General features: G+C 41.8%; 81 protein-coding genes, 1 tRNA gene, 3 rRNA genes, 1 other RNA gene and 1 riboswitch (1 of these 87 only partly in view). Of the genes, 61 read left to right on the top strand and 25 right to left on the bottom strand.

Annotated elements, in window-relative coordinates:
* The 5 genes from CZ809_RS15040 to metA all read left to right on the top strand — a co-directional run.
* Window positions 1-701, top strand: a 23S ribosomal RNA gene (locus tag CZ809_RS15040); the annotation flags it as partial.
* Window positions 702-838: 137 nt separating this feature from the next.
* Window positions 839-954 (top strand): 5S ribosomal RNA (rrf, locus tag CZ809_RS15035).
* Between the two features lie 46 nt (window positions 955-1000).
* Window positions 1001-1076, top strand: a tRNA-Thr gene (locus CZ809_RS15030).
* An 8-nt stretch (window positions 1077-1084) separates the two neighbouring features.
* Window positions 1085-1200, top strand: a 5S ribosomal RNA gene (gene rrf, locus CZ809_RS15025).
* Window positions 1201-1411: 211 nt separating this feature from the next.
* A complete protein-coding gene (gene metA / locus CZ809_RS15020) occupies window positions 1412-2350 on the top strand; it encodes a homoserine O-acetyltransferase MetA (protein WP_080158385.1) in 939 nt (312 codons plus the stop codon).
* Window positions 2351-2405: 55 nt separating this feature from the next.
* Here metA and CZ809_RS15015 read toward each other — a convergent pair whose 3' ends face one another.
* Complete coding sequence (locus CZ809_RS15015; protein ID WP_080158384.1) at window positions 2406-3689, bottom strand: cation:proton antiporter; 1284 nt, start codon at window positions 3687-3689, stop codon at window positions 2406-2408.
* 181 nt (window positions 3690-3870) lie between these two features.
* Between CZ809_RS15015 and metH the strand changes: the two genes are divergently transcribed.
* Window positions 3871-7539 (top strand): methionine synthase, encoded by a 3669-nt coding sequence (gene metH, locus CZ809_RS15010; protein WP_080158383.1) that lies wholly within the window; start codon window positions 3871-3873, stop codon window positions 7537-7539.
* 88 nt (window positions 7540-7627) lie between these two features.
* Here metH and lysC read toward each other — a convergent pair whose 3' ends face one another.
* A complete protein-coding gene (gene lysC / locus CZ809_RS15005; RefSeq protein ID WP_370738021.1) occupies window positions 7628-8995 on the bottom strand; it encodes a lysine-sensitive aspartokinase 3 in 1368 nt (455 codons plus the stop codon).
* A gap of 113 nt (window positions 8996-9108) precedes the next feature.
* Window positions 9109-9290, bottom strand: a riboswitch (Lysine riboswitch).
* Window positions 9291-9497: 207 nt separating this feature from the next.
* On the opposite strand from lysC, the gene CZ809_RS15000 reads away from it, so the two are divergent.
* On the top strand, window positions 9498-10616 hold the full coding sequence (locus CZ809_RS15000) for a pyridoxal-phosphate-dependent aminotransferase family protein (RefSeq protein WP_080158381.1): 1119 nt from the start codon (window positions 9498-9500) through the stop codon (window positions 10614-10616).
* Window positions 10617-10673: 57 nt separating this feature from the next.
* On the opposite strand, the gene CZ809_RS14995 is transcribed toward CZ809_RS15000, so the two are convergent.
* The 3 genes from CZ809_RS14995 to galU all read right to left on the bottom strand — a co-directional run bounded on the left by CZ809_RS14995 (window position 10674) and on the right by galU (window position 16331).
* Window positions 10674-12419: a PglL family O-oligosaccharyltransferase gene (locus tag CZ809_RS14995; RefSeq protein WP_080158380.1), complete on the bottom strand. Its 1746-nt coding sequence runs from the start codon at window positions 12417-12419 to the stop codon at window positions 10674-10676.
* Window positions 12420-12494: 75 nt separating this feature from the next.
* Window positions 12495-15323: an excinuclease ABC subunit UvrA gene (gene uvrA / locus CZ809_RS14990; RefSeq protein WP_080158379.1), complete on the bottom strand. Its 2829-nt coding sequence runs from the start codon at window positions 15321-15323 to the stop codon at window positions 12495-12497.
* Between the two features lie 141 nt (window positions 15324-15464).
* On the bottom strand, window positions 15465-16331 hold the full coding sequence (gene galU, locus CZ809_RS14985) for a UTP--glucose-1-phosphate uridylyltransferase GalU (RefSeq protein ID WP_080158378.1): 867 nt from the start codon (window positions 16329-16331) through the stop codon (window positions 15465-15467).
* Between the two features lie 696 nt (window positions 16332-17027).
* Here galU and CZ809_RS14980 point away from each other — a divergent pair.
* Complete coding sequence (locus tag CZ809_RS14980) at window positions 17028-17591, top strand: single-stranded DNA-binding protein (RefSeq protein WP_080158377.1); 564 nt, start codon at window positions 17028-17030, stop codon at window positions 17589-17591.
* A gap of 68 nt (window positions 17592-17659) precedes the next feature.
* On the top strand, window positions 17660-19207 hold the full coding sequence (locus CZ809_RS14975) for a phosphoethanolamine transferase (protein ID WP_080158376.1): 1548 nt from the start codon (window positions 17660-17662) through the stop codon (window positions 19205-19207).
* A 35-nt stretch (window positions 19208-19242) separates the two neighbouring features.
* On the opposite strand, the gene CZ809_RS14970 is transcribed toward CZ809_RS14975, so the two are convergent.
* Window positions 19243-20136: a LysR family transcriptional regulator gene (locus CZ809_RS14970; RefSeq protein WP_080158375.1), complete on the bottom strand. Its 894-nt coding sequence runs from the start codon at window positions 20134-20136 to the stop codon at window positions 19243-19245.
* A gap of 138 nt (window positions 20137-20274) precedes the next feature.
* Between CZ809_RS14970 and csrD the strand changes: the two genes are divergently transcribed.
* The 23 genes from csrD (at window position 20275) to tldD (ending at window position 49026) form a co-directional block, all read left to right on the top strand.
* Window positions 20275-22203 (top strand): RNase E specificity factor CsrD, encoded by a 1929-nt coding sequence (gene csrD / locus CZ809_RS14965; protein ID WP_080158374.1) that lies wholly within the window; start codon window positions 20275-20277, stop codon window positions 22201-22203.
* A gap of 152 nt (window positions 22204-22355) precedes the next feature.
* Window positions 22356-23825, top strand: coding sequence for a PilN domain-containing protein (locus CZ809_RS14960; protein ID WP_080158373.1), 1470 nt, complete (start codon window positions 22356-22358; stop codon window positions 23823-23825).
* On the top strand, window positions 23826-24464 hold the full coding sequence (locus CZ809_RS14955; RefSeq protein WP_080158372.1) for a type II secretion system protein M: 639 nt from the start codon (window positions 23826-23828) through the stop codon (window positions 24462-24464).
* A complete protein-coding gene (locus CZ809_RS14950; protein ID WP_080158371.1) occupies window positions 24457-24777 on the top strand; it encodes a hypothetical protein in 321 nt (106 codons plus the stop codon). The genes CZ809_RS14955 and CZ809_RS14950 overlap by 8 nt, the downstream gene beginning before the upstream one ends.
* Window positions 24778-24791: 14 nt before the next feature.
* Window positions 24792-26435, top strand: a complete 1644-nt coding sequence (gene mshL, locus CZ809_RS14945) for a pilus (MSHA type) biogenesis protein MshL (protein ID WP_080158370.1) — start codon at window positions 24792-24794, stop codon at window positions 26433-26435.
* A 3-nt stretch (window positions 26436-26438) separates the two neighbouring features.
* On the top strand, window positions 26439-27287 hold the full coding sequence (locus tag CZ809_RS14940; protein WP_080158369.1) for an ExeA family protein: 849 nt from the start codon (window positions 26439-26441) through the stop codon (window positions 27285-27287).
* The gene (locus CZ809_RS14935) at window positions 27284-28441 is read left to right on the top strand and encodes a tetratricopeptide repeat protein (RefSeq protein WP_080158368.1); all 1158 of its coding nucleotides are present in this window, start codon (window positions 27284-27286) and stop codon (window positions 28439-28441) included. The genes CZ809_RS14940 and CZ809_RS14935 overlap by 4 nt, the downstream gene beginning before the upstream one ends.
* A gap of 3 nt (window positions 28442-28444) precedes the next feature.
* The gene (locus CZ809_RS14930) at window positions 28445-30160 is read left to right on the top strand and encodes a GspE/PulE family protein (protein ID WP_080158367.1); all 1716 of its coding nucleotides are present in this window, start codon (window positions 28445-28447) and stop codon (window positions 30158-30160) included.
* 7 nt (window positions 30161-30167) lie between these two features.
* Complete coding sequence (locus CZ809_RS14925) at window positions 30168-31388, top strand: type II secretion system F family protein (RefSeq protein ID WP_080158366.1); 1221 nt, start codon at window positions 30168-30170, stop codon at window positions 31386-31388.
* A 590-nt stretch (window positions 31389-31978) separates the two neighbouring features.
* Complete coding sequence (locus tag CZ809_RS14920) at window positions 31979-32446, top strand: type II secretion system protein (RefSeq protein ID WP_080158365.1); 468 nt, start codon at window positions 31979-31981, stop codon at window positions 32444-32446.
* A 96-nt stretch (window positions 32447-32542) separates the two neighbouring features.
* Entirely contained in the window at window positions 32543-32998 is a 456-nt protein-coding gene (locus tag CZ809_RS14915; protein WP_080158364.1) for a type II secretion system protein, read from the top strand.
* Window positions 32995-33600, top strand: coding sequence for a type IV pilus modification PilV family protein (locus CZ809_RS14910; protein ID WP_080158363.1), 606 nt, complete (start codon window positions 32995-32997; stop codon window positions 33598-33600). Before CZ809_RS14915 ends, CZ809_RS14910 begins: the two co-directional genes overlap by 4 nt.
* The gene (locus CZ809_RS14905; protein WP_080158362.1) at window positions 33600-34361 is read left to right on the top strand and encodes a PilW family protein; all 762 of its coding nucleotides are present in this window, start codon (window positions 33600-33602) and stop codon (window positions 34359-34361) included. Before CZ809_RS14910 ends, CZ809_RS14905 begins: the two co-directional genes overlap by 1 nt.
* Window positions 34351-34776 (top strand): hypothetical protein, encoded by a 426-nt coding sequence (locus CZ809_RS14900; RefSeq protein WP_080158361.1) that lies wholly within the window; start codon window positions 34351-34353, stop codon window positions 34774-34776. The genes CZ809_RS14905 and CZ809_RS14900 overlap by 11 nt, the downstream gene beginning before the upstream one ends.
* A gap of 299 nt (window positions 34777-35075) precedes the next feature.
* Entirely contained in the window at window positions 35076-37910 is a 2835-nt protein-coding gene (locus CZ809_RS14895) for a DUF6701 domain-containing protein (protein ID WP_144396198.1), read from the top strand.
* Between the two features lie 115 nt (window positions 37911-38025).
* On the top strand, window positions 38026-39069 hold the full coding sequence (gene mreB / locus CZ809_RS14890; RefSeq protein ID WP_036793121.1) for a rod shape-determining protein MreB: 1044 nt from the start codon (window positions 38026-38028) through the stop codon (window positions 39067-39069).
* 40 nt (window positions 39070-39109) lie between these two features.
* Window positions 39110-40096 (top strand): rod shape-determining protein MreC, encoded by a 987-nt coding sequence (mreC, locus tag CZ809_RS14885; protein ID WP_080158359.1) that lies wholly within the window; start codon window positions 39110-39112, stop codon window positions 40094-40096.
* Window positions 40083-40571: a rod shape-determining protein MreD gene (mreD, locus tag CZ809_RS14880; protein ID WP_080158358.1), complete on the top strand. Its 489-nt coding sequence runs from the start codon at window positions 40083-40085 to the stop codon at window positions 40569-40571. The genes mreC and mreD overlap by 14 nt, the downstream gene beginning before the upstream one ends.
* A 109-nt stretch (window positions 40572-40680) precedes the next feature.
* Entirely contained in the window at window positions 40681-41250 is a 570-nt protein-coding gene (locus CZ809_RS14875) for a Maf family protein (protein WP_210434290.1), read from the top strand.
* A 12-nt stretch (window positions 41251-41262) separates the two neighbouring features.
* Entirely contained in the window at window positions 41263-42732 is a 1470-nt protein-coding gene (gene rng / locus CZ809_RS14870; protein ID WP_080158356.1) for a ribonuclease G, read from the top strand.
* A gap of 21 nt (window positions 42733-42753) precedes the next feature.
* Entirely contained in the window at window positions 42754-46644 is a 3891-nt protein-coding gene (locus tag CZ809_RS14865; RefSeq protein WP_080158355.1) for a YhdP family protein, read from the top strand.
* 97 nt (window positions 46645-46741) lie between these two features.
* Window positions 46742-47563: a carbon-nitrogen hydrolase family protein gene (locus CZ809_RS14860; protein WP_080158354.1), complete on the top strand. Its 822-nt coding sequence runs from the start codon at window positions 46742-46744 to the stop codon at window positions 47561-47563.
* A gap of 14 nt (window positions 47564-47577) precedes the next feature.
* On the top strand, window positions 47578-49026 hold the full coding sequence (tldD, locus tag CZ809_RS14855; RefSeq protein ID WP_080158353.1) for a metalloprotease TldD: 1449 nt from the start codon (window positions 47578-47580) through the stop codon (window positions 49024-49026).
* Between the two features lie 104 nt (window positions 49027-49130).
* On the opposite strand, the gene yjgA is transcribed toward tldD, so the two are convergent.
* Window positions 49131-49655 (bottom strand): ribosome biogenesis factor YjgA, encoded by a 525-nt coding sequence (gene yjgA / locus CZ809_RS14850; RefSeq protein ID WP_080158352.1) that lies wholly within the window; start codon window positions 49653-49655, stop codon window positions 49131-49133.
* 114 nt (window positions 49656-49769) lie between these two features.
* Here yjgA and pmbA point away from each other — a divergent pair, with 114 nt between their 5' ends.
* Window positions 49770-51113, top strand: a complete 1344-nt coding sequence (gene pmbA, locus CZ809_RS14845) for a metalloprotease PmbA (RefSeq protein WP_080158351.1) — start codon at window positions 49770-49772, stop codon at window positions 51111-51113.
* Window positions 51114-51201: 88 nt separating this feature from the next.
* Here the strand turns inward: pmbA and mgtE are convergent, their stop codons facing one another.
* The 11 genes from mgtE to CZ809_RS14790 all read right to left on the bottom strand — a co-directional run bounded on the left by mgtE (window position 51202) and on the right by CZ809_RS14790 (window position 60112).
* Window positions 51202-52563, bottom strand: a complete 1362-nt coding sequence (gene mgtE / locus CZ809_RS14840) for a magnesium transporter (protein ID WP_080158350.1) — start codon at window positions 52561-52563, stop codon at window positions 51202-51204.
* A gap of 282 nt (window positions 52564-52845) precedes the next feature.
* Window positions 52846-53118, bottom strand: a complete 273-nt coding sequence (locus tag CZ809_RS14835) for an HPr family phosphocarrier protein (protein ID WP_080158349.1) — start codon at window positions 53116-53118, stop codon at window positions 52846-52848.
* Entirely contained in the window at window positions 53115-53966 is an 852-nt protein-coding gene (gene rapZ / locus CZ809_RS14830; RefSeq protein ID WP_080158348.1) for an RNase adapter RapZ, read from the bottom strand. The genes CZ809_RS14835 and rapZ overlap by 4 nt, the downstream gene beginning before the upstream one ends.
* Before the next feature lie 36 nt (window positions 53967-54002).
* Window positions 54003-54452, bottom strand: coding sequence for a PTS IIA-like nitrogen regulatory protein PtsN (gene ptsN, locus CZ809_RS14825; protein ID WP_080158347.1), 450 nt, complete (start codon window positions 54450-54452; stop codon window positions 54003-54005).
* Window positions 54453-54454: 2 nt separating this feature from the next.
* Window positions 54455-54742 (bottom strand): ribosome hibernation promoting factor, encoded by a 288-nt coding sequence (hpf, locus tag CZ809_RS14820; RefSeq protein ID WP_080158346.1) that lies wholly within the window; start codon window positions 54740-54742, stop codon window positions 54455-54457.
* Between the two features lie 32 nt (window positions 54743-54774).
* Entirely contained in the window at window positions 54775-56259 is a 1485-nt protein-coding gene (locus CZ809_RS14815) for an RNA polymerase factor sigma-54 (protein ID WP_080158345.1), read from the bottom strand.
* A 63-nt stretch (window positions 56260-56322) separates the two neighbouring features.
* Window positions 56323-57048, bottom strand: coding sequence for an LPS export ABC transporter ATP-binding protein (gene lptB / locus CZ809_RS14810; RefSeq protein ID WP_080158344.1), 726 nt, complete (start codon window positions 57046-57048; stop codon window positions 56323-56325).
* A gap of 9 nt (window positions 57049-57057) precedes the next feature.
* Window positions 57058-57564 carry a lipopolysaccharide transport periplasmic protein LptA gene (gene lptA / locus CZ809_RS14805; protein WP_080158343.1) on the bottom strand — a complete coding sequence of 169 codons (507 nt, stop codon included), beginning with the start codon at window positions 57562-57564 and terminating at the stop codon, window positions 57058-57060.
* Entirely contained in the window at window positions 57545-58108 is a 564-nt protein-coding gene (gene lptC / locus CZ809_RS14800) for an LPS export ABC transporter periplasmic protein LptC (RefSeq protein WP_080158342.1), read from the bottom strand. Before lptC ends, lptA begins: the two co-directional genes overlap by 20 nt.
* 57 nt (window positions 58109-58165) lie before the next feature.
* Window positions 58166-59137: a KpsF/GutQ family sugar-phosphate isomerase gene (locus tag CZ809_RS14795; protein ID WP_080158341.1), complete on the bottom strand. Its 972-nt coding sequence runs from the start codon at window positions 59135-59137 to the stop codon at window positions 58166-58168.
* Between the two features lie 15 nt (window positions 59138-59152).
* On the bottom strand, window positions 59153-60112 hold the full coding sequence (locus tag CZ809_RS14790; RefSeq protein ID WP_080158340.1) for a calcium/sodium antiporter: 960 nt from the start codon (window positions 60110-60112) through the stop codon (window positions 59153-59155).
* A gap of 528 nt (window positions 60113-60640) precedes the next feature.
* On the opposite strand from CZ809_RS14790, the gene mlaF reads away from it, so the two are divergent.
* The 7 genes from mlaF to murA are packed head-to-tail and all read left to right on the top strand — an operon-like array spanning window position 60641 to window position 65322.
* Window positions 60641-61444, top strand: coding sequence for a phospholipid ABC transporter ATP-binding protein MlaF (mlaF, locus tag CZ809_RS14785; protein WP_080158339.1), 804 nt, complete (start codon window positions 60641-60643; stop codon window positions 61442-61444).
* 57 nt (window positions 61445-61501) lie between these two features.
* Window positions 61502-62284 carry a lipid asymmetry maintenance ABC transporter permease subunit MlaE gene (gene mlaE / locus CZ809_RS14780; RefSeq protein WP_080158338.1) on the top strand — a complete coding sequence of 261 codons (783 nt, stop codon included), beginning with the start codon at window positions 61502-61504 and terminating at the stop codon, window positions 62282-62284.
* Between the two features lie 52 nt (window positions 62285-62336).
* Window positions 62337-62813: an outer membrane lipid asymmetry maintenance protein MlaD gene (mlaD, locus tag CZ809_RS14775; protein ID WP_080158337.1), complete on the top strand. Its 477-nt coding sequence runs from the start codon at window positions 62337-62339 to the stop codon at window positions 62811-62813.
* Window positions 62814-62827: 14 nt separating this feature from the next.
* The gene (mlaC, locus tag CZ809_RS14770; protein ID WP_080158336.1) at window positions 62828-63463 is read left to right on the top strand and encodes a phospholipid-binding protein MlaC; all 636 of its coding nucleotides are present in this window, start codon (window positions 62828-62830) and stop codon (window positions 63461-63463) included.
* 2 nt (window positions 63464-63465) lie between these two features.
* A complete protein-coding gene (locus CZ809_RS14765) occupies window positions 63466-63777 on the top strand; it encodes an STAS domain-containing protein (protein WP_080158335.1) in 312 nt (103 codons plus the stop codon).
* 19 nt (window positions 63778-63796) lie between these two features.
* The gene (ibaG, locus tag CZ809_RS14760; protein ID WP_045030117.1) at window positions 63797-64051 is read left to right on the top strand and encodes a BolA family iron metabolism protein IbaG; all 255 of its coding nucleotides are present in this window, start codon (window positions 63797-63799) and stop codon (window positions 64049-64051) included.
* A gap of 11 nt (window positions 64052-64062) precedes the next feature.
* Window positions 64063-65322 carry a UDP-N-acetylglucosamine 1-carboxyvinyltransferase gene (murA, locus tag CZ809_RS14755; RefSeq protein ID WP_080158402.1) on the top strand — a complete coding sequence of 420 codons (1260 nt, stop codon included), beginning with the start codon at window positions 64063-64065 and terminating at the stop codon, window positions 65320-65322.
* Window positions 65323-65391: 69 nt separating this feature from the next.
* On the opposite strand, the gene degS is transcribed toward murA, so the two are convergent.
* From degS to zapG, 3 genes are all read right to left on the bottom strand, one after another.
* Window positions 65392-66468 (bottom strand): outer membrane-stress sensor serine endopeptidase DegS, encoded by a 1077-nt coding sequence (gene degS / locus CZ809_RS14750; protein ID WP_080158334.1) that lies wholly within the window; start codon window positions 66466-66468, stop codon window positions 65392-65394.
* 137 nt (window positions 66469-66605) lie between these two features.
* The gene (locus CZ809_RS14745) at window positions 66606-67976 is read right to left on the bottom strand and encodes a Do family serine endopeptidase (protein WP_080158333.1); all 1371 of its coding nucleotides are present in this window, start codon (window positions 67974-67976) and stop codon (window positions 66606-66608) included.
* Between the two features lie 101 nt (window positions 67977-68077).
* Window positions 68078-68539, bottom strand: a complete 462-nt coding sequence (zapG, locus tag CZ809_RS14740) for a Z-ring associated protein ZapG (protein WP_080158401.1) — start codon at window positions 68537-68539, stop codon at window positions 68078-68080.
* A gap of 193 nt (window positions 68540-68732) precedes the next feature.
* On the opposite strand from zapG, the gene zapE reads away from it, so the two are divergent.
* The 8 genes from zapE to sspB all read left to right on the top strand — a co-directional run bounded on the left by zapE (window position 68733) and on the right by sspB (window position 75314).
* Window positions 68733-69878, top strand: a complete 1146-nt coding sequence (gene zapE / locus CZ809_RS14735) for a cell division protein ZapE (RefSeq protein WP_080158400.1) — start codon at window positions 68733-68735, stop codon at window positions 69876-69878.
* A 299-nt stretch (window positions 69879-70177) separates the two neighbouring features.
* Window positions 70178-70606, top strand: coding sequence for a 50S ribosomal protein L13 (gene rplM, locus CZ809_RS14730; protein WP_060998308.1), 429 nt, complete (start codon window positions 70178-70180; stop codon window positions 70604-70606).
* A 15-nt stretch (window positions 70607-70621) separates the two neighbouring features.
* Window positions 70622-71014 carry a 30S ribosomal protein S9 gene (gene rpsI, locus CZ809_RS14725; protein ID WP_036793177.1) on the top strand — a complete coding sequence of 131 codons (393 nt, stop codon included), beginning with the start codon at window positions 70622-70624 and terminating at the stop codon, window positions 71012-71014.
* Window positions 71015-71491: 477 nt separating this feature from the next.
* Entirely contained in the window at window positions 71492-72082 is a 591-nt protein-coding gene (gene petA / locus CZ809_RS14715; RefSeq protein WP_080158331.1) for a ubiquinol-cytochrome c reductase iron-sulfur subunit, read from the top strand.
* The gene (locus CZ809_RS14710; protein WP_080158330.1) at window positions 72082-73347 is read left to right on the top strand and encodes a cytochrome b; all 1266 of its coding nucleotides are present in this window, start codon (window positions 72082-72084) and stop codon (window positions 73345-73347) included. The genes petA and CZ809_RS14710 overlap by 1 nt, the downstream gene beginning before the upstream one ends.
* Window positions 73344-74081, top strand: a complete 738-nt coding sequence (locus tag CZ809_RS14705; RefSeq protein WP_080158329.1) for a cytochrome c1 — start codon at window positions 73344-73346, stop codon at window positions 74079-74081. Before CZ809_RS14710 ends, CZ809_RS14705 begins: the two co-directional genes overlap by 4 nt.
* 85 nt (window positions 74082-74166) lie before the next feature.
* Window positions 74167-74805 (top strand): stringent starvation protein SspA, encoded by a 639-nt coding sequence (gene sspA / locus CZ809_RS14700; protein WP_080158328.1) that lies wholly within the window; start codon window positions 74167-74169, stop codon window positions 74803-74805.
* A 2-nt stretch (window positions 74806-74807) separates the two neighbouring features.
* Window positions 74808-75314 (top strand): ClpXP protease specificity-enhancing factor, encoded by a 507-nt coding sequence (gene sspB, locus CZ809_RS14695; RefSeq protein ID WP_080158327.1) that lies wholly within the window; start codon window positions 74808-74810, stop codon window positions 75312-75314.
* A 73-nt stretch (window positions 75315-75387) separates the two neighbouring features.
* Here sspB and CZ809_RS14690 read toward each other — a convergent pair whose 3' ends face one another.
* From CZ809_RS14690 to CZ809_RS14675, 4 genes are read right to left on the bottom strand one after another with little or no spacing between them, the layout of a single operon-like run.
* The gene (locus tag CZ809_RS14690) at window positions 75388-75930 is read right to left on the bottom strand and encodes a BON domain-containing protein (RefSeq protein WP_080158326.1); all 543 of its coding nucleotides are present in this window, start codon (window positions 75928-75930) and stop codon (window positions 75388-75390) included.
* 3 nt (window positions 75931-75933) lie between these two features.
* Window positions 75934-76524 carry a phosphoheptose isomerase gene (locus CZ809_RS14685; RefSeq protein WP_080158325.1) on the bottom strand — a complete coding sequence of 197 codons (591 nt, stop codon included), beginning with the start codon at window positions 76522-76524 and terminating at the stop codon, window positions 75934-75936.
* 2 nt (window positions 76525-76526) lie between these two features.
* Window positions 76527-76901, bottom strand: coding sequence for a YraN family protein (locus CZ809_RS14680; RefSeq protein WP_107276453.1), 375 nt, complete (start codon window positions 76899-76901; stop codon window positions 76527-76529).
* On the bottom strand, window positions 76879-78726 hold the full coding sequence (locus CZ809_RS14675; RefSeq protein WP_080158324.1) for a penicillin-binding protein activator: 1848 nt from the start codon (window positions 78724-78726) through the stop codon (window positions 76879-76881). Before CZ809_RS14675 ends, CZ809_RS14680 begins: the two co-directional genes overlap by 23 nt.
* A gap of 61 nt (window positions 78727-78787) precedes the next feature.
* On the opposite strand from CZ809_RS14675, the gene rsmI reads away from it, so the two are divergent.
* From rsmI to murC, 13 genes are all read left to right on the top strand, one after another.
* Window positions 78788-79648, top strand: a complete 861-nt coding sequence (rsmI, locus tag CZ809_RS14670; protein ID WP_080158323.1) for a 16S rRNA (cytidine(1402)-2'-O)-methyltransferase — start codon at window positions 78788-78790, stop codon at window positions 79646-79648.
* A gap of 152 nt (window positions 79649-79800) precedes the next feature.
* Window positions 79801-80189, top strand: an RNA gene (gene rnpB / locus CZ809_RS14665) — RNase P RNA component class A.
* A 270-nt stretch (window positions 80190-80459) separates the two neighbouring features.
* Window positions 80460-80918 carry a division/cell wall cluster transcriptional repressor MraZ gene (mraZ, locus tag CZ809_RS14660; protein WP_080158322.1) on the top strand — a complete coding sequence of 153 codons (459 nt, stop codon included), beginning with the start codon at window positions 80460-80462 and terminating at the stop codon, window positions 80916-80918.
* Between the two features lie 14 nt (window positions 80919-80932).
* Complete coding sequence (gene rsmH, locus CZ809_RS14655) at window positions 80933-81880, top strand: 16S rRNA (cytosine(1402)-N(4))-methyltransferase RsmH (RefSeq protein WP_080158321.1); 948 nt, start codon at window positions 80933-80935, stop codon at window positions 81878-81880.
* Window positions 81877-82194 carry a cell division protein FtsL gene (ftsL, locus tag CZ809_RS14650; protein ID WP_080158320.1) on the top strand — a complete coding sequence of 106 codons (318 nt, stop codon included), beginning with the start codon at window positions 81877-81879 and terminating at the stop codon, window positions 82192-82194. The genes rsmH and ftsL overlap by 4 nt, the downstream gene beginning before the upstream one ends.
* 3 nt (window positions 82195-82197) lie before the next feature.
* Window positions 82198-83940 (top strand): penicillin-binding transpeptidase domain-containing protein, encoded by a 1743-nt coding sequence (locus tag CZ809_RS14645; RefSeq protein ID WP_080158319.1) that lies wholly within the window; start codon window positions 82198-82200, stop codon window positions 83938-83940.
* A gap of 9 nt (window positions 83941-83949) precedes the next feature.
* Window positions 83950-85473, top strand: a complete 1524-nt coding sequence (murE, locus tag CZ809_RS14640) for a UDP-N-acetylmuramoyl-L-alanyl-D-glutamate--2,6-diaminopimelate ligase (protein WP_080158318.1) — start codon at window positions 83950-83952, stop codon at window positions 85471-85473.
* On the top strand, window positions 85470-86852 hold the full coding sequence (gene murF, locus CZ809_RS14635) for a UDP-N-acetylmuramoyl-tripeptide--D-alanyl-D-alanine ligase (protein ID WP_080158317.1): 1383 nt from the start codon (window positions 85470-85472) through the stop codon (window positions 86850-86852). Before murE ends, murF begins: the two co-directional genes overlap by 4 nt.
* The gene (mraY, locus tag CZ809_RS14630; RefSeq protein WP_080158316.1) at window positions 86852-87934 is read left to right on the top strand and encodes a phospho-N-acetylmuramoyl-pentapeptide-transferase; all 1083 of its coding nucleotides are present in this window, start codon (window positions 86852-86854) and stop codon (window positions 87932-87934) included. The genes murF and mraY overlap by 1 nt, the downstream gene beginning before the upstream one ends.
* A gap of 1 nt (window position 87935) precedes the next feature.
* Window positions 87936-89279: a UDP-N-acetylmuramoyl-L-alanine--D-glutamate ligase gene (gene murD / locus CZ809_RS14625; protein ID WP_080158315.1), complete on the top strand. Its 1344-nt coding sequence runs from the start codon at window positions 87936-87938 to the stop codon at window positions 89277-89279.
* Entirely contained in the window at window positions 89272-90585 is a 1314-nt protein-coding gene (gene ftsW / locus CZ809_RS14620; protein ID WP_080158314.1) for a cell division protein FtsW, read from the top strand. Before murD ends, ftsW begins: the two co-directional genes overlap by 8 nt.
* Window positions 90572-91636: an undecaprenyldiphospho-muramoylpentapeptide beta-N-acetylglucosaminyltransferase gene (gene murG, locus CZ809_RS14615; protein ID WP_080158313.1), complete on the top strand. Its 1065-nt coding sequence runs from the start codon at window positions 90572-90574 to the stop codon at window positions 91634-91636. The genes ftsW and murG overlap by 14 nt, the downstream gene beginning before the upstream one ends.
* Window positions 91637-91650: 14 nt before the next feature.
* Window positions 91651-92023 carry the start of a UDP-N-acetylmuramate--L-alanine ligase gene (gene murC / locus CZ809_RS14610; protein WP_080158312.1) on the top strand. Its footprint extends 1091 nt past the window's final position, so only the first 373 of its 1464 coding nucleotides appear in the window; its start codon is at window positions 91651-91653; the stop codon falls past the right edge of the window.

Raw genomic sequence — 92023 nt, 5'->3', positions numbered from 1 at the left:
GACCCCTTATCGGGGTTACGGACAGTGCCTGGTGGGTAGTTTGACTGGGGCGGTCTCCTCCCAAAGAGTAACGGAGGAGCACGAAGGTGGGCTAATCACGGTCGGACATCGTGAGGTTAGTGCAATGGCATAAGCCCGCTTGACTGCGAGAATGACAATTCGAGCAGGTGCGAAAGCAGGTCATAGTGATCCGGTGGTTCTGAATGGAAGGGCCATCGCTCAACGGATAAAAGGTACTCCGGGGATAACAGGCTGATACCGCCCAAGAGTTCATATCGACGGCGGTGTTTGGCACCTCGATGTCGGCTCATCACATCCTGGGGCTGAAGTCGGTCCCAAGGGTATGGCTGTTCGCCATTTAAAGTGGTACGCGAGCTGGGTTTAGAACGTCGTGAGACAGTTCGGTCCCTATCTGCCGTGGGCGTTGGATGATTGAGAGGGGCTGCTCCTAGTACGAGAGGACCGGAGTGGACGAACCGCTGGTGTTCGGGTTGTATCGCCAGATGCATTGCCCGGTAGCTAAGTTCGGAATCGATAACCGCTGAAAGCATCTAAGCGGGAAGCGAGCCTCAAGATGAGTCATCCCTAGACCTTTAAGGTCTCTAAAGGGTTGTTGAAGACTACAACGTTGATAGGTCAGGTGTGTAAGTGCTGCGAGGCATTGAGCTAACTGATACTAATTGCCCGTGAGGCTTAACCATACAACACCCAAGGGGTTTTCCTTCTCATAAGAGAAGAGACGGACTCTACAAACGCTTGAATGCGTGTTGAGAACAACTAGTTAGATTTTCCCAGATTGCTATTTATTGTCATAAGACAATAAATAAACCAGAATTTGCTTGGCGACCATAGCGTTATGGACCCACCTGATCCCATGCCGAACTCAGTAGTGAAACGTAATAGCGCCGATGGTAGTGTGGGGTCTCCCCATGTGAGAGTAGGACATCGCCAGGCTTCAAATTTTAGAATTTGCACTTGCAGATTCATAACAGCTTTGTGTGCTGGTATGGCTCAGTTGGTAGAGCGCACCCTTGGTAAGGGTGAGGTCCCCAGTTCGACTCTGGGTACTAGCACCATTTATTTTTTTAGCAACCATAGCACAGCGGTACCACCTGATCCCATGCCGAACTCAGAAGTGAAACGTTGTAGCGCCGATGGTAGTGTGGGGTCTCCCCATGTGAGAGTAGGACATTGCTAAATACCTCTTTAAAACCCAGCCTTCGGCTGGGTTTTTTCATTTCTAGCCTATCAATATTTTTATTCCTCCTAATATTTTTCATTTATTTATTAAAATCACACTTTAGTATCGGTTGGGGTTGTTGAATTTTACTTGCACCAATATTGTTTTTTCTATAGCTTTAACTAGATATCTAGACGGCTAAAGCTATTTTGGGGTAAGGAGAAAACCAAAGTGCCAATTAAAATACCGGATCGTTTACCTGCAACAGATATTTTGAGAAGTGAAAATATCTTTGTTATGACGGAAGCGCGTGCTGCCAGTCAGGGAATTCGACCACTGAAAGTGTTATTACTAAACTTGATGCCAAAGAAAATTGAGACTGAGACTCAGTTTTTACGCTTACTTTCTAATAGTCCATTACAAGTTGATGTTGAGTTATTACGGATTGATAACCGACCAACAAAAAATACTCCTCAAGAACATTTAGATACGTTCTATCGTCAATTTGAAATGGTGAAAGATCGTAATTTTGATGGTTTGATTGTGACGGGAGCACCACTAGGGTTAGTGCAGTTTGAAGATGTACTGTATTGGGAAGAAATTCAGCTGATTATGAATTGGGCTAAGGATCATGTGACCTCAACATTGTTTGTCTGCTGGGCTGCTCAAGCTGGATTGAAGTTGTTGTATGATTTACCCAAGCGTACACGTAAAGAAAAATTGTCTGGGGTTTATCATCATCGTATCCATGATTGCCACCACCCGGTGTTACGTGGCTTTGATGATACTTTTTTTGCCCCTCATTCTCGTTATGCTGATTTTTCAGCTGACTATTTAAATAAGCATACTGACTTAGATATTTTAGCGACATCTGATCAAGCAGGGGTTTATTTAGCTGCGACTAAAGATAAGCGTAATGTCTTTGTCACCGGTCACCCTGAATATGATGTTGACACATTACATCATGAATACGTTCGTGACAGTGAACAGGGAATGGAACCTCCGGTTCCTGTAAATTATTATCCTAATGATGATGTTAACTGCACACCTGTTGCGAGTTGGCGTAGTCATGGTCATTTACTTTTTAGCAATTGGCTTAACTATTGTGTTTATCAACAGACACCTTATGATTTGGCGCACTTTTCAGAAGCCAGTTTTACTAAAGATTAATAAAAAGGCCAGCTTAATTAGCTGGCCTTTTTGTTATCTATGAGTGAAACAGAAATTAATGTTTATTTTGGCTTTCCCATAGCTTGGCTTTTTCTATTAATGAGGTGATAGTTGAGCCTTGAATCAAAATAGAGAACACCACTACAGAGTAAGTCATGACTAGGATGATTTCTCTCACATCTATATCTTTTTCTGGAATAACAATAACACCCGCAGGTACAGCCATTGCCATCGCTAGTGCTAGACCACCTCGTAAACCACCCCATGTTAGAATTTTAACTGACATTGGATTGTATTGACGGTAATGGCTAAAGCCAATATAAGGCAGCTTTACACTTAAATAACGGCTTAGTAATACCAGTGGCACTGCAATTGTCATTAGAATCCAGTCTTCTTGGTGAAAGCTAAATTCAAGCATGGTCATACCAATAAGTAAGAATAATAGACCGTTTAGAAATTCATCAACTAATTCCCAAAAGTGATCAAGGTGTTCTTCACTTTCTTTTGAAAATCCAATATAGCGAGTCCAGTTACCGATCATTATGCCAGAGACAACCATGGCAAGTGGACCAGATACATGGATGATTTCGGCAAAAGCATAACCTGCCGTTGGTATACCGATGGTTAATAATAATTCCATTGAGTGGTCATTGGTCGAGCAGATAAGGTAATGGAAGATTAAACCTAGAATGAAACCATAAATAATGCCGCCAATTGCTTCTTGTATGAATAATTGGCTGACGCTTAAGACAGTTGGACTTTGATTGCCAAAGGCGATGGTAAATAGCGTCACAAAGATAACTAAACCAAACCCATCATTAAATAATGATTCACCTTCGATTTGGGTCGAAATTCGTCGAGGTGCATTCATTTTTTTAACGATAGCAAGTACAGCAATTGGATCGGTTGGTGAGATCAAAGAACCAAACAGTAAGCAGTAAATAAGATCGAGTTGGATCCCCAGTAACTGACAAATACCCCACAAACTAAAGCCAATAAAAAAGGTTGAAAATAGAGTAGAGCCTAATGCTAAAGTTGTGATTTCCCATTTTTGCTCTTTGAGGTGTGGCAATTTAATACCAAGCCCACCTGCAAAGAGCAAAAATCCTAAAATCCCTTTTAACAGAAAGTCTTCAAAGTTGATTTTTCCCATCTGGGTTGAAGCAATATCTTCAAGATGAAACCAGCCATTATGACCTGCAAAAATGATAAGTAACGATAAGATAAGTGAACCAGCCGTAATGGCGATGGTGGTTTGCATTTTACCTATCTTACTGTTTATAAAAGCTATTAGCATTGCTGCTGCAGCTAGAAAGCAGAGGGTGTTGTAAACCGACATGCGAAACCTCTAGATTAATTTATTGATTAGATTTAATTGCTTGTGATAGTAAAACCATCAGTTAGTAATGGCTACCGCTTATTAATTTATTTTGTCATTGTACATGTTTAGACGTCTAGATTCCTATTTGAATTGTGATAGGATGTTATCAAGCTGTAATGGATTATAAGGATATAATGTAGTGTTAAAAGACAAGGATGTACTGCATAAGCGACTTGAACAGCAGATTTTGATCATCGATGGCGGTATGGGCACCATGATTCAAAGTTATAAGCTTGACGAGCAAGATTACCGAGGCCAACGTTTTAATGATTGGCATGCGGATCTTAAAGGCAATAATGATCTATTGGTGTTAACCCAACCACAGCTAATTAAAGATATTCATCTGGAATATTTAGAGGCTGGCGCTGATATTTTAGAAACCAACACCTTTAACGCGACCACCATTGCGATGGCTGATTATGATATGGAAAGCTTTAGCGCCGAAATTAATTTTGCGGCGGCAACGCTTGCCCGTGAGGCGGCGGATGAGTGGACAGCACAAACGCCGAATAAACCCCGATTTGTGGCGGGTGTTTTAGGGCCAACGAACCGTACTTGTTCTATTTCCCCTGATGTCAATGATCCTGGTTTTCGTAATGTCACTTTTGATGAGTTGGTGATTGCCTATCGTGAATCGACCCACGCGTTAATCAAAGGTGGTGTTGATATTATTTTGATTGAAACTATTTTTGATACTTTGAATGCTAAAGCCTGTGCTTTTGCGGTCACTGGGGTTTTTGACGAGCTTGGTTATGAGCTTCCGGTGATGATTTCAGGAACCATCACTGATGCCTCTGGACGTACGCTTTCAGGTCAAACTACTGAAGCTTTTTATAATTCTTTGCGCCATGTAAAGCCGATTTCCTTTGGCTTAAATTGCGCCCTCGGTCCTGATGAGTTACGTCAATATGTGGCTGAGTTATCCCGTATTTCAGAGTGTGCTGTTTCCGCTCATCCTAATGCAGGGTTGCCTAATGCGTTTGGTGAATATGATCTTGAAGCTGATGAAATGGCTGAGCATATTAAAGAGTGGGCTCAGCAAGGTTTTTTAAACTTGGTTGGCGGCTGCTGTGGTACGACACCGGAGCATATTCGGCAGATGTACCAAGTGACTAAAAATATTAAACCTCGCGTATTACCTGAGATTAAAATTGCCTGTCGGTTATCGGGATTAGAACCGCTGACCATTGAGGCTGAAAGTTTATTTGTTAACGTTGGTGAGCGAACCAATGTTACTGGCTCTGCACGTTTTAAACGCTTAATTAAAGATGAACTTTATGATGAAGCGCTAGAGGTTGCTCGGCAGCAAGTTGAAGCTGGTGCTCAAATCATTGATATCAACATGGATGAAGGCATGTTGGATGCGAAAGCGGCAATGGTGCGCTTCCTTAATTTGTGTGCGACTGAGCCTGAGATCGCTAAAGTGCCAATTATGGTTGATTCATCAAAGTGGGAGATCATTGAAGCTGGACTGAAATGTGTTCAGGGCAAACCAATAGTTAATTCTATCTCACTCAAAGAAGGTAAAGAGAATTTTATAGCTCAAGCTAAGTTACTACGTCGTTATGGTGCCGCAGTGATTGTGATGGCTTTTGATGAAGAAGGCCAAGCTGATACACGTGAGCGTAAAATTGAAATTTGTACTAATGCTTATCATATTCTTGTCGATGAAGTGGGCTTTCCACCGGAAGATATTATTTTCGATCCCAATATCTTTGCGGTTGCGACAGGTATAGAAGAACACAATAACTATGCGGTCGATTTTATTGAGGCTGTTGCTGATATTAAACGAACGTTGCCTCACGCGATGGTTTCGGGTGGAGTGTCTAATGTCTCGTTCTCATTTAGAGGCAATAATCCGGTTCGAGAAGCTATCCATGCGGTGTTTTTATATTATTGTTTTAAAAATGGCATGGATATGGGGATCGTTAATGCAGGTCAGTTAGCTATTTATGATGATCTGTCTGATGAATTACGTAATGCCGTTGAAGACGTGGTACTTAATCGGCGTGATGATAGTACCGATCGCTTGCTTGATATTGCCGCTAACTATCGTGATAGCGGTGCGATTGAAGAAGATCGGACTCAGCAAGAGTGGCGCAGTTGGCCAGTTGAAAAACGGTTAGAACATGCACTTGTAAAAGGTATTACTGAGTTTATTGTCGAGGATACTGAGCTTGCACGAGTGAATGCGGATAAGCCATTAGAAGTGATTGAAGGTCCTTTGATGGCGGGAATGAATGTCGTTGGTGACTTGTTTGGTGAAGGCAAGATGTTCTTGCCTCAAGTGGTTAAATCCGCACGGGTTATGAAACAAGCTGTTGCCTATTTAGAACCTTATATCAACGCCGAAAAACAAGCGGGATATACCAACGGTAAAATTTTATTAGCCACAGTAAAAGGCGATGTTCACGATATAGGTAAGAACATTGTTGGAGTCGTCCTTCAATGTAATAACTATGAGATTATTGATTTAGGGGTGATGGTATCATGCGATAAAATATTGCAGGTCGCCCAAGAACAAAACGTTGATATTATTGGACTGAGTGGTTTGATTACGCCATCACTTGATGAGATGGTACATGTTGCCAAAGAAATGCAGCGACGTGGGTTTGAGGTGCCATTATTGATAGGTGGTGCCACCACTTCAAAAGCGCATACTGCAGTGAAGATTGAACAAAATTATCAACAACCGGTGGTGTATGTCTCTAATGCCTCACGCGCTGTTGGTGTATGTTCGGCATTATTATCAGAGCACCAGAAGCCAGCATTTGTTGAGCGCCTAGCTGCTGAATATGATGTTGTACGTGAACAGCATGCACGTAAAAAGCCACGAACGCCTCCAATCACCTTAGATCAAGCTCGTGCAAATGCGGTAATGCTTGATTGGGAAAATTATACGCCGCCGCAACCAAAACAAGCGGGTGTGCATACTTTTACCGATTTCCCTGTGGCTAAATTACGTCAATATATCGATTGGACGCCATTTTTTATGACTTGGTCATTAAGTGGAAAATATCCAACCATTTTACGCCATGAAGTGGTGGGGGTTGAAGCGACTAAGTTGTTTGAAGATGCAAATCAGATCCTTGATGACATTGAACGTACAGGCATGATCAAAGCTAATGGCGTGTGTGGGTTATTTCCTGCCAATAATATTGGTGATGATATTGAAGTATATACCGATGATACTCGCACTGAAGTACTAACGATATTGCATGGTTTACGCCAACAAACCAAGAAGCCCAAAGGGCCAAATTATTGTTTATCTGATTATATTGCCCCAAAAGAAAGCGGCAAAGCCGATTGGATTGGTGCTTTTGCAGTGACGGGTGGGATTGGTGAATACGATATTGCTGATCAGTTTAAAGCGCAAGGTGACGATTATAATGCGATCATGATTCAGGCGGTGGCGGATCGACTTGCAGAAGCGTTTGCTGAGTGTATGCATCAAATGGTACGTAAACAAATCTGGGGTTATGCCGCTGATGAAGATCTTAATAATGACGATTTGATTCGTGAAAAGTACCAAGGTATTCGTCCAGCTCCTGGGTATGCCGCCTGTCCTGAACATACCGAAAAAGGGGCGATTTGGCAGTTATTGGATGCAGAAGCCAATACTGGCATGGTGTTGACCGAAAGTTATGCCATGTGGCCGGGGGCGGCAGTATCTGGTTGGTATTTCTCACACCCTGATGCGCGCTACTTTGCTGTCGCACAGATCCAGCATGATCAGCTAGCGAGTTATGCTGATCGCAAAGGTTGGGGTTTGATCGAAGCTGAAAAGTGGCTTGGGCCTAATTTGTAAAAATAATCATTAGGTTAAAAGAAAAAAGGCGCAAATATTGCGCCTTTGTTTTATCTTTTATCTTTTTTCTTATTTGTTCTGATAGTGATTATTCTAAAAGTTGTTGGTGCAGGGTTGTTATGACTGATTTAGCATCGGCCTCATTGACTAAAAAGCACAAATTATGTGGACTAGCACCATAACAAATAAGGCGTAAATTATACGCATCAAGAGCACCAAAGATATGCTTGGCGGAGCCTTTACTGTCACTCATATGATTACCAATCAACGCCACTAACGACAATCCCTGCTCAATATCAACGCGACACAATTGATTCAATTGTTCAACGGCAGCTAAGGGTAATGTTGGGGCACCGCCACCAGTATCGGTTTGATCGAGCGTTAACGAAACACTGACTTCTGAGGTGGTTATTAAATCGACCGAGATTTTATGTTCTGCCAAAATACGAAACACTTCGGCTAAAAAACCATAAGCTTGAAACATGTTAAGACTGGTGAGTGTCACCATAGTCTGATTTCCACGCAGTGCTAATGCTCTAAAGAGTGGTGCTTGATTCACTGTTTTTCTGATCCATGTTCCACCTTGTTGCGGCGCTACTGATGACCCAATAAATACCGGAATCTGATGGCGAATGGCTGGAACTAGTGTTGATGGGTGGAGGATCTTAGCACCAAAATTGGCCATTTCAGAGGCTTCACTAAAGCTGATTTCTTTGATCGGTTTGGCTGCAGGTGTAATGCGAGGATCGGTAGTGTACATTCCCGGAACATCAGTCCAGATCTCTAGCGTGGTCGCATCAACGGCTTCTGCAATTAATGCTGCACTATAATCACTGCCACCTCGCCCCAGTGTGGTGGTATTGCCAAGCTCATCACGGCCAATAAAGCCTTGTGAAACCACAATCTGAGTATCGATAAGTGGCACTAAATGTTGTTGAGCTAATTGACGAATAAGTGCTGGCTGTGGAATCGCTTTGCCAAATTGATCATCTGTTCGCATGACATCGCGAATATCAAATCGTATCGCAGCAGCATTCATCTCGACTAAAATTTGGCTAAAAAGGAAAGTTGATAATAGCTCGCCATGACTGACTAATTTATCAGTAAGTTGTGATGATGATGCTATTGCTGCCTGCGCAGAGGCAGAGGCTATATCATCTAATAGTGTGTAAATAGCACCACTCACTGCGTGTGGATGCTGAAGTTGATCCAGTATCTGTTGGTGAGTCGTAGTTAATTGCTGTAAATGTTGTTGGCGTAAAGTGATATCACTAATACCCTTGGCTAAGGCGACCAGTACATTGGTCACGCCTGAGCAAGCACTTATTAACACTATTTTGGTGTGTGGATTGGCAATAACAATATTGGCACTGCGACACATCGCGGCATAGTTGGCGACACTGGTGCCACCAAATTTGGCCACAATCACTGGGTTGGTTGTGGTGGTCGAAAGCATGCTCATTACGGTGTTCTCCCTTATATCGTAAATACGGCAAAGTAGACTTTTTGCTTCGGAAGAATTCCCGACGTCCATTGTCGAGGAGGTAATAGGCAGTAACGCTGGTGCGGCTACCCAGAAGCTCCCCATCATAGTCAACCTGACTTAGATGACAGCCTGAGAGATTCAACTCTCATAGCCGATATCATCTGCCCCAAACAGGTGATATCTCGGCGTTACTCTCCCTCACAAAATTGATTTAGGGTTGGGCCCTTCAATTTTGCTACCTAGGTAACGCACCTCTTCTGTCGTGAATAATCACTGTTGTTATTGAATAGGAAATCGCCCTTAGTTGTCAATTGTTAAATGATAATTTCTCGATAGTTAACAAAAAGTATGTATAACTAACAAGATCTCAGGTCGTTACTTGCAGCTTTGGCATTGCTCTAATACTCTGTAATAACGATTAATATTTCCATCACCCTATTGATAATAATCATGATTTAATGGAGTTGAATCTATGCCTATCACCAGTTTTATACCGCCTCAAAGAACACTTATGGGGCCGGGACCCTCTGATATTTATCCACAAGTATTACAAGCACTAAGCCGACCGACAATTGGTCACCTTGATCCGCTATTTATTAAAATGATGGATGAGCTCAAGCAGTTACTACAATATGCATTTCAAACGAAAAATACGTTTACGATTGCGGTGTCAGCGCCGGGCAGTGCGGGGATGGAAGCCTGTTTTGTTAACTTAGTTGAAACCGGAGATAAGGTATTGGTTTGCCGTAATGGTGTCTTTGGCGATCGTATGCGAGAGAACGTTGAACGCTGTGGCGGTATTGCCATCATGGTTGATAATGCATGGGGCGAGCCTGTATCTCCTGCTTTGGTTGAACAAGCATTACAGACCGATCCTGATATTAAAATTGTTGCTTTTGTACATGCAGAAACGTCAACGGGCGCATTATCTGATGCAAAAACCTTGGCTGAAATTGCACGAAAGTATGGCTGTTTAACCATTGTTGATGCCGTAACATCTTTAGGTGGCGTACCGTTGCTGGTGGATGAGTGGCAACTTGATGCGGTTTATTCTGGTAGTCAGAAGTGTTTATCTTGTGTACCTGGATTATCGCCACTGACGTTTTCCGAGCAAGCTATAAATAAAATTCAGCAACGTAAAACAGCAGTGCAAAGTTGGTTTTTAGATCAAAGTTTAGTGCTGGGGTATTGGAGTGGTGAAGGTAAACGTAGTTATCACCATACTGCGCCTGTTAATAGTTTATACGCTCTACATGAAGCTTTAGTGTTATTACATAACGAAGGGTTAGAGCAAGCTTGGCAACGACATCAACGGACGCATCTTGAATTAAAGGCTGGACTTGAAGCGCTAGGGATTGAATTTGTGGTTGCAGAGGAATATAGGCTACCTCAGCTTAATGCGGTTTATATTCCAGAAGGCGTCGATGACGCCGCGGTAAGATCGACTTTATTAGAGCGTTATAATCTTGAGATCGGTGCTGGATTAGGCACACTAGCAGGTAAAGCATGGCGGATTGGATTGATGGGTTATGCTGCGCGCAGTGAAAATGTCGCTTTGTGCCTTAAAGCTCTTGAAAGCACATTGAAATAAAGCAGTGATGAACCATCAATAGCGATAGCGTTCGCCATTGATGGTTGTTCGTCGTGGTTACTTTGCTGATGACGTTGTGGTTGTTGCGGCGCTAAGTAGTGTGAGGCTTGGAAATAGTTGTTGTGCTTCTGCCGCCACTTGCTCAGCTTGAGCAGTGTTACCTTGATCGTTATATGCTAATACTAAGTTCTGATATAACGCTGGTCGTGGCCAAGTGAGGGCTTTTTGATTAGCCCAAATAATATAATCAGCCACCAATTGGGGTTTATTAGTGGCGATTCCAACTTGTAATTGGGTGTGGTGTAAATCCCACTCAAAGCGATCTTGCCATGCCCATGGATTATTCACTTTAACTAAATAATTGATATCAACTGGACGTGTTGTTTCAAACTTAGTCAGTAACCATCCTGAATATAAGGTGGTGATCATAAAACTGGTTACCATTATCGGTATTGTGATGGCACTGACTTTAAGTGCAAGTACATATTGAGTTTGATAGCGATGGTATTTGGTGGTGAGATTATCGACCCAGAAGATCAAAATAATAAACATGATCCAATGGGCAAGTGAGTGATAAAACGGATATTCCAGTTGCGTATGTAATACGATTGGGAAAAATAAGCCAACTAACGCTAACTGAGTACCATTTGGGGCTTTCTTGATGCTAATCATGACCGCTAATGCTGCAATGATTAACCCCAGCAACGGTACAATTCCACCTTCTACAGCCCAAAAAAGTAATTCATTATGCGGGTGATCTAAGCTTGGTACCCCCGCAGCTTGATGCGCTGGATCTCGCTGATGCCATAATGCGGTTTGGGTGATGTAGGTGACTTCAAATTTACCATAGCCATAACCTGTTAGGGGCTTAGTGGTAAACATCTCATAGGCTTGTGGCATGATGGTTGCGCGCTGGCTTTCTAATGTTACTCGTGCTTGTTGTGCAAAAGAGCTGTCGGTAACGGTACTAAATTGCCATGCTAATGCCATGCCTAATAATAACATTAAGCCCCACATACGCTGTTGATATTTTGCCGCAAAGCGAAACAAATAAGGCAGCATTAATAATGAACCAATGCTTGCACCCAACCAACCTGTACGTGAGTTTAGTACCACCAGTAGTGGAATCGTTACGACAGGAACAGCGAGTAAGATAAGGTGTTGCCAGGCCCATTTACCTCGATAGCGGGGTAAGCGTGCTAATAGATAAGCGGCAATAACAAGTCCCGTGGCTAAGAAACTCGCCATCACATTGGGTTGTTGGAAGATACCGTAAGGGCGGTTAGCAATAACGTCATAACCAAAACGGTTGTGGGTTGATAGTCCTAAAAATTGATACCAACCAAAGGTAGCTTCGAGCAATACCGCAATAGTAATAAACCATAATAGTCGTTGGCGTTGATTATGAGTAAAAACAAACTGCTGTAAGCTAACAAAAAATAAAAAACCAGCCCAGAGGGTGAGTAAGCGGTTTGAAGTGCCAAAGCCATCGGCATTAGCATAAAAAACGGGAAGTGACAGAAGTAGACAGCTACCAAATAAAATTAACGTCATACGAGAGTAACGCCAAATTTTTTGACGACAAATTTCTAATAAACCGCAACTAATGGCAAAGCTAAATGGAATCCATGCACTGGCATTAAAAGATAGCTCAAGTCCTGAACCGCCAGGGTTGTGCTGAAAGTAGTGCATTGCAATGATAAAAAATATGCCAACGCTGGCTAAGAATAATCGCACTAAAGGTAAAGGCTTAGAAATCCGTTTCTGTTCTAATTTTGTACCTTGAAGTTGTAACACTGTCATGGTGAGTCCTGAGTAAAAAAACAAACAGGCTGACTATTGCCAACCTGTTTGATAGGGCTTAATTATACTTTACAATTAGATATTAAGTAGAGGCTTAAGAAACCTCGCAGTGTGGGATCCAGCAACAAGTGCAACTTGTTCGGGAGTACCTGTTGCAATAATTTCACCACCGCCATTACCGCCTTCGGGACCGAGATCTATGACCCAATCAGCGGTTTTTATTACATCGAGATTATGTTCGATAACAACGATGGTATTGCCACGATCACGTAGCTTGTGTAGCACTGTTAATAACTGTTGAATATCGTGGAAGTGTAAGCCTGTTGTGGGTTCATCTAAAATATAGAGGGTTTTACCTGTATCACGTTTAGATAATTCTTTGGCTAGTTTAACCCGCTGTGCTTCACCACCTGATAAGGTTGTTGCTGCTTGTCCGAGACGAATATACGATAAGCCGACATCGATTAATGTCTTCAATTTTCGTGCAATTGCTGGAACGGGTTCAAAGAACTGATGTGCATCTTCAACGGTGAGCTGTAAAACTTCATCAATACTTTTGCCTTTATAGCGTACTTCTAGCGTTTCACGATTATAGCGTTTACCTTTACACGCATCGCATGGGACATAAACGTCAGGTAAAAAGTGCATTTCAACTTTGATAACACCATCACCTTGGCACGCTTCGCAGCGCCCACCGCGAACATTAAAGCTAAATCTACCGGGTTTATAACCTCGAGAGCGGGATTCTTGAGTACCAGCAAATAGCTCACGAATAGGGGTGAAAATACCCGTATAAGTCGCTGGATTTGAACGAGGTGTACGGCCTATCGGGCTTTGATCAATATCGATCACTTTATCAAAATGTTCTAGATCTTGAATTTCTTTATAGGGAGCCGGTGTGCCTGTTGTGGCACCATTGAGTCGCTGGTGGGCGATCTTAAAGAAAGTATCATTGATCAAGGTTGATTTACCTGATCCTGAAACACCCGTAATGCAGGTTAGTAATCCAACTGGAATTTCGACGTTAACATCTTTAAGATTATTACCGCTGGCCCCTAAAAGTTTGACTGTTTTAGCGGGATCAAATGGTACTCGTTGTGCTGGAATTGCAATTGATTTTTTACCGCTAAGATATTGTCCTGTTAATGATTTTTTGGACTTTAATATATCTTTAACACTACCTTCGGCAATAATTTCGCCGCCATGAACACCGGCACCTGGACCGATATCAATCACATAATCAGCCGCTCGAATAGCATCTTCATCATGCTCAACCACAATTACGGTATTACCAAGATCACGTAAATGAATTAGGGTTTTTAATAACCGTTCATTATCACGCTGGTGGAGACCAATTGAGGGTTCATCCAAGACATACATCACGCCCATTAAACCCGCACCAATTTGGCTTGCGAGTCGAATACGCTGAGCTTCACCCCCTGAAAGGGTATCAGCACTGCGAGATAAACTGAGGTAGTTGAGACCTACATTGATTAAGAAACTTAAACGTTCATTGATTTCTTTGAGAATTTTAGCGGCAATCTGAGCCCGTTGGCCTGTTAATGTTAAGCTATCAAAGAAAGCAGATGCTTCACTAATGCTCATGTCACAAATATGAGGTAGGTTGGTTTCACCAATAAAAACGTGACGTGCTTCTTGGCGTAGGCGAGAACCATGGCAGCTAGCACAAGGCTTAGTTGATACAAATTTAGCCAGTTCTTCACGCACAGAATTAGATTCTGTTTCGTGGTAACGGCGTTCCATGTTATTTAAAATACCTTCAAATGGATGTCGACGAACGGTAATGTCACCACGATCATTAATATATTTAAATTCAATATCAGTGGTGCCGGAGCCATTTAAAATCAGTGTTTGAATTTTTTTAGGTAAAGTATCGAAAGGAGCTTCAACATCAAACTTAAAATGTTCAGCTAATGATTTGAGCATTTGGAAGTAGTAAAAATTACGTTTATCCCAGCCACGAATTGCACCACCCGCTAAACTGAGTTCACCATTTTGGATCACGCGTTCAGGATCAAAATATTGTTGAACCCCCAAACCATCACAAGTGCCACAAGCCCCCGCAGGGTTATTAAACGAAAATAATCGCGGCTCAAGCTCTTGCATACTGTAGCCACAATGTGGACAGGCAAAATTAGCAGAGAAGACCTGTTCTGAAGTATCGCCAGCAGTCATGGGGGCAATAATTACGGTGCCACCAGAAAGATCCAATGCTGTTTCAAACGATTCAGCTAAACGTAATTGCAGATCATCACGCACTTTAAATCGATCAACAACGACTTCAATGGTGTGTTTTTTATGGAGTTCTAACGTTGGTGGATCGGAAAGATCACACACATCACCATCAATTCGCGCTCGAATGTAACCTTGAGCGGCAAGATTGGCGAGAGTTTTGACATGTTCGCCTTTGCGCTCTTTTACTATTGGCGCAAGCAGCATCAGTTTGCTGCCTTCGTCCATAGTAAGTACCTGATCAACCATTTGACTGACGGTTTGTGCAGCCAGAGTAACATTGTGGGTTGGGCAGCGAGGCTCTCCTACACGGGCATAGAGCAAGCGTAGATAATCATATATTTCAGTGATTGTACCGACGGTAGAACGAGGATTATGTGAGGTTGATTTTTGTTCAATCGAGATGGCGGGTGATAAGCCTTCAATATGATCAACGTCAGGTTTTTCCATTAACGATAGAAATTGACGAGCATAAGCCGACAGTGATTCGACATAGCGCCGTTGACCTTCAGCATATAAAGTATCAAAGGCTAAAGATGATTTTCCCGAACCAGATAAGCCCGTGATAACAACGAGCTTGTCGCGAGGAATGGAAATATTGATATTTTTGAGATTATGGGTGCGCGCACCCTGTACTTCTATGTAATCCATACCCATCACTATTGTTTTGCTTGATTGTAAGTGAGTAGTATTTCATAGCCTGATTTAATGAGCAAAAGATACTGAATAAAAACACAGTAGCGATAAAAAAAATCCCGCTACATAGCGGGATTTTTTAAAGGTATAGATGACTTACTTTTTGCTAGTTTGTTGCTTTGCTAGCTTAGAAGATTGGTCTTTTTTGTAAATGTTTTCGTAGCAGTAGTTTGTTGCTTCGATGTAACCATCTACGCTACCACAGTCAAAACGCTTACCTTTAAATTTAAATGCAAGTACACAACCAGATTGTGCTTGTTTTAGTAGGGCATCAGTAATTTGGATCTCACCGCCTTTACCTGGTTCTGTTTCTTCAATGATATCAAAAATATCAGGTGTTAGAATGTAACGACCGATAATAGCAAGGTTGCTTGGTGCTGTACCTGGTTCTGGTTTCTCTACCATGTTATCAACACGGAATAGATCATCACGAATCATTTGGCCTGCAATCACACCGTATTTATGGGTATCTTCTTCTGGTACTTCTTCAACAGCAACGATTGAACAACGGAATTGCTTGTAAAGCGCTGCCATTTGAGCCAATACGCCTTGCTCTTCGTTTACACAAAGGTCATCTGCAAGTACAACGGCGAAAGGTTCGTTACCTACTAACTCACGACCCATAAGGATAGCGTGACCTAGGCCTTTCATTTCACCCTGGCGAATATAAGTGAAGTTAGCTGAATCAATCACACGACGGATATCAAACAATAGATCTTCTTTGTTTGTACCACTGATTTGATGTTCTAGCTCGTAGTTCTTATCAAAGTGGTCCATCAAGGTATTCTTACCACGACCAGTAACGATACACATACCGTTCATACCAGCTTGGATCGCTTCCTCAACACCGTATTCAATCAATGGTTTGTTTACGACTGGCATCATTTCTTTTGGCATTGATTTTGTTGCTGGAAGAAAACGTGTACCGTAGCCTGCTGCTGGAAATAGACATTTCTTGATCATAGTGTGTCCTAGATTTAATGTAATTGATAATGTGCCAAGTGCAGATTGAAATCTATCTGCTAATTTCGTTTTTGAGAATTAACAAAACAATAATCGTTATTGTTTTGTTAACGCTAAAATAAATTGTGCATAATGTTAGAGATTTTAAATAATAAAGCAACTTAATATCATAGTCAGACTCACAAAATATAATAATTATAAGATGTATAATCTTTAATTGTTAATGCCAGTAATAATACTTATATTGATGACGATTTATTATTTATAAAGTTGCAGTATTATTTTTAATGCTATTATATTTATGCAGTATTGATTTGTTTTTAATATAATAAACGTCAACTCTAATGTGTTTGTCAATAAATTTACCATTTTATTAGAATAAAATTAGCGAATATTTATATAATAATAATTAGTAATACTGTTACTTGCTAACCATTGTATATTTAAAAAGAGTGGTAAGTGTCATAAAAATGACAGTTTTACTCGTTTAAATGATGATATAGATAACGTCACATAGATATTGGTTATGTTTTTGCTGTTATATATACCCTATATAACATGGATAATTGCGCCCCTTGACGTACTTTGGCGCTATGCCTTGACCTTGCTGCCATGATAAACTGCGCGATTGAGTATAAACTTTCACTAAGCGGCTATAAATACCTAGAACCGTCGCTATCAGCTTTGGAGTGAACTATGGCCAGTCGTGGCGTAAATAAAGTTATTTTAATCGGTAACTTAGGAAATGATCCAGAAATTCGTTACATGCCTAGCGGTGGTGCAGTAGCTAACATTACTATTGCAACCTCTGAGTCTTGGCGTGATAAGTCTACCGGTGAGCAACGTGAAAAAACAGAATGGCATCGTGTAGCATTATTTGGCAAATTAGCAGAAGTCGCTGGTGAGTACCTACGTAAAGGTTCACAAGTGTACATCGAAGGCCAATTACAAACACGTAAATGGCAGAATCAACAAGGCCAAGATCAATATACTACTGAAGTTGTTGTGCAAGGTTTTAACGGTGTAATGCAAATGTTAGGCGGCCGTAATGGCGGTCAAGGTGCGCCAATGGGCGGCCAACAACAGCAAAACCAAGGTAACTGGGGTCAACCTCAACAACCTGCTGCTGCGCCACAACAAAATTATGCACCACAGCAGCCTCAGCAACATCAATCGGCTCCACAACAGTCGGCTCCACAGCAGCCGCAGCAACAGTATAATGAACCACCTATGGATTTTGATGACGATATCCCGTTCTGATCCTGTGTAATTCAAAAGTGTAATAGTAAACATCAATAAAGACAGAATTAAATACTAACCCAGCAGAAATGCTGGGTTTTTTTGTGTGTCAAAAGTATCACACCTACGTTAGAATATTCTTTCTGTCATTATTTGTTTATATTATTATATTTATGAAGTATTTAGATGTCGTTATTACATTATTATTATCTATATTACTCACGCTTGGGGTTGGATATGAGAATAGAATGATGATAACGGGTGGGTGTTTGTTTTTAGCACTGACCTTTTTGTCATCTAAATGGTGGTTAAAATGGTTGTTTATATTTCCAATTGGATTGGTGGCGGTATTATACTTCTATTCGGGTTATATTTATGGGCAACCCAATATAGGTATTGTTGCATCGTTATTTGAAACAAATAAACGCGAGACTATTGAATTTTTATTAGCTATTCCCCCAAAAGTTATAATACTAAATGCTATTTTATTTATTGCATTTAGTTATTATTTAATACGAGTTAAATTTGTTTTTAAATGGCATAAAACAGTATTTCTATTTGGTTGTTTTTGTTTTTGTTTTTCGTCTTTAAATTTATTTGTATATCATTGTTACACCAGTGTTAATCACTATATTATTCAAATGAATACGTTGAAAAATAGTATTCATCAAGGCTCAAATTGGCATATTTTAAAGGTTAAACCTAGATATAAAACTTACGTTCTCATCATTGGTGAAAGTATGCGTAAAGATTACATGTCGAGCTATGGTTATCCTCTTAACACCACCCCTTTTTTAGCGACAACTCCTGGTGTATTTGTGAATGGATATTTGTCGACGGCATCTCATACTGCGGTGTCATTACCTCGAACATTAGCTATCAGTCATGGCTTGGATTTAAACCCTGTAAATAATATTATCACCTTAGCCAACACCGCTAAAATGAAAACGATATGGTTATCAAATCAAGGGTTTATAGGTCAATATGACACCGCTGTTTCAGCAATAGCTGTTCATGCTTCAGAAAAGAAATTTTTGAAAAAAGGTAATTTTCTTACTAATAATACCAGTGATTATTCATTATTACCGCTATTTAAACAAGCTTTAGCTGAGCCCTATAGTGGTTCAAAGTTAATTGTCTTGCATATTATGGGATCACATGAGAATTTTTGTGATCGGATTAAAAAAGACAGTTATAACTTAAAGGATAAAGATCTTTCTTGTTATTTATCTACTTATAATCAAACAGATACCATTATTAAAACAATAGTAAATGATTTAAAAGCAACTCAAGATAGTTATTCGTTAATGTATTTTTCTGATCATGGTTTAAATAATGTCAGCGCTATTAAAGGAAAGACACAATTAGTGCATGGTGATTTATATAAACAAAATTATGAAGTACCACTAATTGAAATTGCCAGTGATATTCACCAGCATATAATGTTGAATAAGCAAATTAGTGCTTTTAATTTTATGTCGATTTTCTCGAATTGGATTGGTGTTAAAACCGCACAATTACCCTCATTGAATGTTTATCAATTGCCTCAAAATAAAAAGATTCAAGTATTAAGCGGTAATCAAATGGTGTTATTTGAATCATTAAAAAATGATCCTGATGAAATAATTCATCGTTAAAGATAACAATAAAAGCGGGCTATTTGAAAAAGTGATCAATGAATAGGTTCCATTGTAGTTGCTTTTTGTTTGATAAAATCGATAAATAATTTCGTTTTAACATGATGATAATTTAGCTTTGGGTAATATGCGTAAATGGCATTGGTTGGTTGCTTTAACGTTGGTAGTACCGGAACCAACAAGCCATTATCTAACTCGCGTTTTATTGTTTGTCTACTCGTTAAAATTAACCCCATGCCAGCAACCGCCCCTGCAACTAATGCTTCTGGGTTGGTGGTAATGAAATTACCTTGTAATAAAAGCCGTTGATTATGTTCAAAAATATGATCTTGTTGGTGATCTTGTTCGCCAAACAGTAGGTAATTATGTTGGCATAGTTGTTCTGGCGAGGTGATTTTAGGATTATTTTCAAGGTACGTAGGCGCAGCATAAAACCCATTACTGTAGCTAAGTAATTTGGTGGCGATATAGCTGGAGGAGTTAAATTCAGTGATCTCTCGGCTAATGAAGACATCGAGGTTTAGATCAGGTAATTGCCCTGGCGTTACCGTGTGGAGCTCAATCTTTATATTAGGGTAACTGTGGCTAAACTCAGCCAGATAGCTCACCAATAAGCGGCTGCCCGTAGCAAGGGGGGCGCCTAAACGCAAAATACCGCCAACTTCGCCATAAGTTGCGGTGGTTTCTGCTAGCATTTGTTGCCAATCATTGACTAACAAAGCGCTACGTTGGTAAAACAATTGACCTGCTTCTGTTACGGTTAAATGGCGAGTAGTGCGTTTTAATAGTTGTACTCCTAATTGTTTTTCTAGCCAAGATAATCGTTTTGAGAGGGCAGAACTTGAGGTATTGAGTTTGTTTGCGGCTTGCGCTAATGAACCATGTTCTACCACGGTAATAAAGCTATTGGCACAGGTGATCCAGTCCATAAAAGTATTATTCCTTTATTACAATATTAATAATCGATTAACAGGTCTAATGTAGCGTATGCTTAGCAAGGAAAAAATGATTAAGATCGTTTGATTATTACCTAATGATATGAATGGCATATGTAAAGTAAGGATGCTATGAGAAAAGCCTCAAGGATGAAGTTAACAAATCGCTTAGTTGCCTTTGTTACCATGATCGTGATTTGCGCGATTTTAGTGATTTTTATTGGTGGTGCATTGAGTTTCCGTAAACTCGGTCAAGATTCATTAGTGCATTATCTTGATGGGGTAGTGACGGTTATTGATCAAGAATTAACTGACCCTCAAGGAGCTCAAGCATTACCTCGTTGGCTACCGACGCTATTACAAGCGAGTAATGTGGTCTCGTTATCAATTAGCGATGCTAATAAAACAGTATTTGATTTTAATGGCAATCAAATAGTGCCTGACCCGAATATTATTTACCATCATCAATATCAACTGCCATCACACCCCGGTTATCAAGTCACGATTGCGGCGATCCCTCTCTATAGTGAATTTACCTATTCTTTGGGGGCAATGTCTTCCATTTCTCTGGCGATGTTGATTGTTATTGTTGGCTTAATACGTGGGGTGCATTGGTTGCGAACCCAGCTTTATGGCTCTGAGTTATTAGAAGAGCGTGGGCGAATGATTTTGGCGGGCCGGGTTGAGCAATATGCTGAAGGCAATGATTATGAATGGCCAGCAACAGCAAGTTTAGCGCTTGACCAATTAATTGGAGAACTTAAAGATGCCCGTCAAGAACGAAGTCGATTTGATACTTTTATTCGTACCCATACTTTTTTAGATCAATTAACGGGGACGGCTAATCGGGTGTTATTTGATAGTCGATTGCAATCAATGGTACAAGACCAAGATAGCCATGGCGCCGTGATTTTATTGCGTTTGAGTGACTGGGAGGAAATGTGTACCGAGCAAGGAAAAACCATTGCTGATGAGTTGTTACAGGAAATCAGCGTTATTTTATCAAATTTTATTCAGCGTTTTCCTGACACCGTCCTTGCGCGTTATTTTGATGCTGAGTTTGCAATCCTTATTCCGCAGCAACCAGCCAAAGAAATTAAAATATTTACTAACCAATTATTAAATGCTGTGGAGCGTTTATCCCCGCCATCGCCAATGGAAAAAGATAATTGGTGTCATATTGGCGTGACATACTTCCATGGTGGTGATCGCCGTGGACGGATCATGGATGAAGTTGATACCGCTTTGCGCAGTTCGCAGTTACAAGGCGCCAACAGTTGGAATAGCTTTAATAAAGATCATCAATGGGATAAATCACGCGGTAATGTGCGCTGGCGAACATTGATAGATAAAACGCTAACCCAAGGCGGGCCATTATTGTATCAGCAGCCGATTATTATGGCTGAGGATAATCAGCTAATGAGCTACGCTTTGTTAGCTCGAATTATCGATGACAATGGGGATATCATCAAAGCATCACATTTTATGTCGGCCGTTGAACAAGTGGGTTATTCGATTCGTTTTGATAGGGCGGTGATTGCTCAAACTCTATTGCTACTCAAACAACAATCGGCAGAGAACAGCTATGCGGTCAATGTCACCACTATCAGTTTACGGGACAAACAATTTGTCAAATGGCTACGAGATGAATTGTTGCAATTACCACGGCCAGTATTAAATCGATTATTGTTTGAAGTATCAGAAAGTATGTTGGTTAAACATCTTGATGCCATTCGACCTGTATTACGCGTGTTAACCGGGCTTGGTTGTAAACTTGTTGTTTCGCAAGCGGGCAGAACCATTGTTAGTACTTACTATATAAAAGACATTCAAGCTGATTACATTAAATTACACCGTGGTTTAGTGCGAGATATTCATCAACGCCAAGAAAATCAATTATTCGTTCGAAGTATGCTAGGAGCCTGTGCCAACAGTGATGCAAAAGTTATCGCGGTCGGTGTGGAAACGAATAAGGAATGGCGAGTATTACAACAACTTGGTGTCGTTGCTGCACAAGGACGACTTTTTGCTGCAGAGGAGTCAATAGTAACCACTAATTAAGCTTAATAATCATTATCGTGAATCAGTTAATATGAAAGTTATCATTTAAGGTGATACAGGTCTGACATTTCATACATTATTATTGTGAAGCAGTAAGTCTTTACCTAAAGTGCGGGCTGTTATTCGGCTCTAATTTTTGGCTTACTTTTATCATGATTCTGCGCGCTCTTGCTCCGTTTTTTTTACGTAAACCCTCCGCATTAAATGTTGCTCTTGCTCTATTTTCTGATGCGGTTGTTTTGGTTGCAGGGGATGGTAGCGATGTCATTATTGATTCGGTATCAATTGAAGCAGTGACTGAGTGGTCGAGCGCAATTGAAATACTGATTACTCGCCACCAATTGGCAGGCAGTCAAATCGCCATTATTTTAGGCCGTGGTTTATACCAAAGTTTATTGATTGATAAACCTAATTTAAGTGATGATGAATTAATTTTAGCTTTACCTTATTTGGTTAAAGATTTAGTCAATGAATCACCTGATGATATTGTTGCGGATGGGTTTGATAGTTTAAACAACGATCGGATTCAGGTTGTTGTTACTACACGCCAACAAGTGAATAAAATTGTCTTTGCGTGTCAATCTGTTGGTTGTGATGTCGGTTGCATGACGGTTGAAAGTGTTGTTTGGGGTGAATTTACAGCCCAACACTTAAGCCAATTAGTGGTGCATCGCTATGGTAATGGTGATTTACAATTAACTGCATTTAGTCAACAGAAACTCATTTTTCAACGTCAATTACGTGGCTTTGCTGTGCCTCTAGTGGCCGCTGTTGATTCAGATATCCAAGCATTACAACTTGATAGCCTAGCATTAGAACTACAACGTTCATTGGATTTTTTGAGCGCTCAACTGCGTGATAACCCGATCAGTCAGTTATTAATTAGTTGTGATAATGATGATAGTCAGCAATTAGCACTGGCGTTAAATGCGCGTTTAAATGTTATTGTGCAAGCGATTGAACCTCGATTATCTTTATTATCATCGACGGGAACTCGGATTGCTTGGGCAGGATTACAACAAGGTTTTTCGTCTTCAATTAATTTCTATTCACAACATCTGCAACCCAAACGTCAATGGTTAACACTTAATAATATGTTGCTTAGTTGGTTAACGCTGATATTTATTATTGGCTTAACGAGTGCTGTTTATAGTTTTAAATTACATCAATTAGCACCCACCTTTATCGCTAATAAGGCGCAACTAACGACAGCTCAACAGCAATTAATGTTAACTCAAAAACAAATTTTATTACATGTTGTTAGCCCCATAAAGCAGCAACATCTCAGTGCGTTAGAACAGGAAATTACGGCAAAACAAGCGACGTTAAAAGCGGTTGCGAATCATGATGTCAGTTTGATGGTTGGTTATGGTCAGGTATTAGTGCAATTGGCTGAAGCGGCTTCTAAGGATGTCGCTATTGAACGTATTTCAATTTCGGGTACAGCTATGGATTTACACGGTGTGGCTCGCTCGCCTGAAGCCGTGCCACGTTGGTTAGGGACATTTAATCGTTATTCGACCTTGGCTCAACGGCGATTTCAGTTACTTAATATTGGCCGAGATAAGGACAACCAAGTTACCTTCACCTTGCAAGCCCAACGTATAGAAGGGGCGCTTTAGATGAAGATTATCTGGTATGAATGGCAACAACGATTCAGTGGTTTATCTGCACGTGAACAATGGCTGATTGCAATTTCTGGTTGGATGGCAATTTTCTTCATTGGGGTGTTTATGGTGCTTGAGCCACAATGGCTGCAATTGCAAAATCAGACCAATACTATTCGTGTTACGGCCAATAATATTATAACGGTTAAACATGATATTCAGCGTTTACAGCAAAAATTAGCACAAAGCCCCAATAAAAAAATTGATAATCAAATCAATTTATTGACTAGTAAAGATGCGCAATTAGAACTGCAGTTACAACAGACGATAGGTCGATTAGTTTCACCCACTAAAATGCCGTATTTACTGGAACAAGTATTACGTCACAGTCATGGTTTGCGTTTACAAACGATGGTGTCATTACCTGCGATGCAACTGATGAATGGTAATGATCAAGGCTATTTTATTCATCCATTACGAATGACATTTGAAGGGAAATACTTTGATGTAATTCGTTATTTAACCCAGATTGAAGCGTTACCCGTGAAGTATTATTGGCGCAATTTAAACTATCAAGTAACGCGATATCCATGGGCTAGTATTGAGCTAGAACTCTATACATTAGGTGAAAGTAAGGATTTTATTGGTGGGTAAATATACAGTAACAGGATGTGTTATCTACTGTTTATTTTATGGGGTAAAGGTACACGCGCAGCAAGATCCTACGGCACCATTATCATGGACACAACAACGATCATCATCACTCCACTCGCGTTCGGCATTACCTCAATTACAAAGTGTTATTTGTGAGCCGCAATGTCGTGCCATTTTAAGTGGTCAAACAGTGGCGGTTGGCAGTTATATAACAGGCTATAGAGTCAGTCGAATTAATGACAGTTCAGTGATATTAACCCGCAATAAAAAACAGTGGCAATTGTCGCTATTTAGCACCGATATTAAGCAATGAAGGGATATAAAAATATGCAACGAATCATACTTGGTGTGGTTATCACTTCATTAATGGGGTGCTCTACCCAAATGGGGCACCAAGCTCCAGTTGCTATACAACAAACACTTAACCAAGCAGCTAATGATGCAGCCAGTCGACCACTGCTCGCATTACCTGACGCAGTCAATGCTGATTTAATGCCCGCACTCGATACCGATCAAGTGCTGCCTACGCATGCATTAGAAAAACGATTTCGAGTGAATGCCCGTAATGTCGATGCCAACGTATTCTTTTCGAGTTTAGTGCAAGGCACACCATTTAATATAGTGATCCATCCAAATGTTAATGGCTTGATTAGCTTGCAGTTAAAAGATGTCACATTAGATGAAGTGCTCAATGTTGTTGATGATGTTTATGGGTATAGCATTACCCGTAAAGGTAATATTATTCAGGTTTTTCCTGCCACACTGCGCACCGATATTATTGCTGTTGATTATTTACAGTTGCAGCGTCAAGGGGTGTCCTTAACCTCAATTACGACCGGTTCAATAGCAAATGAAAACAATACCAGCGTAGATGTTGACAATAATGATGCCATTTTAAATCAAGATCTCAGTACTACTACAGGTGGAACAACCATAAAAACCACCTCTGAAAGTGACTTTTGGCAACAGCTAGAAAAAGTTGTACGGGGTATGATTGGTCATGGTGATGGTCGAAATGTGATGGTCTCGCCACAGGCAGGCTTGATTTCTGTGCGTGCTTTTCCCAATGAATTACGTGAAGTAAAACAATTTTTGGGTATTTCCCAACAACGTTTAATTCGACAAGTGGTACTTGAAGCCAAGATCATGGAAGTAACGTTGAATGACAGCTATCAGCAAGGAATTAATTGGCAGAATATCAGTCGCAGTATTGGCGGAACCAATATTGTGGTTGGTTCAACACCTATCATTGATGCCTCAGCCATTGCTGCATTACCGGGCGGTAATGCGGTTTCAAACCTGCTTGGTGGCCAAACCAATATTACGATCAGTGATGGTAATTTTACCTCTGTATTAAGTTTTCTTGAAACTCAAGGGGATCTTAATGTGCTATCAAGCCCACGAGTGACGGCGGCAAATAATCAAAAAGCGGTGATCAAAGTGGGTGGTGATGAATATTTTGTCACCAATGTATCGAGCAGTAATGTCTCTGGTGATAACAGCACTGCGGCGCCTGATATTGAATTAACGCCCTTTTTCTCTGGGATTTCCTTAGATGTTACGCCGCAAATTGATGATCAAGGTGGAGTGTTGTTGCATATTCATCCGGCGGTGGTTGACATTAAAAATGAAATCAAAGCGGTCGATCTTGGCGCTAAGTTTGGTGTGTACCAATTACCATTAGCGAAAAGTACTATTCGTGAATCTGATTCAATTATTCATGCACGTAGTGGTGATGTGGTTGTGATTGGTGGCTTGATGAAAACCGCAATGACAGATCAAGTTTCAAAAGTACCACTATTAGGTGATATTCCAGTGGTGGGTAATTTGTTTCGTAACATTAATAAAGTGAAGCAAAAAACAGAATTGGTTATTTTATTGAAACCAACAGTCGTCAGTGATCAAACGTGGCAACAAGAGATTGAACGTTCACGTTCATTGGTTAATGAATGGTTTCCAGAAGATAAGTAACCTATGTATTTATCGCACTTTGGCCTTCATTCAGCGCCATTTTCACTTACCCCTAATACTGCTTTATTTCATGCTTTGCCGACCCATTTAACAGCTATTGATACCCTATTAGCTGGATTGGCTATGGGAGATGGAATAATGCAGTTATCCGGTGAAGTGGGTACGGGGAAAACTCTTATTTGTCGCATGTTAATCAATCGCTTACCGCCACAATATGATTTAGTGTATTTACCGACGCCAGCACAATGTGGAATGACGTTACAAGTAGCATTGGCTTCTGAATTAGGGCTTAAATTTGATGGTGATCGCCATCGACTAACGGTTGATATTCATGATCAATTGTTGCAGCGTAAAGCAAATGGTCATGCGGTGGTTGTCGTTATTGATGAAGCTCAAGCATTGACTGATGACGCATTAGAAATGATTCGTTTATTGGGGAACCTTGAGACTGAATTTGAAAAACTACTTCATATTGTATTAATTGGTCAGCCTGAATTAGATCAACGTTTAGCCCATTATCAACTACGCCAGTTGCAACAACGAATTACGTTACGAGCGACGTTATTAGCATTAAATGAAGCTGAAGCTGTCGCTTATATTGAGCATCGATTGTTATTGTCAGGTTGTTGTAGCAAGTTGTTTTCTGTTGCTCAAGCACGAGCTATTTGGTTTGCGAGTGGCGGTATTCCGAGGTTGATTAATCAATTAGCACACAAAGCATTATTAGTTGCTTATAGCCAGCGACGCCACTATCTGTGCTGCCAAGATATTAATATAGCGATTGCGGATACTGTTGCTGCGCGCCAATCTGGTCGAGTGTGGTGGCGCTGGTTAGGTTGGAAATATTTATGAGTGAATTAAACCGTCGTCTGAGTGCTTTGACGCAACAATCTACTGTTGAGCCAAGAGTATTACAGGCTGCGACAATCGAACCTTTACCAAATAAACGCATGCGCTATGGTACAGCTATGATTTTTATGGTGATCATTTTGCTGTCAGTTGGTGGCATTCTTTATTGGTTGCGATTTTCTGTTGTGTCAGTGAGCATCTCATCTATCGCTGCTTTACCTGCAATATCTACACCATCTACACCGCCGATAACAGCGGTGGTTTCGACTAACGCTGTGGTATCTACGCCAAAACAAACGCAACAAGAGGGGAAGACATTACCCCCACAAATTTCAAAATCAGCCGCTGCTGACTTGAAAATATTGGCGGCGATGCCCATCGCTGAACCCGCTCTTGATAGTCTAGATATAAAACAAGAGCTCGCAAGCTCCTATGAACAAGGCTATGACAGCGGTTATCAACAAGCATTAGCAGAGCAACAAGCAACGATAGATACACCGGTTTCCTCATCCCCAAAAGATGTAGCGGTAACGCCTAAGCGTAAAGTAGGTCGATTATCGATTGAAACGGTAGCGTTAACCCCCGCACAACTGGCTATGGTTGAATATAACAAAGCTGAAAAAGTATTACGCCAAGCCAATAGTCGCCAAGCGATTGTGCATCTTGAAGCCGCGTTAAAGTACCGTCCTGAATGGGTTGTTGCTCGTCAAAAATTAGCCGCGTTATATTATGGACGTGGTGATAAGCGCCAAGCTGTAGCAATGTTACAGCAAGGGTTACAACGCCAGCCTCATAATACTGAATTACGCTTAACTTTAGCCAAACTATTGGTTAACGAGCAACAACCACAAGCGGCATTAACGGTATTAGAACAACCTCAAAATGTTGATACAGTAGCTTTTTTGGCGATGCGAGCCGCTTTAGCTCAGCAGTTACAAAATACCGCTTTAGCGCTTAGTAGTTACCAACAATTAGTATTACATGATGCGGCTGATGGCCGCTGGTGGTTGGGGCTTGCGATTGCACAAGAACGAAGTCAGCAATTTATGGCAGCGTTGACCTCTTATCGTCAAGGCGCGGTACATGGTGGTCTTTCTGCTGCATCACAACAATTTATTCAGCAACGAATTATGGCATTACAGATTAAAAGGCGCTAACAGATGCAAATACGCTTACGTAAACGGTTAGGTGATCTGTTGGTTGATGATCATATTATTGCGCAGCAACAACTGGATCAAGCTCTGCAGCAACAGCAACTAACGGGACGCAAATTAGGTGATACCTTAATTGGTATGGGGTTCCTTAGCGAACAACAAATGTTGCAGTTTTTAGCGCGACAGCTTGATATTCCGTTGGTCGATTTAACTCGGCTTGTTATTGATAGCGACGCCGTGAATTTATTATCAGAAGTGCATGCGCGACGGTTACGTGCATTGGTGATTGGTCGTCGTGGTGATGTGTTACGTATCGCAATGAGTGATCCTGCCGATCTTGCTATGCAGGAAGCCTTACTTAACCAATTACAACAGTTTCAGGTCGAGTTTGTTATTGTGCCTGAACGACAGTTAATTACGGCTTTTGATCGTTATTATCGTCGCACTAAAGAAATTGCGTCGTTTGCTGAGCAACTAAATGCTGAGCATCAAACTCAGACTCATTATGGGTTTGGATTTGATGATAGTGATAATGATGAAATGACAGTGGTTAAGCTGATCAATTCCTTATTTGAAGATGCACTGCAAGTAGGGGCGTCTGATATTCATATTGAGCCCGATGAAGATGTACTTCGTATTCGGCAGCGGATCGATGGCATTTTGCATGAAACATTACTTAATGAAAATAGTGTTGCTGCGGCATTAGTATTACGGCTTAAGTTAATGAGTGGGCTGGATATATCAGAAAAACGCTTACCACAAGATGGGCGCTTTAATATTAAGATTCGCGATCATTCAATTGATATTCGCCTCTCAACAATGCCAGTGCAATACGGTGAATCGGTAGTGATGCGATTACTTGATCAATCGGCTGGAATTCTCGATTTAGATCATATTGGTATGCCCAATGATCTTCTGTTACGGCTTCGGCGTCAGTTAAAGCGTCCACATGGCATGATTTTAGTGACAGGGCCAACAGGATCAGGAAAAACTACGACCTTATATGGTGCGCTTAATGAGCTTAATAAACCGGGGAAAAAATTAATTACCGCAGAAGATCCGGTTGAATATCGGTTGTCGCGCGTTAATCAAGTACAAGTTAATAATAAAATTGGGCTGACTTTTTCTTCGATTTTACGGACTTTTTTACGCCAAGATCCTGATGTGATTTTAGTGGGTGAAATGCGCGATCAAGAAACCGTTGAAATTGGTTTACGTGCGGCATTAACCGGCCATTTAGTACTCTCGACTTTACACACCAATAATGCGATTGATAGTGCGTTACGAATGATTGATATGCAGGCGCCAGGATACCTAGTTGCGAGTGCAGTAAGAGCCGTATTAGCACAACGGTTAGTGCGGCGTGTATGTCCAGATTGTACACAAGAGGCAGTCTTAGAAAACGAGCAGAAAAGTTGGTTACAAGCGCGTGATTTTAATGAGCGATTACACCATTTTAACTTAGGTTTAGGTTGTCAAAGTTGTAACTTTACCGGTTATAAAGGTCGTGTTGGGGTGTTTGAATTATTAGAGTTTGACCAATCTATGATGGATGCATTACGCAATAATAATGCGGTTCTATTTAGTCAAATCGCACGACAAAGTGCTGGTTATAGGCCATTGGTTGAGTCAGCCTTAGCCTTAGCTTACGCGGGTATCACTAGCTTAGATGAAGTGATGACATTAGCGGAAGGGGATTTTTATGATGGCTATATTGGGTAATATATAAATGAAACGATTTAATTATCGTGGTCGTGGTGCTCAAGGGACGATTTTACGCGGACAGGTCGAAGCTTTAACTCAATCGGCGGCAACCGATCAATTATTACGCCAAGGAATTATCCCATTAGAAATTAAACTGGCAACACATCATCGTCCATCATTAACGTTTGATGGGTTATGGCAACGGCAGTTACCCATTGAAGTTTTGGTGATTTTCTGTCGTCAGCTTTATAGCTTAACCAAAGCGGGAGTACCATTGTTACGTGCATTTAAAGGTTTAGAGCAAAGTGCCAGTCATTTATTATTACGCTCAACTTTAGCTGATGTGACAACTGAACTGACCAATGGTCATTCACTGTCTGCGGCAATGCAGCAACATCCACGGGTATTTTCTGATTTATTTGTGTCGATGATCCATGTTGGTGAAAATACAGGACGGTTAGATCAAACCCTATTGCAGTTGGCGAATTACTACCAACAAGAAATGGATACTCGGCGCCAGATTAAATCTGCAATTCGCTATCCGATGTTTGTTATGATTGCGATTGGGCTGGCAATGGTGGTGTTAAATACTCAAGTTATTCCTCAATTTGCCGGTATGTTTGCTCGGTTTGGGGTTGATTTACCTTGGCCGACTCAAGTATTAATATTGACCTCAAATCTGTTTGTTTATTATTGGCCATTGATGGTTATTGGCATTGGCGCAATGTGGGTTGGAATAAGGTTGTGGCGTAATACACCCCAAGGACAACGGCAATGGGATCTGTGGCGATTAAAAACGCCTATTATCGGAACTATTATTAACCGTGCTTTGATGGCTCGATTTTCTCGTACTTTTGCGCTAATGATGCGTGCTGGTGTTCCATTAAATCAAGCCTTAAAAATGGCCGCAGAAGCATTAGATAATCGCTTTTTAGAGCAGCGGTTATTAGACATGAAATTAGGCATTGAAAGTGGCAGTAGCATTGCAATAACCGCGGCTAATACTGATATTTTTACGCCATTAGTACTACAGATGATTGCCGTTGGTGAAGAGACTGGGCAAATTGACGAATTATTATTAGAAGCTGCTGATTTTTATGACCGTGAAGTTGATTATGACTTAGCGACGTTAACTGCCCGTATCGAACCGCTGTTATTAGTGGTGGTATCAGCCATGGTGTTATTACTTGCCCTTGGTATCTTTTTACCGATGTGGGGAATGTTAGATGTTGCTAATGCTGGATAATAGCGAATAAATAACAGCTTTTTAATATTGTTGTAATAATTGATTGAATTATTATTTTGATAATTAATAAATATATTAACAGTTAATTTAGTTGATAGGGAAATTAACGTTCATTGGTATTCTGTAAAAGAATAATGGCTATATAAATTGGTATTATCACTTAGTTAGTTATTAATTTCTTACAAATAATAAATTGTAATATTTTATCTGGATGCGAAACTAATCGCGTATTTTAGTAATTATTTATATTACTATAAATAATTATAATTAATGCAGTTAAATACCCATTACTGATTGTGTTAGTTATTGTTATTTAGTTATTAATGTCCATTGAGTTGTTGTTTGTAAATATGATTTTTTTAGTAAAAAACCACTATTGTTACCATTAGTGGTTATTTTCGACGGTCATTATTTTGATTGAGCATAATTTAATATTGGTCATTAGTTTCAATAACGAATGAAAATAAAACTATTTATTATATCGAATATTTAGTGCTTGAATGCAATTAATGTGATTGCAGGGCATTCATTTACTTACATACCGACTCAAGGTCGAGTTGAAGTGAATACACAGGGAAAAGGATGACATTATGAAACGTCAAAACGGTTTTACATTAATTGAACTCGTGGTTGTGATTGTTATTTTAGGTATTTTAGCCGTTACTGCAGCCCCTAAATTTTTGAACCTTCAAGATGATGCGCGTGCGTCTTCACTGCAAGGCTTAAAAGGTGCGATTGAAGGTGCAGCCGGTATTACTTATGGTAAGGCTGCAATTCAAGGTAAAGAAGCTGCAGTCTCAGGTTCTGTGGATAATATTGCTATTGTTTATGGCTATCCGGCGGCAACATCGGCTGCATTGATTTCGGCAGTTACTGGTCTTGCAGAAGACTGGAAAGTGGTAGCTGGATATCCTAAACCCAATACTATTGCGTATACATATAAAAGTAATGATAGTACGTCTGAATGTTTGGTAACTTACGTTCAAGCACAGAGTGTCTCTCAAGCAGCGACAACGGTTGTTGTTCCTGGTGCAGGCTGTAATCCTTCATCTAAATAAGTTAACTAACATTTAGCGCTCTTTGGAGCGCTATTTAATGATGTTATTTTTATTTGAAATAGCATCATTAAATACTATTGAGCAAAGGTTAAGGCTGTGGCGCGACAACAAGGGTTTACCTTAATTGAATTGGTGATGGTGATTATTGTATTGGCGATTATTTCCGTCACTGCAGCTAGTCGCTATGCTTCTAAGTCAAGTTTTAGCGCTGAGCTAATGCGTGATCAAGCGATTACCATTGCGCGTCAAATTCAAATTAGCGCCATGCAGCAACAGCAATTAGCATGCGCTACCTTGACTATTACCGAATCGTTATTTGGTTGTACGACTCAACAAAACCCCACAAATTATCTTACGACAGCACACGATCAGGTCACGATCACCCCGAACTATTTTTTTGGTTTTAATTTACTCGGTCAGCCATTTAATCCACAAAGTGAGCGTCAGTGTATGACGGGATCAGGTTGTGAGATCACCTTTACGGCTAATAATAATCAGGCGAAAATGTGTATTAATCCGCAAGGTTACATTCATACTGGGGCTTGCTTATGAAACGTTTTGTTCATCACTGTCAACGTGGATTTACACTGATTGAAATGATCATCACATTGGTTATTTTTGCTGTTGCGATGGTTGTTTTAAGCCGATTTTTATTTCCACAAATTACTCTATCAGCCCAATCTCATTACCAAGCACGTGCAGCGGCACTTGCTAATGCAATGATGACGGAAATTTTATCGCGTAAATTTGATATAAATAGTGATGATAATGGTGAGCAGATCCGTTGTGATGATACTCAGGATTTGCAAGGAAAGGCGATTACAAACCCGTGTGTTTTAGATTTAAAACCTAATTATGAACGGCAGCAGTTTATTACGGTTGATGATTATATCGGTTGTTGGCAGGGAAAATCAGCAGTATGTGAGGACGGTAATGGCGTGGCGTTAAGTAATGCCGTTGGTGATTCAATTGCCGCCGATTACAGTCATTTTACGGTGACAATAGCTGTTTTTTACGATAGCAGCTTAACGAATACTCCTGACTCTCTGTCGGCTATTGCGGCTACTCCGCATAATTATAAGCGTATTAATATGGTGGTTGATAGTGGTCGTTATGGGCGTTATCAGTTTGCTGCTTATCGAGGTAATTATTAATGTTATTAGGGCGATCGCAAGGATTTACCTTAATTGAATTAGTGATGGTGATAGTGGTGATGAGCATTATTACGCTGGGTATTGGCCGCTTTGTGAGTTTGGGTACTGAAGGTTATTTACACACTCGTGATCGTGAACAATTACAATCTCAAGCGCGATTTGCCGTTGAACGTTTAACGCGAGAATTACGTAATGCCGTCCCCAATAGTCTGCAACTTACTGCTGATGGACAATGCTTATCGTTTAGGCCCATTCAATACAGTGGTGATTATAGTAATCCAACCTTAACTGACATTACTACCATTACCGCTTTTATGACACAGACAACAGCTCCCCAATTTCAAGTGGGGATGATGGTGGCTATTAACCCACATAAATGGCTCGATTTTGAATCAGGTAGTGAGCAGATTGCTACGGTAACCGCGATAAATAAAGGAACAGCGGCTAATCAATGGTTATTTGAACTTGATGGGCAATATCGTTTTGCGAGTGGTTCATTGGCATCACGTTTTTATACTTATATTCAAACTGTACGCTTTTGTATTGAAAATAATAGCCTGACACGCACTGTGATTGACAACATGGGTACTGAGTCAGCAGCCATTATATTAGCTCAATATATTGATGGAAGTTTGTCTTTATTTGAATTGGATCATGCCGCCCTTGCACGCAGTGCCTTAGTTGCGTGGCAATTTACCTTTATTCGTAATGGTGAATCGAGCCGCTATGACCATACTGTACAGGTGATGAATGCGCCGTAAATCTTCTGTTTCATTAATCTCACAATCTGGTAGTGCTTTGGTTGTCGCAATTTTTATTATTACAGTCATGTCGATGATGGCTGCCGCGATGATCAAAATAAATGCATCTCAAGTCGTTACAACAACGCAAGAAGTATTGGGTACTCGCGCATGGTTCGTTGCGCATAGCGGTATTGAAATTAGCTTAAATGCCTTATTTCCGATTGGAAATCCTCAGCAAATGTTGGCTTGTGAGGATGTACCGACTCAAATTTCGTTGGTAGATTTTGATGGCTGTAAGGTTGCTATTGAGTGTGATGAGTATGGCGCAGAGACAACTCGTCGTATTCAATTACGCAGTATCGGTCGCTGTGGTAGTGGTCAATATCAAGTTGTTCGCCAGCAACAAGTATGGGTTAAAGGACTAGCGCGATGACACTTATTTCAAAACTTATAATTTGGCTATGGGCTGCTTTATTCGCAACTTTTGCAGTGAACGCTACAGCATCAAATCAGACGAACTATTGTGAATATTTTCCGCAAGTTGCACAGTCGCATTCAAAAACAAAATTAGATGGTCAATTAATAAGGATGGGATTTCAATATCCCTATTTTAAATCTGAAAATAATAAAAAATATCAATTAGGTTTTAACCATTTTATTGATCAAGGAGGAGATAGAGATAAATCATGTCAAAATCTATCAAGTCAATGGGCCTGTGAAGTGGACTCGAGCTTGATAGTCAGATCTAAACAAATGCCAATAATGCCTACTTATAATATTCCGTCGAGTGATATTGTATGTAGTGATCCAGAATTAGAGCAATATCGCGATCAATGTATTGAGAGTTATGGCGATAATAATATTTTAATGTTACCGCCTGGGAATTATTTAAAAGTTGAATTAGGTTCAAAAACTCGAACTCAATTACAAGGCGGTATCTATAAAATAAAACAATTATTGGTGATGCAAGGCGCCAATATTACGGTAGCAAAAGGCCAGCAAGCAATTGTTTATGTCGAACAAGCAGCGTTAAGTGGAAATGTTAATAAGGGCGGTTCGCCTGATGAACTGTATATATTTGGTACTAATGATGATGCGAATTCTTTTGTTTCTGATGTTGAAATAAAAGCCTCAATTAACTTATCCAGTACGGTTGAGATGGTGGGTTATTTGTATTCTGCCGGCAATATTAATATCTCTGCAAATTATGGTAATAAGGTGGATATTGCCGATCGGCCTCAAACCTTACGTGGCGCAGTAACGGCGCGTAATTTACGAATTGATACCGACAGTAATATTTGGGCGGGGGGATCTTGTGTGCAAGAGAAAGAATATGATTTGGTTATTACCCCTGAAAAAGCACAGATATTAAGTTGTGATCGTTTACCGGTAACGTTTAATGTTCATCAAAAAAATAATCATCAGATAGACACGACGTATAACGGTAATATTGTCGTATCGACGAGTTTAAGTAAGCCCACTCTTGCCTCTTGGTTTTTGTCTGAAAATGATAATACTAACGCTAATGATGCCTCAGAGCTCATTAATGTGAGGGTAATTAATGGCGTTGCTAGGTTATGGTTAAAAAGTGAAAACCATATTGGAAATATTAATGTTAGTGGGTTTTTACGACAAAATACGAGCGTATTAGCGACAGCTATAGGGCAATATACTGTTGTGCCTTTTAAGTTTGAAATCAGTCGTACCCCTTTAAAAATAATCGCTAATAAGCCTTATGACATTACTGTAAAAGCAATGGCTTGTGCTGATGACAAAAACAGTAATACGGTCGCGAAAGGCTACAGTGGTATTAGATCATTATCATTGGAAACTCAATTTATAGCACCCGCGACTCAAGCTAATAGCAAGATTGAATTACGCGCGAATCCTCAACGCTCCTGGTCCACAGATGAGGCGCAGTTAGTGTTTAAAAAAGGGATAGCTCTGGGGCAGTTAAGGTATTCAGATGCAGGTAAAGTCGTGCTGAATATTATCGATCGTGATTGTAATCGTGAGCAAGGCTGTGACATTGGAACATCCGTAAAATTTCAAGCTGATGATTGGACTCAATTAGATGGCTCGGTGATGATTCACTCTCGACCGTGGACCTTTGCGATGTGCCCTCAAACAGGAGCTAGTTTTGAAGGTACTATCAATAGTGGCAATGGTTTGGGAGCGGCTGGTGATGGGTTTGTTGTTCGAGCGAAACCCTTACAATGGCAAGCTGGTGATATTCACGAAAAGGCGGCGATCATTGATGTTAATCAAGATCAATATTGCCAGCGACCGATTACGGCTAACTTTTTTGCTCAAGACGCGCCAGTTGCAACAATAACCGCTAAAATAGCAGGGATTGCAACGCCAAAAAATGGCGTTAAAGGTGAATTAAGTGGGCGCACTTATCAAAAAAATAATCAATTTCATGACACTACCGCACTGCTGTTTACGGATTTACGGTGGAGTGAAGTGGGAAGCGTGAAGCTAGCCATGACTTCCTCGAATTATCTCGGTATGACAATAAACCCCAGTCAGCGTGCCATTGGACGTTTTTATCCAAAACAATTGGTGATTAAAGACAGTAGTATCATCAATGCTCATACTGAATCATCCCCATTTACTTATATGGATCAAGCCTTCAACGTCAATGCGACCATTGAAGCACAAAATGCAGCGGGTAAACCGACACGTAATTACGGTGCATTTGATTCGACATTGAAAGAAAATTTGCAGTTAACTGCGGTTGATCTTCATGTGAAAAACAGTCCCAATGATCTCAGTTTACGGCTTGATCAATCTAATTTAGTGGATGGTTGGCAGCATGACTGGCAACAAGCACAATTAACCATTACCGATGGTGAGCTGACGTTCAAGCGTTTACCTCAAAACGGTAATCATTCAGCAGCAGTGATAACGACTGCTGATGGTCCGTTTACGGTGGGGCTTGGATTATCAGTGCAATCTCGTTCAGAATGCTCGACATTGGGGTGTACAGATTTTGCGGATAAGACGCAGTTATTACAACGCTATAATCAACCACAACAATTAACTACACCACTTAATGGTTCGGTTGATAGCCGCTATGGTCGTATGGTATTAGAAAATGTGAATGGCGTATTTGATCAGCCGTTAACGATGCCACTTAAAGTGGAGTATTGGAATGGCCATCAATTTGAAGTGAATAGCGATGATAGTGGTTCACGATTTAATAGTGAGTGGTCATGCAAACACATTATCTATACCTCAAAGCCACATCAGCAAGCCCATTTAGGGATGATTGCCAGCAACGTCTTACGAGGTGAGAATTATTCTTTAAAGGCATTACCGGCACTCGAAGAAAATGACACTTATTTAAAACAACAACTTCGTTTTTGGGTAAGAATTGCCGCTCAGCCAGCAATGAATATTGGGTGTACGACGACTAAAACGACCAATCAACCATGGTTAACATTTAACTGGCGTGGGATTGGCGACGAGGATCCATCAGGGTTGGTGACCTTTGGCAGCTATCGAGGTAATGATAGAATCATTTATCGAGCTGAAAAAGGTCTCAATCAACCCATCGAGTAAATAAATTGCGTGTCTGGACGTAGTTTAGCGATCCATATCTTGTTTCACTAAGGTGCACTTGATACATTGAGCGCAATTTACGATTTTTTAACGCTTGCAGGAATAGCTGAAGACTATGTTTAAGAAGCTTCGTGGCATGTTTTCCAATGACTTGTCTATTGACTTGGGCACTGCCAACACCCTTATTTATGTCAAAGGACAAGGAATTGTTCTTGATGAACCCTCTGTTGTGGCTATTCGTCAAGATCGCGCGGGGGCAACCAAAAGTGTTGCTGCAGTAGGCCATGATGCCAAATTAATGCTTGGCCGTACGCCAGGTAATATTGCCGCGATTCGTCCAATGAAAGATGGCGTTATTGCCGATTTTTACGTGACTGAAAAAATGTTGCAGCACTTTATTAAACAAGTGCATGACAATAGCTTTTTACGTCCAAGTCCACGAGTATTAGTGGCTGTGCCTTGTGGTTCAACTCAAGTTGAACGCCGTGCTATTCGTGAATCAGCGCAAGGTGCTGGTGCGCGTGAAGTTTACCTTATTGATGAACCAATGGCGGCGGCAATTGGTGCTGGTATGCCAGTATCTGAAGCAACGGGCTCAATGGTGATCGATATCGGCGGTGGTACTACTGAAGTTGCGGTTATATCATTAAACGGTGTGGTGTATTCATCATCTGTTCGTATTGGTGGTGATCGCTTTGATGAAGCGATTATTAACTATGTACGTCGTAACTACGGCAGCTTGATTGGTGAAGCAACCGCTGAGCGTATTAAGCACGAAATTGGTTCGGCTTATCCTGGTGATGAAGTCCGTGAAATTGAAGTCCGTGGCCGTAACCTTGCTGAAGGTGTTCCACGTAGCTTTACGTTGAACTCCAATGAAATTTTAGAAGCATTACAAGAGCCGTTAACGGGGATTGTATCTGCGGTTATGGTTGCGCTTGAGCAATGTCCTCCAGAGTTAGCGTCTGATATTTCAGAGCGTGGCATGGTATTAACTGGTGGTGGTGCATTATTACGCGATCTTGATCGTCTTCTTACTGAAGAAACAGGTATTCCTGTTGTTGTGGCAGAAGATCCATTAACGTGTGTAGCTCGTGGGGGCGGTAAAGCGCTTGAAATGATCGATATGCATGGTGGCGATCTCTTCAGCGAAGAATAAGACCATCATAGGATCCTAATTAAACAGGTTATAGTGTTATATGAAACCTATATTTGGCAGAGGTCCATCTCTGCAATTACGCCTGTTTCTTGCCATATTATTATCGGCTAGCTTAATGCTAGCCGATAGTCGTCTTGGTGCTTTTGCCAATATTCGTTATTTATTGAATTCGGCGGTCGCACCGCTGCAATATGCGGCAAACTTACCGCGTGAAATGTTAGATGTCCTGCGTGGGCAATTCAGTTCTCATCAACGACTATTGACTGAAAATAAAGCATTAAAACGTGATTTATTAGTCATGAAAAGTAATGTGTTATTACTCGATCAATTACAGCAAGAAAACCAGCGTTTAAGAGATTTACTCGGCTCTCCATTTGTGCGTGATGAACGTAAAATGGTCGCTGAAGTAATGGCGGTTGACTCTGATCCTTATAGTTATCAAGTGATGATAAATAAAGGCCGTGTCGATGGCGTTTATGAAGGCCAACCGGTGATCAATGATAAAGGTATTGTCGGCCAAGTGTCTTATGTTGGCGCGCATAATAGTCGCGTGTTATTGCTCATTGATCCTACTAATGCAATTCCAGTCCAGGTAGTGCGTAATGATATTCGTGTTATTGCCACTGGTGGTGGACGTAACCATCAGATTTTATTAGAACATGTACCAAGTAGTACCGATATTAAAAAGGGTGATCTACTGGTGAGCTCTGGCTTAGGTGGACGTTATCCTGAAGGCTATCCTGTGGCGCGAGTGACATCATTTACCTTTGATAATAAACGTCCATTTGCGCAAATTACAGCCAAGACCACAGTCCAGTTTGATCGTTTGCGTTATTTGTTATTGGTATGGCCAACTGATCGCACAAAAATGAAAGATCAAACGGCGGTAACTGCTGACGGTGCGCCAATAGCAACTGCGGTGACACCCGTTAATACAACGGATCCTGTGACACTGACCGCCCCTGCCGTAAACCTAACGGAGCCTGCGGTACCAGCGCCAAGGAAGGTAAATAATGCCAACGAATAAAGCACATGGTCGAATTTGGATTTGGCTGTCATTTCTATTTGCATTGGTGTTACAAGCCGTACCGTGGCCGGGAGAGTTAGAACCGTTTCGACCATCATGGGTTGTGCTTGTGACGTGTTATTGGGTGTTAGCATTACCGCATCGCGTTAATGTTGGTACTGCGTTAGTCGTCGGTCTACTGTGGGATTTAACCTTAGGTTCAACGTTGGGTGTACGCGGCTTAATGTTGTCTGTGATTGCTTATATTATTGCGCTTAATTTTAGAGTCTTACGTAATTTATCATTATGGCAGCAAGCAATTGTGATAGCGTTATTGTCATTGGCAGCTAAATTAATTGAATTCTGGGCGGAATATTTAGTTTCAAATATTAGTTTTTATCCACAGCAATTCTTTGCCGTGCTATTAAACTTTATATTATGGCCGTGGTTATTCTTATTATTACGTCGAATTCGACGTAAATTCGTTATTCGTTAGTTATTATTAATATTATAGGGGGAGCCAATTGGTGTCCCCCTTTGCTCTTTTGGTGCAATTATTTAACAATTATTGCTGATCAACATATTATTTAAAAAGGATAATTATGATGTCTATTCAACTTTATCTCGCCTCTGGTTCGCCACGTCGAATGGAGCTTTTAACCCAACTTGGTTATAACTTTGAACGGGTGGTGGTAGATGTTGAAGAATGTCATCAAGCTCAAGAAACAGCCGCCCAATATGTTCAACGCTTATCACGTGATAAAGCTTTTGCTGGTGTAAAAGCGGCGAATAATGACATCCCAGTACTGGGGGCTGATACAATTGTTGTAGTAGATCAACAAATTCTAGAAAAACCTGTCGATTTTGAGGATGCTGCGCGTATGCTGAGGTTATTATCAGGACGGCAACATCAAGTCATGACAGCTATCACCTTAGCGACACAATCGCATAGCCAAACCTGTTTAGTTACCACTCAAGTGTGGTTTAAAACTCTGTCTGATAACGATATTAAAAAATACTGGCAAAGTGGTGAACCGCAAGACAAAGCCGGAAGCTATGGTATTCAGGGCATAGGTGGCAAATTTATTACCCGTATCGACGGCAGCTATTACGCTGTGATGGGGTTACCGTTAGTGGAAACCGACATCATGGTACAAGATTTTTTAAAATTATAAGTAGAGGCAACCATGGGCACTGAGCTGCTAATAAATGTGACGCCGAGTGAAACACGGGTCGCAATGATTGAAGGGGGTGTTTTGCAAGAGATTCACATTGAACGTGAATCAAAGCGAGGCATCGTCGGCAATATTTATAAAGGACGTGTTAGTCGCGTTTTACCGGGAATGCAGGCTGCATTTGTTGATATCGGTTTAGATAAAGCGGCTTTTTTACATGCATCAGACATTGTTCCTCACACTGAATGTGTGGCGGAAAATGAAAAAAAACAATTTAAAGTGCGCGATATCTCAGAGTTGGTCCGTCAAGGCCAAGACATCGTAGTCCAAGTGGTTAAAGATCCTCTAGGAACGAAAGGGGCGCGTTTAACCACCGATATTACGTTACCATCGCGTTATTTAGTGTTTATGCCAGGTGCAAGTCATGTTGGTGTATCACAACGGATTGCGTGTGAAAAAGAACGTGATCGATTGAAGAAAGCAGTGTCACAGCATTGTGATCATCTTGGTGGGTTTATTATTCGCACCGCTGCAGAAGGCGCTGATCCGGATGAAGTTGCACAAGATGCGGCATTCCTTAAGCATTTATGGCGTAAGGTCATCGAGCGTCGAGCGAAATACAAACCTCGTTCAATGTTATATGGTGAGCTTGGATTAGCGCAGCGTATTTTACGTGATTTTGTCGGCACTGAAATTAACCATATTCAGGTCGATTCGCGAGTGGCGTTTGATAAACTCAAAGAATTTACTGATGAGTTTGTGCCTGAGGTTACCGAAAATATTGAATATTATTCAGGTGATCAGCCTATCTTTGATCTTTATGACACCGAAGCTGAAATTCAACGTTCGCTTGATCGCAAAGTAGAAATGAAATCGGGTGGTTATTTGATCATTGATCAAACGGAGGCCATGACCACTATTGATATTAATACTGGTGCATTTGTTGGTCGTCGCAATCTGGATGAAACCATTTTCAATACCAATATCGAAGCAACGAAAGCCATTGCACGCCAATTACGATTACGTAATTTAGGTGGTATTATTATTATCGATTTTATTGATATGGCACTAGAAGAGCACCAACGTCGCGTATTGCAAGCGTTAGAGCAGGCATTATCATTTGATCGCGTTAAAACCAATATCAATGGCTTTACCCAGTTAGGGTTAGTCGAAATGACCCGTAAGCGTACCCGTGAGAGTATTGAGCATGTACTATGCAATACTTGTCCGTCTTGTGAAGGTCGCGGTACGGTTAAAACAGTTGAGAGTGTGTGCTACGAAATTTTACGTGAAATCACCCGTGTTAATCGTGCCTATGATGCTGATCGGTTTGTGGTTTATGTCTCATCGGCTGTCGGTGATGCTTTAGCGGGTGATGAATACCATGCGCTTGCTGAGCTGGAAGTGTTTATTGGTAAACAAGTGAAAATTAAACCAGAGCCTCTTTATACTCAAGAGCAGTTTGATGTAGTTATGATGTAACATATTAATGAGGAAGTAATAGTGCCGAAAATACTCGTACGTCTTGTACGCGGTGGGTTATGGTTGATAGTGATTGTAGCGTTATTATTAGCATCATTAGTCACTAGTCTAAGGTTACTGCTTCCTCATCTTAATGATTACCGCCAGCCGATAGCCCATTGGGTATCACAGCAGGCGGATATTTCCCTACAATTAGCACATATTGATGGACGTTGGCAAGCTGCTGGGCCAGCTATCACATTAACGGGCGTTACCGTTGCAGCTCAACCACATTCTCAACCATTGGCTAATATTGGTCAGGTTTCATTTTATTTTGATATTTGGCATTCAGCATTGCACTTGCGGCCTATTTTTAAGCAAGTCGCTATTGGTCAGGTTGATCTTGATCTTACCAAAATAAAGTCATCTTCACCGGCGACTAATGTAGCCGATGTCAGCTTAGCTCAGCGTTTAGAACAGCTGTTTTTTACACGCTTAGGTCAGTTCCAACTCCTCGATTCATCGGTGTCTTTTATTGCTCCATCCGGCGCTCAACAACAACTGAACATTAAACAACTTGATTGGGCTAATATTGATGGTCGACATCTGGCGCAAGGCAGTATTAATTTTGCCAATACAGATTTAGGACAATTGGCCGTTAAAGCCAATATTTCAGAACAAGGTGGGCTTGATAGTCTGTCTGGTACGTTATATATCAAAGGTAAGCATGTATCAGTAACCCCGTGGTTGAACAAGCAATTGGCTGGCGTGGCAAACATTACCGATAGCGAAATAGGGGTTGAAGCATGGCTAACCCTCAATAACGGTCAGATTATGACAGGTAAAGCTAAAGTTGATAACAGCATTATTGATTGGCAAGCGGGTAATCAACAACATCAGATTAAAATTAAACAGGGGCTGGTGGCGTTAAGACCGATTCGACTGGCGGATGGTTCAAGCACATGGCGTATTGATACTGAACAATTTGTTATTTATACCGATGATGTCGTATGGCCAACGTTTGATATTGCGGGCCAATTACGTTTTGGTGAGCATGATCAGCTAAAACAATGGAAATTAGCCTTAAGTAATATTGCGTTACAGCGACTATTACCCTTAATTAATTTCTTACCGCCAACCAATAAGCTGGTCAATGCGGTACAGCATCTTAAACCAAGTGGGTTGTTAACACATATTCGGGTTGCGGGTGAAGCAAATGAAGTTCCGCGTTTTTCGTTTAAGGTGCAGCAGTTAAGTGTCAAACCATGGCAATGGGTTCCTGGTATTAATCATTTAAATGCCACCATTGCAGGAAATGGTCACCAAGGTAAGATCTCACTGAATGTGGCGGCAGATAGCTTTGCTTATGATCGTGTGTTTTCGAAGCCTTTAAAAATAAATCAAGCTCAGGTGCAGGCGTATTGGCATCGAAATGGACACCAAACAACGGTATGGAGTGATCGACTTGCCGTGGCAACGCCGGATTTAACCTTTGCCGGTCAAGCTCGCGTTGATATTCCCACGACTGGCTCGCCATGGTTATCATTATTTGGTGAAGCTAATGTGGTTGATGCGGGTCAAACTTGGCGTTATTTACCTCGCCCTGCGCTGGGGGATCGCTTAACTAACTATTTAGCCTCTGCAATTAAAGGCGGCAAGGTTAAGTCAGCCCGTATTTTATGGTATGGCGCTCTTAATGCATTTCCATATCAGCATCATGATGGTGTTTTTCAAGCTTTTGTGCCGTTAACACAGGCGAAATTTAGTTTTGATCCTGCATGGCCTTTACTGCGTGATCTTCAACTTAAGTTGTTATTTGAAAATGACAAAATGTATCTTGATGCGAATCATGTCAAAACCTTAGATGCGAGCAGTTCTAAAGTGGTTGGGGAGGCAGATTTAGCCCCTAATGGTCGGCTTAAACTAGCGATAGATCTTGCTGCTACAGGGCCACAAGTTCATCAATATATGTTGAATAGCCCCTTAGCAACGTCTGTTGGTAGTGCACTGACGACCATCGATGTGACCGGCCCTGTTACTGCCAAGCTTAATTTGGATATTCCATTTGATAGTAACAATGTCGGTGCTAGCGGTAAGGTGTATTTTAACCATAACCCGATTACATTGAAGACCCCTCATTTAGCCATTGAAAATGTTAACGGTAGCTTAAGTTTTAATAATAGTGCCATTAAAGCGCAACGGCTGACGGGGATGTTATACCAGCAACCGATCACCTTTGGGTTTGATGGTAATAACGTTAAAAATTCGGCTGATTATAAAGTTAATGTCAGTGTTGGTGGGCAATGGCAATTGGCTAAGTTACACGATTATTTACCCGCAACTTTATTAGATAACCTAAGTGGTAGTAGTGATTGGCACGGTTTGGTTGGGGTTGATATTAAGCCTCAAGGTTTTAGTTATACAGTGGGTGTTAAGGTGCCATTAACTGATGTTAGTAGCCAATTGCCTTACCCATTACAGCAACGAAAACATACCGCATCAGCGCTTACGGTAAAAGTTGAGGGTGATAAAAATCAATTAAAGGTTAATGCAGATCTGCCAAATGTTGCTTATCAAGGTCAGATTTCGTTGTTGGCATCAGTGCCTAAGATTACCGCTAGTAATCTGACTATTGGCATTAAAAAGTTATTAACGCCGCCACTGCAAGGTCAGCTTGTGCAGATTAATAGTCGCGCGCTGAATGCAGATCAATGGTTAGCTGTCGTGAAAAAATTGCGTGATAGTCATACAGGATCATCTGTTACTGCGAGTAGCCCTGCTTTTTCAGTACCATTGCCGACACGAGTGATGGCTAAAATTGGTCAATTAACCTTAGGCGGGCTTAACTGGCATCAGGTTGATACTGTTGCAACGCATGCTCGTGGGTGGTCAATTAAGTTAGCGTCACAAGAAGCGAGTGGTTATATCTCATGGATAAAAAATCAGCCACTAAATGTTATTTTAAAATCGTTACACCTTAATCTTCCTCAATTAAATCAGCAACCGCCCGCGGAATTATTAAGCCCTATCTTAACGGCAAAACCACAATCAACTGTAGTTACCGCGAACGATAGCAGCATTATGGCGGCCATACCTGCGATAGATTTATCGATTGCTGATGCTTGGTTACAAGGCTACCGGTTGGGATCTGTTACCGCGAACGTAATTAAACATAACCAGCAACTACAATTACAACAGTTTAAGATTCAATCGGGAAATGTGAAATTAACGGCTTCGGGTGATTGGAGCATACGCGACCATCAAAATCACACTAAACTTGATGCTGTTATTAGTGGCACTAACAGTACCGATTTACTTGATCGGTTTGGCATTTCCGGTGGTGTACAAAATGCGCCATTTAATACTCATGTCATCGTTAACTGGCAAGGTACGCCTTGGGGGATTGATCGTACAACATTAAATGGTACGGTGAAGACGGACATTGGTAAAGGTATCGTCAGTGGTGTTGGTGGTGCAGGACGTCTCTTAGGTTTATTTAGTCTTGATTCAATTATTCGAAAAATGAAACTCGATTTTTCAGGGGTATTTGATAATGGCTTAGCCTTTAATTATATTCGTGGTAACGGCACCATTAAAGACGGTATTTTCGATAGTAATAATATTAAGATGCAGGCGTTAGCTGGCGATATGTATATCAACGGTAAAGTGAGCCTGATTGATGAAAAGGTAAATGCTAACGTTAAATTTATTCCTGATTTCACCTCGGGATTACCTGTGATGACCGCATTTGCAGTGGCACCACAAGTCGCATTGTATGTGTTTGCAATATCAACCGTATTGTCACCCGTATTAGATGTTATTACTCAAGTAAATTACCAAGTTACAGGGCCAATAGCATCGCCAAAGGTTGTCGAGCGTTCTCGTCTGGAAGGTGAATATAAAATCCCAGAGAGTAATAATTTTAAAGAGTAAGTGCTTTTAAGAACAAGCGTGTTTAAGTTGTGCTTGTCACGAGCGTTATGACGTTTGATAAATCTGATGTATTTCAGAATAGTTCAGGGAGATTGCCATGACCAAAATTGGTGTAGTACAAATGAATTCAGGCACTGATCCTGAGCGTAACCTGAGCCAGATAAAAAAGTTTATGCAAGGGTTGCAACTTCAAGGGGCAAAATTAGTTGTTACCCCTGAAAATAGTGTCGTTTTTGGCAGTAAAGCCGATTATCAACGTTGGGCAGAGCCCCTCGGTAAAGGTCCATTACAGCAACAATTATCTCAATATTCTCAACAGTTAGGAATTTGGTTATTGATTGGCTCTATGCCGATTCTTCAAGCAGATGGTAGCATTACGACTACTGCTATCTTATTTGATGATCAAGGTAAGTTACATGCGCACTATAATAAAATGCACATGTTTGATGTAGATGTTGCTGATAAACACCATAGTTACCGTGAGTCTGATACCTTTAAAGCAGGCGATGAAATTAAAGTGATTGATACGCCTTTTGGCAAGCTAGGATTATCCATTTGTTATGATATTCGCTTTCCACAGTTGTACAGTCAATTACGCCAGCAAGGTGCTGATATCATAGTGATTCCAGCAGCATTTACTAAGCTAACTGGACGCGCTCATTGGGAAGTGTTAGTGCGTGCTCGTGCTATTGAAACCCAGTGTTGGGTAGTGGCTGCAGCACAATGGGGCGAGCATAATGAAACGCGAGAAACCTGGGGGCACTCAATGATTGTTGATCCTTGGGGGCAAGTGATTGCCTGTCAACAACAAGGAACGGGTGTTCTGATAGCAAATGTTGATTTACAATTAGCACATAAGATCCGTACCAATATGCCAGTGGCTGATCATGCCCGATTGGTGTTCAGTCATATTCAATAACTAAGAGCAAATTAATGACCCTTAACACTGTAGAAAGTACCATGCTAGACCAATCAGGTCTCGGTCGTGATGAATTGCATAATATTCTTGGCTTAATTGCTACCCGTGATGTTGATTATGCTGATATATATTTTCAGTCATGCTGGCATGAGTCGTTAGTTTTAGAAGACAGTATTATCAAAGATGGCTCGTTTAATATTGATCGTGGTGTCGGTGTACGTGCTGTTGCGGGTGAGAAAACAGGCTTTGCTTATTCAGATCAAATTAATCTATTAGCATTAACTCAAAGCGCAAAAGCTGCTCGTGGTATTGTGCGTCAAGGTGGTGATGGCAAAGTACAAACATTCACACCAATGGCATCATCTGGTATTTATTCCCCAATTAATCCATTGGGCAGTTTTGATAAATTTCAAAAGATCGCCTTACTTGAAGAAATTGATCGCTATATTCGCACCAAAGAGCCGTTAGTTACTGAAGTCTCAGCCAGCATTAATGGCGTTTATGAAGAAGTCTTAGTTGCCGCGCTTGATGGCACTTACGCGGCGGATATTCGTCCATTAGTACGATTATCCATTACTGTTTTGGTTGAGAAAGGCGATAAGCGTGAACGCGGCAGTGCTGGTGGTGGCGGTCGTTATGGTTATGAACGTTTTTTAACTGAAGATACGACGGGTAAAAGCCAAGCGATTTTCTTTGCTGATGAAGCTATTCGCCAAGCATTAGTGAATCTTGAAGCCGATGCAGCACCAGCGGGCACGATGCCGATTGTATTAGGTGCTGGTTGGCCCGGCGTTTTATTGCATGAAGCTGTTGGTCACGGTTTAGAAGGTGACTTTAACCGTAAAGGTTCATCAATGTTTGCCGGGCAAATGGGACAACAAGTGACATCGCCGTTATGTACTATTGTTGATGATGGCACATTAGTTGATCGCCGTGGCTCAATTAATATTGATGATGAAGGTACGCCTGCGCAACATAATGTACTTGTTGAAGGTGGTAAGCTAAAAGGCTATATGCAAGATAAGCTTAATGCGCGTTTAATGGGTGTTGCCCCGACAGGTAATGGCCGTCGTGAATCTTATGCTCATTTACCGATGCCGCGTATGACCAATACTTATATGCTGCCAGGTGAGCATACGCCTGAAGAAATTATCGCCAGCGTGAAAAACGGTATTTATGCCCCCAACTTTGGTGGTGGTCAGGTTGATATTACTTCAGGTAAATTTGTGTTCTCTGCTTCTGAAGCGTATTTGATTGAAAACGGTAAAGTAACCCGTCCAATTAAAGGCGCAACCTTAATTGGCAGTGGTATTGAAGCGATGCAGCAAGTCTCTATGGTGGGTAATGACCTTGATATTGACCGTGGGGTTGGTGTGTGTGGTAAAGCGGGTCAGAGCGTGCCTGTGGGCGTCGGTCAACCAACATTGAAGATTGATTCAATGACTGTTGGTGGCACTGAATAATTTTCTATTGTGACATGCTTTTAATTAAACGTGGGTTTCAATAAAATAAAATGCCAGCATGTATGCTGGCATTTTTTTGTTCATTTATGCATTAATCAAAGAGATTAATCAGCAAGGTAGAGAGATTTTAGATATTGAAAAATCTCACGGTATGCTTTGCCAGGTTTTTCTTGTGCCTTTTCTTTTGTTGCTTGGCGCATTAACTGGCGTAGGTGTTGGCGATCAGCATCGGGATGATCAACCATAATAGCATTTAGCATGCTGTCACCATTCTCAATCAACTTGTCACGCTTAATTTCAAGCTTTTTAAGGGCAACGGTGTGCTGAGAGTGCTTATTATTTAATTTGTCGAGTGCGGCTTGAATTGGTTCAAGATCCATATGACGCATCTGCTTACCAATAAACTGCAACTGACGACGACGCGCTTCTTTACTAAAGCGTTGTGCGTCTTTAATTGCGGCCATCATTTCTTCATCTAATGGCACTTTCGCAAGAGCGTTAGGTGTTAATTCAACTAGCGCTTCGCCAATTTTCTGCAACTCTTCCATGTCGCGTTTCATCTCGGACTTACTTACCCAGATGATTTCTTCTTCTTCATCCCAAGGGGCTTTTTTGTTTTTACGGCTCATAAATGGGCTCACTCATTGTATCAATAGTTCTATTTTATCAGTTTAATAACGATTTTGGGCGTAAATTACATTATTCTATAACTAATAAGCTAAACCCTAACCTTAAGTGATTGTATGGACGTAAGAGAACAGGTTGCTCAACAGCGTGTTGAACTTGAAGCCGCAGTAGCAAAAGCGCTTGAAGTTGCTGGTAAACAGGCTGATGCAGCCGAAGTAGCCATTAACAAAACAACAGGTATCAGTGTTTCTACTCGTATGTGCGAAGTTGAAAATGTTGAATTTAATAGTGACGGTGCACTTGGCATTACTGTGTATCGCGGTCACCGTAAAGGTAGCGCATCAACTTCTGATTTAAGTGAAGCGGCTATTGCTCAAACGGTTGCCGCCGCTTTAGATATTGCAAATTACACTTCTGAAGATCCGTTTGCAGGTCCTGGCCCTGCGGAATTGATGGCGCGTAATATTCCAGATTTAGATTTATTTCATCCTGATGAGCCGGAACCTGATCGCGCTGCAGCGATTGCAATTGCCGCAGAAGAAGCGGCGCTTGCCTTTGATCCTCGCGTAAAACAAAGCGATGGTGCCAGTTACGATAGCCATTACGGCGTGCGTGTTTACGGTAATAGTCATGGCATGTTAGCCAGTTATGCCTCTAGTCGCCATAGCATTAGTTGCTGTGTGATCAGTGAAGGCAAAGACGGCAATATGGAGCGTGACTATAGTTATACAACTTCACGTTTAGCCTCTGATATGTGGACCCCTGAACGTGTGGGGCGTCATGCTGCAGAGCGCACCGTAAGCCGTATTAATCCACAAAAACTCACTACTCGTGAAGCGCCTGTGATGTTTGCTGCTGATGTTGCTACCGGTCTTTTTGGTCATTTAGTGATGGGAATTAGCGGTGCGAATTTATACCGTAAATCATCATTTTTATTAGATAAACTGGGTGAGCAAATTTTCCCAGAGTGGCTAAATATTAGTGAACGTCCTCATATTTTACGTGGTATGGCAAGTACCCCGTTTGATAGCGAAGGTCTTGCGACCTATGATCGTGAAATTATCACTGGTGGCGCACTGCAAACATACTTATTGACCAGCTATGCTGCTCGTAAGATGAAAATGCAGCCAACAGGTCATGCTGGTGGCATTCATAACTGGTTGGTTTCATCAACAGGCGAAAGCTTTGAGCAAATGCTGAAAAAGATGGATCGCGGTTTGTTAGTGACTGAATTGATGGGCCAAGGAGTGAACATTATCACGGGTGATTATTCTCGTGGTGCTGCGGGCTTCTGGGTTGAGAATGGTCAAATTCAATATCCTGTCTCTGAAATTACCATCGCAGGTAATCTTAAAGACATGATGCAAAATATTGTTGCTATTGGCAGTGATACTGAAACACGAAGTCAGATTCTAACGGGTTCTATGCTGTTAGATTCGATGAAGATTGCGGGTGAGTAATCGTTGTTAATGACGTAATTTATGCGCAATAAAAAAGTCCAAATCAATCACTTGATTTGGACTTTTTTTATCAATCAATTATCACTGATTAAGGTGTAATAAAAATGGTCGCTAGACCTAAGAACACCATTAAACCAACAATATCAGTACAGGTTGTCAGTGCCATACCGCCAGCAAGTGCTGGGTCAATTTTTAGTTTTTTAAGACCAATTGGAATTAATACGCCAGCAACGCCGGCAACAAATAAGTTTGCTAGCATTGCGCCGGCCATGATCGCGCCGAGTATTAAGCTCCCTTTCCAAATAAAGACCACTAAGCCAATAATTAATGCCCATACTAAGCCATTAATTAATCCGACACGGGCTTCTTTACTCAGTAGCCAACGGGTGTTGGTATCACCAATGTGACCGACAGCAAGGCCTCGAATAACCAGTGCTACGGTTTGGTTACCCGCCACACCACCCATTGATGGAACAATTGTCATTAGTACCGCAACGGTCGCCATCTGTTGTAAAGTGTGTTCAAACATATTGGATACAGATGCGGCTGCTAACGCTGTCAGTACATTAACCCCAAGCCAAATACTGCGGCTCTTGGCTGACTTTAAGACTGGTGCAAAGGTATCTTCATCGTCATCCATACCCGCCATGGTCATCATTGAGTGTTCCGCTTCTTCACGGATCAAGTCAACCACGTCATCGATAGTGATACGACCTAACAGATGATTATTGGTATCAACGACAGGTGCAGATAACCAATTTCGACGTTCAAATATATTGGCTATTTCACTGTCTGCCATATCGACGGCAATCGCTTCATCAGCGTCTTGCATAACATCTTTAATTTCAATGTCAGGCTGAGTGGTGATGAGCGTTGATAGTGACAAATGACCAATCAGAATTTGATTTTCATCAACCACATACAAAGCATCAGTGGCTTCTGGTAGTTCACCACGCATACGTAAATAACGTAGTACCACATCGGCGGTTACGTCACCTCGAATGGTGATAAAATCGGTACTCATCATCCCACCGGCAGTATCTTCCGGATAGGCGAGTGCTTTTTCGATACGATGACGATCGGTGGCATCCATTTGTGCCAATACTTCTTGATAACGCTCATCAGAGAGGCTACGAAGTACGTAGGCGACATCATCGCTTTCCATCCCCTCGGTAACGGCTGCCAGCTTTTCTGGTTCCATTTGCGAGACGATGCCATCTTTTACATCTTCAGAGAGTTCATCAAGGATCTCACCTTGCTCTTCCGGATCCGTCAATTGCCATAAGACTTGACGTTCTTTCGGTGGCGAGGCTTCTAACAGGTGTGCAATATCCTCCGGCTCCATGTCTTGGAGTAACCGGCGAACATGAACAAACATGCCATTTTCGAGCGCTTTATTGACTTCTTGGAGTGTGTGATGGGTTTGATCTTGTTCTAATACATCCGCCATAGGTATTAGGCCCACTTATATTTGATGGCGCAATAAGCTGAATTTTAACGTAATCAGTGAGTCTTTGTCTTGTGCTGATTACTATTTAATTAGCGCATAAACTGATGAAGTATTGGTATTACGCATGATTATAATTGTGATATCTCTACATTTCATGAGTGTTGGCTACTAATCGCGGCTAAAAAACGCAGTTAAGAGCAAAGTATCACGTGTTAAAAATGATTAACACCACTAAGAACAAAAGATTTAACAGTGGTAATTTATGGCTTTTAATTTAGCCAATTAACTTTCTTCATCAAACCCAGCTTCAATTAAGGTTGAAATGGCGATTAATGCTGATTCTGCATCTTGGCCTTCTGCGCTAACCATGATCTTTTGACCTTGGGCGGAGTCCAGCATGAGTAAGCCCATCACACTGTCTGCCGTTGCGCTGTTATCACCATTAGTGATCGTGACGATGGCTGTGAAACTTTGTGCTAACTCAACTAATTTGATTGCCGCTCGAGCATGAAGCCCGAGACGGTTACGAATAAATAATTCGCGGCTAATGGTCATTTATAATTTTCCAGCGTGCGATGACGTACCTGCACTTGTTGACCTTGTTGAGTAAAATAATCAGCCAGTTGTTGCGCGATATACACCGAGCGATGTTGTCCGCCAGTACAACCAATGGCAACGGTGACATAACTGCGATTATTTTTCTCTAGCATTGGTAACCATGTTTCAAGGAAATTTCGTAGTTGGTAGTTTAGTTTATTGACTTCAGCGTGAGCGGCTAAAAAATCTTTAACGGGCTGATCAAGGCCAGTCTGAGGTTTAAGCTCTGGCACCCAGTGTGGGTTTGGCAAAAAACGCACATCAAACACATAGTCAGCATCAGAAGGCAGACCATGTTTAAAGCCGAACGATTCAAAAACTAACACTAATTCACGTGCTTCACGACCAAGTACTCGTGCCCGCACTGTCTCGCTTAAATCATGAATAGAGCTCTTAGTGGTATCAATCACTAAGTCTGCATGTTCTTTCAGCTCACCAAGCAATACCGCTTCTGATTGAATGGCTTGCTCAAGGCTCATATTATGGCGCGAGAGTGGGTGTAAACGACGTGTTTCACTGAAACGTTTAACCAGTTCTTTATCATCGGCATCGAGGAAAATAACGTTGATATCAACATCATTGGGTAAATTTTTGAAAATAGCGTCAAGTTCACCCTGATGTGGCGGCATATTACGAATATCGATGCTAACCGCAATATCTTGTTCGTTATTGGCAATATCATTTACAAATTGCGGCAGTAGGTGTACGGGAAGGTTATCAACGCAGTAATAACCTAAATCTTCTAACACGCGAAGCGCGACAGATTTACCTGAACCTGAACGGCCGCTAACAACCATTAACCTCATGGTTAAGCTACCTTTTGTGTGTGGAGGGATGCTGATTTATTCTTCATTAATCAGTATGTTATATAATTCTTGATCGGTTGTTGCATTGCGTAACTGTTTGCAAATTTTCTTATTGCCCAGTTTTTCAGCCATGCTAGCAAGGGTCGATAAATGCTCTTTACATTGTTCTTCTGGTACCAGAAGTGCAAATAACAGGTCAATAGGTTGACCATCTATAGCATCAAAATCTATCGGCTCTTGGCATTGAATAAGCACTGCAATCGCATGATCACTGTTACTGATTCGGCCGTGAGGAATTGCAATCCCGTTACCAATACCTGTGGTACCCAATTTTTCACGATTGAGCATACATTCAAATAATGGCTGCGGATTTTGATCAAGATGTGTTGCGGCGATCTCACTGATGAGCTCAAGCGCGCGTTTTTTACTGGAGCAAGGGACTGCACTTTTGGTGCAGTCCAGGCTCAATACGTTACTCAGTTGCATGATTAGTGACTATTGAGTTTATCTTTGTGTTTGTTTAATTGACGGACCAGTTTATCAGTCAATTCGTCAATCGCGGCATACATATTTTCAGAATCAGCTTTAGCGTGAATTTCTCCTGAATTAATATGCAGGGTTGCTTCGGCTATTTGTTGGAGCTTTTCGACATTTAAGATCACTTGAACGGTATTGATTTTATCGAAAAAACGCTCTAGTTTGTCAAACTTAGTACTGACATATTCTCGTAATGAATCGGTTACATCAACATGGTGTCCGGTAATATTGATTTGCATAGACATCTTCCTTTTGTTGGCGCTGATCCGATTTAGATCAGACATTTTCGCTGATTTGATGGCGGAATTCCCAACGATTCACGGTATTTGGCGATAGTTCGTCGCGCAACCATGATCCCTTGTTCAGCCAATAAAGTCGCAATTTTGCTGTCACTCAGGGGTTTAACCTGATTTTCAGCAGCAACAAGTTTCTTCACCAGTGCGCGAATAGCTGTCGATGAACATTCACCGCCATTATCCGTACTGACATGACTTGAGAAGAAGTATTTCAATTCAAAAATACCTCGAGGTGTATGCATATATTTTTGCGTCGTAACTCGAGATATGGTGGATTCGTGCATTTCAACCGCGAGTGCGATGTCATTGAGGACCATCGGCTTCATCGCTTCTTCACCAAATTCAAAAAAATCTTGTTGCTGCTCGACAATACAACGAGCGACTTTCAACAAGGTTTCATTGCGGCTTTCAAGGCTTTTAATCAGCCATTTGGCATCTTGAAGGTGAGTACGTATAAATTGACCATCAGCGCTATTGCGAGTGTTATTGCTTAATGCGGCGTATTGCTGATTGACTTTAATACGAGGAATACTGTCAGGATTGATACTAACAACCCATTTGCCATTATCTTTAAAGACAGAGACATCGGGAATAACGTATTCAGTTTCGGTTGAAACGACATGATTACCTGGACGAGGGTTTAAGCTGTGAATCAGCTCCATAACCGCTTTAAGTTCAGGTTCTTTGAGTTTGGTTTCGCGCATCAATTGTCGATAATCGCGATTACCTAATAAATTAATGTGCTCACTCAACAGTATTTTAGCTTCGGCAAGCCATTGAGTTTGTGCTGGATAAGTGGCGAGTTGAAGCAGTAAACATTCTTGTAAGTTGCGAGAAGCAACCCCTAAAGGGTCAAATTGCTGTACGCGTTTAAGTACCGCCTCTACCTCATCAAGCTCAACATCGAGATCTTCATCTTCAAAGTTTTCTAAAATTTCAGCAGTACTACAACTGAGATAACCTTTGTCATTAACCGCATCAATGATCGCTGTTGCGATCGCGAGATCCGTTTCGCTAAATGGGGTTAAATGTACTTGCCACATTAAATAGTCTTGTAATGATTCAGTAGTTTCACCTTGATAAATTGGAATGTCATCATCAATAGCAATGCCCGCGCTGCCTGTTCCTGCACTGTAAATATCATCCCAAGTACTATCAACCGGAAGTTCAGTGGGTAATTCACGGGATTCAAGTACTTCAGCGGTATCAAAACTCTCTATATCGTCGAGATTTTCACTCGCGTCATTGGTGCTGGCTTCTGCGGTTGAGGTTTCATTGTTAGTGTTTATTTCATCCGCTTCATTGGTTTCATCGAGCTCTAGGAGAGGGTTACCATCAAGCGCTTCTTGGATCTCTTGTTGGAGTTCCAATGTCGAGAGTTGCAACAAGCGAATAGCTTGCTGCAATTGAGGCGTCATTGCTAACTGTTGACCGAGCTTAAGTTGGAGCGAAGTTTTCATTAACGTTGATACACCTTATTGTTATTGTTGTTATTATCTGTAATCAATAGCCAATGGTGAATGCTATAGACGGAACTGATCACCGAGATAAACCCGCTTAACATGCTCATGGTTGAGTACATGATCTGGAGTACCATTAGCGATCAGATGGCCTTGGCTTACAATATAAGCGTGTTCACAAACATCCAATGTTTCGCGAACGTTATGATCGGTAATTAATACCCCTAATCCACGATCTCGTAAATGTTTAATGATCTTTTTGATATCAATAACTGAAATTGGATCGACACCTGCAAACGGTTCATCAAGCAGAATAAACTTAGGGTTTGCTGCTAATGCACGTGCAATTTCAACTCGGCGTCGTTCACCACCTGATAATGCTTGTCCTAAACTATCGCGAATATGTTGAATATTAAACTCATCTAACAGTTCTTCGGCCTTATCTTGACGGCCTTCTTTGGTGAGCTCTTTACGCGTCTCTAAAACAGCCATTAAGTTGTCATAAACCGTCAGACGACGAAAAATCGATGCTTCTTGGGGTAAATAACCAATACCCATTCGTGAACGATTGTGCATCGGTTGAAGGCTGATGTCTTCACCATCAATGGTAATTGTGCCTTCATCGCGGCCAACTAAGCCAACGATCATATAAAATGAGGTGGTTTTACCGGCACCATTGGGACCAAGTAAACCAACAATTTTTCCTGATTCAACCTCAAGGCTCACATCGGAAACGACTTTGCGACCGTTGTAACTTTTTGCAAGGTGTTCAGCTTTTAGAATAGCCATAAATAATGTTTATTTCTTATTATTGTTTAATTGACTTGGTAAGATCACGGTGGTGACACGCTCTTGGTTACCGCTTTCTGCTACCAAACGTTGGTCGCGAATATTGTAAGTAATGATATTACCTTTAATATTACTCCCATCTTGATTAAGTTCTGCTTTGCCGGTCATTTTTAGGCGTTCAGTGGCGGTTTCATAACGCATTTTAAGCGCTTCGCCATCAAGAGGTTTACCATCGTCCATCACTTGATGGAATGTTGCTGGTTGTCCATATGCCATGATTGTTTGTTGCTGCGACTTAGTGTTTGGTCGCGTTACAACTACTTTGTTCGCACGAATATCAATTGTTCCTTGGCGTAACTTCACATTGCCGATAAACGTAACAATATTATTCGGCATATCAACTTGTTGACTGTCTGAATCAATATAAATGGGTTGCTTGGTATCACTTTTCATTGCCCATGTTGGTGCACTGATACACAACAAGCATAGTAGAGTACTAATTTTTAGTCGGTTCATATCTACCTTTTACATTTTTTAAAAGAGTTGCCACATTTCGATCCATGTTGCCTTTCATGCCATCGCCTTGATTTTGGAAAACAGGACCATTGATGGTGACATGATCATCGGTACTAAAGTCTTTATTGACTAAATTTAAGCGTAAACTATCTGTTTTAATGACTTGAACATCTGAATCAGGTAATAGATTGAAAATACGAACATTACCTTGTAAGTGTAAAATTTTATCTTGTTCTAGTTTGGCATTGTTAGCACTGACTCGCCATTCTGCATTTAGCCCTTGCTTAAAGACCCACAAAACAGGTTTAGTAAATGTGGTTTCACCACTAACATTAAAATGCTCAAGATGGTCAGCATCAATTTGATATTGACGAGTACCCTTCAAATCAAAGCTGGTATTACTGACTTTATTACCAATAAACATTGGTTTTTCGTCATTAGGTTTAACTTGAACATCTTGTTTCCAATGTTGTTCAAGTAGATAGTAGCCGAGCCATGCACATATAATCATTAACAGTACATAGAATAGCTTTTTAAAAGTCATAGACTTAAGCCTTTATTTTCTTTGGTGTTACCGATGATTTACAGAGATATAATAGTGCTACAGGACACCGGCTTTAAGTAAATCATGCATATTGAGTGCGCCAACTAATTGGTTATTTTCTGTCACCAATAAGCCATTAATTTTGTTATCTTCCATTAATTTTAGCCCTTCTGCGGCTAATAGCTGTGGTGAAATCGTTTGTGGATTGGTTGACATCACATGACCAATACTGGTGTTGTGAATATCAATATGATTATCCAACAAACGGCGTAAATCACCGTCAGTAAAAATACCACGTAATTGTTGGTTATGATCAACAATTGCCGTCATTCCTAAGCCTTTGTGTGATATTTCCAATAGCGCATCTTTAATACTGGCATGCTCTTCAATCATAGGTAGTAACTCACCACTGTGCATGACATCTGCAATACGAAGCAATAATTTACGTCCTAACGCACCACCGGGATGAGATAGTGCAAAATCGTCAGCAGTAAACCCGCGGGCTTCCATTACTGAAATTGCGACCGCATCTCCCATAACAAGGGTAGCCGTTGTACTTGAGGTCGGTGCGAGATTCAAGGGGCAGGCTTCTTTATCTACCGTGACTTGAAGATTCACTTGCGCCATTTTAGCCATACTTGATTCAGGTTTGCCTGTCATGCTGATCATGGCAATGCCTAGACGTTTGATAACGGGCAGTAATGCAAGAATTTCTGCGGCTTCACCTGAGTTTGAAATTGCAATCACGACATCATTTTTTTTGATCATTCCCAAATCACCATGGCTTGCTTCGCCCGGATGAACAAAGAATGCAGGGGTCCCTGTGCTGGCCAATGTTGCGGCTATTTTCCGTCCAATATGACCTGATTTACCCATTCCCATTACGATCACTTTACCTTGGCAGTGCAGAATTAACTCACAGGCAAGGGTAAAGCTGTTATCAATGTAACAACGGATTTTTTCAAGTGCTTGTAATTCAGTATCGAGTACTTTTTTACCATGGCTGCAAAAATCAAATTGACCAGACATCAGAGAAAGCTCCTGTTATGCGGCGATATTAAGAAATAAAAATGCTTGATAAGCAATAAAGCAAATCACTAATATTCCACCTTCAATGCGATTAATCAGGCGGCGTTTACCGAGAGCCATTAGTAGTAATAGAATGGAAATAGCCAACATAACATAAAAATCACGGCTCATAGCTAGTGGGCTTAATGCTGATGGGTTCAGTAACCCTGGAATGCCCATTACCGCAAGAATATTAAAGATATTTGAGCCAATAATATTACCCACCGCCATGTCATCTTCGCCTTTAAATACGCTCGCGACAGATGCGGCAAGCTCAGGCAAACTGGTGCCAACAGCAATGATGGTTAAACCAATAACTAAGTCACTCATACCGTAGTATTTAGCGATAGTAACTGCTGACCCCACTACCATATCTGAAGAGTATAGAAGTATGCCTAAGCCAATAAATACCCAGATAATGGCCTTGGTATTAGTGACACCAGTTGGAATTTCTGACTGTTGCTCTTCTACTAATGGATCACTTTTACTGTCGCGGCTGATTTTAAGCATCACCACTAAGAAAATAGCAAATAGAACCGCAAGAATAATGCCTTCGTGACGGCTTAAATAATTATCCCATAAAATCGCGCCAGCAATAACCGTAACTCCCAGCATTATGGGTAATTCGCGGCGAATAATAGTCGAACTAATGCAGAGGGGCTTTATGATTGCCGTAATACCGAGAATTAACGCAATATTGGCAATGTTTGATCCCAGTACATTACCTACCGCGGTATCTGTTTTATCGGCCAGTGCAGCGGTGGCTGAAACCATCATTTCTGGCGCAGAAGATCCCATTGCCAGAATAGTCATACCAATAACCAGTGGTGCAACACCGAAGTTTTTCGCTAATGCAGCTGCACCATATACCAATCTATCTGCACTCCAAACCAGTAAAGCTAATCCGATACAGAGCAACACAATGGCTTCTAGCATGTTAATTCCTTTTTAGTACGACCCGCTAAAAAAGCGATTTTTAGTCAATTGATGAAATATTTACAATTTGAGTTGCCAATTTTGACGTTAACTCATGCAAAAGGGAAGCATAAGCCAATACTAATTATCATCTGAGGTGGTTTTAGGGGGATGGCTTGATTAACTGCTGCTGAATCAGAACCGATTAAGGTTAGAAAAAGTGGCTTATCTATTTACACTATTAAAACGATGTTTTATTTTAGGTGAATTATAATGAGGTTGATTTGTTTTAGAATGGAATTATGCCGTTAGTGTCAGTTTTATCGTAAATATATTATTTTTGATAAAAATTCATCATTAACGCGTGATAATACAGCGCTTAGGTTGAGTTGACGTTTAATTCCTCCTATCATCAACGCTCTATTTTTATAATGTCTACTGATTGTTTTTAAGTTGTTTATTATAAAGTGGCATGAAACGCTATTATGTCAAATAACATCAATATTCATCGCTTACGCAAACGAGTTAGCGAGAGGTAACATAAACATAATGCTCAATGATGATGTACTGGTTTCGATTAAAAATCTGAGCTTTTCCCGTGGTGATCGACGTATTTTTGATAATATTAGTCTTGATATCCCGCGTGGAAAAGTCACCGCTATTATGGGGCCGTCAGGGATCGGCAAAACGACCTTATTACGTTTGATTGGTGGTCAGATTGCGCCAGATAATGGTGAGGTATGGTTTGATCAATGGAATATACCCACATTACGTCGCAGTGAACTTTATCAAGCGCGTAAACGAATGAGTATGCTGTTTCAATCGGGTGCTTTATTTACCGATATGACTGTGTTTGAAAATGTTGCCTTTCCATTGCGTGAGCATACTCAATTACCTGAAGATTTATTGCACACCTTAGTGCTATTGAAATTAGAAGCTGTGGGTTTGCGAGGGGCGGCTCAATTAATGCCAAATGAGTTATCAGGTGGCATGGCTCGACGAGCAGCATTGGCGCGCGCAATTGCACTTGATCCTGATTTGATGATGTACGATGAACCGTTTGTTGGCCAAGATCCAATTACCATGGGCGTGTTAGTTAAGTTAATCCGCGATCTTAACCAAGCGTTAAATATTACGTCGGTGATTGTCTCGCATGATGTGCCAGAGGTAATGAGTATTGCAGATCATGTCTATATTCTTTCAGGCGCTAAGATCATAGGTTGTGGTACACCAGATCAATTACGCGCAGATACTAACCCTCAAGTGCGCCAATTTTTAGATGGTGATGCGGATGGTCCAGTACCGTTTCAATTTCCTGCACAATCATTAAGTGATGATTTATTTGGTGAGTAAGCCGTATCAAGGCTGTTGCTAACATCAGTAAATGACAACCGATAATATGAGCAAAAAATGATAATTAATGCTATTTCCCGATTGGGACGAGCGACTATTGAAAAGTGCCAAGCATGTGGTCGTGCAAGCTTGATGTTATATGGGGCATTAGTGTGTAAGCCTCAGCCGATAAAAATGTTGCCGCTATTGATTCGACAATTGTATTCAGTTGGCGTGCTATCGATGGCGATTATTCTCGTGTCAGGATTATTTATCGGCATGGTATTAAGCCTGCAAGGATATTTAGTTCTTGCTGGTTACGGCGCTGAAACCAGCCTTGGTCAAATGGTCGCATTATCATTATTGCGAGAATTAGGCCCGGTGGTAACGGCGTTGTTATTTGCTGGTCGTGCGGGCTCTGCGTTAACGGCTGAAATTGGGTTGATGAAAACCACCGAACAACTATCAAGCATGGAAATGATGGCGGTTGATCCTCTACGCCGCGTGATTGCACCGCGATTTTGGGCGGGGGTTATCTCGATGCCATTGTTGGCGTTGATGTTCTCGCTTATTGGTTTATGGGGCGCACAACTTGTTGGTGTTGATTGGAAGGGCATTGACTACGGCAGTTTCTGGTCGGTGATGCAATCATCGGTTGATTTCAGTACTGATATTGGTAATAGCATTATCAAATCAATCGTATTTGCTATCGTGATTACATGGATTGCAGTCTTTAATGGTTATGATGCCGTACCGACGTCGGAAGGGATCAGCCGTGCAACAACCCGTACAGTGGTGAATTCATCACTGGCGGTACTTGGACTTGATTTTGTGTTAACAGCATTAATGTTTGGTAGCTAAACATTCACTTAGCCGCATGCATACGACGGCATAAATTACATGGATAAAAACAATGCAACAAAATAAACGATTAGAATTGTGGGTTGGTGTGTTTATGCTAGCCGGCATTAGTGCTTTATTAGTGTTGGCGTTTAAAGTGGCTAACGTACAAAGTTTTGGTAGTGCTGAAACTTATACTTTGAAAGCCCATTTTGACAATATTGGCGGTTTAAAAGTACGTTCTCCCGTTAAGGTGGGAGGGGTTACTGTAGGTGAAGTAACGTCGATTACCCTTGATGAACAGACGTATGTGCCAATTGTTACTTTAGACGTTAATAAAAAGTTTGGTTATTTCCCTGAAACCAGTTCTGCATCTATTCTGACTTCAGGTCTATTAGGTGAACAATACTTAGGTATTAGTCCTGGATTTGTTGATACTGACACTGAAATGCTACATAACGGTGACTTAATTGAAGACACTAAATCTGCGTTAGTATTAGAAGATATGATTGGTCAAGTGCTGTATAGCCTTGGCGGCGATAAGAAGTAATGAGGAGAACCACCATGAAATTTGTACGTGGCTTAATGTTGTGTTTACTGGCCGTGCCAATGCTAGCTCAAGCAGCAACGATTGATCAGAGCAATCCTTATAAAATGATGGACAAAGTATCCGCGCATTTATTTGGTACTTTAAAAGCGGAACAAGCAAAAATTCAAGCAAACCCAGAACAACTACGGGTGATCGTTAAGCAAGAATTATTGCCGTATATTAATACCCGTTATGCAGCTTACAAAGTGTTAGGTTCTAATTTACGTAATACAACCGCAGAGCAACGTGATGCGTTCACAGCGGCTTTCACTGATTATTTAGTGGCATCGTACGCACAGGTTTTGACTCAATATACCGACCAAAAAATCGAACTTGAATCACCTAAGCCCGTTCCAGCTGATCGCAGTATTATTTCGGTTCGCGTTGATATTATTGATCCTCAGCGCCCGCCTATTCGCCTTGATTTTAAATTACGATTGAATAAAAAAACCAAAGAATGGCAGGGATTTGACATGGTTGCTGAAGGTGTCAGTATGCTCTCTACTAAGCAAAGTGAATGGAGTGGACAGCTACGTACTAAAGGTATTGATGCGGTGACACAAAGTTTACGTGATTTGGCGGCGAAACCGATCCAAATTGAGAACAAATAACCATGACTGCTGATAAGATTTGTTGGCAGGTTGTCGCTGAAGGGCAATACCGCTTGTCAGGGTCGTTAGATCGTGACACAGTGCCAGCTTTTTGGCGTCAAAGAAGCGAATGGATGCCACATAATGAGCAGCTCGTGCTCGATCTTGCTGATTTATCTCGAGTAGACTCTGCTGGTATGGTGATGTTACTGCATTTGTGCCAGCACCTTAAGCAAGCAGGGAGTCGCGTTATGTTGCACAATGTACCTCAACAGCTTAAAACGCTGTTTCGCTTAAGCCATATCGAACCAATGTTAACAGCTTGCATGGAGTAAGCTGTAGAGAGGATAGCTTGTGGAAATCTCTGAGATTAAACAAATTCTAGAAAGCGCTTTAGACGTTGATGAAATCATCGTTAAAGGTGAAGGTAGCCACTACCAAGTGATCGCAGTGGGTACACTATTTGACGGCATGAGCCGTGTAAAGAAACAACAAACAATTTATGGTCCATTAATGGATCGTATTGCAGCAAACGACATTCACGCGTTAAGTATTAAAACATATACGCCTGAAGAGTGGGCGCGTGATAAAAAATTAATGTCGTTATAGAGAGCTAAATGATGCAAAAGTTTCGTATTCAGGGCAGCGGCCCATTAAGCGGTGAAGTGGCTATTTCTGGCGCAAAGAATGCAGCCTTACCGATTTTATTTGCCGCGTTACTTGCTGACGGTCCGGTAGAAATTGCCAATGTTCCTCAGCTACGTGATATTGATACTACGATGGAATTACTGTCACGTTTAGGCGTGAAAGTCTCGCGTAATGGCTCATCTGTTAATATCGATGCAAGTGATGTTAATGAGTATTGTGCGCCGTATGATCTTGTAAAAACAATGCGTGCTTCTATTTGGGCATTAGGTCCACTAGTGGCTCGTTTTGGTCAAGGTCAAGTATCATTACCTGGTGGTTGTGCTATTGGTGCGCGCCCAGTTGATTTGCATATTGTGGGTCTTGAGCAGCTTGGTGCAACAATCACACTTGATGAAGGTTATGTAAAAGCATCTGTCGATGGTCGTCTTAAAGGTGCCCATATCGTGATGGATAAAGTCAGTGTGGGTGCAACGGTTACTATTATGTCTGCGGCAACGTTAGCAGAAGGTACAACCGTGATTGAAAACGCAGCTCGTGAACCTGAAATTGAAGATACTGCAGCATTCCTTAATGCTATCGGTGCGAAAATTACAGGCGCAGGCACGGCAACCATCACCATCGAAGGTGTTGATCGTCTTGCTGGCGGTTATCATGAAGTGGTTGCAGACCGTATCGAAACCGGTACTTTCTTAGTCGCTGCTGCTGTTTCTGGTGGCAAGATTGTTTGTCGCAACACTAAGCCTGAACTTCTTGAAGCGGTATTAGCAAAACTAGAAGAAGCGGGTGCATTAGTTGAAACTGGCGATGATTGGATCAGTCTAGATATGACAGATCGTGAGCTTAAAGCGGTGAATATTCGCACTGCACCGCATCCGGGGTTCCCAACCGACATGCAAGCGCAATTTTCGCTATTAAACTTAATGGCCAAAGGCACAGGCATCATTACTGAAACGATTTTTGAAAACCGTTTCATGCATATTCCTGAATTAATTCGTATGGGTGCTCACGCTGAAATCGAAGGTAATACCGTGATTTGTGGTGACACTAATGGATTGAGTGGCGCACAAGTGATGGCAACTGACCTACGTGCATCTGCAAGTCTTGTGATTGCGGGCAGTATTGCTAAAGGCGAAACCATTGTTGATCGTATTTACCATATCGACCGTGGTTATGAGTTTATCGAGCAAAAATTCAGTGCGCTAGGAATGAATATCGAACGTATCTCTGAATAAGTGATATTGGTTTCAAGCAATAAAAAAGCCTCGCACCGTGCGAGGCTTTTTTGTGACTGTTATTTGTTATTATTTGGGAGGGTTCGCTAGTGGAGGTCGATTGGCAACCGTAACCGGGATCATCATTGGCTTACCGTTACGTAGAATCTTCACTTCAATATGGGTGCCAGGGCGAATATCCGTGACGATATCACGCACACTTTGCACATTAGTGACTTCTTTACCTGCTATCTCAATCACAATATCATTTTTCTTAAACCCTGCTTTTGATGCTGGGCCAGTTGGATCCATGCCATCAACAATAATGCCATTTACTTTCGCTACATCATAAAGTCGCGCCATTAGTGGGTTGATTTCACGTCCTTGAATGCCAATCCAACCTCGAATAACTCGACCATCAGCAATCAGTTTTTGCATGATCTTAATTGTTAACTGGTAGGGAATCGCAAATGAAATACCATAGGTTTCAATGTCGGTAGCTTGCTGAAAAGAAGCGGTGTTAATGCCCACTAACTCGCCGTCAGTGTTAACCAGTGCTCCGCCTGAATTACCTTTATTTATCGCCGCGTCTGTTTGTAAAAAATCTTGTGGTCCATAAAAACTCATGCCAGAACGGCCCGTGGCGGAGATAATACCAAAGGTGGTTGTTTGACCAAGATTATAGGGATTACCAATTGCCAATACCACATCACCAACAGCAGCTTTATAGTGTGAATTAACCGGAATAACGGGCAGGTTATCGGCATTGATTTTTAATACAGCCAGATCCGTTAGTTGGTCTAAGCCAATTAATTGTGCATTCAGTACTCGACCGTCTTGTAGCGCAACAATGATTTGATCTGCATGTGCCACAACATGATAGTTAGTAACGATATAGCCTTTATCACTCATGATGACACCGGAGCCAAGGCCTTGGGTGCGCAATTCTCGTTCTTGGCTATTACTGTTGTCATAGCGACGATTATAAATATTAACTACGGCAGGTGACGCTCGTCGCACAGCATAATTAAAAGAAAGGGGGGTTGAGTTGTTATCGGGTAATGATAAGGACACTGGCGTCGTCGGACGTAAATCAGGGACTGCAATCAGAACAATAATAGCAGTGATAAGGCCGAGAAAAATTGAACGACCAAGAAATGCTAGCATTAACAGTCCTTATAAAATGAGAAATAAAAAGGTGCTAACAGAATAGCACCCCTCTTAGGTGAGACCAACTATTGGCATTGATGCCGTTGTTAAATTCGTCCCACAATCAGACCTTCACGCGTATTGATACGTTAAAATTAACGAATAATAAGATACAGCACATTATTGCCGCGTTGAATTTCAAGTGCGATAACCTTGGGTGGATGCGCCAATGCTTTACGTAATTGACCCAGATTATTAATAGCAAGGCGGTTAAGACCAATAATAATATCACCTTTTAATAACCCTGAACGCGCAGCCAATGAGCCCTTTGTTAATTGTGTAACTTCAACGCCGTGCGCTTTACCATTAACGGTGGTGTTACTAAATTGCGCACCACTTAAGCTTGAGTGAAGATCATCAGCATTAACAAGGTTGTCAGCACTGGCACTTAACGTGACCGTGAATTGTTGTAATTTACCGTTACGCATAGCTTTTAAAGTGAGGGTTTTACCCGCGCCCAACGTCGCCACTTTTGCTCGTAATTCACTGAATGAACGAATAGGATCGCCATTTACTGCAATAATAATATCGCCTGCTTTTAAGCCTGCTTTTTGGGCGGCAGAATTTGGCATTACTTGGTTTACAAAGGCACCTTGATTGGTGTCATAGCCAAATGTTTGTGCTAATTCTGCGGTTAGTTCACGTCCTTGTACACCCAAGGTACCACGGCGAACTTGACCAAATTTAATGATTTGCGCTGTAAGGTTATTTACCATATTGGATGGAATGGCAAAACCAATACCGACGTTGCCTTTATCAGGCGCAAGGATCGCTGTATTAATACCGATTAATTCACCATTGAGATTAATCAGTGCGCCGCCAGAGTTACCACTATTAATTGCAGCATCGGTTTGAATAAAGTTTTCTATATTTTCAAGGTTTAAGCCACTACGACCTAAAGCGGACACAATCCCAGAAGTCACTGTTTGTCCAAGACCAAAAGGGTTACCAATCGCAATCGCAAAATCACCCACACGTAATTTGTCGGAATTCGCTAATTTAATTGCGGTTAATTTTTTTGGCGTGTCGATTTGCAGTAAAGCAATATCAGATGATTTATCACTGCCAATCAGTTTTGCGGTAACTTCATGGCCATCATATAGTTGAACCATGATTTTATCAGCGTTATTGATGACATGTTGATTAGTAACAATATAGCCTTTATTAGCATCAATAATAACGCCAGATCCTAGCCCTCGAAAAGGACGTTCTTGAACTTGCTCAGTTGGAAAATCAGGGCCGAAGAAAAAACGATAAGCGTCTGGTACATGTTGCTTTGAAACTTGTTTACCTTCTATGGCGATACTGACAACGGCTGGTGTGACTTGCTCAAGCATGGGCGCAAGACTAGGCACAGATTGATTACTTACCGTGATAGGAAGAGCAGCATTCGCTGTCAGTGGTGCCATAAGCGTACTAACAGTTAACGCTAATGCACTAATAACGAAAAGGTTTTTTTTACGCATGATTTAACTCCGAGTTAACAAGTTAAATTATGACTTGTTAACTGGAATTAAGTTCCCCAAATTATGCTTTTGAAGCGAAGTATTGATCGTATAAGTGACGACTAGCTTGCTTTTGCTGACTGTGCTGATGCCGCCATATCGTTATCTTTAATGGTGGTTGGCTTATCACTAAACAAGCCGGTTGCACCATTGGCGTAGTCACGCGGTTGGTGATCCATTACTTCATCTTCAATGGGGGTGTCGTTTTCCACTGGCTCTAAGGTGGTGATTCGTTGTGCAAATGGATTGTCTTGGGTCGGTAAATTAGGCATCAACTCCGCTGATGTCTTGGCCATGTGCTCGTAGAGCTTACCGTAATCTTTAGATACATTGTCGAGTAACTCAGCGCTACGAGCAAAATGGTCGACAAGTTCTTGGCGATATTGCTCTAATTCATATTTTGATTTATCGAGATCTTTTTTTAATGACGAGTGCTGATTTTGGTTTTTGTTTGTTAACCGACTTATAATGGAACCAACAAAGATTCCCGCAATAAAAATAGCAATTGCAATAATCCAACTCATAACCATGATAACTCCTTGTGATTTTAGTGTTAATACGTGTTTTTCAGTCAAGTCGCTGTTTGTTCGAGCGTAATAACGCTACTACTATACCTTGAGCTAGTTGCGCATGATACTGATTCAATCATATATTGTGATGACGTATGCTGTGATTATTCCAGTAATAGATGAAAAGGGATCTCATCAAATGACGACGCTGACACCGCTCACGCAATACCATGCCGATCTGCAACGTATTGATTTTTTTGCAGACCCAGCCCAAGCCAATGCCGTTACGCATCTGGATGATTTATATCATCGGTTGCTGGAACCTGTTACACCATTACCCATTACGACGCGATGGCAACGATTATCTTCTGCAGCCAAAGCATTATTGCTATCGTCAACATTGTTAACACCAAAGACTAAAGCAGATATCGTGCCAGTTAGAGGGCTGTATTTTTGGGGTGGAGTCGGACGTGGGAAAACCTATTTAGTCGATACCTTTTTTGAGTGTTTGCCAACCCAACGAAAAATGCGAATTCATTTTCACCGTTTTATGTATCGGGTTCATCAACAGCTGCAACAACTTGATGGCATTGAGAATCCATTGGAGCATGTGGCGGATAATTTTAAACAACAAACCGATATTATTTGTTTTGATGAATTTTTTGTCAGTGATATTACCGATGCGATGATTTTGGCAACGTTACTTGAAGCCTTATTTCAACGCGGCATTACTTTAGTCGCAACGTCGAACATCGCTCCCCATGAGTTATATCGAAATGGTTTGCAACGTGCACGATTTTTACCTGCGATTGCACTTATTGAGCAACATTGTGAGGTGGTTAATGTTGATGCGGGGATTGATTATCGCTTACGGTCATTGGTGCAAGCGGCAATATATTATTCACCGTTAGGGCCGCAAGCTAATCAAAATTTAGCGGATTATTTTGAACAGCTAAGTTTTGAGCCTCGTTATAATGAGAAAATAATTGTTATTAATCAGCGCTCAATCACGGCTCAACGTGAGGCGAATGGCATCGTGCAATTTAGTTTTTATCAATTATGCCAAACGGCGCGCAGTCAAAATGATTATATTGAAATCGCCCAGGTGTACCACACAGTGTTAGTTGCTGATGTTCGCGTGATGACTGAGCACCAAGATGCTGCTCGGCGCTTTATTGCGATGGTGGATGAGTTTTATGAGCGCCATGTCACCTTAATTATCTCCGCGGAAGTGCCTTTAACTGAACTTTATACTAACGGACGATTACTGTTTGAATTTAAACGCTGTTGTTCGCGGCTAATTGAAATGCAAAGTGAACAATATTTAGCTCGACCTCATTTGGTCGATGAATAAAGGGAAATTCGTTTTTTTAAGATTCGTCATATCTAAAGGGTAATTAACACACTTTAAATTGTGATTTATTGGCCTAATTAGCAATTAATGAGCGTCGATATGAAAAAAAAACAATTTTTTTGGGAAAAAAGGTGATTTTTTCCGCACCCTTCTCTATAATCTTGCGACCCACCGTACCTGTATGGCGAAAGCCAGGAGTGCCACCCACTCGAAGGGGTGATGACTGGGCTCTTAACAGAGGAATCATCATTCGATGGTTCTAGTAAGTGAAACTATTTAAATAATGGGTATTAATTAGCATGAAAACTTTCGTTGCTAAACCAGAAACTGTAAAACGTGACTGGTATGTTGTTGACGCTGAAGGTAAAACTCTAGGTCGTCTATCAACTGAAATCGCTTCTCGTCTACGTGGCAAGCACAAGCCGGAGTACACTCCACACGTTGACACTGGTGACTACATTGTAGTTATCAATGCTGAGAAAGTAGCAGTAACTGGTGCAAAGCGTACAGATAAAATGTACCACCACCACACTGGCTTCATCGGCGGCCTTAAGTCAATCAGCTTTGATAAGCTAATTGCTAAGAAACCAGAAATGGTTATTGAAACTGCTGTTAAAGGCATGCTTCCAAAAGGTCCTCTAGGCCGTGCTATGTTCCGTAAGCTTAAAGTTTACGCAGGTACTGAGCACAACCATGCTGCACAACAGCCTAAAGTACTAGACATCTAATTGGGAATTATGACAATGGCAGAGAATCAATACTACGGCACTGGTCGCCGTAAAAGCTCAGCAGCTCGCGTTTTCATCAAACCGGGTACTGGCAACATCGTAATCAACAAGCGTAGCATCGAAGAGTACTTCAGCCGCCCAACAGCGCGCATGGTAGTTCTTCAGCCTCTTGAGCTTGTAGGTATGACTGAGAATTTTGACCTATACATCACTGTTAAAGGTGGTGGTATCACTGGTCAATCTGGTGCTATCCGTCACGGTATCACTCGTGCTCTTATGGAATACGATGAAACTCTACGTCCTGCTCTACGTGCAGCTGGCTACGTTACTCGCGACGCTCGTTGCGTTGAACGTAAGAAAGTTGGTCTACGTAAAGCACGTCGTCGTCCACAGTTCTCTAAGCGTTAATATTACGCTTCCAGATTTTATATCTGGTTTACTGTGTACAGAAAAGCTCAGCCCTCGGGTTGGGCTTTTTTTTTGATTATTTTCTATGAAAGTATTGTTTCTTATCTTCAATAGAATATTCTCGCACCTCGCACCTCGCACCTCGCACCTCGCACCTCGCACCTCGCACCTCGCACCTCGCACCTCGCACCTCGCACCTCGCACCTCGCACCTCGCACCTCGCACCTCGCACCTGCTGTTTTCCTATAAACACCCATGCATAATAACGAAAAACACCCTATATCCAACATTTGTTGCTAAACAAGGGCTTGAACTTGTGAATATGTTGACCTTTACTTATTCTTTAGATGTTGGTGATAATTTAAAATTGTAGCAAAATTGTTACTGTATTCTTTTTAGTTAGGCCTCAAGTTAAATATCAGGGATATAAAAAAAGAACCAATAAAAAATCCAAGCAGGAGCTATTGGAGAAAATGGATGAGCAATGTGCGAATAAATAATGGAAGACGTCGCTTTTTAACGGCGACAACATCGGTTGTTGGCGGTATTGGTGCGGTTGCAATTGCAATCCCATTTATTAAATCATGGAACCCCAGTGAAAAAGCGAAAGCGGCTGGTGCTCCAGTTAAAGTCAACATTAGTAAATTAGTTGATGGACAAATGATTCGTGTTGAATGGCGAGGAAAGCCTGTGTGGATTGTGCGCCGCAGTCAGGCCGTCTTACAACAGTTAACCACCCATGATAATCAACTTCGAGATCCCGATTCAGATGAACCACAGCAACCGAATTATGCCCAAAATGCTTACCGTTCATTAAAGCCTGAAATATTTTTAGCTGTCGGTATCTGTACTCATCTTGGGTGTTCGCCAACGTATTTACCCAATAGCTTTAGTGATCAAGTCAGTGGTATTGCCGCTGGCTTTTTTTGTCCATGTCATGGTTCAACCTTTGATATGGCAGGGCGAGTATTTGCAGGCGTTCCAGCTCCACTTAATTTGGTGGTGCCGCCACATCAATTTTTAAACGATGACACCATTTTGATTGGGCTTGATAAGGAGACTGCATAATGGCGGGCTTAGTTGATTGGATCGATAAACGATTACCTGTAACCAATGCATACCGTAAGCATTTGTCTCAATATCCAATGCCAAAGAACTTTAACTTTTGGTATGTGTTTGGTTCTTTAGCGATGCTAGTACTGGTGAATCAGATTATTACGGGAATTTGGCTAACCATGAATTACGTACCGTCAGCCGATGGTGCATTTGCCTCCATTGAGTACATCATGCGTGACGTTGAGTATGGGTGGCTATTACGCTATATGCATTCGACCGGCGCATCCGCATTTTTTGTGGTGATCTATTTACATATGTTCCGTGGCCTAATTTATGGATCTTATCAAAAACCACGCGAGCTATTATGGTTGTTTGGAATGTTGATCTTTTTAGTGCTAATGGCTGAAGCTTTTATGGGGTATTTGCTACCGTGGGGGCAGATGTCTTATTGGGGGGCACAGGTTATCATTTCCTTGTTTGGTGCGATCCCTGTGATCGGCGATGATCTCACCTTATGGATTCGTGGTGATTATGTTATTTCTGGCGCAACCCTTAACCGTTTCTTTGCATTGCATGTTATTGCATTACCGTTAGTGTTGTTATTGCTGGTGGTATTACATGTGCTGGCGTTGCATGAGGTAGGCTCAAATAATCCTGATGGCATTGATACTAAGTTACCTAAAGGTAGCCAAGGCGATGATTATCAGACCCAGTTTACGTTTCATGAAGACTATACTAAAAAATACGACATTATTGATTCGATCCCCTTTCATCCGTATGGGACGGTAAAAGATTTGATTGGCGTCGCTATATTTGCACTGTTCTTTAGTTATGTGATCTTTTTTGCACCTGAAATGGGCGGCTATTTTTTAGAAGCGCCAAATTTTGAAGCGGCTAACCCGATGAAAACGCCTGAGCATATTGCTCCTGTTTGGTACTTCACTCCGTTTTATGCCATTTTACGCGCTGTGCCTGATAAGCTACTTGGGGTTGCAGCGATGGGGGCTGCGATCATCTTTCTGTTCTTGTTACCATGGTTTGATCGTTGTCGAGTGCGCTCGTTCCGTTATCGCAGTAAATGGCATTTGATTAATTTGGCTCAGTTTACGGTGAGTTTTATTGCGTTGGGCATTTTAGGGGCGTTGCCTGTTACTCCATTATTTACAGTATTAGCGCAGATGTTTAGTTTTACCTATTTTATGTTTTTTATTGTGTTGTTTTTCTACAGTAAAAATGAAGCGACTCAACCGCTACCGAAGAGGGTGAACTTCAAATGAAACAATGGATTGTAGCATTACTGCTGTGGCTGCCGACCAGTGCTATTGCTGGTGGTGGAAGCGCCAATTTACAAGCTGCAAATAATGATTTAACCGATCAAACGTCTTTACAACGTGGTGCGCAATTGTTTATCAATTATTGTGCAGGTTGTCATTCGACTCAATATCAACGTTATGAAAGGGTTGCTACAGATTTAGGGATCCCTTTGGATCTTATGCAGCAAAATTTAATGTTTAACCCGAATGCAAAAATTGGCGATTTAATGACAAATGCAATGTCAAAACAATACGCTGCAGCTTCTTTTGGTGCGCCTACACCTGATTTGACTATGGTGGCAAGGGTGCGAGGAACTGATTGGTTATATACTTATTTACATTCATTTTATGCTGATCCTGAGCGTCCGTTTGGAGTGAATAATAGCCTTTTTCCTAGTGTTGGAATGCCCCATGTATTAGAAGAATTACAAGGGGTACCGCGTAGAATCTATGAAACTCAAATGATCGATGGCAGTCCAACTCAAGTTTTGATGGGCATTGAAACCGATGGCAGTGGCCGCTTAAATTCACAACAATACGATACTGCGGTACGTGATTTGGTGAATTTTTTAGATTATTCCGCTGAGCCAATGAAGTTGGAACGACAGCGATTAGGGCTGTGGGTGATGGGATTTATTGTTATATTCTTAGTATTAACTGTGTTGTTGAAGAAAGAATATTGGCGTGATGTCCACTGATAAGGTAATCTAGTGGGTTAAGAATCTCGCAATGGGGGCTCAAGCCTCCATTGCTTTTTGTGTATTAAATATACTGGAGGGGTTGATGGCTGTTGCTGCCAATAAACGCTCTGTGATGACTCTGTATTCTGATGCTTCAGACATCTACAGCCATCAGGTGCGTATCGTACTAGCTGAAAAAGGCGTTAGTGTTGAAATTGAGCTGGTTGATCCAATGAGCCTGCCGGAAGATCTGTTAGAACTGAACCCATACAGTTCAGTTCCAACATTGGTTGATCGCGAATTAGCGCTATACCAAGCTAACATTATCATGGAGTACTTGGATGAGCGTTTCCCTCACCCACCTCTAATGCCTGTTTATCCTGTTGCCCGTGGTAATAGTCGTTTAATGATGTACCGTGTTGAACGTAACTGGTACTCACTAGCGAATAAGATTAACTCAGGTACTGCTGATGAAGCCGATAAAGCACGTAAGCAATTACGTGAAGAGTTATTAGCGTTAGCACCTGTATTTGCTGAATACCCATTCTTTATGAGTGATGAATTTAGCTTAGTTGATTGCTACCTTGCTCCACTACTATGGCGTTTACCTGAAATGGGTATTGAGCTAAGTGGTACTGGTGCTAAAGAAGTGAAAGCATACATGACGCGCGTATTTGAACGTGATTCATTCCTTGCTTCTTTAACTGAAGCTGAACGTGAAATGCGTTTAGCTGGCCAGTAATTATGGATATCGAAAATATGACGCCGCGCCGCCCTTATTTGTTGCGCGCGTTTTATGATTGGTTGGTTGATAATGACCTAACGCCACATTTAGTCGTTGATGCGACTTTACCTGGGGTTAAGGTGCCAATGGAGTTTGTGAGTGATGGTCAAATCATCCTTAACATCGCTCCAATGGCGGTGGGCAACTTAGAACTGAGCAATGAAGCGGTAAGCTTTAGTGCGCGTTTCAGTGGTCGTCCACACTCAGTTATCGTACCTATGTATGCTGTGTTGGCTATTTATGCGCGTGAAAACGGTGCAGGAACTATGTTCGAGCCAGAAGCAGCATATGATACTGATACTGCTATCTATGATGATGAGCAAGCGTTAGAAGACGAGAGCAGTGATGATGTTGTTGCTCCTTCAGTGTCACCATTTGCAGTCGTTACTGAAGCGGCTGAAGGTGATGAACCTGATGATGAGCCACCACGTCCACGTGGTCGTCCAAGCTTACGTGTTGTCAAATAATATTGGCAATCAGCTACAACAAAAAACGCAGCCAGTGGCTGCGTTTTTTTTCGCTTGATAATCAACAAGGGGATTAGTGCGTTAACGGTTTTTCAAACAGGGTAATAACATGTTCAACCCCTGAGACATTACGCGCAACATTGGTTGCTATTGTGGCTTGTTCTGGAGCGACATAACCTAATAAAAATACCCGTTTATTTTCCGTGATCACCTTGATAACTACATTGGTTAGTTGCTTACTGGCAATCAGTTGCGACTTTACTTTAGTGGTTAGCCAAGCATCTTCACTGATGTTTGCCATTGTTAACAAGGGACGTACTTGGATTTGATCATAAACACGATCAACATCAGGAATATGGCGTACTTGATTGATAAAGGCTTGTTTAAGCGGCTGTGATGTCGCTTGACCAACCACCAATACCGTGCCATTTAAGGCTACGCTATCTATGCTCAATTGCTTGGTGTATTCACGAGTATGAGCAATACCAGCAATATCCATGTCTATTTTTTGATCTTGCCAATGTTGAGTGTTATTTCGCGGATCATTGGTTGAAAAAACCGAACATCCTGATAGCGATAGACTAGATATAACGAGTAACGTCAATAACCACTTCATTGATTAGCCTTCGTTATGTGGAAATAAAACTTGATCAATCAAATCGCATAAACAATGAATCGTTAATAAGTGACCTTCTTGAATCCGCACCGTGCGTTGGGATGGAATACGAATTTCAACATCTTGCACGCCTAATAATCCCGCCATTTCACCGCCATCTTTACCAGTTAAGGCGATGATGTTCATATCTCGTGCGAGTGCCGCTTCCATGGCTTTGATGATATTTTTACTGTTACCACTGGTTGATAGCACTAATAAAATATCTCCCGCTTGGCCTAACGCACGAACTTGTTTTGAAAAAACTTCATCGTGGTGATAATCGTTAGCAATGGCCGTTAAAACGGTAGTATCTGCGGTTAATGCAAGGGCAGGCAGGCTTGGACGTTCAATTTCAAAACGGTTGATTAAGCATGATGCGAGTTGTTGAGCATTGGCTGCAGAGCCACCATTACCACAACTTAAAATCTTATTGCCATTTAATAAGCTTTGAACCATCACTTGAGCGGCTTTTGAAATCGCATCAGGTAAAGCTTCCGCTGCTGCAATTTGGGTTTGAATACTTTCGGTAAAACTTTCTCGAATGCTATCTAGCATGACTAACCTTCAACTAATATATTAGTAAACCACTCAATATGGTGGTGGTGACCTTGGATGGCAATGACATCAAAACGAAATTGACAATGCTCAATTGAGAAGCCATTTTTGTGCATCCAAAAAAAAGCCGCTCGTTTGAGCTTTTGTTGTTTATGCCAATTAACCGCTTCAACTGCAGAACCATAATGAGATTGCGTTCGGTATTTTACTTCAATAAACACCAAACACTTACCTTGTTGCATGATTAAATCAATCTCACCGCTACGACAGCTAAAATTTCGAGCGATAGGGGTCAGATGATGGCGGCACAAATATTGTTCCGCCATCAGTTCATAGGCTTGGCCAATCTGACGCTTACTGGGCAGACGTATCACCACTGATCAGGTCTATGCTATCTGGCATATCAGAGATAGTGGTTGCTGGCATTTGAGTGGTTGATAGTGGAGTAATGCCTTCACTACTGAATTTACCCCAATCAATTTGTCGTTGCACAACACATTGGTTATTTACCGCCAGTTGCCCTGTTTCACCTTGAATACTGTGATGGTGATTAGCACGCATCTCAGGTAATTGCTTGGCGATTGCGTAAGCATCCATACCAAAGGCATGTAAACGGATACTGGTGTTACCTTGATTTGGCCACAATTGATTAAAGCGTTCCATATAAGCTGAATGTGGATTGATCAGTAATGGAATGTCGCTAATTTCAATACCGCGTAATTCACGGTTAGTGTTATGGCTGTCTGGGTTACTGCGTGAGCTCGCATAGATCTGTGCTGGATCACCCGTTGGCGGCATAGCAGCTTCAATGAACGGTTTTAGCATCATCAATTCATTGCGGCTTGCGACCATATAGATTGCATCAGCATGACTGCCTGCACCACGACCAAAAGCACTTCTTATTTGTTGTGGTATTTGCGCCTGATTACCAAAGCTAACCGTTAACGCTGGTTGACCATCAAGCTGAGCCCATTGTTGGCTAAATGCTTGTGCAACGCGTTGACCATAGCTATTGGAAGGTACTAATACAGTAGGGTTACGGTGACCTTGAGCATAAATACGTTCAGCCGCTTGTTGGGCTTCTTGTTCTGGCGATAGCGCAAAATAACAAGCATTAGGCTTATTATTACTGATTTGTGGTGGCATGTTTAATGCTAGCATGTTGATGTGGCTAGTATTATCTTGCTGGAATGCAGTAATAACATTTTTGCGTAATGGCCCTACAACAAACTGAGTACCGTTTTGTTGTAGTTGTGCCATGATAGTAGGTATTGATTGAGCTTCAGTATCATAAATATTGAGCTCATTATTCGTATCACGACTTTTATCATCCATCATAGCATTGATAAAACCATCGCGAACCGCTTTACCTTGTGCGGCAAAACGGCCTGAAAGTGGCAATAACAAAGCAATATTATCCAGCTTAACGGCTTTCATTTCGATTAACGCTTTTAAATCGGCCGGTAAATATTGGTTTGCTGGATGGCTAGGATGACGATATAACCATTGTTCGATGGCTTGTTTCAGTTGCATTGGTGGCAACGTCGCACTGTTTTTCAACATCGCGAGTTCAACCCAACCTTTGAGCACACTGTCGTTATCCGTTAGCTTAACACTGCCTAATTGAGCATTGGTATAACCTGATAGGTCATGCCAAACTTGCTGCCAGTTAGCGGCTTTTTGTGAGTGATCTAAATAGAAATCAAGTTTTGTACGCTCGCGTGCGGCTTGGAACTGATGATTCAATTGTTCCAATAAGTTAGCGCGTAGCATGTAATAACGTTGATACTGGCTCTTGGTTAGTGACCACGATGGCTGAAAGTTTAAACTGTTCAGTGCCGCTTGTGGTTGCCCTTGGTGCTCACGTACCATTGCACGCGCGAGTTGCCATTCCGCAATTTGAGTTGGGCTCATAGATTGCTGTGATAATTTAGCAATCCATTGATCGGCTTGTTGCCATTTATTTTCGAGGATCATTGCTTTAACGGCCATGATCTCCCAGTTAGTACGCTCTGCGCCATCACTGGTATTGGCTTTACTTAAATAGGCGGCTGAGCTTTGAGCGGCTACCGCAGTGATATCCGTTAATGGCACCTGATTATTGTACAGGTTTGGCGTGCTACACCCTGCTAAAGCAACAGCAAGGGCTACAGGCGCCATCAGTCGTGATACACTTTTACGCTTATGGGTAAAATTGGGCATTGAATTTATTCAACTGTGACAAATTACTCTTGATATTAATTGCAGATGAGATCTTAGACAAATGAGTGAGAGCAATTCAGGCATGGTAGATGTCGCAACTTTGTACATCGTACCAACACCTATCGGTAATCTTGCTGATATAACGCAGCGCGCATTAGACGTATTAGCAAACGTAGATTTAATTGCTGCTGAAGATACACGTCATACATCGCGATTGTTGTCCCATTTCTCTATCTCGACCCGCACCTTTGCGCTTCACGATCATAATGAACAGCAAAAAGCTGACTTTTTGATTGAGAAACTTCAGGCAGGTACTAGCATTGCGCTTGTGTCCGATGCTGGTACGCCGCTGATCAGTGATCCAGGGTATCATCTTGTTAATCGCTGTCGTCATGCGGGTGTTAAAGTTGTGCCATTACCTGGTCCATGTGCTGTAATTACAGCCTTGAGTGGTTCTGGTTTACCTTCTGACCGTTTTAGCTTTGAAGGTTTTCTTCCTCCGAAAAGTAAAGGTCGCCGCGATTGTTTTCAAGCATTAGCTGATGATGCGCGAACATTGATCTTTTATGAATCGCCACATCGTATTAATGATTCCCTAAGTGATATGTTAGCCGTGCTTGGCCCTGATCGCCAAGTAGTATTAGCGCGTGAGTTAACAAAAACTTATGAAACTATCCATGGCGCGCCTCTTGGCGAGTTGATCGATTGGATTGCAGAAGACAGTAATCGTGTTCGTGGTGAGATGGTGGTCTTAGTTGCAGGGCATCGCGCTCAGAAAGACGAATTATCAGTTGAGGTTTTACGTACACTGACCTTGCTTGCAAAAGAGTTGCCTCTTAAAAAAGCAGCAGCTTTGGCGGCTGAAATTCATGGCGGGAAGAAAAATGCATTGTATAAGTGGGGCCTTGAAAATTTAGAATAAGCGGATATTTGCAGGCGGCAGTTTACTTACTGTGTGATATAGCGTGGTTTTTATCTACGAATTAAAAATCAGCCGTTGGTTTTTTGTTCAAGCTGTAATTTTGGTGATTTTTTCACTGGTAACTGTGAGCGTTGTCTTATACAATTCGCCGCGGAGTTGGTCAGGTAATCGCTGCTTCGTTGGTAACCTTCGGGAAATCAATGGAGGGGAGGAAAGTCCGGGCTCCACAGGGCAGGGTGCCAGATAACGTCTGGGGGGCGCAAGCCCACGACAAGTGCAGCAGAGAGCAAACCGCCGATGGCCCATTGCTTGCAATGGTGCACAGGTAAGGGTGAAAGGGTGCGGTAAGAGCGCACCGCGCGGCTAGTAATAGTTTGTGGCAGGGTAAACTCCACCCGGAGCAAGACCAAATAGGTCCCTAATGGCGCGGCCCGCGTTGGGGACGGGTAGGTTGCTTGAGTCTGTGAGCGATTGCAGACCTAGACGAATGATTGCCGCCGCGAAAGCGGAACAAAACCCGGCTTATCGACCGACTCCCTACATTTAGAGAAGGTGGTGTTTGATTACAAGCACCACCTTTTTTTCGTTTTTTTTCCGCCAAAATTACATTTCGCAATCAGGTTTACTCGACCACTGTTAGAAGTGTGTCTGAATTACTGCCAATTGCTTGACATCGTTTTTGTCTCATACGTACACTTTGTGTGGGAATTTGTGGGGAAAAGTGGTGTTGTCTTATTATCTTTGTTGTTATTCTGCTAAAGTGAGTGATTAACGTACTCTTTTTATCGTGTAATTTAACCGAGATCCCCAAATGTTAAGAGGTGCCACTAACATTGTTATTGATGACAAAGGTCGCTGGGCAATGCCGAAGCGTTACCGGGCTGCATTAATTGAACAATGTCAGGGACACTTTGTTTGTACTATCGATCACCAGTTTTGTTGCTTGTTGCTATATCCCATCGATGAATGGGAACGAATTGAAGCTAAATTAGTACGTCTATCTAGCCTTCACCCCGCAGAGCGCCGCTTACAACGATTGTTGCTTGGCCATGCTAGCGAATGTGAACTGGATGCGCAGGGAAGGATATTAATTCCACCGACGTTAAGACAATATGCTCAGTTAGCGAATAAAATAGTGGTCGTTGGCCAGTTAAATAAATTTGAAATCTGGTCTGCGCCTTTATGGCAACAGCAAATTGAACATGATATCGACCTTCAGGCTGAGGATGCGCCGGAATGTTCCCCGCGCCTTAGTGAGCTTTCACTTTAGCTGAAATTATATTTATGTCTGAGCAATTTGAGCACGTTTCCGTTTTACTTAATGAATCAGTAGACGGGTTAGCGATTAAACCCGACGGTATCTATATCGATGGTACTTTCGGTCGCGGCGGTCATAGCCGTTTAATTCTTTCAAAACTAGGTGAGAACGGTCGCCTGTACGGTATTGATCGCGATCCTCAAGCGATTGCAGAAGCGCAAAAAATTGATGATCCACGTTTTGAAATTATCCATGGTCCATTTTCGGGTATGGAAAAATACATGCAAGAACGTGATCTGATTGGTCGTGTTGACGGTGTATTACTTGATTTAGGTGTTTCGTCACCGCAACTTGATGATGCTGAACGTGGTTTTAGCTTCATGCGTGACGGCCCACTGGATATGCGTATGGATCCAACATCAGGTATGTCTGCGGCTGAATGGCTAGCAGAAGCGGATGCTGATGATATTGCATGGGTATTAAAAGAGTTTGGTGAAGAACGTTTCGCTAAACGTATTGCCCGCGGTATTGTTGATTATCGTGAAAACCCAGATAAAGAGCCGTTAACACGTACGCGTGAATTAGCGAGTCTGATTGCTGAAGTATCACCATTTAGAGACAAACATAAGCATCCTGCAACCCGCAGTTTCCAAGCGATTCGAATTTACATTAACAGTGAATTAGAAGAAATTGACACCGCTTTACATGGTGCAATGCATACTCTTGCATCGGGTGGTCGTTTATCCGTGATCAGTTTCCATTCATTGGAAGATCGCATGGTAAAACGCTTTATTCGTAAGCAAAGCAAAGGTCCAGATGTTCCTGCTGGCTTACCATTAACCGAAGATCAAATTAAAGCACTGGGTTGTGCGGATATGAAACCTATCGGTAAAGCGATTAAACCATCACAAAATGAACTTGGTTATAACACGCGCGCTCGTAGTTCAGTGCTACGTTTGGCCGAGCGTCTATGAAAACAACAGAATCTTCAATGAATCTGGCTAGCCTGATCGGACGAGACCTCGTCACGGTCGGGTTGGTACCGCTGATTCTAGCCTTCACTATCCTCATTTCTGCCTTGTCTGTTGTCTACATTACTCATGAGTCACGTCAATTAATTGCGCAGCAAGAAAAGCTATTAATGCAACGTGAAACCTATGATGTTGAATGGCGAAATCAAATACTTGAAGAAAACTCACTTGCAGAACACAGTCGCATTGAACGATTAGCTGAAACTGAGCTCAAAATGCAACGTCCATCTGTCGATAATGAAATTGTTATACATTAAAAGATGAAATTATTTAACCGTTCAAATAAAAAGACGCAGGTTAGTCCTAAGAGTACGCCATTTCTAAAATGGCGCTTTATCGTCGTCTGTGGCTTTATTCTATTAGGTTTCTTTGGCTTAATTGCACGTGCTGCTTACATTCAGGTATTAGAACCTGGCCGTCTGATTCAAGAGGGTGATGCACGTTCATTACGAGTACAATTAATGCCTTCTGCACGCGGTATTATTTCAGATCGTAACGGTGAGCAACTTGCCGTTAGTGTGCCCGTACAAGCCGTCTTTGCCAATCCCGTCGAAATATTCAAACATGGTGGTTTAAGTGAAACCAACCGTTGGAACGCGCTGGCCGATGTACTTGACCTTGACCGCGCAAAATTATTACGCCGCTTAGAAAAAAATAAGACCCGTCGTTTTATCTATCTTGCTCGTCAAGTTAGCCCGCCGATGGCAAATTACGTTAAAAAACTGAAATTGCCGGGTATTGGTCTAAAAGCAGAATCACGTCGTTTTTACCCATCAGGTGAAGTGAGTGCACAATTAATTGGTTTTACAGGTATTGATGGTCATGGACTTGATGGTATTGAAAAAACCTATGATGGTTGGCTAACGGGTGAACCGGGTCGCCGTACTGTGCGTAAAGATCGCTATGGCCGTGTTGTCGAAAATATCTCCCAACAAAGTCGTCAACCGGGTAAACCGCTTGAGTTAAGTATTGATCAGCGTATTCAAGCGATCGCTTACCGTGCTGCAAAAGAAGGGGTAATGGATATTCCAGCCACTTCAGTCAGTATTGCGATTTCAGATGTGCGTACTGGTGAGATTCTAGCGATGGTCAATGCGCCGTCATTTAACCCTAATGATCGCAATGATCGTCAGCCGTATAAAATGCGTAACCGTGTGATCACTGATACTTTTGAGCCCGGCTCAACGGTGAAGCCATTTGTGGTATATACCGCCCTTAAAAATGGGGTTGTGAACGAACATACGCTAATTAAGATTCCGCAAAGTAAGCATTTCCGTGTTGGCAGCAAGGTGATCACTGACGTATCACGCATTGAACCACTAGCGACCGTCCAGCGTATTTTACAAAAATCGAGTAATATCGGTGTGAGTAAACTCTCGCTAGCGATGCCTGTCGAAGATATTCTTGATACGTACCGTAAAGTTGGTTTTGATGAGCCGTCAGGGATTAACTTGATTGGTGAAACAACGGGCCACTTCCCGAATCGTTATCGTTGGTCTGACATTGGTCGTGCCACTTTAGCGTATGGTTACGGTATTTCATTAACACCAATTCAATTACTGCATGCTTACACCACGCTAGGTGCTTATGGTATTAAACGCCCGTTATCGATTCTAAAAACAGAAAAAGTGGTGCCGGGAGAGCAAGTGCTTGATCCTAAAATCGCTAAGAAAATTCTGTTAATGATTGAATCTGTGACTGATAAAGCGGGTGGTGGTGGTGGTTGGCGAGCGGCCATTCCTGGTTACCGTGTTGGTGTTAAAACCGGTACTGCGAAAAAAGCGATTGCTGGTGGCTATGGTAATGATTACTTCTCTTATACCGTTGGCGTGGCACCTATTAGTCATCCACGGTTAGCGATTGTAGTGATGGTTAATGAACCTAAAGGCGATAAATTCTATGGCGGTGCGGTTGCTGCGCCAATTTTATCAAAAGTACTTGGTGGTGCATTACAAATTCTAAACGTGCCGCCAGATGCGGATACGCTAAAAATAGATAAATGAGTGTGAGTCATGGCATTGGTTAAACAGGAAGTACAATTAGGCGCGGTATTAGCGCCTTGGCTAACAGCCAATAAGGTGCCAGCTGAATATTTACAGTTGGCATTAACCGCAATGACATTAGATAGCCGCCAAGTTACCACTGGGTGCTTATTTGTTGCGGTTAATGGTCATACCGTTGATGGCCGTCGCTTTATAGATAACGCGATTGCCGCTGGTGCGAGCGCGATTATTGCAGAAGCGGATGATGTTGCCACTGACGGTGAGATCCTATTTAACAATGGGATCATTATTATCTATTTGCACAATCTTGGTCATAAGTTATCAGCCATTGCTGGGCGCTTTTATGCTGAACCGAATAACAAGCTTAAGTTGTATGCAGTAACCGGCACTAACGGTAAAACCACCATTAGCCAATTATTAGCACAATGGGCTGACTTAGTTGGTTATCGCGCTGGTGTGATGGGTACGACAGGCAATGGTTTGTTAACGGATCTACGCCCAGCAGCCAATACTACGGGTAGTGCGATTGAAATTCAGCAGACATTAGCTGAATTGGTCGCACAAGGCGCTAATTTTGCAGCGATGGAAGTGTCGTCACATGGCTTAGTGCAAGGTCGAGTTAGTGCATTACATTTTGTGGCGAGTATCTTTACCAATCTTAGTCGAGATCATCTTGATTATCATGGTGATATGGCACATTACGCGGCGGCGAAAAAAAGTTTATTTACCGAACATGACAGTGGTGTTGCGGTTATCAATGCTGACGATGTAGTCGGTCAACAATGGCTTGCAGATTTACCTCAAGCGGTTGCAGTCGCGATGAATGCTGAAGCTGTGGCATTCCATGGTGGATCAAAGTTATGGGCAACTGCAGTCGATTTTAGCACCCAAGGTGTCACCATTAGCTTTGAGTCTAGCTGGGGTAACGGCACATTTACTGCGCCATTAGTCGGCTCATTTAATGCGACCAATTTATTATTAGCATTGGCGACATTGTTAGTTAGTGGCCATTCATTGCCTGAGTTATTAGCCGTAGCCCCGCGTTTACAAGCGGTTATTGGGCGAATGGAAGTGTTTCAATCACAGCTTGGCGATAAAGCGATGATGGTGGTTGATTATGCCCATACGCCAGACGCACTAGAAAAAGCCCTGCAAGCTTTACGGGTGCATTGTGAAGGCAAACTGTGGTGTTTATTTGGCTGTGGTGGTGATCGTGATACCGGTAAGCGCCCAATGATGGCCGCGATTGCAGAACAATATGCCGATCATATTATTCTTGTTGATGATAATCCTCGTAGTGAAGATCCACAGCAAATCATGTTGGATATGCAAGCCGGATTAACTGCTGCGGCGACGGCAACAGTGATTCATGATCGGGCTCAAGCATGTGCTTATGCAATTCAACAGGCAGCACCAAATGATATTATTTTAGTGGCTGGAAAAGGCCATGAAGATTACCAAATTTTAGCTGATCGCACGATCCACTATTCAGACCGCGAAACTGTGGCCGCATTATTTAGAGAACAGGCATGATAAAGGTTCAACTAAGTCATTTACAGTCAGTACTCAATGCTGAACTTATTGGCGCGGATGCTGAGATTGCAGCAGTATCAACAGATACTCGTACCATTGATAATAATACCCTTTTTATTGCCTTAATTGGCGAGCGTTTTGATGCTCATGATTTTTGTCAAAATGCCGTTGATAATGGGGCGAAAGCATTATTGGTCAGTAAACCGTTAGCTGTCGATATTCCACAATTGGTTGTTGCTGATACCCATCAAGCACTTGGCCAATTAGGGGCATGGCTTAAAGCTAAAATGACCGCTGAACACGGTTTAAAAACACTGGCGCTAACGGGCAGTTGTGGCAAAACCACCGTTAAAGAAATGGCGGCGGCAATTTTAGCCACTAAAGGACAAGTGCTGGCTACCGCCGGTAATTTTAATAATGATATTGGCGTGCCGTTAACATTATTACGTTTAACTGCTGCGGATAATTATGCCGTGATTGAGCTTGGTGCTAATCATTTAGGTGAAATTGCTTATACCACCGCTTTAGTTAAACCTGACGTGGCATTGATCAATAACCTTGCGGCAGCGCATCTTGAAGGGTTTGGCTCATTAGAAGGTGTTGCTAAAGCGAAAGGTGAGATTTTTGAAGGATTGACGGCACAAGGGCAGGCGGTTATTAACCTTGATTCTAATCAGTTCACAATGTGGCAACCATCATTAGCAAACCACAGTGTAAGTAACTTTTCGGCGACACAAGCCAATGCTGATTATTTTGCCGCGAATATAAATATTAACTCTCAGGGGTTGGCTTGTTTTACAATGCAAACCCCAATGGGCGCGATTGATATTAGTTTAACGTTAGCGGGTACTCACAATGTTAGCAATGCACTGGCAGCCGCCGCATTGACTATGGCATTAGGTGCGACGCTTGCTGATGTAAAGCAAGGATTAGAGCGCGTTGTTAATGTTAAAGGTCGCTTAGCTATCACCACGCTGCCGTCTGGGTTACGGTTAATTGATGATACTTATAATGCCAGTGTTGCTTCTGTGAAAGCGGCGATTGATGTGCTGCACAGTTTCAGCGGTAAGCGTTACTTTATTTTAGGTGATATGGCCGAACTTGGTGAAGAAAGCGAAAGCTTACACCGTGAAGTGGGTGAATATGCACGTGATAAACAGTTTGATGGCGTGATGACTTTTGGTCGTGCCAGTGCTGTGGTCAGTGAACTGAATAACGGTCAGCACTTTAGTGATAAAGCCGCATTGATCGACGAACTTAAACAACAATTACACCAACAAATTAGCCAATCCCATACTCCTCAAGTGACTGTGCTTGCCAAAGGCGCGCGTAGCTCTCGAATGGAAGATGTTATTATTGCATTGCAGGAAGATAAATAATGATTTACTGGTTAGCTGACCACTTTCAGTCCTCAATCCCCTTTTTCCGTCTGTTTGAATACCTGACGTTCCGCGCCATCATGAGTATTTTAACGGCGTTATTATTTTCGTTATGGTTAGGTCCACGCATGATCGCACGTTTGCAGATGCTGCAAATCGGTCAGATTGTACGTAATGATGGCCCTGAATCGCATTTTAGTAAACGCGGTACGCCAACCATGGGCGGACTGATGATTTTAGCTGCAATTACGTTAACCGTATTATTGTGGTGTGATCTTAGTAACCCTTACGTATGGGCTGTATTGGCTGTGATGTTGGGTTATGGCGCAATTGGTTTTGTTGATGATTACCGCAAAGTTGTGCGTAAAAATACCGATGGCTTAATTGCGCGTTGGAAATATTTTTGGCAATCAGCCATCGCACTTGTGGTGGCTTTTGTGCTTTATGCTTACGGTAAAGATACCGCTGCAACCCAATTAGTGGTGCCTTTCTTTAAAGATGTGATGCCACAATTGGGTCTGTCTTACATTGTTCTGACGTATTTTGTCATTGTTGGTACCAGTAACGCGGTTAACTTAACCGATGGTCTTGATGGCTTAGCTATTATGCCAACCGTGATGGTTGCGGCGGGCTTTGCCTTTATTGCATGGGCAACCGGTAACTACAACTACGCAGAATACTTACATATTCCTTATTTAAGTAATGCGGGTGAGTTAGTTATTCTTTGTACTGCTATTGTTGGTGCTGGTTTAGGTTTCTTATGGTTTAACACTTACCCAGCTCAAGTGTTTATGGGCGATGTAGGCTCATTAGCATTAGGCGGCGCATTAGGTACGATTGCGGTGTTAGTTCGCCAAGAGTTTCTATTGGTGATCATGGGCGGTGTGTTCGTGATGGAAACAGTTTCGGTTATTTTACAAGTTGGTTCGTTTAAGCTACGCGGACAACGTATTTTCCGTATGGCACCGATTCACCACCACTACGAATTAAAAGGTTGGCCAGAACCACGGGTTATTGTCCGTTTCTGGATCATTACACTGATGCTGGTATTGATTGCGTTAGCTACATTGAAGGTGCGTTAACATGAATGGCTTGGTAGGTATTAACAAGGTTGTTGTGATTGGACTTGGTATGACAGGTCTATCGGTGGTGAATCATTTAGTACGATTACCACAATTGCTGGATATTAAAGTAATTGATACCCGTGATAATCCGCCAGGCCAAGAACAATTACCTGCGGGTGTCGATGTGTGCGCGGGTCAATGGAACCTACAATGGCTACTTGATGCTGATTTAATCGTTGCCAGCCCAGGGATTGCATTAGCAACGCCAGAGTTATTGTTAGCCGCGCAATCAAATATTGAGATTGTGGGTGATATTGAGTTATTTGCGCGTGCGGTGAATAAACCCGTGGTTGCGATCACCGGCTCTAACGGTAAAAGTACCGTCACCAGTTTAGTCGGTGAAATGGCTAAAGAAGCCGGTATTAATGTCGGTGTTGGTGGCAATATTGGTTTTGCGGCTTTAGATATGTTGGCTCAAAATCACGATCTGTACGTGCTTGAGTTATCCAGTTTTCAGTTAGAAACTACGTCATCCTTGGTTGTTGATGCTGCGGTATATCTCAACTTGTCGGAAGATCATATGGATCGTTATCCAGGTGGTTTAGCTGATTATAGCAATGCCAAAATGCGTATTTTTGATCATGCTAAATTGGCGGTGTATAACCGTGACGATCTTGCTACCAAGCCTGATTTTAACGGCAATATGACCAGCTTTGGTTTTGATAATGCTGATTATGGTTTGATGGTGGTTGATGGCGCGGAATGGTTAGCGATTGCGGGTGAGCCATTAATGGCTGTCAGCGAAATTGCGTTAGTTGGCCGTCATAATGTGGCTAACTGTTTAGCAGCATTAGCATTAGCCGATGCGGTCGGTATTGATCGCGCAGCAGCTTGCCAGACTATGCGCAGTTACACTGGATTAGCTCATCGGTGTCAGTTAGCCGTAAATTGTCACGGTGTTAAATGGGTTAATGATTCAAAGGCAACTAACCTTGCTAGTACCGTTGCAGCATTAACGGGCTTGCAACTGGCAGGTAAACTGCATTTATTAATGGGTGGTGACGGTAAAGGCGCTGATTTCAGTGAACTTAAACCGATTCTGGCTGACTTAAATGTACAACTTTATTGTTTTGGTCGTGATGGGCATTTATTCAGTGATTTAGTTGAAAACGCAATAAATGTCGACACCATGAGTGAAGCAATGGATCGCGCAGCAGCTACCGTACAAGCTGGCGATATGGTTTTATTATCACCGGCATGTGCCAGTTGGGATCAATTTGCCAACTTTATGGCACGCGGTGATGCTTTCGTTGAACAAGCCATTCGGCTACAAGATTCAATTTCAGGAAAATGTAATGTTTAAAATGGCCCGTAACGGATTATCGGTAGTCTCTGGCTGGTTTTTAAAACCAGCCAAACCGATTCTGTATGATCGCCAATTGGTGTGGATAGCAATAGCCCTGATGATGACAGGGTTAGTAATGGTAACGTCAGCATCCATTCCTGTCGCCACTCGTCTTACTGGTGTGCCCTTCTTTTTCGCTCTTCGTCATGGCTTCTTTTTAGTTTGTTCGATAGTGATCGCTGCATTTGTTATGCGAATTCCATTAGCCAAATGGGAAAAGTACAGTGTGCCAATGCTATTGATTTCAATCTTTTTATTGATTGTAGTATTGGCTATCGGCCACTCGGTTAATGGTGCTGCTCGTTGGATACCATTAGGGGTGTTTAACTTGCAACCGGCGGAAGTTGCCAAACTGTCATTATTTGTGTTTCTTGCGGGCTATTTAGTTCGTCAATATAACCAAGTCCGTGGCAGTTTTATCGGTTTTGCTAAGCCATTAATCGTACTGGGTATTATGGGCTTTCTGTTGCTACAACAGCCTGACTTAGGTTCGTTCGTGGTCATGTTTGTCGGTACCATCGGGATGCTATTTATTGCGGGTGCGCGGTTATGGCAATTCTTAGTCATGCTCGCAACTGCCTTAGTTGGCATTGCGATGTTGATAGCCTTTGAACCTTACCGTATGCGACGGGTAACCTCGTTTTTAAATCCATGGCAAGATCCTTATGGTAGTGGTTATCAGTTAACCCAATCATTAATGGCATTTGGTCGTGGAGAATGGTTTGGGCAAGGGCTGGGTAACTCGATTCAAAAACTGGCTTACTTACCAGAAGCACATACTGACTTTGTATTTGCTGTTTTAGCCGAAGAATTAGGCTTAGCTGGAGTAATCGTTGTTTTAACATTATTGTTTGCATTAGTGTTTAAAGCGATTGCTATTGGACGTAAATGTCTAGAAAGCGGGCTTTTATTTGGTGGTTATTTGGCGTTTGGCTTTGGTATTTGGTTTGCGTTTCAAACCTTGGTTAACGTTGGTGCCGCTGCGGGTATCGTACCGACCAAAGGCTTAACCTTGCCCCTGATCAGTTATGGTGGTTCAAGTCTCTTTATCATGGCTGCTGCGGTGGCGATTTTGATTCGAATTGATTTTGAACAGCGGGTCGCTGCTAAATTTGCATCAGAGCAACCTGCAGAGGTTGATGATGAAGCACTCGATAATATGGAAGTAGCAGTTGAACAAGTCTCTTTAGATTCTCAAGTGCTTGCAACTGCTGATAATTCACAACTAGAACAAGATAAAAAGCATTCTAATGACAAAGAATAAACGTTTATTGGTGATGGCGGGTGGTACTGGCGGTCACGTCTTTCCTGGGCTAGCAGTTGCACGTCGATTGCAGCAACAAGGATGGGAAATTCGCTGGTTGGGTACCGCCGATCGTATGGAAGCGGATTTAGTGCCTAAACACGGTATTGATATCGATTTTATTAAAGTAAAAGGATTACGTGGTAGCGGTATTGTATCGTTATTAGGTGCGCCATTTAAAATTATTAAAGCGATTATTCAAGCGCGTAAATATATCAAAGCATGGCAACCGGATGTAGTGCTTGGTATGGGGGGGTATGTCAGTGGACCTGGTGGTGTTGCTGCATGGTCACTGGGTATTCCGGTGGTATTGCATGAGCAAAATGCCGTAGCTGGGCTAACCAATCAGTGGTTGGCTAAAATTGCCAGCAAAGTGCTGCAAGCTTTTCCCGGTGCTTTCAAAGATAAGCAAGTGGTCGGTAATCCGGTTCGTGAAGATGTAACATTATTGCCTGCACCTAAACAACGCTTTGCTGAACGCACTGGGCCAATTCGTGTATTGGTGATGGGCGGCAGTCAAGGGGCACGTATTTTAAACCAGACCATGCCAGAAGTAGCAGGGATTCTAGGGGATAACGTCACCATTTGGCATCAAGCGGGTAAAGGCAGTCAGCAATCGACACAAGAAGCTTATGTGAAGCATTGTCAAACACCCCATAAAGTGACTGAATTTATTGACGATGTTGCCGCTGCTTATGGCTGGGCTGATTTGGTTGTTTGCCGCTCTGGTGCGCTAACGGTATCAGAATTATCGGCAGCGGGTGTTGGCGCTATTTTTATTCCGTTTATGCACAAAGATCGCCAACAAGCTTTAAATGCCGAACATTTAGTCGCATGTGGTGCCGCTAAAATGATTGAACAACCGCAATTGACGGTTGATGGCTTAGCCCAACAAATTAATTTATTAAATCGTATTGCGCTTGAGCACATGGCTTGTGCGGCGCGTAATGCTGCTATCATTGACGCAGACCAACGTGTTGCCGATGTGATTAAATCACTAGCAAAGAATTAAACAGGAACAAAGTGATGAGTAAACTGGATAACCAGCAATTAGCAAAGATTCGAACTATGGTGCCTGAGATGCGCCGAGTCGAACGAATTCACTTTGTTGGTATTGGTGGTGCTGGCATGAGCGGCATCGCAGAAGTATTGGTTAACGAAGGTTACCGTATTAGTGGTTCTGATATCGCACCCAATGCGGTAACAAATCGTCTTACAGCAAAAGGCGCGGAAATCTTTTTTGGTCATGCGCCTGAAAATGTCACTGGCGCCAGTGTGGTTGTGGCATCAACAGCTATCAACAAACAAAATCCAGAATTATTAGCCGCAACAGAGTTACGTATTCCTGTTGTGCGCCGTGCTGAAATGTTGGCTGAGTTAATGCGTTACCGTCATGGTA

This window comes from Photobacterium piscicola (assembly GCF_900166965.1).
In the GTDB taxonomy this organism is placed as follows: Bacteria; Pseudomonadota; Gammaproteobacteria; order Enterobacterales; family Vibrionaceae; genus Photobacterium; species Photobacterium piscicola.
Note: the sequence above shows the minus strand (reverse complement) of the source record. Positions and strands in the feature narration are given on the sequence as shown.

Coding starts and splice junctions, on each gene's coding strand:
- CZ809_RS15015 (WP_080158384.1), bottom strand. CDS start 3,689: ATGTCGGTTTACAACACCCTCTGCTTTCTAGCTGCAGCAGCAATGCTA.
- lysC (WP_370738021.1), bottom strand. CDS start 8,995: ATGCTTTCGACCACCACAACCAACCCAGTGATTGTGGCCAAATTTGGT.
- CZ809_RS15000 (WP_080158381.1), top strand. CDS start 9,498: ATGCCTATCACCAGTTTTATACCGCCTCAAAGAACACTTATGGGGCCG.
- CZ809_RS14995 (WP_080158380.1), bottom strand. CDS start 12,419: ATGACAGTGTTACAACTTCAAGGTACAAAATTAGAACAGAAACGGATT.
- uvrA (WP_080158379.1), bottom strand. CDS start 15,323: ATGGATTACATAGAAGTACAGGGTGCGCGCACCCATAATCTCAAAAAT.
- galU (WP_080158378.1), bottom strand. CDS start 16,331: ATGATCAAGAAATGTCTATTTCCAGCAGCAGGCTACGGTACACGTTTT.
- CZ809_RS14980 (WP_080158377.1), top strand. CDS start 17,028: ATGGCCAGTCGTGGCGTAAATAAAGTTATTTTAATCGGTAACTTAGGA.
- CZ809_RS14975 (WP_080158376.1), top strand. CDS start 17,660: ATGCTGGGTTTTTTTGTGTGTCAAAAGTATCACACCTACGTTAGAATA.
- CZ809_RS14970 (WP_080158375.1), bottom strand. CDS start 20,136: ATGGACTGGATCACCTGTGCCAATAGCTTTATTACCGTGGTAGAACAT.
- csrD (WP_080158374.1), top strand. CDS start 20,275: ATGAGAAAAGCCTCAAGGATGAAGTTAACAAATCGCTTAGTTGCCTTT.
- CZ809_RS14960 (WP_080158373.1), top strand. CDS start 22,356: ATGATTCTGCGCGCTCTTGCTCCGTTTTTTTTACGTAAACCCTCCGCA.
- CZ809_RS14955 (WP_080158372.1), top strand. CDS start 23,826: ATGAAGATTATCTGGTATGAATGGCAACAACGATTCAGTGGTTTATCT.
- mshL (WP_080158370.1), top strand. CDS start 24,792: ATGCAACGAATCATACTTGGTGTGGTTATCACTTCATTAATGGGGTGC.
- CZ809_RS14940 (WP_080158369.1), top strand. CDS start 26,439: ATGTATTTATCGCACTTTGGCCTTCATTCAGCGCCATTTTCACTTACC.
- CZ809_RS14935 (WP_080158368.1), top strand. CDS start 27,284: ATGAGTGAATTAAACCGTCGTCTGAGTGCTTTGACGCAACAATCTACT.
- CZ809_RS14930 (WP_080158367.1), top strand. CDS start 28,445: ATGCAAATACGCTTACGTAAACGGTTAGGTGATCTGTTGGTTGATGAT.
- CZ809_RS14925 (WP_080158366.1), top strand. CDS start 30,168: ATGAAACGATTTAATTATCGTGGTCGTGGTGCTCAAGGGACGATTTTA.
- CZ809_RS14920 (WP_080158365.1), top strand. CDS start 31,979: ATGAAACGTCAAAACGGTTTTACATTAATTGAACTCGTGGTTGTGATT.
- CZ809_RS14910 (WP_080158363.1), top strand. CDS start 32,995: ATGAAACGTTTTGTTCATCACTGTCAACGTGGATTTACACTGATTGAA.
- CZ809_RS14905 (WP_080158362.1), top strand. CDS start 33,600: ATGTTATTAGGGCGATCGCAAGGATTTACCTTAATTGAATTAGTGATG.
- CZ809_RS14900 (WP_080158361.1), top strand. CDS start 34,351: ATGCGCCGTAAATCTTCTGTTTCATTAATCTCACAATCTGGTAGTGCT.
- mreB (WP_036793121.1), top strand. CDS start 38,026: ATGTTTAAGAAGCTTCGTGGCATGTTTTCCAATGACTTGTCTATTGAC.
- mreC (WP_080158359.1), top strand. CDS start 39,110: ATGAAACCTATATTTGGCAGAGGTCCATCTCTGCAATTACGCCTGTTT.
- mreD (WP_080158358.1), top strand. CDS start 40,083: ATGCCAACGAATAAAGCACATGGTCGAATTTGGATTTGGCTGTCATTT.
- CZ809_RS14875 (WP_210434290.1), top strand. CDS start 40,681: ATGTCTATTCAACTTTATCTCGCCTCTGGTTCGCCACGTCGAATGGAG.
- rng (WP_080158356.1), top strand. CDS start 41,263: ATGGGCACTGAGCTGCTAATAAATGTGACGCCGAGTGAAACACGGGTC.
- CZ809_RS14860 (WP_080158354.1), top strand. CDS start 46,742: ATGACCAAAATTGGTGTAGTACAAATGAATTCAGGCACTGATCCTGAG.
- tldD (WP_080158353.1), top strand. CDS start 47,578: ATGACCCTTAACACTGTAGAAAGTACCATGCTAGACCAATCAGGTCTC.
- yjgA (WP_080158352.1), bottom strand. CDS start 49,655: ATGAGCCGTAAAAACAAAAAAGCCCCTTGGGATGAAGAAGAAGAAATC.
- pmbA (WP_080158351.1), top strand. CDS start 49,770: ATGGACGTAAGAGAACAGGTTGCTCAACAGCGTGTTGAACTTGAAGCC.
- mgtE (WP_080158350.1), bottom strand. CDS start 52,563: ATGGCGGATGTATTAGAACAAGATCAAACCCATCACACACTCCAAGAA.
- CZ809_RS14835 (WP_080158349.1), bottom strand. CDS start 53,118: ATGACCATTAGCCGCGAATTATTTATTCGTAACCGTCTCGGGCTTCAT.
- rapZ (WP_080158348.1), bottom strand. CDS start 53,966: ATGAGGTTAATGGTTGTTAGCGGCCGTTCAGGTTCAGGTAAATCTGTC.
- ptsN (WP_080158347.1), bottom strand. CDS start 54,452: ATGCAACTGAGTAACGTATTGAGCCTGGACTGCACCAAAAGTGCAGTC.
- hpf (WP_080158346.1), bottom strand. CDS start 54,742: ATGCAAATCAATATTACCGGACACCATGTTGATGTAACCGATTCATTA.
- CZ809_RS14815 (WP_080158345.1), bottom strand. CDS start 56,259: ATGAAAACTTCGCTCCAACTTAAGCTCGGTCAACAGTTAGCAATGACG.
- lptB (WP_080158344.1), bottom strand. CDS start 57,048: ATGGCTATTCTAAAAGCTGAACACCTTGCAAAAAGTTACAACGGTCGC.
- lptA (WP_080158343.1), bottom strand. CDS start 57,564: ATGAACCGACTAAAAATTAGTACTCTACTATGCTTGTTGTGTATCAGT.
- lptC (WP_080158342.1), bottom strand. CDS start 58,108: ATGACTTTTAAAAAGCTATTCTATGTACTGTTAATGATTATATGTGCA.
- CZ809_RS14795 (WP_080158341.1), bottom strand. CDS start 59,137: ATGTCTGGTCAATTTGATTTTTGCAGCCATGGTAAAAAAGTACTCGAT.
- CZ809_RS14790 (WP_080158340.1), bottom strand. CDS start 60,112: ATGCTAGAAGCCATTGTGTTGCTCTGTATCGGATTAGCTTTACTGGTT.
- mlaF (WP_080158339.1), top strand. CDS start 60,641: ATGCTCAATGATGATGTACTGGTTTCGATTAAAAATCTGAGCTTTTCC.
- mlaE (WP_080158338.1), top strand. CDS start 61,502: ATGATAATTAATGCTATTTCCCGATTGGGACGAGCGACTATTGAAAAG.
- mlaD (WP_080158337.1), top strand. CDS start 62,337: ATGCAACAAAATAAACGATTAGAATTGTGGGTTGGTGTGTTTATGCTA.
- mlaC (WP_080158336.1), top strand. CDS start 62,828: ATGAAATTTGTACGTGGCTTAATGTTGTGTTTACTGGCCGTGCCAATG.
- CZ809_RS14765 (WP_080158335.1), top strand. CDS start 63,466: ATGACTGCTGATAAGATTTGTTGGCAGGTTGTCGCTGAAGGGCAATAC.
- murA (WP_080158402.1), top strand. CDS start 64,063: ATGCAAAAGTTTCGTATTCAGGGCAGCGGCCCATTAAGCGGTGAAGTG.
- degS (WP_080158334.1), bottom strand. CDS start 66,468: ATGCTAGCATTTCTTGGTCGTTCAATTTTTCTCGGCCTTATCACTGCT.
- CZ809_RS14745 (WP_080158333.1), bottom strand. CDS start 67,976: ATGCGTAAAAAAAACCTTTTCGTTATTAGTGCATTAGCGTTAACTGTT.
- zapG (WP_080158401.1), bottom strand. CDS start 68,539: ATGAGTTGGATTATTGCAATTGCTATTTTTATTGCGGGAATCTTTGTT.
- rplM (WP_060998308.1), top strand. CDS start 70,178: ATGAAAACTTTCGTTGCTAAACCAGAAACTGTAAAACGTGACTGGTAT.
- rpsI (WP_036793177.1), top strand. CDS start 70,622: ATGGCAGAGAATCAATACTACGGCACTGGTCGCCGTAAAAGCTCAGCA.
- petA (WP_080158331.1), top strand. CDS start 71,492: ATGAGCAATGTGCGAATAAATAATGGAAGACGTCGCTTTTTAACGGCG.
- CZ809_RS14710 (WP_080158330.1), top strand. CDS start 72,082: ATGGCGGGCTTAGTTGATTGGATCGATAAACGATTACCTGTAACCAAT.
- CZ809_RS14705 (WP_080158329.1), top strand. CDS start 73,344: ATGAAACAATGGATTGTAGCATTACTGCTGTGGCTGCCGACCAGTGCT.
- sspA (WP_080158328.1), top strand. CDS start 74,167: ATGGCTGTTGCTGCCAATAAACGCTCTGTGATGACTCTGTATTCTGAT.
- sspB (WP_080158327.1), top strand. CDS start 74,808: ATGGATATCGAAAATATGACGCCGCGCCGCCCTTATTTGTTGCGCGCG.
- CZ809_RS14690 (WP_080158326.1), bottom strand. CDS start 75,930: ATGAAGTGGTTATTGACGTTACTCGTTATATCTAGTCTATCGCTATCA.
- CZ809_RS14685 (WP_080158325.1), bottom strand. CDS start 76,524: ATGCTAGATAGCATTCGAGAAAGTTTTACCGAAAGTATTCAAACCCAA.
- CZ809_RS14675 (WP_080158324.1), bottom strand. CDS start 78,726: ATGCCCAATTTTACCCATAAGCGTAAAAGTGTATCACGACTGATGGCG.
- rsmI (WP_080158323.1), top strand. CDS start 78,788: ATGAGTGAGAGCAATTCAGGCATGGTAGATGTCGCAACTTTGTACATC.
- mraZ (WP_080158322.1), top strand. CDS start 80,460: ATGTTAAGAGGTGCCACTAACATTGTTATTGATGACAAAGGTCGCTGG.
- rsmH (WP_080158321.1), top strand. CDS start 80,933: ATGTCTGAGCAATTTGAGCACGTTTCCGTTTTACTTAATGAATCAGTA.
- ftsL (WP_080158320.1), top strand. CDS start 81,877: ATGAAAACAACAGAATCTTCAATGAATCTGGCTAGCCTGATCGGACGA.
- CZ809_RS14645 (WP_080158319.1), top strand. CDS start 82,198: ATGAAATTATTTAACCGTTCAAATAAAAAGACGCAGGTTAGTCCTAAG.
- murE (WP_080158318.1), top strand. CDS start 83,950: ATGGCATTGGTTAAACAGGAAGTACAATTAGGCGCGGTATTAGCGCCT.
- murF (WP_080158317.1), top strand. CDS start 85,470: ATGATAAAGGTTCAACTAAGTCATTTACAGTCAGTACTCAATGCTGAA.
- mraY (WP_080158316.1), top strand. CDS start 86,852: ATGATTTACTGGTTAGCTGACCACTTTCAGTCCTCAATCCCCTTTTTC.
- murD (WP_080158315.1), top strand. CDS start 87,936: ATGAATGGCTTGGTAGGTATTAACAAGGTTGTTGTGATTGGACTTGGT.
- ftsW (WP_080158314.1), top strand. CDS start 89,272: ATGTTTAAAATGGCCCGTAACGGATTATCGGTAGTCTCTGGCTGGTTT.
- murG (WP_080158313.1), top strand. CDS start 90,572: ATGACAAAGAATAAACGTTTATTGGTGATGGCGGGTGGTACTGGCGGT.